This is a genomic window from Lignipirellula cremea, from assembly GCF_056501455.1.
On sequence record NZ_CM151415.1, the window covers coordinates 2,310,487 to 2,425,829 of the forward strand.

A 115,343-nucleotide genomic window follows, 5' to 3' on the forward strand; every position below is an offset into this window, starting at 1 on the left:
TGGCTCCCGGCGACCGCCCGATCGAAATCGTCGACGGCGGCAAGATCATCGACAAGATCATCGCGTAACGCGAGACCGAGTCGCTCACTCAGGGGTCGCGGCGAACCTGGTTTCGTCGCGACCCGTTCCGCCGATTCGCGAATCGTCCCGCCTCCCCGCGATTCGCGAACCTGGGAAGCTCGGCCTCGAAAGTTCCTTCGCCCGTCGCGTTCCTGGCCGCAGCCGTCGCGATCGGATCGAATTCGACCGAGTTTTTCCGTGCGGAAGTTCACGCTTCCGCGATAGAATACGAAGCATCGACCGAGACGCCTCGCGACATCGCGACCGCGACAGGTCGCGCCCGCCTCGCGTCACCCCGCCCTACCTCCTCCCTGTCGTCCGGAGACGCGCCATGCATGGAGCGTTCGCTTCGCCCGGTGGTCTGTTCGCTTCGCTCGCCGACGTTAGCGTCGCGCTCAGCCGCCCGATCGCAATCGGTCTCGGCGTCGCCGCCGTCTGTTCGTTCGCGGCGCCGGCCTATGCCGTGAACCCGCAGGTCAGCGCCGTCGCGCCGATCGGCGTACAGCGGGGGACGGAGGTCGAGTGGACGATCTCCGGCGAACGTCTGGACGACGCTGCGGAGGTTCTCCTGTTCCAGCCGGGGATCACCGTTTCGTCGGTGACTCCGACTTCGGACAAAGAGGTGAAGGTCAAGATCGCCGTCGCGGCGGACGCTGCCCTGGGAAATCACGCGATGCGACTTCGCACCGCGACGGGCCTGTCAGGTCTTCGCATTTTCTCGGTCGTCAACGAACCGGTTACGGAAGAGGTCGAGCCGAACAACGATATCGAAGCTCCGCAGGCGATCGGCATGGGCGTCTGCGTTCACGGCGTCGTCCAGAGCGAAGACGTCGACTACTTCGTCGTCGAGGCGAAGCAGGGCCAGCGGATCGTGGCCGAAATCGAAGGCCTGCGACTGGGTCGCACCTTCTTCGACCCGTTCGTCGCGATCCTCGACATGGAACGCTTCGAACTCGCGGCCAGCGACGACACGGCGCTGCTGCGTGCGGACGGCGCCGCGGTCGCGACGGCTCCTGCCGACGGCAAGTACCTGATCGTCGTCCGCGAAAGCTCCTTCGGCGGCAACGGCGCTAGCGACTACCTGCTCCACGTCGGCGCCTTTCCGCGACCCTCCGCGGTTTATCCAGCCGGTGGTCGACCAGGCGAAACGATCGAAGCGACCTGGATCGGCCGCGAACTGACCGGCGTGAAAACGCAGGTGACGCTCCCGACTGACGGATCGAAGGAATACGCCGCCGTCCTGCAATCGCCCGAAGGCGCCGCTCCTTCGCCAAACATGATGCGGGTGATCGACGTTCCGAATTCGCTGGAAGTCGAACCGAACGACGCGCGGGAAACCGCCTCCGCGGCCCAGATCCCCGGCGCGTTCAACGGCATCATCGAACGACCCGGCGACGTCGACTACTTCAAGTTCGCCGCCGAGAAGGGCAAGCAATACGACGTCCGCGTCTACGCCCGCAAGGCTCTGAGGACGCCGCTCGACAGCGTCATCACGATTCGCCGCGCCGACGGTAACGGGGTCGGATCGAACGACGACTCGGGCGGGCCGGACAGCTACTTCCGGTTCAACGCGCCGGAGTCGGAAGAGTACACGCTCGAAATCAAGGATCACCTCGGCAAGGGCGACGCCCATTACGTCTATCGCGTCGAAGTCACCCCGGTCGTGCCGTCGCTCGTGATGGACCTGCCCGAGATTTCGCGCAACACCGAGCCCAACATCGTCATGCACCAGGGGAACCGCATGGGCCTGCTCGTCGCGGCCCGGCGGGAGAACTTCGGCGGCGACGTGACCTTCGACATTCCGACTCTGCCGGCGGGCGTGCGGGCGGAGGTCTTCCCGATCCCGGCCAGCTTCGACCGGGCTCCGGTCCTCTTCCATGTCGAAGAGGGCGCCGCGCTCGCGGGCGGTCTGGCTCCGATCCCGGGCAAGTGGACCGACGGCACGACGACGGTCGAAGGCAAGCTGCTCCAGCGATCGATCCTCATCCGCGGTCAGAACGATCGCGACATGTGGGGCTACGACGCCGACCGGTTCGCGTACGTCGTCGCCGAGAAGGTTCCCTACAAGGTCGAGGTCGTTCAGCCGCAGGTGCCTGTCGTCCGCAGCGGATCGATGGACCTGGTCGTGAAGGCGACCCGCGATCCCGGCTACGAGGGCGAGATTACGCTCGAGCTGCTCTACGATCCGCCCGGCATCGGTTCATCGAAGTCGATCAAGATTCCGAAGGACCAGACCGAGGCGAAGATCCCGCTGACCGCGAACGGCGGGGCGGCGATCGGAACCTGGCCGATCGTGGTGCTCGGAAAGGCGCCGTACAAGAACGGAACCGTGGCGACGGCGACCGAGAAGGCGGATCTCAAAGTCGGCGAGAGCTACTTCGCCTTCTCGTTCCCCAAGGGAACGATCGAGAAGGGGAAGACCGCGCAGTACGTCGTCGGTCTCGAAAAGAAGGCGGAATTCACGGAGAGCGTGAAGATCGCTCTCGTCGGCCTGCCGACCGGCGTGACCGCGGAACCGGTCGAAGTCCCTGCCGACGCCGAATCGGTGACCTTCACCGTCGCCGCGAATGCGGAAGCCCGCGTCGGCGTGCATAAATCGCTCGTCTGCCAGGCGACGATCCTGCGGAACAACGAGCCGATCATGCTGACGGTCGGAAGCGGCGAACTTCGCGTCGACGAACCGATCGTCCCGAAGGAACCCGCGCCGGCTCCGGCCGCCGAGGCGAAGCCCGCGGAAATGCCCAAGCCCGCCGAAGCGGCTCCTGCCGCTCCGCTGTCGCGGCTGGAGCAACTCCGCAAGATGCGCGAAGGCAACTGATCGACGGAGCGGGCGTCCCTGTCCGCCGTCTGACGAAATCGAAGCGAATGGTCATCGAGATGAAGGAGTTTCCTGTGATCGGCATCCGAACCGCCCTGCGATCGCTCGCCGCCTGCGCCGCGATCGCGGTCGCTCCCGGACTGACCTTCGTGTTCGCGAACGCGGGGGCTGAAGAGCCCAAGCCGATCGAACTGGCGGTCTACCCGCCGGACGTCCGGCTCGACTCCTCGGTCGACAAGCAGTCGATCCTCGCGGTCGTCACTCGCGACGACGGGGTCACGATCGACGTCACGGACCAGGCGGAAATCGTCATCGGTTCGGACGTCGCGAAGCTCGACGTCGACAAGGGTCGCCGCACGATCTTCCCGGTGAAGGACGGCGAAACGCAGATCACCGTCAAGTGGAACGGCTTCGAGCAGTCGATCCCCGCCGTCGTCGTCAACAGCGGCGTTACGCCCGGCATCAGTTGGCACCTGGACATCATGCCCGTCTTCATGCGGGCCGGCTGCAATACGGGCAGTTGCCACGGCGCCGCCCGGGGTAAGGACGGTTTCCGGCTGTCGCTCTTCGGCTTCGATCCGAAGGGGGACTACACCCGCGTCACTCGCGAGATCGGCTTCCGCCGCATCAACCTCGCGGCGCCCGAAGACAGCCTCCTGCTCGAGAAGTCCGTCGGCTCCGTTCCGCACACGGGCGGCAAGCGATTCGAGGTCGGCGACGAATACTACAACACGCTGCTGACGTGGCTCAAGGAAGGCGCCAAGGCTGACGCGGGCGAACCGCCGGTCTGCACCTCGCTGGAGATCTACCCGCCCAAGGCGGCGCTCGAAGGCGAAGGAACGACGCAGCGCTTCATCGCCCGGGCGAAGTACTCCGACGGCACCGATCGCGACGTCTGCGACCTGGCCGCCTTCCAGACCAACAACGAAACGTCCGCTCCCGTTACGCCGGACGGCGTGGTCTCCGCCGCCGCGCGGGGCGAAGCCTTCGTCATGGCCCGCTTCGACACGCACACCGTCGGCAGCCAGACGCTCGTTCTGCCGAAGGACGCCGAATACAAGTCGCCCGAGCCTTCCGGCAACTACGTCGACGATCTGATCGGCGAGAAGCTCAAGAAGCTGCGCATGTATCCCAGCGAGCTCTGCACCGACGAAGAGTATCTCCGTCGCGTCACGCTCGACGTCGCCGGTCAGCTTCCGACGGAGGCCGAATACCAGGCCTTCATCAGCGACGCCGACCCGAACAAGCGGGTCAAGAAGATCGAGGAGCTCGTCAATCGGAAGGAGTTCTCCGAAATCTGGGCCATGAAGTGGTCCGAACTCCTGATGGTCAAGTCGGGCGGCGCGACGAACGTCGACTACAAGTCGGCCTTCCTCTACTACAGCTGGCTCTCGGGCCAGATCGCCGAGAACCGTCCGCTGGACGAGATGGTCCGCGATATCCTCGCCTCGTCGGGCGGCACGTTCACCACGCCCCAGACGAACTTCTATCAGATCGAGCGAGACAATCTGAAGACGTCGGAGAACATCGCCCAAGTCTTCATGGGCATCCGGACGCAGTGCGCCCAGTGCCATAACCATCCGTTCGACCGCTGGACGATGGACGACTATTACGGGTTCGCCGCCTTCTTCACCCAGATCGGGCGGAAGGAAGCGGAGGATTACCGCGAAACGATCATCTTCAACAGCGGCGGCGGCGAAGTCCGTCACCCGGTCGACAATCGCGTGATGACGCCCCAGTTCCTAGGCGGCGAGAAGCCGGACGTGGCGGGCAAGGATCGTCGGCAGGTGCTCGCCGAGTGGCTGACCGCGCCGGAGAACCCCTACTTCGCTCCGAGCGTCGCCAACCGGGTGTGGGCGCACTTCTTCGGCCAGGGGATCGTCGAAGAGGTCGACGACATCCGAGTCTCGAACCCCGCCTCGAATCCGGAACTGTTCAAGAAGCTGGGCGAGAAGTTGGTCGAGTACAAGTACGACTTCAAGCGGCTCGTCGTCGACATCTGCTCGTCGAACGCGTATCAGCGGAGCACGCTGCGCAACGACAGCAATCGCACCGACGAGCGGAACTTCGCTCACGCGAACGTTCGCCGGATCCCTGCCGAAATGCTGCTCGACTGCATCAGCCAGGTGACCGACACGAAGGATAAGTTCCGCGGTCTCCCCTCGGGCGCCCGGGCGGTGCAGATCGCCGACGGCAACACGTCGACCTACTTCCTGACCACGTTCGGTCGTGCGAAGCGCGAGACGGTCTGTGCCTGCGAGGCGACGACCGATCCCTCGCTCTCGCAGGCCCTGCACCTGCTCAACGGCGAAACCGTCGACGGCAAGATCCGCAGCGGAGAAGTCGTGAAGACCCTGCTCGCCGAGGGACTCTCGCCTGAGCAGGTGATCGAATCGCTCTTCATCCGCACGCTCACCCGCCATCCGACGCCGGAAGAGACCGTCGAACTGATGGAGATCGTGAAGAAGGCGGAGAATCCGCAGCAGGGTCTCGAGGACGCGCTCTGGTCGATCCTCAATTCCCGCGAGTTCCTGTTCAACCACTGATCCGCGAATTCGGTCTATTCGGCCGCATTCGCCTGAAGCGTACGATCCTCGACGGGTCGTACGCTTGTCTTCGCCGGCGTCGCCAAGCACGATCGAAGCGACGCCGACCGGAGCAGCCACTCGTCCCGCCTGCGCCGCACGCGCAATCGTCACCCCCGCGACCCCCCGCAGCGCCATGCTTTCGCGAAACGTCTACCGGATCGCTTCCGTCCTGTCGCTGGTCCTCGGCAGCGCGTCGATCGCGTTCGCCCAGGACGAACCGAAGATCACCTACGAGGATCACGTCAAGCCGATCCTCCGGGAGCACTGCTTCACCTGCCACAATCAGGACCGGCAGGAGAGCGGCCTGGCGGTCGATTCCTTCATGAAGCTCATGGAGGGGGGAAGCTCGGGCGAAGTCGTCGTTCCGGAGGATCCGTCCAGCAGCCGGCTCCTCCTCGTCGTCACGCATGACGAAGAACCGGCGATGCCGCCCGAACAGCCCAAGATCGCCGACGCCAAGATCGAGACGATCCGCGCCTGGATCGCGGGCGGCGCCCTGGAGAACAGCGGTTCGAAGCGGGCGAAGAAGAAGACGAACACGCTCGCCCTGGGAGGCGGCGGCGCCGTCACCGGACCGACCCCGCTCCCCGAATCGGCGCTCTGTCAGCCGACGCTGATCACCGAACGGGCGATGGCCGTCACGTCGATCGCCGCGAGCCCCGGCGCCCCGCTGTTCGCCGTCGCCGGTCACCGCCAGGTCCTGATGTACCATGGCCAGACGGGCGAACTGATGGGCGTCCTTCCCTTCCCCGAGGGAACGCCGATGACCGTTCGGTTCTCCCGCAACGGCGAGTACCTGCTCGTCGGCGGCGGTCGCCCCGGACAATCGGGCTTCGCGGCCCTCTACTCGGTCAAGTCGGGCGAACGGATCTTCAAGATCGGCGACGAAGTCGACGCCGTACTGGCTGCCGACATTCATCCCGACATGGATCGCGTCGCGATCGCCGGACCGCTGAAGACGATCCGCGTCCTCGACGTCGCCACGGGCGAGGTGCTGCAGGAGATCAAGAAGCACACCGACTGGGTCTACGACCTCTCCTACAGCCCGGACGGCGTCCTCCTGGCCAGCTCCGACCGCTCGGGCGGCGTCCACGTCTGGGAAGCGGCGACGGGCCTGCCGTATCTCGACCTCCGCGGACATACCGCCGCGGTCTGCCAGGTTTCATGGCGTCCCGATTCGAACGTCCTCGCGACGGCCTCCGAGGACGGCACGATCAAGCTGTGGGAAATGGTCGAAGGGAAGCAGGTCAAGAGTTGGGGCGCTCACGGCGGCGGCGCCCAGAGCGTCCGCTTCGCCTCCAATGGAGAACTCGCGTCCGCGGGTCGCGACAACAAGATCAAGGTCTGGACCGGCGACGGAAACCTGAAGAAGGAGTTCGCCCCGACCGCCGACGTCGCCATGCAGGCGGCGTTGTCGTTCGACGGCAAGATCGCCGTCGGAGGCGACTGGACCGGCGCCGTGGTCTCGTACGACGTCGAATCGGCTGCCAAGCTGGCCGATCTGCCTCCGAACCCGCCCTCGATCGAGACTCGCCTGGCTTCGCTCGAAGAAGCGTTCAAGGCGGCGGAAGGGGGACTGGGGGGCGTGAAGACCGAACTGGCCGGCGCCGAGAAGGTCGTCGCCGACCGAACCGCGGCGCTGGAAGCGGCTCGCAAGCAGAAGACCGACCTCGAAGCGGCGATCAAGCAGGCCGACGCTGAGGTCGCGACCTGGACGCAGAAGAAGACCGCCGCCGAAGGCGAATCGACCCGGCTGACCGGCGAAGCCGCCGCGATGACGACCGCCTACGCCCCGCTGGAACAGGCCAAGACCGCCGCCGACGCCGCCGTTCCGGTCGCTAAGACCGCGAACGAGGCCGCTCAGGCGAAGCTGGTCGAACTGATCAAAACGGCGACCGATGTCGCCGCGACGGTCGAGCCGGCGAAGAAGGTCGTCGCCGACGCGGAGGCCGCGCTCGCGCCGAAGGTCGCCGAACGCGAAGCCGCCGGCAAGAAGACCGAGGGCCTTCGCCAGGAGCTCGCCGCTCTCGAGAAGCAGCTCGCCGAGACGACCGACGAAGCGGCGAAGGCGCCGATCAACGAACAGATCGCGGCGAAGAAGACCGAAATCGAAGCTGCCGTCGCTGCAGAAGTCGCGCTCGACGCCGAAATCGCGCCGCTCAAGACCGCCGTCGACGGCGCCAAGGCGAAGCTCGCCGAAGTCGAGAAGGCGAAGACGGACGCGGACGCCGCCCTCGCCGCCGGGAAGACCGCTGCGGATGCCGCCGCGAAGGCCGTCGTCGACACGGAAGCTGCCGCGAAGGCTGCGACCGACGCGCTGGTCGCAGCGCGGACCGCTCTCGACGCGAAGCAGGCGGAAGTCGCTGCCGCGAAGAAGATCCTCGACGAGTCGAACGCCGCCCTCGCCGCGGCGACGAAGACGGCCGGCGATCTGAAGGGGACGATGCCGGCGAAGGATCAGGCGATCGTCGCCGCCGAGAAGTCGATGCAGGAGGCGATGCCCGCTCTCGAAGAGAAGCGGAAGCAGGTCGCCGCCAAGGAAGCCGAACTGGCTGCCGCCGTCGCTCGACGGGAACTCTGGAAGAACCGTCTCGCCGCCTTCCAGACGTACGAAACGAGCCTGACCGCCTCCGCTCAGGAGATCACGGCCGCGCGTACCGCCGCCGAGGCGGAAGCGAAAAGGCTCGAGGCTGAACTGAAGGCCGCGCAGGAGAAGATGGCGGCGGAGAAGGCCGAGATGGACAAGATGCAGGCCCAGCTCGCCGAGCTCCAGAAGATGATGGCCGAGCGTCAGGCGCTGCTGGAAGCAGCGAACAAGGCCGCCGCCGAAGTCCAGGCCAAGGCGAGCGACGCGACGACGAAGCTGGACGAGGCGACCGAGAAGCAGGAAGAGCTCGACAAGAAGCTCGAACTCTACCGTCAGTCCTACAAGAGCTGAGCGACGCCGGTCGCGAACGCAGGGCGGGCGAGGGCGCTCGCTCTCTTCTGCCAGACCGAATCGACAGAACTAAAAAAGAGCCTGAGGGAATCTCTCCCTCAGGCTCTTCTCTTTGTTCGATGGTCCTTTCCCCGACGGATCGCGGAGAGGACGAGCGTCCGTCAGGACTACTCGCGGGGACGCAGCGCGCCCGTCAGGCCGGTGTAGTCGCAGCGATCCTCGCCGTGCCACAGGGGCAGACCGAGTTCGACGCGGCGACGGAGCGCCTCGATCTTCTCGGGCGAACCGGCGGGGGCGTCGGTCGCGCTGAAGTTCCCTTGAGCCGTGGGCTCGAAATCTTCGTCGTGACCGTACTTCAGGATGGCTTCGAAAACGTTGACCGACTTCGACATGAAATAACTCCGATACGAATTGTTAGACCACGAAGCGGGCGAAACGGAGGCCCAGCTTCTTCAAGTGCGGGAACAGGTCGAAACGACGCGGAGCGCGAAGGCGCTCGCACGCGTGAGGCGACGGAAAGAACTAGCGCCTGTAGGCTTCGACCTTGAAACGGCTGCGGCTGGAAAGTCGATCTATCGGCGATCGATTCGCGAAACTTGGAAGATCGACCTTCTGACGCTATCGGCGACGCAGGCGGGAACGTCGAGGGCCGCAGGACGCCTCCAGGCGACGGAATCGGTCTGACCGAAATCCGCGAGGAGGCTCGTTCGTTAAGGCGGCTGACGTGGTACGCGTGTGACCGTTGGCGTCAAAACTGAAGCAGCGGATTATTCAAAGCGTCAAGGGGGATGTCAATATAAATTTTTCGCGGGGGCTGGAATTTCCCTTGGCTTTAAAACGTTGTGGATACGTAACTTCCGAGCATCCCCCCAAATCTTGCTCCGCCCGACCGGGTGGGCGCCTCGGCATTGACAACCTCTGCGTTCCGAACTCGACCTGCTCCGCGTCCAGCGCCGCGTGGCAGCGCAGGAAGACCACGTAAGGGGGGCGAAGCTGCCGTTTGCGTTTCTGTCGCGCTTCGGCCCGTACAATGGGTCGGTTCGCCTCCCGCTCCCTCGATTCCGGTCCCTGCGCAACGATGAACTTCTGGCGTCAAAAGACATTCGCGATCCGGGCGCCCCGCCGCGGGTTCCATCTGATCACCCGGGAGGTTCTCGCCGCGGCGGAGGATCTCGACCGGGTCGAGGTCGGGTTCCTGCAACTCTTCCTGCAGCACACGTCCGCCAGTCTGACGATCAACGAGAACGCCGACCCCGACGTCGGTCAGGATCTGGAAGCCTCCTTCGACGCCATCGCGCCCGAGTCGTTCCCTTACGTCCATACGGTCGAAGGGCCGGACGATATGCCCGCCCATGTGAAGTCGTCGCTGCTCGGCTGCCAGTTGCTGATCCCGATCTCGCGCGGACGCCTGGCGCTCGGAACGTGGCAGGGGATCTGCCTGTGCGAGCACCGCGACCGCCCCACGCAGCGCTCGATCGTGCTCACGATCTTCGGCCAGGAGAAGGTCGGCAAGGAGCAGGGCGGCAGCCGCGAGGGTCAGCGATGATCCGTCGCGTTTTCTCGGCTGCGCGCCTCGGCGTCCGCTCGCTTCTGCCGATGCTGTTCGCCCTCTTGGCAACTCTGCCGGCGACTCTCGCCTGGGCTCATCCGATCTCGCTCGTGCAGGCGGACGTCTTCGTCGCGCGCGAGCGGATGACGGCCAAGTTCGAAGTCTTCATGGAGGATCTCTACTTCTTCCAGGGCGTCGAACCGGATGCCGAGAATCGCTTCGCCGCGGTCGATCTGGAACGGGCCGCCGAGGCCCATGCGCAGTTCCTCGCCGAGCGCTTCGTCATCCTGCGAACCGACGGAACGGCGTACGTCGCGACCTCCGCGAAACGCGTCTCGGGCCAGATCCCGGCAGAGGGCGTCGCGATAGGCGACCTGATGAAGACGTCGCTCGTCTACGAACTCGAATACGGCGTCGACGCGCCGCCCGAGTTTCTGACGTTCGAGCAGCGGTTCGTGGGCGAGGCGTTCCGCGTGCCGTCGAACGTCGCGCTTCGCGTCTGGCAGGAGGGAGGAACCGATCCGATCGCCGTGCAGACGCTCTCGCCGCGAAAGCCCTTCTCGCTGCGGCTCGACTGGTCCGCGCCGGCGCCCGCGGCGACCGCCTCCGTCGAGGCGTGGGACGAATGGATGGAGAGTCGCCGGCAGTCGACGCTCGGCATCACCAGCTACTCTTCGACCTACGCGTTTCTCTACATCGAACCGGCGGAGGTGCGGCTCGAAATCCTCTTCCCGCTCCTGTCGCTGGAGGACGACGCTTGGCAGGCCCCGCGTTCCGATCTCGAGCGCCTGACCCCCGAAGAGCAGACCGCCGCGCGGGACCTCGTGATCGAGCGCCTGGCGGGCAGGATCCCGATGACGGTCGACGGAGAACTGCGGGAACCGGTCGTCGATCGCGTCGACTTCTACGGCATCGACTTCTCCGACTTCGCGATGCAGGCGCCGCAGTCGACCGTCGGCGCGGCGAGCGCCCGCGTCGGGATCATCCTGCGGTATCCGTGCGATCGCCTGCCGCGGACGGTCGAGCTCGGCTGGAAGCTCTTCCTGCGCGATCTGCACGCCGTCGAGGCGGTCGTCTTCGCGCCGGACGACTCCTTCGACGTCGAGTTCAGCTCCGTCGATCCGGAGCAGGTCTACCGCTGGGAGAATCCCGCCCCCGAGCAGGCGGACCTGGGAGCGCCCGAGCGAGTCGCCGCCCCCCCGATGCCGTCGACGGGAAAGTGGACGACCGTCATGATCGCGGGAGGAGCGCTCGTCGCCCTGGGACTGTTCGCGGGAAGAACCCTTCGCCGACGAAGCGTTCCGCTCGGTCTCGCGGCCGGCGTCGCGCTCGCCGCGGCAGGCGTCGGCCTGTTCGCCTGGGGGTACGCCAGCGGCCGGGCGGAGACGCTCCGCGCCCGGCCCGCTCCCGAGGAAGCGCTGGCGATCGCGCGACAGTTGCAGCTTCAGATCTACGACGCGTTTCGCCTGCCCGACGAGGATTCGCGGTACGAGCGCCTCGACGCGTCGCTCTCGGGCGACCTGGTCCGCGAGGCCTATCTCGAGATCTCCGATCGCCTGCGAATGCAGGAGCAGGGCGGGGCGCTGCTGCGAATCGACGAAGTGACGCCCATCGAGGGTCGCATTCTGTCGCCGACCGGCAAGTCGGACGATCCGCGCGCTTTCGTTGCCGAGGGCCGCTGGACCGTCTCGGGTCGCGTCGAGCACTGGGGGCACATCCATACCAGGACCAACGCCTACGACGGGCAGTTGCTCGTCGAGCCGGTGGACGGGTACTGGAAGATCGCCCGGCTCGACCTACTCTCCGACGAACGGATCGAATCGAACACGACGCTGCGCGAGTTCTGAACCTCTCCCTACTTCCCATTCTCCGCGCAGCCGCGATGTCCGACTTTTCTAACGACGCTTCCAACGAACATTCGCGAGCCGGGACGCCGCTCGATTCCGACGCGGAGCGTCTGGCGGCGATCGTCGTCGATCACGGATCGCGACGGGCGGAGAGCAACGACGCGCTGCTGGACGTGGTCGCGAGGTTCCGCGAATCGAGCTCGATTCAGATCGTCGAGCCGGCGCACATGGAACTGGCCGAGCCGTCGATCGAGACCGCCTTCGGTCGGTGCGTCGAGCAGGGAGCGACGCTGATCGTCGTGCATCCCTTCTTTCTGCTTCCGGGTCGTCACTGGCGCCACGACATTCCGCGGCTGGCAGCCGAGGCCGCGGCGAAGCGTCCGGGCGTGCGGTTTCTGGTCACGGCGCCGCTGGGGCTGAACGCGGGGATGGGCCGTATCATGCAGGAGCAGATCGACCGCTGCCTGGCTCATGCCGCCGGTCAGCAGGAGGCATGCGACCTCTGCCGCGACTCAGGCGCGTGCGCCTGGCGCGCGGGCGGGTGAGTTTCGTTTCGAGAAGACGCTTCGTCGCGACATAGCGAACTCATTCCGCGTACCACGGCTGCCTTGTCCAGCCGTGGTACGCGCTCTTCCAAGTTCGGCACGGCTGGACAAGCGAGCCTTGGTACGCCGGACGATCAAGCCGGCTCACAAAGCGATGTGAAAGACCTCGTACCCGATCCCCTTGCCGTTCGTCGAAGAGAAGACCTTCGGGAAAGGGAGCGGGGGGTTCACGAACGATTTCTCCCGGACCAGGAACTCGTACCCGTACTTGCGACGCAGGCGCCAGGCGTCGTCCGCCGTCAGCGGGCGGAGATAGCCGTCGGGCCCGACCGGATAGAGGTCCTGCATCCGCCGCTTCCATTCAAGCAGCGACGCCGCGTCCTGCGGGACGTTCTTGAAGTTCGCCAGTTCCGCCCGCTGAGCCTCCCACAGGAACGTCTGCTGGCGCCGGGGCGTGAGGAACTTGGCCTCCGGATAGGCGGCTGCATGGCGTTGCAGGAACCGGCAGGTCTCCTTCCAGTCCTGCGTTCGCGCGACGGGAAGCGACTGCCGGTCGGCGCCGCTGCGGGGATCCTGCATCCGGTCGACCGTCAGCCAGCCGAGATGCCCGGCGACGCACAGCAGCAGCGCCGTCGCGATGGCGTTCCGCGGCAGGCTCCGCGTCTGTCGATCGAACAGTCGCGCCGCTAGCAGCGCCGCGGCGAGCGGAACGTAAGCGTCGGCCATGCGGAACCAGTAGAACCGCAGCAGGCTGGCGGACGCCGCTCGGTCGACCCGCGCGTAGGCGTCGATCGCCGCTCCGAACGTGCACAGGATCAGGCTGCCGATCGCCAGCAGCAGGATCGGGCGCATCGCGACGTCGCGACGGTTCAGCGCCGCCAGCAGTCCGACGCCGAGCGCGAGGACCCCGAACAGGAGCGTTCTTTCCGGCGCGAAGGCCGCGAACGACAGATGATGCGCGAGCCGCTCGAAGACGTAGATCTCGTTCGCCCGGGCGAGCGCGTCGGCGCTCACTCCCTGCGACAGCGCCAGCGCGGGCAGGACGCCGAACGCGGCGAGCGTCCCCCCCAGCAGCATCCCGGGGAGCGCCTTCCTGAGCAGCGGACGCCGCGACGGATCGATCAGGGTCGCGGCCAGCACGAGCAGCGTCGTCCAGCCGCCGACCAGCACATGGAACGCCGTCGCTCCGCCGAGCGCGATCAGGCAGCGGTTCGGGCGGCGTGAGATCCACTCCGCGATGCCCCAAAGGGCGAGACCGTAGGCGACGGACTTTCCTTCCGCCCCTCCGACGACCCACTCGCCCGACTGATGCAGCCAGAACGTCGCGGCCAGGAACGCTCCGCAGCCGAGCAGACTGGCCGGCAGCGACAACGTCGTCGCGCGTGCAAGGCGGGTCCAGCCTGCCGCGAAGACCAGCCAGCAGATCGAGCGGGAGATCCACGCCGCCGTCGACAGCGGGAGCCAAGCGGCGATCAGGCCGAAGGTCGCGAAGAAGGCGAGGTGCGCATCCTTCGTCGCGAGAAAGAAGTCGGGCCCGCAGAAGGCCGGGTCATAGAACCGGCGGGCCTTGCAGAGATAGTGGGCCTCGTTGACGCCGGGAGGCGGATCGCCGCCGTGCATGAAGCAGAGGGCGAACACGATCGCGACTTCGATCGCCGTACGCGAAGTCAGCGCCCCGCGAACTCGCCCGGCGAGACTCAGCGGCGGCATCCGTTCGTCGCCTGGGAGTCGCGCTTCGCCGGTCACAGCGATTCCGTATCAAGTAGAGCGCCTGTCGCGCAGCTTTAGCGGCTGGTTCGCCGAATACGCCCTGACCCCGAGCGCCGTGAGCGCTACAGATCCGTGCCGTACGCACTAGCGCGAAACCCGGGCGATCGTCGCCAGTCTTCCGCCTCGATCCGCCCTCCCGACCGATGTCGAGAGGAGCCAGGCGAAATGTCTTACGGCGCGGGTGTCGCTTCGGCGGGAGCCTCGCCGGCCGGAGCCGCTTCAGCCGGGGCTTCGCCAGCCGCCGGAGCAGCAGGATCGACGCCTTCCGCGGCATCGCCATCGCCGGCAGGGCCGGCTCCCGGTCCGCGAGCGCCAGGTCCGCGAGCTCCGGGACCACGAGCGCCAGCGCCGTTCGGGCCGGCGGCGCCAGGTCCGCGGGCTCCCGGACCGCGTCCGCCCGGACCGCGAGCTCCACCCGCAGCGGGACCGGCGGCGGGATCAGCATCCGGATCGGTCGCGGCATCCCCGGCTGGTTCGGTCTCCGCAGGCGTTCCCGCGGTCGCCTCTGCCGTTTCAGCAGGATCCGCCGGCGGCGTGACGCCGAGCGACGTCTGCATCGCCGCCGATCGGGCCGTCAGGCCTTCGATCAGTTGCACGATCGTCAGCTCGGGATCCTGCATCGAATCGATCACTTCGTCGAGTTCGTCGTCGAGCGTCTTGAGCAGTTCCTGATCCTCCGGCTTGGTCGTCACCTTGGAGAGGCCGGCGGGAACCCGCGGATCGCGACCGCGAAGAGCCCGCTGGGTGTCGATGAAGTACGCCTTCAGCCGTCGACGCGAGTTTTCCAGGACGTAGTCGCGTTCGTCGGCGAGCGGTCCGCGCGGAGGCTTGGGCGGCTTGGTCGGGTCGATCATCCCCGATCCCGGATAGCCGCCGTACTCGCCCGACATTTCCATACCGGCGCCAGGGTAGCCCGAGCCCATCATCTCCGAGCCGTAGCCGGCGCCGGCCGCTCCGCCCTGGATCGGCCTGGTGGCGAAATCGATGCGGTACTGCTTCTCCGCGTTGAGCGCTTCGATCTCGTGCAGCAGGAATCCGAACGACGCCTCGGCGAAGGATCGCATCAGCGTCGGAGCCTGGTCGGCGTACGACTCCGGAAGGTTCATTTCTCCGATCGCCGAGATCGCCGCCGCCTTCAGGAAGTCAGGCGCCGTCGGGTCGTCGATCACGGCGTCGAGCGCGGCGACCGTTTCGCCGTTCGCGCCGGGATTGCCGACGTAGGCGAGAATGTCGGTCGCGATCATCTTCAGGTAAGCGTGCGCGAGGGGCTTTCGCGTCTCGGGAGCGTCAGACTGCAGGAGCGCCATGCTCCGGTCGTAAATCTCCTTCTTGACCGCCGGATCCATCTTCTGGTCCGCGGGAAGCATGCGGTCGAGATCGACGTGCCGGCGTGCGCCCAGCAGGCAGGCTACCGTCAGGGCGTCGCTCACGTTCGGCTTCCGCCACTCTTCCATCATCGCCTGCAAAGCCGCAGGAAGCGGACGGGGCGGACGGGCCGAGGTCGCAGGCGACAGCACGGCCTCGGTCTGGTTCAGCTCGCCCAGGATCAGCATCGCGTTGTACCGGGCGCCAGGGTGGTAGTTCCCGGCGGCGATCTTCTTCATCTCTTCCAGCGCGACCCGCACCGCGAGCTGCCGGGCCGGTTCCGACTTGGCGTTCACCAGTTCCTTGAGGAAGTTCTCGCGTGTTTCGGCGATCTGGCCGAGCTTGTCGGCGTGCGTCATCTGCGGAAACACGAACGCCCGATACCAGCCCTCGAACTTCGCCTTGTTCGGATCGAGCGGCTCCGATCCCGACAGCATTCGCGAGACGAGGCCCTTCAGTTCGTTCTGCTGCTTCTTGTCGGCCGACAACGCCGGAGAAGCGGGGATCTGATCGTAGGCAGCGCCCTGGCCCCAGGCGACGCAACAGGCGCCTGCCCAGCCGGCGAGCAGGAAGAACGCCGCGGCGAGAATCGCGACGCGGGTCTTCGTCAGCGAGCGAGGGCCCGTCGCCGTCGCTACGAGCGACGACGCTGCGACGCGGGAACCGGGGGAGTCGAAAGCGGACTGTGCGCGAGCGCCTTCGAGACCGAAACGATGCATCGACGAGATCTCCTGGACAAGACGGTCGTTCAGGGGCGTGCCGACCTCCCGAACGCCCTGGGCGTGCCTTAGCCCCATTCTACCGCGCTGGTCGAGCGGACATCGCAGGAAAAAGATCGCCCGTCGCGGGAAAACGGACCCGAATCGGAGGATTTCGCTACTTTCCCGGCAAGCGTTCGTAGAATGCGCATGCATGGGACTGAGGCGAAATGCCCCGACCGGTCGGTCAGGCGCTTCCGTCCGATCGAATCCGCCCGCCGCCGCCCGCCTACTCTCGTAAATCTCGCTTGCGCATGACGGCCCTTTATCGCTCCGACCGCTTTCTTCGTCACCGCACGGGCAACCATCCCGAGCGACCGCAGCGGTTGCTCGCCGTGGAGGAGGGCCTCTCCCGGAGCGGCCTGTTGGAAAAGTGTCGCCTGGCGAAATGGGAGCCCGCGTCGATCGAAGCGGTGGGACTCTGCCACACCGTCGAGCATGTCGGCGACCTGAAGGAACGCTCGGCCTGTGGCGGAGGCGCCTACGACGCGGACACCATCCTGTGCGAAGAGTCCTACGACGTCGCGCTCTACGCGGCAGGCGCAGCCTGCGACGCGGTCGAGCGGGTGCTGCTGGGGAAGGACGCCAACGCCTTCTGCCTGGTCCGTCCGCCCGGTCATCATGCCGTCGCCGATCGGGCGATGGGTTTCTGCCTGTTCAATAACGTCGCCGTGGCGACGAAGCGGGCGCTCGAACTGGGGGTCGATCGGGCGCTGATCGTCGACTTCGACGTCCATCACGGCAACGGCACGCAGGATCTGTTTTACGAGGATCCGCGGGTCGGCTTTCTGTCCATCCATCGCTATCCGTTTTGGCCAGGCTCCGGGGCAGCCAGCGAAACGGGGGCGGGCGACGGCCTGGGGACGACGATGAACGTGCCCATGTCGCCCGACGTCACGCCGCGGGAGTACCTGCACGCGCTCGCCTCCTCGCTGGAGCATCTGGCGGGCAAACTGCGACCCGAGATCATCCTCGTCAGCGCCGGCTTCGACGCCCACCGGCACGACCCGATCGGCTCGCTAGGTCTCGACGCCGAAGATTTCGCCTGCATCACCACCCTGCTCGTGGAAGCGGCGCGATCCCACTGCGACGGGCGTCTCGTCAGCCTGCTCGAAGGAGGCTATCACGCCGCCGCGCTCTCCGAGTGCGTGCAGGTTCACCTCGCCGGCCTGATCGATGCGGCGGAAGAGTCGCAGGCGCTGTGATCTTCACCGCGAGTATCCGATCGCGGCGTAGCGAAACCGCATCCGCAGCTTTCCGACGAGCGGATCGCCGATGACGAGGATGCCGCGGTACGTCCCGCGCGGATCGCCCTCGGCGAACAAGCTCAGTCGCCCCTGCATGCTCGACGAGAAGCCTATCAGGCCGCTGAGATCATCAAGCTCTTCGAGCGTCAGCGCGCAGGGGCTAACCGTCCATCCTTTCGTCTCCGCCCAGCGCCTCGCCAGCGAGCGATTCTGAGCGCTTGAGACGGTCCAGCGGAGTAGCGCCGCCGCGCCGATCGTGAGGAAGGCCGTCGCGATCAGCGGCTCGGTCCATTCGGCCGACCGTGCCGAGAGATAGACGGCGAAGAGCCCGGCAGGAGCCGCGAGGCAGAGCAGCAGCGTGACGAGAAACGCCGCGCGGTCGATGGGAAGTCGCGGCAGATCGGGAAGCTCGTCCTCGATCAGGTTCCGTCGCGCGATCGAAGCGCCTTCGACCGGACCCCGCTGGTTGTCCTTCATGCCCCCCATCGTAGCGATCGGAGGCCATCGATCGAAATCGGGCGCTCCGCAAACGAAAAAAGCCCGAGCGACGCTGAGGTCGCTCGGGCCGTCTTCGGAGATATCGCGAAAGGCGATCTGAAGACGTGGGGGCTGTCCGACAGACAGCACGCCACTATCAGGCGGCGAAGCCCCCCTGGCATGAAGCGGCAAACGTCACCGATCACCTCCTTTCAGTTTCGAGAAGCCGAACTTCCCGGCATCAATGCCGTTAGAAGCCGAGAACGTCCGGTCAGAAACAAGTCCCTCACGCGGCGTAGCGTGAACCGACAATGAAATGATGCTCGGGCGAAACCTCCCGGGCAAGCGAGGTTCTCGAAATTTTCGCCCCGATTCCGAAGAATCCCGCGGCGTCGTTCCGAACCCCTGCGACCTGCGTCGCGACCGGTTCCGTCGAGCGAAGATCTAGATGCCCCGAGCGCGGCCGAGGTTCGCGCCTCCGGCGGACGACCGCTGCGCCCGTAAGCGCTGCATCGGCGGATGCAGGAAGGTAAGATGGCAGGGTCGGAACGCACCGGTCGCGGCTGCGTTCGACCGAGGTCTCTTCCCGCGCGACGAAGGTCGCGTCCTGCCGATTCTCCCGGAGTTCGATCGATGCTTCGCGTCGCCGCCCTGTCATTCGCCTGCCTCTGCTCGTTCGCCTTCGCGGGCCTGACCGCCCGCGCCGCGGAGGACGACAAGACGATCGCGCTTGCCGACGGCAAGGTGACGCTCGTCGCCCCCGAAGCGTGGGAGAAGAAGCAGCCGAAAACCAACATCGTCGAGTACGAATACCTCGCCCCCGCGGCGGAAGGCGATGCAGGCGGCGCCCGCGTGACCGTCATGGGCGCGGGCGGCGGGGTGAAGGCGAACGTCGACCGCTGGATCGGACAGTTCAGCCAGCCGGACGGCTCGGCCACCGCGGAAAAGACGTTCCAGGACAAATCGACCGTCGGCGACGCCGAAGTGATCGTGGTCGACATCTCCGGCACGTACAAGGATCAGTTGGGCCCCTTCGCCCCCGCGGTGTCGAAGGAGAACTACCGCATGATCGCCGGCATCGTCAGCACGAAGGAAAACGGCGACTACTTCATCAAGATGTACGGCCCCGCCAAGACGATCGAAGCCCAGGCCGAAGCCTTCAAGAAGATGATGAAGGACGTGAAGGTGAAGTGATCGCGCCCGGCGAACTCGCTTCGCCGCAGGCCGCGTTCTTGAGTTCGACGAAGCCGACGCTCTCCGCAGCGTCGGCTTTTTCGTTGCCGCCTGCGGAATCGGAGCGATCGAACCGAGGGTCCGCCCGCACAGGGCGCCGAATCGGGAAAGCTCGGCTATATTTACCGAGGGCGTCGTCCATTCCTTTGGACGCCTCCCGGCGGCCCGTTCGGCTGGTTCCGACGCCGCATGTCCGATGCGCCGCTGAGAGAGCGACATGATTCCGCAGCAGTTCTTCGACCACTACGGCATTCACCGCAACCCGTTTTCGGACGAGGACGCCCAGACCGACCCGGTCTTCAAGGACTACTGCATCGACAGCAACTTCCACCCCGCCTGGGACAAGGTCTTCGGCGATCCGCGGGAGCCGTCGACGTCGATCGTGTTCGGCGAAAAGGGCGCCGGAAAGACGGCGATGCGGATGCAGATCGTCCGCCGCCTGGAAGAGCACAACCAGAAGCGGCCCGACGCGCGCAGCTTCATCGTCCAGTACGACGACTTCAATCCGTTCCTGGAACAGTTCCGCACCCGCTTCCCGCAGCGCTGGAAGCCGGAGAAGGCGCTGGAGCGCTGGGGCCTGTGGGACCACATGGACAGCATCCTCTACCTGGCGACGACCGAGGCCGTCGATCAGGTGCTGGAGGCGAAGCACGTCAGCCGGGAATCGGGCTCGCGCATTCGCCCCGAGGCGCTGTCGGATCTCGATCGTTACCAGGCCCGCGACTTTCTCCTGCTCGCGGCCTGCTACGACCGGAGCACGGGCGAGACGCAGTACAAACGCTGGACGCGTCTGGCCGGCAAACTCGGCTACTCGCTCTGGCCGAGTTGGATTCCGACGATCGTCGGGGCCGTCTGGAGCGTCGCGGCGATCGTACTGGTCGTCATGGCCCTGTCGAACGGCTGGTTCGAGCCGCTGAAAGAATCGGTCTGGTACCTCATCTTCGGGATCCTCGGCATCGCGGCCTTCGTCGGGGCAGGGTGGATCTGGCAGGGGCTGATCTACTGGAAGGCCTGGCGGACGAGCCGCGCGCTGATGCGCAGCGTCCGCGTGGGCAAGTACGATCCGCCCGCGCTGCGTCGGATCTTCGCCTCCTTCCCGCAGTCGGAAATCCAGAAGCAGCCGCTGCCGGGCGCCGACCGGAACGACGATCGTTACGCGATGCTGGAAAAGCTTCAGAGCGTGTTCAAGACGCTCGGCTTCCCCGGCATCGTCGTGATCATGGACCGCGTCGACGAGCCCGAGATCGTCAACGGCAAGCCCGAGCGGATGAAGGCCCTGGTCTGGCCCCTGCTCGACAACAAGCTGCTCCGGCACGAAGGCCTGGGCGTGAAGATGATGCTCCCCAAGGAGCTGTCGCAGTTTCTCGAACGCGAGGACCGCGAGTTCTATCAGCGGGCCCGCCTCGACAAGCAGAACATGATCCCGTCGTTCTACTGGACCGGCGAAGCGCTGTACGACGTCGCAGACGCCCGGCTGAAGGCGTGCGCCTCCGACGGGACGCAGGTGACGCTGAAGGATCTGTTCGACGAACGGATGAGTCGCGAACGGCTGGTCGAGTCGCTCCGCAGCCTGCGCGTGCCGCGGCACATGTTCAAGTTTCTGTTCCGCATGCTGGAAACCCACTGCAAGCAGTACACCGCCGATCAGCCCCGCTGGAAGATCGCGCCCGAGACGTTCGAAAGCGAGCTGCGTCTCTTCGCCCGGGATCTGGATAACTACGATCGGGGGCTGGGGACGGGGTGATCCCGCAATCGGAAGATTCGCTCTTTCCCGAAGCGGCGAGCGGGGGGCGTCAGTCCCCCGAGGCAGAACGATTCGGCGGACCGAGCGAAGGCCGGCGTATGGACGGAGTCGATCCGATCGTCGAAGAGATTCGAGCCATACGAAGGGCGCTGGCCGCGAAGTTCGACAACGATCTGTCCGCCATCATGGCCGACATCCGTCGTCGCGAAGCCGCGGACGGTCGCACGTACGTAAGTCTGCCTCGCCGCCGGTTTCCGACGGAGGAGGAAGTCTGCCGGGCGAACGAAGACCCCGTTCGGGTTCCGTTCGATGAATCGACGACCGCGGAGTGAGCGATTCGGAGCAGACTGTCCGCGTCCCTACTCGTGCCGCAACGCTTCGATCGGATCCATGCGGGCGGCGCGGATGGCGGGGTAGAGACCGAAGACGACGCCGACCGCGACGGCGATGCCGAAGGCCAGCGGAATGCTCAGCGGAACCAGCACCGGGTTCACGATGCGGAACGTCTCGGGCAGGCTCTTGTAGAACTCCTCGTTCCAGTTCTGCACCAGCACGTCGCGAATGAACCAGACCACCCAGGGGCAGATCACGCCGATCAGGATGCCGGTCAGGCCGCCGACGACCGAGAGCAGCGTCGTCTCCACTAGGAACTGGTAGACGATGTCGAACCGCTTGGCGCCCAGGGCCCGGCGGATGCCGATCTCCCGCGTCCGCTCGGTCACCGTGGCGAGCATGATGTTCATGATCCCGATGCCGCCGACCAGCAGCGAAATCGCGGCGATCAGGCCCATGAACAGCATGAACATCAGCCGCGTCGCCTCGGCCTGACGCAGCAGCTCCAGCGGCACCGTAATGCCGACGTCCTCCATGTAGTCGTGGTTCTTGAGGATCGTCTTGACGAGATCCGCCGTCGGCTCCACCTCTTCCACGCTGCCGACCTTGAGCGTGATCTGCGAGAGTTGCAGGATCTCTCCTTCGCGGCTGCTCGACGTGCGGTACTGTACGAAGTCGCCGATGCGGGCCTGCAGCGTGGTCAGCGGAATGTAGATATCGCGGGAGAACTCCTGCGCCTCGAGCGATCCGCCGATGGCCGCCGTCCCTTCGCGATGCTTGCAGACGCCGACGACCTTGTAGAAGTCCTCGCCCTGCGAGACCTGCACGAGCTGCCCGATCGGGTTCTGTCCCGGGAACAGTTCTTCCGCCACGCGATCGGCCAGGACGCAGTAACTGGCCGTATCGTCGAGATCCTGCTGCGTGAGAAACCGTCCGCGATCCATTTGCAGGCCGAGCATCTCGTCGTACTCAGGCGAGCAGCCGACGAGGCGTCCGTCCATGCTCCAGCGTTCGTGAAAGAACGTGGCGCGCATCTCCCGCAGGCGGAGAGAACTCACCACCGTCGGGACGCTGTCGATCAGCATCTGGTAATCCGACCGCGTCAGCCCGTAGGGAACGGGCCCGCCGCCGGCGCTGTTCGTCTGCTTCTCGCGGGGCGGCTTGACCGACCTCACGATGATATTCGTGGCGCCGAGCCCCTGGATCTGACGCTGGGCCTCGATGCTGATTCCTTCGCCGATCGCCAGCAGCCAGATCACGCTCGCCACGCCGATGAAGATGCCCAGGATCGTCAGCAACGATCGCATCGGGTGGAGCGTGAGGCTCTTCAGGGCGAGCAGCCAGGTGCGAAACACGGCGAGCAGGGTCTCGGACGATCAGAACAGGAAAACGAACGAGCGCAGCAGCGGAAGAATCAACCGACCGCGGGCGGGGGAGGGGGAACGGCGACGATGCGGTTCTCGGTCGCGTGATCGAACTGCAGATTCCCGTCGCGCAGCCGCAGGACGCGTTTCGCATGCTGGGCGACGTCGTCTTCGTGCGTCACGAGGATCAGCGTGCGGCCTTCCTGGTTCAACTCTTCGAAGAGCGCCAGGATCTCCGCCGTCGTATGCGAATCGAGATTGCCCGTCGCTTCGTCGGCGAGCACGAACTGCGGATCGTTGACCAGCGACCTCGCGATGGCGACGCGCTGCTGCTGACCGCCGGAGAGTTGATTGGGTCGATGGCCCAGTCGCGAGCCCAGGCCGACGCGTTCCGCCAGTTCGCGGCAGCGCTCGCGCGTGTTGCGGTTGAGGCGTCCCAGATAGTGCAGCGGGACTTCGATGTTCTCCAGCACCGTGAGCTGCTGGATCAGGTTGTACGACTGGAAGATGATCCCGATGCGCGACGCCCTGACGGTGGAGAGTTCGTCATCGTTCATTCGGGAGACGTCGTCTCCGCCGAGCCAGTACCTGCCGGAAGAGGGCCGGTCGAGGCAGGCCAGCAGGTTCAGCAGCGTGCTCTTGCCCGAACCCGAGGGGCCCATGATCGCGATGTAGTCGCCCCGGGGGACCTCGAATGAGACGCCGCGAAGCGCGTGGACCGTCTCCCCCTTCAGAGCATAGACCTTGCTCAGTTCCTCGATGCGGACGGCGACATCCGGCGCCGCGGCCGGCGCGGTCTGTCCGGCGGAATCGGGTCGAGGCGGCGTGTAAGCCTTCGTTGCGCTCATGGCGGTGCGTACCCTTTCGGCTCAGCTTCCGACCGCCGCACTGCCGCCGGCAGGCGCGCCTGGTCCAGGACCGCCCGCGCCGGGAGGTCCGCCGCCGACTGCTCCTGGTCCGCCAGGGCCGCCCGCTCCCGGAGGTCCGCCCGTAGGCATGGCGCGAAGTTCGTCGGCGCTGACGGTTCCGTCGCCGTTCTTGTCGAGCGCCGTCAGTCGCGTGCGGAACTGTTCGGGAACGCTCGCCAGCTCTTCTTTCGAAAGCGAACCGTCGCCGTTCGTGTCCAGACGCTTCAGCATCTCGGCAGGGTTGTGTCCCCCACCGCCGGGGCTCCCTGCTCCCGGGCCGCCTGGACCGCCAGCTACTTGTCCGGGTGCGCCTGCGCCGGGTCCTCGACCTGCGGCGACCGTTCCGGCGGGAGCGCCGTCGGCGGGCGCCGATCCCGCGGCAGCGACGGGGCCGTCGTCATCGTCCTGGGCGAGCTCTTCCTCGGGCGCCAGCACCGGCAGTTCAAGGAACTCGTCGTAGCGACGCGGGTTGAGGACGACTTCCTCGCCCGGCTTCAGGTTGTCGGAGGCGACGACCATCTTCACGTCGTTGCTGGCGCTGACCTCGATCTCCCGCGTCTCCATCGAGTCGCCGTTGCGGACCAGGCAGTACCGCTTGCCGCCATGATCGGTCACCGCCTGGACGGGGATCTGCACCGCGTTCGGGATGCGTTTCACGACGATCTCGCAGGAAGCCGTGAGCCCCGCGCGGATCGGATTGGAATTGTCCTTCACCTCGACGATCGTCGCGTATTCCTTGGTGCTGCGCGACCAGCCGAGCGGTTCGTGGTAGGTGTTGACGTGATTCACTTCGCCCGCGATCTCCACGCCGCCCAGCGCCCGCAGCTGGATGGTGACCGGCATGCCCGCGTCGACGAGACCGACCTGCGATTCGTTGACCATCGACTTCACCTGCATGCGGTCCGGATCGGGAATCCGCAGGATGGTCTGTCCCTCGCGGACGAGGGCGCCTGCCGCGACGACGAATTCCGTGTTGCCGCGGAAGTCGTAATCGTTGGCGTAGACGATCTGCCCCTTGGAGGGCGTCTTGATCTCGCAATTGCGTATCTGCTCTTCGAGATCGCTGAGCTTCTTCAGTTCCAGGGCGTAGCTCTCCTCCTCGGCGCCCCACTGCGCCTTGGCGGTGGCGACGGCGCTGTCGAGCGTGATCCGCTGCTTCTCCTTGGTCAGATCGTCCAGCACGCGCAGCTTCAGTTCGGCGAGGTCGACTTCGTTCTGCGCCTTTTCGAGCGTGACGAGATCGCCTTCGAGCTGCAATTCCGTCACGAGACTCTTGGCCACCAGGTCGACGCCCGAGTCGTACGACAGCTTCGCCCGGCGGAGCTTTTCTTCGGCCAGGAACAACTCGTTCAGGATCAGCTTCCGCTCCTGCTCGTACGTCCCTTCCATGTATTCGCGTTTGGCCTCGATCGCCGCTTCGTAGGTGTTCTTGGCCTGCTCCTTCAGGGCGTGACTCGTATTGCAGGCGATCTTCTGCGTATCGCGTTCGACCTCCAGCGCGGAGGCGTCCAGCTTCACGACGACGTCCCCCTCCTCCACCAGCGTCGACTCCGGGATGACCCAGAGAATGGCCGTCCCGGAAGAGGCCGTGTTGCGGGAGGAGACGTGGCACTCGATTTCGACGTTGTTGGAACTTTCCGTCGTGCCTTCGGCCATGACGCTATGCACGAAGGGACCGACGGTCACCTCGCTGAAGATCGCGTCCTTGGGGATCACGGGCCCGGCGGTCGCATTGCGATACCAGAGCGTCCCCAGGACGCCGGCGATCGCCACGGCGACGACCAATACCAGGATCAGGCGCATCGCTCCGCGGCGTCCGGAAGGAAGTCGGTTGGAACGGGAGGGACTGGCGTTCATCGCGGCCTCTGCGAATCGTTCGGTCGGAACGCGAAACCGCGTTCGGCAGGAAGAGGCTTCTTCCGATCTCCGTCGCTGGATGCGGCGGGCCTGCTTCCCGGCATTCAATGCCCGCAGCAGGATCGACGGCGTCACTCGGACGAGCAGATCGGACGTGTCGGGCGGGAGATTTCGACGCGGAAGAAAACCCGCTTGGGGCGGACCCTCTTCCGACGAATCAGGAGGCAGGAATGCGGCGCAGGACAGGGATCCCCGCCCCTGCGCCATGCCGACTCATCGTATCCGCGAAATGACCGAAAGTCACGGCGTTTCTCGGCTTCCGACGATTCCGGACGCCATTCGGCGAAGCGCAGATCTCCCCCCTCCCGATTCAACCGTTAGCGCACGACAAAGTTACGGCGATTTTGCCCCGATGGGGAAGCGAACGGGCCACTCGGAAGCAGGGCGCCTCCAGCATCTCGTACTGATGCCGGTGGAAACGTTTGCGATAGCGCTCCGCAGGATCGCTTAGCGACTCCCTCCGATAGGGCCCATGCCGGATCAGGAAATGGTCCTCTTCATCGGACGTCGAGGACCAGCATTCGCCGGTCCAGCCGAACTTCCGCTCCAGCGAACACATCGTGAGGAAGAACAGGTCGAGTTCCGGCTCCGTCGGCAGACGCAGTCCGGCCCACTCGCAATACGCGACCGCGTCGTCGTAGGTCACGCCGAACAGGGGGATCTTCGGACTCTTGCCGAAGTTCAAGCGAAAGTTGACGAGCAGATAGCCGGGCTGGTTCTCCAGCCGATCGGCCATCGGAACGTGGCCGGTCGCCTGCATGAACTCTTCGAACTGTCCGATCGTCACCGCGGCTGCCGAGATCGCGAAGCGCTCGATCGGCGGATTCGCGTTCGCCGGAACCCGAGCATCCGGCAGCGTCAGCCAGTCGAAGGAGAGTCCGCCGGCCGCGCCTTCGATGCGCTCCCCCAGTTCGACCCGGTCGAGCTCAGGGAACTTGCGAGCCGCCGAATCGACCAGTCGGCGAACGGCCTTTCGCGTCAGCAGTTCGCCGATCGCTGCGACCCCGGCAGAGGTCGTCGCGCCCACGTCGAAATGACGCACGTCGCAGTCGGCACGCGGCTTCGCGGCGTTCTCTTCGAACCACGTCCTGACGTGCGCGGCCAGCGACTCCGGGTCAGCGAACTCCGTCGTCGGCACGAACCGCAGGTGCAGCGGCTCCCAGTCGACGAAGTCGAGTTCGACGATCGGTTTCGCCATGTCGGCGCTTTCCGCTCGGCGGGGAAGGGGACACGCAGCACAATAGAAGGAGTCGCTTCGCCAGGTTAATCGAGACGGAAAGGCGAGCCAATGAAGGACCTCCCGCCGGAGAAGCCCGCCGCCGAACGCTCAGGAGAGCCGCTCGGATCGTTCGACGTACCGGCGGCGAAGCCCCAGCCGTTCCAGCGAGACTACCGTTCCTACGGGTGCGCGGCGACGGTCGTGGTCGCGGTTGCCATCGTTCTCAGCCCTGTCGGCTGCTTCGCGTATGCCTGGTACGACCTGTCGCAACCACCGGGCGAGGTCCCGCCGGAGGAGTGGCCGTACTACCTGCACGTCAACCACGAGCGATGGCAGAAAGCGGGGCTCGACGTCGACGGCATGGAAGTCTTTGCAACCGACTCGATGTTCAACGATGCCGCCTACGCTCGACTGCGGTATACACCGGAAACATGGGAACATCTGAAGCGGCAGTACGCCGGCGGCGATTCGGAGACGATCGAATCGACCCGCGAAAGCTGGGAGCGAGTGCGACGCGAACTTCCTGAGTGGGCGCCCGATCTGAATCATCCAGGCGTCGAGCTTCTGCCCCTCTCGGGACGCAACGGAGATGAAGGCGAACATTCTCGCATCGCCTATGACCCCGGGCGTCGGATGATCTACATCGACTACTACTTCAACTTCTGAACGTAGCCCCCTACCGCCGCAGATTCCGCGGCGGATGAAGCTCGGTCGTGTGGGCGCCGTAACGAGAGTGCGGGTCGGGAACCGCAGCCTCGCGATACTCCTGTCCCCACAGTTGCTCGAACATCGACGCGTTCGCTGCGCTGGCGCCCGGGCCCGGCGCGTCTCCAGGCGCCGGCGGCGAGGGAAGACGCATCGGCCGGTTGGCGCCGCTACCGTTCGGCCCGACGCCGGGCGGCACGGGACCGTTGGGTCCCGCCGGCGGCAGCGTCTCGGCGGCATTCCGCCGTGACGGGTCGACCGCTTCCTCCGCATCGGGGCCGAGGTCCGTCGCCGGCTGACTGTTCGGCGGCAGCAGCAGAATGTCCGGCGGATCGGGCAGCGGACAATCGGGGTAGATCGGCACGGAGTACATGTTCTCCGGCGTGATCGGACCCGGATCGATCCAGAGACCGTCAGGCGTCAGCTCCATCGTCCCCAGGTCGAAGTCCAGCGACATCCTCAGCACTTCGTAATTCACCTTCACCGACAGGAAGTCGTCCAGCGAACGCTGCAAGTCGGCGAGCGCCTGGACGGCGTCGCGAGCCGCGGTCGGTCCGGTCAGGGTGTTGGTGATCCGCCGCCGCTGCTGCAGTAGTTCGTTCACGTCGATCTGTTCGATCGCGTTCAGCACGGCCTGCTTGCGGATCTCGTAGTTGATCTTGTTCGCCTCGATCGTGCGCAGCTCCGTACGCAGCGTCTGCGACACGCCGTCGACGTACTGGTAGTAGCTCCGCCTTGCCTGCTGGTACTCGATCAGCGACTGGCGGTAGGTGTTCCGCTCGCCGAGCCGGGTCAGCGGCGCGTCGAACTGGAAGCCCGCACGAATGCGGCCCGTGCTCTTGTTGAAGTTGATCGGGTTGTCCCCGACGTTCTGCACGTCGCCCTGCAGGACCAGGTCCAGGCCGGCCTGAAGCTGATCGGCGTTGAACCAGATCAGACGCCACGTATCGACCAGACTCGCCCGGGCGTTCATCCAGTCGCGTCGGTAAAACTGTGCGATCTCCAGCGCCGTGCGATCGTCGATCTCGATCTCCCGCAGGTCCGGCACCGTGGAGGTCATCTGCCGCGTCGCTTCGAGCGCTTCGCCGTTGACGGCGTCCCACCACAGGCGAACCGAACCCGAAAGGGGCGCCATCGCGACGTCGATTTCCCCGAACAGCGACTTCATCCGGTCGGGTCGCGACGTGTATTCGTCCATCAGTCCGCGGCGGTTCAGTTCGGCGTCGACGGCCTCCGAAACGGAGCGCCCCAGACGACCGAGTTCGGCCTGCGACTTCAGATAGAAGAGCGTCTCCTTTTCGACGTTCGCGTCGGTCAGACCCTCCCGCCAGTGGGGAACGCGTTCCCGGACGTCGGCCATGCTGGCGCGCAGCCGTTCGTAGACCTCCGGCTCGCGTTTCTCCAGACGTTCGGAGAGCGCGAGGAAGTCGAACGTCATCAGGCTTCCCAGTTCCAGATCGAGTTGCCGAACGTACGGCGCGATCGCCGCGGAGAGGTTGGCCGCGATCTGCTCGTCGGTCGCTTCGATGGCTTCGCGATCGGGCGCTCCTGCCGGGGCGGCAGGTTCCGCCAGTTCTTCCAGTACCGCGGGCGGCGCGGGCAGATCTCCGTCGATCGGCGGAACCGGCGCCGCCGGGTCGACGTTCTCAGGCGCGTCGTTCAAAGGCGCATCCGGCGCCGCCTCGCGACGCGCTCGCGCTCCGTACGCCGCGAAGAGCGCCTGCCGGGCCTGGTTGCGCAAGTTACGCGACGAGTCCCGCACGTCGCGGATCTCGGTCAGCCCGTCGGAAACCTGGCCCAGTTCGGGCAGGATCGAAACGTCCTGCAGATAGAACGGATCGAGCATCGGGTCTTCGATCTTCACGCAGAGCGAAGGGGGAAGACCGAGCGTCGTCTTGAAGCTGTCGAGCTGGTTCTGATACGAGACGACCGAGTTCAGGAGCTGACCTTCGGCTTCGAACACCGCCTGCTGCGCCTGCGAAACCTGGAGTTGCTCCTGAGCCAGACCGAGCACCACATCTTCGGCCTCTGCCGCGGGATCGGCGCCGATCTTGATTTCGCTGGCGTCGCGGAACTCCTTCAGTTCGTACAGATTGACTCGCAGCCGGGCGAGGTTGGCTTCGAGATTGCGGATCTCCTGCTGCTGCTGCAGCAGTCCGAGATACCCGCCTGCGGACGCGGCGCCCGCTCCTCCGCCGCCTGCGAGACCGCCGCCTCCTCCGCCGCCGCCGAGATTGCCGAAGCCGCCGCCTACGCCGGAGAAGCCTGAGAGACCGGCTCCGCCGAAGACGCCGCCGAGACGACTGGGTGCGCTGCCCGAGTCGCGACCGGTGACGATCTCGACGTAGAAGCCCCGGCGAAAGCGCTCCATCTGCCGGACGTTGCCCAGCAGCGTGCGCTCGGCCAGGGTGAGGCGTTCCAGCACGCGTTCGCGCCCGCCGTTCTTCAGCAGGGGCTGGATCAGCGAGAAGTCGAGGACCGTAAACGCCGACTGCGTATCAGGCCCGGAGAACTCCCACATCAGCGAGTTGGCGAGCCCGACGACCAGCGTACCGCCGGCGGCGAACTGCTTCTGCATCGAGAACGGGCGCTGGCCGGTGGAGTAGGCGTTGACCGCCAGCGTGCTGGACGACTCGCCGTTCGCCCCCTGTCGCAGCGGGCCGTCGGACGTGAAGAAGGTCTCCACGCCGGCGTAGAACTGCGAGTCGAACAGAAACCGTTCGAAGCTCACGTCGAGCGCGGACAGGTACAAATCTTCCAGGGCTTCCTGGTAGTCCGGCGAATGGAGCAGCGCCAGCTCGACGGACTTGTCCGCCGTGAGCACGACGCACCCTTCCTCGTCCGTCGGCAGACAGGCGAGCCAGTACGGATTCTCGACGACGCGCGACTGGCCCCAGTCGTTCCAGTGGGGGTAGCCCTTCTTCCCGTCCACCTCATTCATGTACATGTGAGCGAAGGGATCGTCCGGCGGAAGGGGCGGATGATCGGGATCGAACGGGTCGAACATGCGCGACCGGGGACTGATCGCGATCGAGCTCTTCACCAGCGGAAAGTGCGGACTGATCTTCTTCTCGGCGGTCAGATAGGCCGCATCGGCGTCCGCCTGTTCGCGGTAGTACGCCCGTCCGCAGCCGCCTGCCAGCGTCATCGCGATGCAGAGCCCTGACAGCGCCGGACGAACGGCGTGGCGCAGCGCACGAAACGCCAGTCGGAGCGTTCGCGAGGTGGCGCGGCTCGTCGAGGCGGAGCCCTCGGCCGAAGAGGCGCCGGCTCTGCAGAAAATCTTCATCGATCTAGCCACGTTCGGACTCGTTCCGACGGCGGTCGAGTCGGCGCGCGGACCTCTGGCGCCGTTACTCGATAGGCTTCGACGTTCCGGCGGCGCCGACTTTAGCGATCATGCCGACGGACGAGATTCTCCGGATTTTGCCGAACGCTCCTTCGGAGACTGGCGCTCCGGGGTCAAGAGAAGCGACGAATCACAAGGTCCGCGCGTCGCCTCGCAGGCCATCGGATCCCGTCACGTCCGCTACGACCGGCGTCTTCCGGCTTAAGGGGGGTCTGCCCAGCCGAAATCCGGTGCGCGGAAACGATCGAACTGTCGTCTCCTGCCTGCGGACGTTCTAGGTTTGCCTACGTTCCGCAGGGGCTCACTTGGCCGGAACCGCAAGAAACAGCACAGGCGGCTGGGCGATGTCGGCGATCACCTTTTCTGCGAAGTCCGCGACCGGCGTCTGGTCGCTCGAGGGGCAACTCGGCACGGAAGAGCCGAGCGTGCGAGTCTCCATGGAGAGATTTCCCTTCGCGGTCGGGCGACGAAGCGACGTTTCGCTGCAACTGCACAGTCCCGCCGTCTCCGGCAAGCATGCCGAATTCGTCGAAGAACAGGGCGCGCTGACGCTGCGCGATTTGGGCAGCACGAACGGCACCTACGTCAACGGCGCGCGACTGCGCGGCGAATCCACGGTCGCCGAAGGCGACCTGGTGCAGTTCGCCGACCTGGTCTTTCGCGTCTCGCGCACCCGCATTGCGACCCAGCAGGGGACGCTGCTGCATGACGGCGGCGACCAGGCGCTCGCCTACCTGCAATTCGATCGCCTGATGAAGGATCGCGCGGTCGTCCCCTTCTTCCAGCCCATCGTCAACCCGACGGCGAACTGCGTCATCGGGTTCGAGATTCTCGGCCGCAGCCGGCTCTTCGGACTTCAGAATCCGAAGGCCATGTTCCACGCCGCCGCGCAGCTCAAGCAGGAATCGCAGCTCAGCCGGATCTTCCGGGAAGAAGGGCTGCTGGCCGGCAAACGCTTCGCGCCCAACTTCCTGCTCTTCGTCAACACGCACCCGGAAGAACTCCGCGACGTGAAGTCGCTCGTCCGGTCGCTTTCCGAAGCGCGGGCCGAGTTCCCGGACATGTCGCTGGTGCTGGAGATCCACGAATCCGCGGTCACCAGCCCGGAAGAGATGCGGTCGCTCCGTCAGTCGCTGCTCGACCTGTCGATCGGCATCGCGTACGACGATTTCGGCGCGGGTCAGGCCCGGCTGCTCGAACTGATCGACGTGCCGCCCGACTATCTCAAATTCGACATGAAGCTCGTGCAGGGGATCGCCGACGCGCCCGCTTCGCGGCGGCTGATGCTGAAGAGCCTCGTCGCGATGACGAAGGAACTCGGCGTGACGCCGCTCGCCGAAGGGGTCGAGACGCGAGCCGACAGCGACGCTTGCGTCGAACTCGGCTTCGACCTGATCCAGGGCTATCTCTTCGGTCGCCCCGCCCCCGCCGACTCGTTCCTGCTGGAAACGCTCGAGCAGAAGGCCTGAATCGTCGCTTCGTCTATCAGGCGAGCGGAGGGGTGTAAGCCCTCCGTGTTTTCTGCTTCGGCGTTCGATCCGGACTCGGGGGGTCGCACCCCCCGCTCAGATGTTCGCCGCGATCGTGCGATCCCGTCGCCCCGAAAAGAAAAGTGTCGCCTTCTGCGCCACTCTGCGCGTATCGTTCTTCTGGCGGGGATAAAGCGCCGGCCCAGGTGTCACAGTCGAAATCCTAGGCTCTTCGACTCCTGACTTGCCCACGACGACCGCATACAGCGCCCCTGCCAGGCGACGTCGCCCTTTTTTTCGAACACTCCAGCGAGCGATCGAGGAAGCGAAACGGAAGCAGGCGAGCCCCTTCGCAGTAACCTCCCTTCGTAGGGTGGGTCATTGACCCACCTTTTCCGGAAGCCGATCTGCGAGCGGACTTGCATTGCCGGCGATGTGCCATGCCCACATCGCCGGATGCAGGGCGGGCATGCCAAGGGCCGCCCGAACCTGACATGCCCACGCTGCTTCGCGACGTGGGCATGCCACACATGCGCGAATAAGTTCTTCCGGTGGGTCAGCGACCCGCCAACGACGACGCGACGATCTGCCCTATCAAGCTGTCGCGCGTTCGCCGCATTCTTCGGCGAAGATCGATTCGAACAGTTCGCGGTTCTGCGTGCGTACGCGCGCGCACTGCGCGGCGAGGCCCATCTCGTCCGGTTCGCGCAGCAGGTAAGCCAGGCGTTTCAGTTCGCCTTCGTCCTGCGGCAGATCATGCCGAGCGGAGGCGTTCATCAGCCGCAGGCAGAGCTCGACCCTCCGCAGAAAGCGGTAGTTCTCCGCCAGCGAAGTCGCCAGTTCGTCCGAGAGCGCGCCCGCCGATCGCAACGCTTCGATCGCGTCCAGCGTTCCGGGCACGAGCGTCTCGGGCCGATCCTGCGCAGCCTTCAGCTGCAGCATCTGGACAGCGAATTCGATGTCGACCGTGCCGCCCGATCCGCGTTTGAGATTGCGGTCGGTCGCGTTCTCTTCCATGCGATAGCGGAGCGAGCGGATCGACTCCGCGAACTCTCTCCGCCAGGGGACGCCGCGGAGCGCTTCTTCGACGAGAATCGCGACCCCCTGGCGCCACTCCGGCGGTCCGGCGATGACGCGCGCCTTGAGCAGGGCCTGACGCTCGCGCAGCGGGGCCCCCTCCTCCGCGAAGTGTCGCGTGAAGTCTTCCAGCGAAACGGCGAGCGGCCCTTCGCGACCTGCCGGTCCATGCCGCGCGTCGAGATCGAACAGGCGACCGTACGCGCTCCGCTCGTTGCAGACCTTGACGATCCGCTGCGCCAGTTCGCTGAAGAAGTGGCGATTGGTCGTCTGGCGGCTCGGATTTCGATGCCGCGTCGTGCCGTCCCCTTCGTACAGGAACAGCACGTCGAGGTCGCTGTGATAGTTCGGCTCCCGCGCGCCGAGCTTTCCGAGCCCCAGCACGAACAGCTCGCAGCGTCGGCTGCCTCCCTCTTCGTCGACGATCGTCGGCACGCCCAGGCGCTCTTCGGTCCGATGCCGTTCGATCGCGATCAGTCGCTCCAGGCAAACCTCCGCGACGTCGGCCAGCGCCCGATGCGTCGCCTGCAGGTCTTCCTTGCCGAGCACGTCGCGCACCCCGACGTTGAGGTGGTGCATGTTCTTGAAGCTATGCAGGATCGGCTCGGGATCCTCGGCGTTGCGCGTCAGTTCGTCCAGTTCGCGTCGCAGGCCTTCGCGCGTCGGCAACCGGTCGAGCAGGAGCGAATCGAGCAGCTCGTCGATCATCCCGGGCGAGCTGGTCAGAATGCCCGAGAGATAGTCGCTCGATCCGCAGAGCCGCACGTAAAGTTCCAGCGTCGCGGCGTTGAAGCTGAACAGCTCCCACAGCACGCCCTTGCCGCCGAGCGACTCGCTCACGCGCGCCAGATTCACCAGCGTGGCGTCCGGATCGGGCGACCGCGCGATCGCCGCCAGCAGGGGCGTCACGATCGAGGCCAGAAAGTGCCGGCAGCGACGCGTGGAGAGAAACGGATTGCGTTCGTGACCCAGGGCGATCAGGTTCGCGTAAGCGCCGGGAACGTCGCGGAAGCCGTACGGGGCGAGCGCCTGCTCGACGAACGCCGGGGCAGGATGCGGATCGAACACCAGATCGACCGCAGGGTCCACCGGCGACTCGTCGGCGAACGCTTCCCGCAGCAGTCGGTCGAGAATCTCGCGGTTGGTGGTCGTCGCCTGCGCGAACCGGGCCTCGAAGCGATCGACGTCGACGTCCGCCTGCTCGCCGCGGATTCCGACCAGTTTGGCGACGCGCGCCAGCTCGCCCGGCTCCTCCGGCAACGTCTTCGTTTCGCGATCGAACGTCAGTTGCAGGCGGTGCGCGACCGTGCGCAGGAAGTCGTAACCGCTGGCGAGTTGCGAACGCTCCTGATCGGTCAGACAGCCGGTTTCCGCGAGACCGTCGAGCGCTTCGAGCACGCTCGTGCCGCGCACCTCGTCCAGTTCGCCGCCGTTGAGCAACTGCAGGAACTGCACGGAATACTCGACGTCGCGCGAGCCGCCGCGGCAGAGCATCGGATCGCGAGGCGTTCCTCCCTCCCGCTCGGCGCGAAGCTCGATCTTCCGCTTGAGCGCCTTGATGCCGGAGATGTCCGCGCGCGAAAGATACCGGCGATAGATCCACGGCTCCAGTCGCGCGAGAAACGCCTGGCCCAGCTCGATCGAGCCGGCTGCCGGTCGCGCCTTGACGTAGGCCTGTCGTTCCCAAGTCCGACCTTGCAGGTCGTAATAGCGATAGGCCTGATCGACGGAATGGACGATCGGGCCGGCGATGCCGTTCGGTCGCTGACGCAGATCGACGCGATAGCCCTGGCCGAATTCGGTCGGCTCGACGAGCAGCTTGAGCAGGGCGCTTGCCAGCCGTTCGAAGAATTCCGCGTTCGACGTCCGGCGGGAACCGTCGGTCTGGCCGTCGCCTTCGTAGAGAAAGACCAGCTCGATCTCCTGGGAGTAATCGAGTTCGCTTCCCCCCAGGCTCCCCATCGCGAGCGCGACGAAGCCGGCGCTGCGCCCGTCCGGCAGTCGGGGCACGCCGCGGGACGCTTCCAGTTTCCGGCGGGCCGAACGCAGCGCCCCTTCGAGGACGGCATCGGCGACGTAAGCGTTTTGCCGGGCGACGACCTGCTGCGGGAGTCCTCGCACCAGATCGCCGTACGCGATGCGAAGCGTTTCGCGTCGTTCGAAGCGCCGCAGGCTCGCCGCGACGTCGCGCTCGTCATGCAGCGCATCGACTTCGCTCGCCAGGTCGGCGATCAGCGCTTCCCGCGCGACGGGCAGCCCCTCGGTCAGGCGCAGCAGGTCGTAGCTTTCCGCATCGGTCGCCAGGATCTCGCCCAGGCGCTCGCTGGCGCCGCAGACGAAGACGAACTCTTCGACGGCGGTCGGATCGCGCTCGAACAGCGCCGCCAGCGCCAGCGGCGAACGCGCGTTCCGGATGAACGTTTCGAGCCGGTCGAGCGCCTGCTGGGCGTCTCCCGCGTGCGGCAGCGCCCCGGCAAGCTGATCGGCGACCACGGCCAGCAGATCGAGCGGTATTCCCGCCTCCGCCATCCCGGCCAAATTCCGCGACGCCCGTTCGACGTCGTGCAGGCCGGCAGAGCGGAACCAGTCGCCTCTCTCGACCGGTCGGTCCAGAAGGTCGCGTAACGTCAGGACATCCATCGCGTTTCGCGTCAGGAACTCAGGTCTCGGGGAACAGGTCGTCGCGCCCGAAGCAACGAGTCGGAAGTCGAGCGGACGACTCGATATCGGCGCCGTCGCGAGGAGAGAGAGGATCGCGCGGCGGAACGATCGACCCTCATTATAGTCGTGATCGCGATTCGCTTCGGCAGCGACGCCTGCCTAGAATGCCGCTTGGCAGGACCCGTCCTGCGAACTGGGCGATTCGAGAGGGGAATGCCGTGGACCGATCGTCGAATCCCTACCAAGCGCCGGGACCGGAAGCGCTCCCGCTGCGTAGCGTTCGCGACGCGGCTCCCGAACCGGCGGACTGGAGCGAGGTGCCCCTCTGGCGTCGCGGATACGTCTGCTTCGGCATGCTGGTCGCCATGCTGATTCTGACGGTCGTCTCCTACGCGTCGCCGGCGATGCTTCCGTTCTCGCTGGCGCTGTCGATCGCCGGCTTCGGCTACAGCGCCCTGCTCTCCCACGTGACGGTCTATCATGCCCCTGTCGCGAGCGATGACGCGCTCCGCGCCTGGGAGCCGGTCGAAAAGGCCGCTGCCTTGACGCTGTCGACGATCCTGTTCAGCGTCAACGCCTTCTTCGCCTGGTCGTATCTGAACGAGCGCTATCTCGCCCCTCTGCCCTACCAGGCGGAAGCTCCGGCCGAACGCGCCGCGGCGAGAGCGTTCTGAGCGTCGACGCGCTGCCGCATCTCGTCCGCTTGAGAGCGCGCCCCTCGGCGATCACAATGAACGCCGGCCGAACGTCGTTAGCTGGACCGTTCGGTAGTTCGCCGGCGCTCGGCGTGAATGGCGCCCCCAAGGTTCAGGGGGAGATGCCGTTCCGCTTCCGGCGGCGGCGCCGCGCGCGCCCGGATCACGGCTTCCCCCCGTCCTCCTGCTGCGTGCGCGGATGCGATATCGAGCGATCCTGATCCTCCTCCCCTGTCACAGCCTGGAGGACTTCCCGACCCATCATACGGGCGAGAACGCCAACGCCCTGCTCGCGAACTGGACCGCGGCCTGGCATCCGTCGCTGCTCGCCGCCGCGGGCGATATGCCCCGCTGGAAGCGGATCGACGATCCCCCGACCGAAATCGAAGGCCGGCTGATCCTCGTGCCGGAACTCTCGGGGAACGACCTGCCCACCGGCTTCGCCCAGCGTGCCGAAGAGGCCGGCGCCCGACTGATCCGCAAGAAGACCTCCCGCGAAGCGATCCTTGCCGAGGCGCTCGCCGGCGTGGAGATTCTGCCGAGCGAGCAGGGGCCGGACGCGCTCGATCAGGATCGGGTGCAGGACTTTCACGCGCTGGGTTACTGCTTCCTGATGGTGCAACTGCTCACGCGGCAGATGCGCTATTCCAGCAACCTCGACGAGACCTACTTCCGCGATCAGGTCGTCTCCGCGGCCAAGGCGCTCGTGGAAGGTCGCGACGACGAGACGAAGGACCGTCTGCAGAAGTGCTTCGACGTGCTGGCCGAAGAACGCGATCACTACTATCCGGTCGACGCGTTCCTGATCGAAGTCGTCATGACGGCGGACACCGCGCTGCGCGAAAGCCTCCGCGCGGAGCTGCGCCGCGACGATCCGCGAAACCTGCTCCTCTCCGGCGCGACGCTGGAGAAGATCGCCGCGGAAGAGCCCGAGACGTTCGCGCTGCTGAAGACGGCCGTCGCGTCGGATCAGCTCGATCTCGCGGGCGGAGACGGCGAAGAGCTGCCGCTTCCGCTTCTTCCGCCCGGCGCGGCGCGTTATGCGCTCGCCGCGGGACGGGAGATGTACGAACGGCTGCTCGGTCGGGCGCCGGCGACCTACGGACGACGACGTTTCGGCCTCGGGCCTTCGCTCCCCGGGACGCTGATCGATCTGGGCTACAAGTCGGCGCTGCACATCGCGTTCGACGAAGGAAAGACGCCGGAAGGCAGCCAGGTGAAGACCGGCTGGGAAGGGCAGGACGGACGCTCGATCTCCGCCATCGCGCGGACGCCGCTCCAGGCGTCGCTGCCCGAGACGTTCCTCCGCCTGGCCAGCAAGCTCGGCGAGTCGATGGACGCCGATCACGTCGCGACGCTCCTGTTCGCCCACTGGCCCAATCAGGCCTCGCCCTGGATGGAGGATCTGCGTCGCGCGGGGAAGTACACCAGGGCGCTCGGGTCGTTCGTCACGCTCTCCGATTACTTCGCCCGCACGAGCGAGCCGGGCCACGTCGATCGCTTCGACGGCGAACGCTATACGTCGCCCTACTTCAAGCAGGCGATCATTCGCCGCCGGGTCGATCCGCTCTCCTCGGTCGCCAGCTTGTGGAGTCGCTGGATCCGGATCGAAGGCGTCTCGCGACTGGTCGCGCTCTCTGCCGCTCTCGTCAGGACGCGGCCCGCGCTCGCGGCGCGCGTCGACGAACTCCGCGAGAAGACGCTCGAAGCCTTCACGCAGGCGGAAAAGAAGCAACTCGCCCGGACGGTGGAAGAAGAGGTCGAGATCGAGGTCGTTCCCGAAGAGGAGTCGAACGCTTCGCCCGCGCCAGCTGCCGAGAGCGCGGAGCCGAAGGTGGAGATCGACGAACCGGCTCCGGAATCGCTCGACGCCGAGATCGAAGCGGTCGAACGGGAAGCTCTGCGCGAACTATCGGGTTCGATCGTGCCCGCGGCCGCTGACGGTCGTGCTGGCGCGCTGCTGGTGCAGCCCTTCAGCTTCGCGCGTCGGGTGGGATTGCTCGATACGCCGCTGCAGGGCGTGCCGGAGGTCGAGCGCCCCATCTACTCTGCCGGCGAATGGAAGGGAAAGACGCAGGTCGTCGCCGACGTTCCGTCGACCGGCTTCGTCTTCGCGACCGCGGGCGCCGGCAAGTCGCGCGGCGACAGCACGCCGCTGGCCGAAGAGGGCGTCCTGCGAAACGAGTTCTTCGAGGCGCTGATCAGTCCGACCAGCGGTTCGCTGACGTCGCTGCACGTCTACGAGAAGCGCGGCAACCGCATGTCGCAGCAGCTCGGCCTGCGTCTGCCGGCGAAAAAGACCAAGGGCGCCAACCTGCGCCCGGACGCCGAAGACGCGGCGGAATACTCGATCATGGCGATGGACGAGATGCAGGTGACCTGCGCGTCCGCCGTCTGCGGAGAGATCGTCACCCGCGGTCGCCTGATGGACAAGAGCGGCGATCTGCACGCCCGGTTCGAGCAGCGTTACCGCGCGATCCGCGGCAGCCGCACCTTGCAGATCGATATCGATCTGGACGTGCGGGTCGACCCGAAGGCCGATCCGTGGAACTCGCATTACGCGGCCCGCTTCGCGTGGGCGAACGAGGCGGCGGACCTGTTCCGCAACGTCGGCTGGCAACGGGAGAAGACCCGCTCGAAGCGGATCGAGGCTCCGCTGTTCCTGGAGATCGACGACGCCTCCGGATCGCGCACGGCGATCCTGACGGGCGGCCTGCCGTACCATCGCCGGCAGGGCTTCCGCATGCTCGACGCGATCCTGGTCTGTCGCGGCGAGAGCCGGCGTTCGTTCCGCCTGGGCGTCTGCCTGGATCCCCCGTCGACCGCGAACGAAGCGCTGTCGCTATTGCACAATCCGCTCTCGATCGCGGCGAACGGCAAGCCGCGCGGACCGTCGCACGCCTGGCTGCTGCATGTCGATGCGCGCAACGTGCTGGTCGAGGCGATCGATCCCGTCTTCGAAGGGGATCGAACCGTCGGCTGGCGACTGCGATTGCAGGAAACGCAGGGGAAGGCGTCACAGCCGACGCTCTCGTGCTTCCTGCCGATTCAGGACGCCTGGTCCGCCGAGGATCCCGAAAAGCGCCGCTCGCCCGTCTCGATCGACGACGGTCGCGTCAAGTTCCACATGCCGCCCGGTCGTCAGATGACGCTGGAAGTGCGGTTCTGAGCGACGACGACGCTCATCTCGAAGTGGCTCGTCGATCGGTCGACATCAGGGTCGACTCTTCTCTGTGCCATGCCCACATCGCCGAAGGCAGGGTGGGCATGCAAAGGGCCGCCCGAACCTAACAGGCCCGCGCTGCTGCGCGACGTGGGCATGGCACCCATACCTAGCATCGAGCGATAGACGGACCAGTGGGTAGGGTCTTGAACCACCCTACGGCGCGGCGTTTCGCCACGTGCGGGGCGCCGCCCTTGGGCAAGTCGCCCCGCGAGACCGCAGCGCCTACCGCGGCTTGACCCAGAGTTCGACGAGGCTCTGCGGATGCCGCGGCTCGCGGTCGTGATTTTCCAGCCGCGTTTCGCAACGCTCGGCGAGGAACGATCGCACCTCGCCCAGGTCGCTGCCCCGATAGACTTCGCTTCCTAGCGGACGCTGTCGGTCGGAATCGAAGCGACGCAGGATGAACGGTCGAGCGTCGCGGGAATCACGATAAATGGCATACACCGTTCTGCCTCCCTGATCGATGACGGTAAGACGATCATCGGATAGAGAGCGAACGGCGGGCCGAAAGCGATCCGACGCACCGTGCAATTTCCATCCGCCCCTCCGACGGGCGGAGATGGAAAGCTTGGGCGACGCGTCGGCGTAGATCTCGCCGATAGGGCGATCCCGACGAAAGCAGCGGCGGTCGCGAAAACGCTACGCCGCGCCGAGCTTTCGCTTCAAATCGTTGAGCAGCAGTGCGGCGTGGCCGATCTCGGCCTTCTGGCGTTCGGCTTCCTGCGGGATCTCGCGTTCGATGGTCAGCGGCCCGGTATAGCCGATCTCGTCGAGCGTGCGAAGGTAGGCTTCGATGTCGACGTCGCCTTCGCCGAGGGGGACTTCCTGACCCCACGTCTCGCCCGGCTTGCTGGACCATTTGGCGTCCTTGCAATGGACGCTCCGGACGTACTTGCCGACCTTCTTGAGCGCGTCGAGCGGCTCGCCCGTGCCGTACAGGATCATGTTGGCCGGGTCGAAGTTGACGAACAGATTGTCCCGCTTCGTCGCCAGGATGAACGTCAACAGGCCCTCTGCGGTCTCCTGCCCCGTCTCCAGATGGACGTTCTGGCCGTTCTTCTTGCAGTGGTCGAGCAGATCCTGCGCGACTTCGACCGTCCCCTGAAACTCTTCCTTGTGCGCGTTGTGGGGTACGAAGCCGATATGCAGGCCGACCGCGGTGCAGTTCAGTTCCTTCGCGAAGTCGGCGATCTCCTTCATCTCCGCCAGACGCTCGGCCCGGGTCGCCTGGGGGACGAGTCCGACGGTCTTCTCCACCGTCGGGATGTCGGCGTACGATTCGCCCTCGAACCCGCCGAAGATGCAGGTCAGTTCGATATCGAGGCCCTTCAGTCGCTCGAGAAATTCCTTCGCCTTGGCCGGCGTGCGGGTCGAACGGTGGGGGGCGTGAAGCTGGATCGTGGGAACGCCCAGTTGCGAAGCGACGTCCAGGTGGACGCCCAGGCCGGCGTCGATGCTGGTGAAGACGCCGATCGGCCACTTATTCATGTCGCGACTCCGAAGCGGTGCGGTAGCGGAAGCCAGGCGGAGGCGTCCATCTTCGCGATTGCCGCGGGCCGAACAATCCCCCGGCGAGGTCTCAGCAGCCGCTCGTCCGACGGTTCTTATAGGTCTGGCTCGATCGCTCTGTGTGCCATGCCCACGTCGCGAAGCAGCGTGGGCATGTTAGGTTCGGCCGGCCCTTGGCATGCCCGCCCTTCCTTCGGAGATGCGGGCATGGCACACAGACGAGGACCGACGAACTCTGTCCCTCAGCGGCCGTGCTTGGCGCGGATCACGCCGGCCTGTTCCGTCACGAGCGCGTAGACCTCGTCCCAGTTCTCGGCCCGGGGTCCGGCGATGTCGCGGTTCGTGCTGTTGGCGAAGCAGATCGCGAAGAGACTTTCCGCCCGCAGGTCCAGCACGTTGCTGGGCGTGTCTTCGATGTAGATGTCGGCGCCGACCTGGTCCTTGGCCTTCATGAAGCAGAGGTCCCAGTACGGGATGCCGTGGTAGTCGAGCCAGTGGATCGTCTGCGACACCGCCAGTTCGTGGAAGAACTCGATGAACAGCCGGTGCGTGATGATGCGGATGCGATAGCCTTCTCCGGAAAGCTTCCGCAGGACCCTCCGCGCGCCCGGGATCATGGGCAGCGTCTTGAACAGATCGCGCTCCGTCACGGCGAACCGGTGCAGGCTGCGATACTCCTCCTGGTCGGCGGGATCGAGGCCCCACTCGGGCAGGCCGTACGAAACCTCCGGCGTCAGCTCGTCCAGCGGACGTTCGAGCCACTCCGCGGCGATCTCCCGCATGCGACCGTAGAAGTCGGCGCAGACGCCGTCGAGATCGACGCCCAGGACGATGCCGTTCGAATGCGAAGTCATAGGTCACCGACACGCAGGGACGAGGAAGCGGAGTCGGAAGCGAAGATAACGGATGCTGCCGCCGACAGAGGATGGGAAGCGGAATTCCTCGGCGTTCTTCGCGACCCTTTCGGAGCGGCGGGGTTTCCGGTCGTACGGATCGTTCCGCCTCGCTCGCTATCTTTGCGAAGAGACTCCGCCATGCGTTTCGCCCACGGCTTCTTCGCCGTCGCCTGTTCGTTCGCCCTCATCGGATCCACGCTGGGGCAGGCGGGCACACCGGATGGAGCGTCCGCTTATCCGCCCGTCGAGATCGCCCCGGCCAACCTCGCGCCGCCCGCGACGGAGCAGGCGGACATCGCACCGGTCGAGGCGCCTCAGCCAACGCAGGAAACGCTCAGAGGTCCGTCGACGGCGATCGAGTTCGAGGCGCAGATCATCCACCTGTCGTCGCCTGAGGAGTTCCCCCCTGCAGAACAGGCAGTGACCGCGGAGTCGGTGGACGAGCTGCTGCAGAGTTGGAACGCGAACGGCAAGGTCGCTCGCATGGCGACCCTGCGACTGACGACGGTTAACGAGCAGGAAGCCTTCGTGCACATCGGAGAGCAGGTTCCCGTGACGACGGCCCGGGCGTCGCTCGGCGGGGAGCGCGGAGGTCCGGCGCAGACCTCGATCATCTATCAAGACATCGGCTTGCTGCTGGGCGTTCGCGGACGGCTGGAGGGAGAAACGATCCTGATCGAATGCAACGTCGAAGAGTCTCGTCTGGAGACTGCTTCGCCCCTGCCGGCGTCGGTAACGTCTCGTGACGAGGTCGACCGTCTCGCGCCGGCGCAGGACGACGCCGGACTGCTCACGGTTCGCAAGTGGAACACCGAGACGGTCGTGACCTTGCCTGACGGCGGAAAGGCGATCCTGTCGTCCTCCTTTCAGAAGACGCCAGAGGGATCGAAGGCGACGATCATCACGCTTCGCGCGACGATTCTTCCCGCTCCGCTTCGCCCTTAGCTCGCTTCCCGCAGATTCCGCCAGCAGGGCGGCGTCTACTTCAGCTTCCGCCCCAGATGACGTTCGACGGCGGTGACCTTGCCGCGGATGCGGCCCATCGCCCCTTTGCGCACGTCGAGCTTGGCCGTGCAGGTGACGCGGTCGTGCTCTTCGGCGACCGCTTCGATGCAGCGCTTCATCAGGTCGAGGACTTCGTCCAGTTCGCCTTCGACGATGGTGCCCATCGCGTGCAGTTCGTAGTCCAAGCCGCTGGCGTCGATGATCGCCAGGCATTTGGCGACTTGCCGGCTGACGCTGTCGCCAGCCGTGAGCGGCGCCACGCTCAATTCGAGCAGAACCATCGCTTTCGCCTCGGGAGAGAGCGCTCAATCTCTGTCGGAAGGATACCGCGCGAAGGTAAGCGAATCCGCGACGACGTACGGGGAAACCGCGAATCGGCGGCGATTTCCGCGATCGATCGCAAGCCCACAGCGTCCGGCGGTCGATGACAGAAGCGGTTTGATCGGTTTCGGGCAGGCGTCACGGAGGACGCGACCATGCGGCGATCCATCGCGCTCGCGACTTCTCTATTATTCGCAGGCGGCGTCGTGACGGCTTTCGAGCCGCCGGTCGTCAGCCTGGCGCCTTCCGTCGGCGCGCTGCGTCCGGCGACGAAGTGGCATGACGACCCGAACGCTGCGTGGCGAGAGGCGTTCGCCGCCGGCAAGCCAATGTTCCTGGTCGTTTCGTCGAAGCAGTGCCCGGCCTGCGACAAGCTCAAGGCAGGCGCGCTGGCCAGCCCCGAGTTCCGCGCCTGGGTCGAATCGCGCTTCGTGCCGGTCATGATCCTGGCCGAGGATCATCCGCACGTGGTCGAGAAGATGGCCGTCCGCGGCTATCCCACGACGGTCGTCATCGCCCCGAAGGTCGGCGTGGTCCATACCGCGCTCGGCGCCTTCAACGCGGGCGACTTCCAGCGGAAATTCTCGCTCGCCGAAGCGGCAGCTCAGAATCCGACCCGCTGATTGAGTTCAGTGTGCCGTGGCTGGCTTGTCCAGCCGTGCCTGCGAAGTTCTCCAGTTATGCACGGCTGGACAAGCCAGCCATGGCACACGATCGCCGTTCGCCCGGGGAATACGCAGTCCGCTTCGGCCCGCGTTCCCTTCGCGCACGAAAAAAGCGGAGGGACGTGTCCGCCGCCTCCGCTTCTTGTTTCCCGACGCTTCGCAGAGTCGTGCGGGTTGCCCCAATCCCCCAAGGGATCAGGAGCCGATCACGCACCCTGCGAATGCTGTCGCGATTATTCGGGCCGTCTTTCGACGACGAGAGTTATTTAGCTTACGGTTGGCCGACGCTGCAAGATCAAACGTTGAACGAGCTGCCGCAGCCGCAGGACTTCACCGCGTTCGGGTTCTCGAAGCTGAAGCCAGAGCGGTCGATTCCTTCGTGGAAGTCGATCACGGTGCCGTCGAGGTAGAGCTGGCTCTTCTTGTCGACGACGACGGTGACGCCGTCCACTTCGTACTTGGAATCGTTCGCGGCGTCATATTCGCCATCCAGAACCATGCGGTACGACATGCCGCCGCAACCGCCGCCCGCGACGCCGACCCGCAGATAGGGCTTCTGATCGCCCTGGCGCGACAGATAGTCCTTGATCTGGGTAACGGCCTTGTCGGTAAGGGAAATCGCCATTCGGACTCCTCGAAGTTAAACGATTGCGCTTCCGACCCGGCGATGGCCGGACTTCCGCAAGCTGATTAGCTCCCCTAACGATATACCGGGATCGGTTTTCAGGAAAGCGCTTCCTCTTGGAGTCGGGAAAACGCCTCCTGGTTACGGCGATCGGGCCGATTCGGGGACGGAAATCGGACCACCGGCGCCGCCGGAATCGCCGAGACCTAAATGCAGCGACAGACTGCCGTTAACTCCCCGCAGCGGGGCTTCATTCCCCGTACAGCGCCCGCAGGCAGACCTGCGACCAGGTTTCGAGGCGGTCGATCCGGGCGAAAAGCTCGCTGACCGGCAGAAACCCGGCGTCGAGCAGGTCGGCCTCCCGCGGGGTCACCTTCGGCTCGGCCAGTCGGAATCGGTGCGCGATGCCGAGGTGGACGCTGCCGACTTCGCTCGAGTCGTCGTTGATCAGGCCCAGGCAGGTCTCTTCGTACGGCGCGTCGAGAGCGACCTCCTCCTCGATTTCGCGATGCATGCCGCGGAAGTAGGGCCCCCGCGGATCGTCGCCGGCAGCGTCTTCGGACGAGATATGCCCGCCGACGCCGATGCTTCCCTTGGCGTGCAGTCGGCTTTCGCCCTGTCCCTTGCCGCGGACGTAGTGGAAGAGCATCGGCTCTCCGTCCGCCGGCAGGTACTCGAACACGACGTAGGGAATCAGTTGCTTAAACGACGGATCGCGTTCCATCTCCGGTCGAGGCCGGAACGAAAGGACGTCCTCCCGCAATAGCCGATCCAGATAGCGACCCGCGTCCGGCGAGAAGCCCTGGAACAGGCCGAGCTCGTGAAACGCCGCGGTCGGGACGACGAGGATTTGTTCGACGGCGCTCAAGACTTCGCCTCCGCCAGCGCCTTGGTCAAACCCTCGACGAAGAAGAACTCGCCCCACATGACGGACTCGTCGACGCCGAGGTTTTTGGCCGTGTGATAGACGCCGTGCTTGAGGATCCCTTCCCAGCCGGGCGTGTCGATGGCGAGATATTCCGGATCGCAGAGCGCGTCGAGCATCTCCAGCGCCGTCGTCCGATACCGTTCCGACTGGGCCGGATCGTCGACCTGTTTGGCCAGATGCAGGAGACCGCTCGCCGCGATGGCGCCGGCGCTGGTTTCCTTCTGCGCCCCCCAGGGCGCCGGCTGCGACAGATCGACGTCGAAGTCCCAGTACGGAACCTTGTCCGCCGGCAGGTGGGCCAGCCAGTACTCCGCATTGCGGATCGCCACGTCGAGCAGTTCGCGCTCGCCCGACAGTTCGTACGCCTGGCTGAAGCCGTACAGCGACCACGCCAGGCCGCGGGCCCAGGCGCTGTCGCCGCGCAGGCCCTGATGCGTCGTCTGTTCGAGGAAGGCGCCCGTCTGCGGATCGAAGATCCCCTCATGGGCCGTCGAACCGTCCGCTCGCACGATCGTGTCGCGCGTGGTGCGACAGTGGGTCAGCGCGATGCGGTAGAGATCATCGTCGCCCGTCGCCTTGGCCGCGTAGAAGATGATCGGCACGTTCATCATGATGTCGATGAACAGGCTCTCCGGCTTCACAAACGAGCAGAGATACTGCCCGGCCTCCTGAAACCGCAACGCGAGCGTCCGTCCGGCCTCGATCAGGACGGCCTGCTTCGACGCGTCCCCCGTCGCCTGGTACCAGGGGCGATACGTGTTCAGGAAGATGAAGCCCAGGTCATGCACCGCGCGATCGTGCTTGCGGTGTTCCAGCAGCAGGCTGTAACGTTCCGCCTGCGTCCGCCAGTAGGGTTCGCCCGTGCGACCGGCGAACTGCCACATCATCCCGGCCAGGAATCCGCCCGTCCAATCGGTCCAGAGTTCGCCTGCGTGGCGCCACTTCCCGCCCTCCGTATAGATCGGGAAAAAGTCAGGATGAGCCTCGACGAGATGCTTCACCTGACGCTCGGCGAAGCGCAGGGCGTTCTCGTAGACTGCCGAGCGATCGGCGACGGACATGAGCGACCCGGGAGCGTGCGGACGAAGCGGCGGAATGCGACTACCGTAGGGTCCGGCGAGTTTAGCCAGCATCGAAGTCCGGGGCGAGCGGAGGGTGTCAGCCCTCCGTGGTTTTCGATCGATCGAACAGCGACGGCACGGAGGGCTGACACCCTCCGCTCGCCAGTAAGCCATGACCGAACCTTCCCACCCCGCGACTTGGCCGGTCGAGCGACTGCTCGCGGAGTGCGACGTGCGCCGACAGCGACGCAGCGGGCCGGGGGGACAGCATCGCAACAAGGTCGAAACCGCCGTCGTCGTCACGCACCTGCCGACCGGCCTCAAGGGCGACGCGAGCGAGACGCGAAGCCAGGAACGAAACCGGCAGAACGCCGTTCAGCGCCTGCGCAAGGAGCTGGCCGTCCACGTGCGCACAGCCCCGGGCGACCAGCCGAGCGAACTCTGGCGCCGCCGCTGCAAAGGGGGCAAGATCGACGTCTCGACGGAGCACGACGACTTCCCCGCGCTGCTGGCCGAAGCGCTCGACGCGCTGATCGCCTGCGACGATCGGCTGCCCGAGGCGGCGACCTTCCTCGGCTGCTCCGCCTCACAGATCGTCAAGTTTCTGAAGAGCGCGCCGGAAGCCTTCACGCTCCTGAACGAACGACGCGTGGCGAAGGGTCAGCACGCATTGGGCTGACGCGCCTGCCGGACGATCGTCACGACGCGAGGCTCGGAACCAGTCTCCCGACGGTTTCAGGGGGCGTCGCCGTGCGACCGCCGAAGCCGAACGTCGCCCATTCGCGATCGTCGAGCAGCTTCGCGTAACCGGCCAGCGAATCGACGACGATGTCGGGTCGATAGCCGAACCGCGACAGGTCGCTGCGTTTCGTGCCGCCGCTGAGGACGAGGACCGTCCGGTAGCCGAGCTGCACGCCGCCGAGGATGTCGGTCTCCATCGTGTCGCCGATCATGACGGTTTCCGCGGTCGCGAGATCGAGCTCCTTCCTGGCCGCCCGCATCATGATGGGGCTCGGCTTGCCGACGCTGAACGCCTTCGTGCCGGTCGCCGTTTCCAGCATCGCCACCATCGCCCCGCAGCCGGGGCGCAGGCCGTTCTGCGTGGGGCAGTTGGGATCCATGTTCGTCGCGATCAGCTTGGCTCCCCCGACGATCATCCGGACCGCCGCTTCGACCATTTCGAGGTTGAAGGTCCGCCCCTCGCCGACGACGACATAGTCGGGCGAATGATCGACAACGGAGTAGCCGTGCTCGTGAAGCGCGGTCAGCAGCCCCCCTTCGCCGATGACGAAGGCCGTGCCGCCCGGCTTCTGCTCGGCCAGGAACCGGGCGGTCGCCTTGGCGCAGGTGAAGACGTGCTCCTCGTCGACGTCGATCCCCATCCGGCTCAGCTTGGTCGCGACGTCGCGCCCGGTCCGCTGGCTGTTGTTGGTCAGGAACCGAAAGGGGACGCCCCGTTCGCGAAGCTGGGCCACGAAGTAAGCGGCGCCGTCGATCAGTTCGGACCCGCGATAAATCACGCCGTCCATGTCGATCAGAAATCCGTAACGCATCGCATCGTCCCGCATGCGGCAGGAAGCGGCGGCGACCCTGCGGATCGCTCGACGCGCCTCGACTGCTTCGCTGGCTAGGCACGCGGCGTGCCGAGACGCCGCCCGCATTAAGACCGGACGGCACAAACGCCGCTACAGACGGGTTGTCCGGCGTTAATTAAGAATCGAAGCAGTTAAAGGCGTCTTTTTTAACTGCGCGCTCTTTAGGCACCGATGCTTCCATTAAGGCGGAATGGCGTAGATTCTACCGGAAACAGAGAGGCGACGGCTGATGGAACGGACGGTTTCGCGCCGTGACTACGCGTTCTTCTCGATCGTTTCCTGCAACCGATCGGGGTCGACGACCCAGCCGCGGCAGGTGGCGGCGCCGCACAGGCAGGGAATCGCCGAATCGGGATCCCAGGCGTAGTCGATGAAGATTTCTTCCCCCTCGCGAATCGTGCGCAGCGCTTCCAGGTAGGGCCGATCGTTGGGAAAGATGTCGGCGTCGCCGTCGTAGAAGAACAGAGCCGCGCTCGGCTCGCACGAATGGTTCAGAAAGCGGAACGGAGCGCCCGGCTCGAACGAGCGATCCTTGCCCGCGTCGATGCAGTAGTTCGATCCGTAGTCGGGATCGATGATCAGCGTGCCGGGGATCTCCGAGATGACGGTCCCCTTCGCGATGCGGCGCCGGGCGAAGACCCCTTTGCCGGCGATGCCGCGCCCGACGCGGACGAAGTTCTCCGCCCGTTCGCGCGCCTTCGGCGACGAGAAGCGGACGCGGCGGCGGACCTGACCCGGTGCGGTCGATTCGGCGGAAGCTTGCGGCATGCGACGTTCCCTGTCGAACGTTTTGAGCGGTACGCTAAAGTCAGCGTATCGAGCGGCGACGCAGTAGTTCGCGTCGGGACGTTTCGGCGAGCGAAGGGCGTCAGCCCTCCGTGCTCCGGACATCATATCCAAGCCGCCGCGCTGCGCAAGGCATTCGGCTGACGCCGTACGATCGATTCGGAGAAGTTTCAGCCGTCCGGCGACGCGCGACGCCGCGCTGTACGATGACGGCTCGTTCGCCGATCGTCCTCGCGCCCTTCGACCATGCCGCCTCCCTCGCTCTCGCCGGACGACGAAGGCTTCGTCGAGGCTTACCGCGCCTGGTCGTTCTGGATCGCCCTGTGGGCCGGCGCCTGGATCGGCGGCGCGGCGATCACGTCGCTGGAGGCGGAAAGCCTGCTCGGCCGGCTGCTCGGCTGGTCGGTCGTCGCCGCGAGCGGCGCCTCGATCGTGCTGTACGGAATTGACAAGTTCGCCGCGGTCGGAAAGAAAAGACGCCTTCCCGAAGCGACGCTCCACCTGGTCGCGCTGTTGGGCGGATGGCCCGGCGCCGCGATCGGCCAGCGGCTCTTTCGCCACAAGACCCGCAAGGCGTCGTTCCTGCTCAAGTTCCTCATAACAGCGGCGGCCCACTCGCTCTTCTGCTTCGTCGCGTTTCTGGTTCTGACGCTGCTGGTGTAACCCTTCGGCGAGCGGAGGGTGTAAGCCCTTCCGTGTCTTTCCGTATCGACATCGATCAAGCGCCGCACACCTCGGGGGACTCACGTCCCCCGCTCGCCTAAAAGAGAACATGGATCCCCGTCAGCAAGTCGCCGCGTCCGCCAAAACGATCGTCGTGAAGGTCGGCACGCGCGTCCTCACGCATAGCGACGGCAAGCTCAATCTCGAGCGGATCGAGGGGCTCTGCCAGGATCTCGAAGCGCTCATGCAGGCGGGGCGACGCGTCGTCCTGGTCAGCAGCGGCGCGGTCGGCGCCGGCATCGGTCGGCTCGGCCTGCCGGGGCGTCCCACCGACGTCGGTCAGCTTCAGGCGACCGCCGCCATCGGCCAGGCCCGGCTGATGGAGATCTATGACCGGTTCTTCGGCAAGATGAACCGCCCCATCGCGCAGATCCTGCTCACCGCCGAAGACCTCAACCATCGCGCGCGGTATCTGAACGTCCGGAACACGCTGCTCGCGGTTCAGAAGTTCGGCGCCATTCCGATCGTCAACGAGAACGACACGGTCTCCGTCGACGAACTGGTCCTCACCTTCGGCGACAACGATCGCCTGGCCGCGCAGGTGGCGGCGCTGCTCAGGGCGGAACTGCTCGTCATCCTGTCGGACATTCAGGGCATCTACGACGGCGATCCGGCCCTGCCCGAGTCGAAGCTGCTGCGATTGATCCCGAAGCTCGACGAGACGGTCGAAGGCTACGTCCGGGACAAGAAGTCCGGCCTCTCGAAGGGGGGCATGGCGAGCAAGCTGAAGGCAGCCCGCATCGTCACGACCGCGGGCGAGAGCGTCATCATCGCGCCGGGTCACGAGCCGCGGGTGCTGTCGCGGATCGTGGCGGGCGAGGAGGTCGGCACGCTCATTCTGCCGGGCAAGAAGAGCATCGTCTCGCGGAAGCGCTGGATCGGATACTCCGCCCGGCCGAAGGGATCGATCCAGCTCGACGCCGGCGCCTGCAGGGCCCTCGTCGAACAGGGCCGCAGCCTGCTCGCGATCGGCGTTACGCAATCCGACGGCGCCTTCGCCAAGGGAGACGTCGTGCAGCTGCTCGATCCTGCCGGCAAAGAGATCGCCCGGGGCCTCACCAACTACGACCGGGTCGAGCTCGACCGCATCCGCGGCCTGAAGTCCGACCGCATCGCCGAAGTCCTCGGCCGCGCGCCGTACGACAGCGTCGTGCACCGGGATAATTTGACGTTCGTGGGGTGAGATGCCGATTACGCGTCCCATTGCGAACCGGCGTCGCGCGAACGAAGTCTTAGTCGCGGAACACCGGTGCGGGCGCGACAAGAATGGACTGACTGATGGTTGACGAGAAGAAAGAACGCGATGAATCCGTCGCAGGACTTGAGCACGAGATTCGAACCCTAATCAACGAATCTCGCCTGAACTGGCTATTGAGGCGGGACCGGCCCAACTGGATGAGGATCTGCGCGTGCCTTGACACAATCGGAGACACGCAGATCGCCGTCGACGCATTTCCGATCAACAGCCTCGGCGATGAACAGGCGTTTGGGCTCGCCTACCTATCGATCTATGGGCTTTTTCAAGCATTCTTTCTTCAGCAGGATGCGTGCACCCATCTCGCGGCGGCCGTTGGCGTCACTCCCCTTGAGGACGCCCCAATGAAGGCAGTACGGGAATTGCGTAACGACGTGGTTGGTCATCCGACGAACAGGGGAAGGGGAAGCAATGAGTCGTTCCATGCGATTTCCCGGGCGACCATCGAAGGCGGATCCTTTGACGTATTGAGCATGGGGGCCGATCCTTCAAAAGATCGCTATCGGCGGATAGACGTTGCAGAAGTTCGGCGCGACCAACTCGTTGGAATCCTTAAGGCAATGAAAGAGATTCGCGACGCGCTTCGAGATCGAAATCGAGAACACTACGCGAAACACGTATCGAACAAGCTTGCCAGCCACTTAGCGGGAATGACGGACTACTACATCGGCAAGGTCGGAGAAGGCATCTCCCACGCGGAATCACTCCCGCAATCCCGCATCGCCGTGGCTCAACTACGAACGCAAGTCGAGGCACTTCATCGAGCGTTGCTCGAACGAGATGAACTTGATTCAGACGGGGCACTATCGAGCGATTTCACGATGGCGATGCATTGCCTCGGGCGACTGGAGGAATTTGTAAGCGGTTCGATGTGCGATACTCGGACGGCACTGGATGCTGAGGCATTTCTCATTTCGTTCGACGCCAAAATAGACTCGCTCCGAGAGATTGCCGTAGGTATCGACGAGGACTACCGGATCGGTGCCGAGGGAGGCGACCCTAATCAGTCGCGTCAGACGAGCCCGGAGCCAGTTCCGCAGATCGTGTTTGAAACTGTCGAACGCAAGACACCGAACGACTGACGGTCTATTGTTGAACAAGATCCGTTCGACACTCTGCGAGACGACTAAATGCGTCAGATGCTCCGATTCCTCGTCGTTCTATTGACGCCTGCCTTCTTCGCCTCCGCTGCCGAACCCTTCCCCGGCAAACAGTCTGAATGGTCGGGCGGCGTCCGCTACGACTTCGAGCATGAAGGCCGACCGGCGATCGTGGTCGCGCCGAAAGAGCCGGCGGGGGGGAGGCCGTGGCTGTGGCGGGGAGAGTTCTTCGGAGCGTTCCCGTCAGTCGATCAGGCGCTGCTGAAGCAGGGGTGGCATGTCGCCTACCTCGATTGCCAGAACACCTTCGGCCATCCCGACACGATGAAGAAGTGGGAGACGTTCTACGATCTGCTCACGACGAAGCATGGCCTGTCGAAGAAGCCCGTGCTGTACGGCATGAGCCGCGGCGGGCTGTACGTCTACAACTGGGCCGCGCTCCATCCGGACAAGGTCGGCCTGATCTACGGCGACGCCCCGGTCTGCGACGTGAAGAGCTGGCCGGGCGGCAAGGGGAACGGTCCCGGCAGCCCCGGCGAATGGAAGCGCTTCCTCGACGTCCACGGGATGACGGAGGAACAGGCGCTCGCCTGGAAGGGGAACCCGATCGACCTGCTCGAACCGATCGCCGCCGCGAAGATCCCCGTCCTGCACGTCTGCGGCACGGCGGACGAACCGGTCCCCATGAGCGAGAACAGCGACGTCCTGCAGAAACGCTACGAAGCCCTCGGCGGCCCCTTCCATCTGATCGCCAAGGAAGGCGTCGGCCACCACCCCCACTCCCTCGACCCGCCCACGCCGATCGTGGAGTGGATCCTGAAGAACCGGATCGAGGAATAAGGCCGCAGGGGGCTGCTTACCAGCAGAAGCCCCACGACTCCCAGCAGGACCACTTGCACCAGTTCCAGTAGCCGGAGCAGCGCCAGCGGACGTTCTCCGTCCAGCCGGTCTCCGGCACGACGACCTCGGCGAGCGAGACCTCTTCCGCGGGCTGATAGAAGGCCTGCGTCCGGTCGTACAGGCTTTGCGGCGTCATGCGATACGCCGGCTCGTCAGGAAAGCGCTCCGCCGTCTGGAGGCACATCGTGGCGAATTCCGCGCAGTGGACGCCGTCGGCCGCGCGGTCGCGGACATGGCCCTTGATGGAATAGGGGTGGCCCAGGTGGACCTCGGCCATCGTCCGCATCAGTTCGAGTTCGCCATCCGTCCAGGGCCGATCGGGCGACGCCAGGTGCGGAACCATCGGATCGCCCCGCCCCTCGTTCAGGCGGGCCAGTTCGACGAGGTAGCTGTTCCAGCCGACCTTCCGCACGCGGGGCGGCGTCGCCTCGTAAACGATCGTTTCCCCCTGCTCCTGGAGGACGATCGCGACATGGCTGATCTCGCCCTCGGTGAAGCGCTCGACCGCCTTGTTGGAATGTTCGAGAAACAGCAGGCTTCCCGGCGCCGGCTCGACCGGCGACGCCGCGAAGACCAGCGCGACCCAGAGTTCGATCATCGGTTTTCCGACCGTTCGGACGCAGGTTTCGGAGGCGCAGCGCCAGCCGCGCCCTCTGGGAGGAATTCGTCAGCGGGGAGGATTTCTTGTGCCTAGCCGCCTGTTTCGTAGGGTGGGCCTTGGCCCACCTGTCGTCCTCACGATCGATCGATAACGAGCCGCCGGTCCATCCGAACGACGAGGAGCCGCGGACGTCGCCCCGAAGAGTCGCGCCGACCGTCGGTTCGACGCGGCCGCGAAGTCGATGCGGCAGCTCGGCGCAGAACGACAGGTGGGCCAAGGCCCACCCTACGAAAAGAATGGCCGAAAAGAACGGCAGGTCGCTGAAGGTCTCTACTTCGCGAAGATCTCGCTCATCCGCTTCGAGATATGCGCGAGGCGCTCTTCGCCGCCGCCGGGGATCTCGGCGGTGCCCCAGCCGGAGTAGTCGAGCTTCTTCAGCTCGGCCATCACCGCGGCCCAGTCGACGTCCCCTTCGAGCAGGTCGTGGCCGAACTTCCTCTCGGCGCCGTAATCCTTGATGTCGAGCTTCTTGATCCGCTTGCCCAGGATGGGGACCCACTCCTCGGGGCGACCGTACCGGACGCAGTTGCCGACGTCGAAGTAGGCGCCGACCAGTTCCGAACCGGCCTCGTCGCAGTACCGGGCGATCTCCTTCGGATCGGTCAGGAAGTCGTTCCAGACGTTCTCGATCAGGATCTGGATATTCAGCTCCTCCGCCAGCGGGATGGCCTTCTTCAGTTCCGCCATCGAACGGTCCCAGCACTGCTCGTAGGTGGCGTCCGCGGTGACGCGACCGGGGACGAGCAGCACGCTGGTCGCGCCCCACGCCTTGGCGTCCCGGATGGCGCCCTGCAGCGCGGCAAGGCCTTCCGCGCGGACTTCTTCGCTGGGGTCGGAGAGGCGCTTGTTCCAGTGGACCGAATCGACGACGCCGTGGACGATCAGGCCCGAGGCGTCCTTGGCCTTCTGCACTTCGTCGGCGGTCGGACCGCCCGGGCTGTCGAGTTCCACGCCGTCGAAGCCGAGCGCCTTCAGCGCCTTGAACTTGGTCGTCAGGTCGCCCTCGATGCCGACCATGCCGATTTTGACGGCCTTCTTGTAGCGCGGGCTCGCTTCCGTTTCGCTCTTCTCCTCAGCCAGAAGTCTCGAAAGGTCGGCGGTCGCGGCGATCGCGGTTCCGGCGGCGACGGTCTGCATCCAGGTACGGCGGGTCGATTGGATCAAGGAAGCGCTCTCCCAAGCGAATGGAAATGCGAGGCGCGAACGTCGAGAGGAGCACGACCGATCGGTCGAACTCTTCGCGTCCGAGGCCTCGCCGACTGGAGAGGATCAGGCGGCATTCACTATATTCGAGCAGGGGAGGCCGTTCACGCACGTTCCGCAGCTTCGCTTCGCACGCTTCCGAACCTCCCATCCGCTACCTATGTCCACGCCTGCCGCTTCGGACGCACGCGACGTCGAGACCGACCTCACCGGTCGGACGCTCGGCGATTACGCGATTCTCCGTCGGCTGGGCCGGGGCGGCATGTCGACGGTCTACCTGGCGGAACAGCGCTCGCTCAAGCGGCTGGTCGCGCTCAAGGCGCTGAAATCGCGACTGGCGGCGGACGATTCCTATGTCGCCCGGTTCCGGCACGAGGCGCAGGCCGTCGCGTCGCTCGTTCATCCGCACATCGTGCAGATCTACGAAATCGGTCGGGCGGAGGGCTGTCACTTCATCGCCCAGGAATATGTTTCGGGTCCCGACCTGAAGCAGGCCCTCCATCGGAACGGCCCGCTCCCCTGGCCCGTCGCCGCGCGGATCCTCCGCCAGGTCGGTCAGGCGCTCGCCCGGGCGTCGGAACAGGGCATCGTCCATCGCGACATCAAGCCGGAGAACATCCTGCTGACGCGCGACGGCGAGGCGAAGGTCGCCGACTTCGGGCTCGCGAGGCTGATTCTGCCCGACGACGACGTGCAGTTGACGCAGATCGGCATGACCATGGGGACGCCGCTCTACATGAGCCCCGAACAGATCGAGGGGCGACCGCTCGACGTCCGGAGCGATCTCTACTCGCTGGGCGTGACGATCTATCACCTTCTCGCGGGCGAGCCCCCGTTTCAGGGCGAGACGGCGCTGCAACTGGCCATGCAGCACCTCCGCCATCCGCCGACGCCGCTGGCGGAGACCGCGCCCGACGTGCCCCCCGGGCTGGCGAGCGTGGTGCTGAAGATGCTGGCCAAAGACCCGGCAGAGCGCTTCGCCACTGCGCAGGAGATGCTCCGTGCGCTGCGGAACGTGCCGGTTCCGGAAGCCTCGGCGGAGCTCGACTGGGACTTCGCGCCGGTCGAAACGCTGGAGGATATGCCGCTCGCCGTGACGCGCGAAAACGCGATGCAGGCGACCCAGCAGTTGCAGCAGGCGCTCTCGTCGCCGCCGAAACGGCGCAGCGGTCTGGGCCTCTGGCTCGGGGCGCTCGGCATCGGGGGCGCGCTGCTGGCGTTCGGCATCGGCGCGGCGCTCGCGGCGCGGACGTCGCCGCCCGATCTGATCGACTTTCGACCGACCGAGGCGCAGAAGGTTCCCCGGCGAGACACTGTCGACGAGCAGTATCTCTTCGCGCTCGGCGTCGATTCCGAGGAGGCCTATCTCTCGGTGCCGAAGTATTTCCCGCCTGCCGCCGATCCGCAGAACAAGGCCTACGCGAACAAGGCCATGTGGCGCCTGGCCGTGCTTTACCTGGAACGTCGCGACGACGCCAGGGCGAAGGTAATCTTCGACGGCCTGGTCGCGCTCGGGTCGACCGAGGAGCCGTACTACTCCATCGGCATGGCCGGCCAGGGGATCGTCGCCTACCGGGCGGGCGACCGAGCGACGGCGCTCGATCGCATCCTGCTCCTCAAGCCCGAACAGCGCCGGGAACTGCCCGACGAGATCATCGACTACGTGGTCGAGATCCTGCCGGTCGAGCTGTCGGGAGGCTGAGCGTTCGCGAGCCCGATCGGCTCATTCCGTGTACTGGCGTTCGTACGCGTGGCGGATGTAGCGGCGATCGGCGTCGTAGTCGCCCTGGTAGTCAGCCCGCAGGCGCTTGTCCAGGTCGTCGCTCCAATTGACGTGTTCGGTCTTGTACCGGCGCTGCGCCGAATAGCCGAACCGGAACGCCTGCTCGCGATTCTCGAAGGCGTCGTCCGAGCCTGCGGCCTGTTTGACCGTGTCGTCGACGTCCTGATTCATATCGCGGGCGCCCTTCACGCCGAAGTCCGCCTTCGTCTGTTCCCAGTCGTTGGCGAAAGCCTTCTTCACGCGTTCCCACGCGGTGAGGTCGTCCGTCGATGCGGTGTGAGCCACGGTTCTATGCCTTGAAGAGAGGATTCGAGAACGCGGCTCGTTCGGCCCGCGCTCGTCGCGATCGGATCGCGAAGATCTGAACTCTCTGAGCAAACGGGGGGCCCCAATTCGACGAATCGCGAGACGTCGATGGCTTGGAGGTCGAACCCTACGGCAGGCGAATCTTCACTGGGTGGCGCTGGTTAAGACAACCAGCGCCACCCAAGCGGCACGATACCCGAGAGGATTCAGCTGAACCTGTGCGCCAGCCGCGGACCCCACGGCGCCCTCGCGGATCGTGGGCCGTTCCGTTCCCCTTGCGAGCCCCGACGGTCGCGGTAGAATCAGCAGCTTCCGCCTTCGGGAAGGGTCGGGGCGTTTCGTCCTGTGCCCCCTCCGATTCGCGGCTCGAACCAGCCGGCTCCTGCGGGAGCGGCGCCAGCGATGTGCGCTCCCTGGGAGCGACCGCCTGTCGAGTAGTCACTTCAGTTCGGAGCGCCCCAGCCTATGACGATCACGAAAGAACGCCGCCAGGAAGTCATCGCCGAATTTCGCAACGGCGAAGGCGATACGGGTTCGCCCGAGGTTCAGGTCGCGATCCTCACGTCGCGGATCAACAGCCTGACCCAGCACATGAAGACGCACAAGAAGGACTACTCGACCCGCCGCGGGCTGATGGGCATGGTGAGCCGTCGCCGCCGCCTGCTCGACTACCTGAAGCGGAAGAATCCGCGTCACTACCTGGAACTGATCGCGAAGCTGAACATCCGCAAGTAAGCGGCTGGAGCGGCGAAAGTCGCTCGCCGAACCTGCGAAAGCGTGAGAAGCCGGGGGATTTCCTTCCCGGCTTCTTCGCATTTGACGGCTTGCGGAACGCCCTTTTTCCGGATTTCTCGGCCGTAGTCTCTTTCGCCGGGGGCCATTCTCCCCCAAAATGCTCGGCTTGTAGAAATGACGGAAAGCGTCGCCGCGCCTGCACGGGTCTTCGAAAAGGCTCTCTGGGAACGGCGACTCGTCCCTTACAGGAAGGGACCGGGCGACATGGAGTCTCGCCCCTGCGCTTCTGACCGACCGCTTGTCGGGTCGTCGCGATCTCGCGACCGCTCGGACGCTCTCGTCGGCAGATCGGAGCACGTTCGCTCCGGCCACGCGGATCCGCTTTGCCGCGTTTCTCATCGAGGCCCCGAAGGCGGCGTCGTGCCGTCTCGTTCCTCGCCGGAAGGCTCGACCGTCGAGTTTTCCCGTCAAGGTCTCCGGCGATTCGCGCTGCGGGACTGTCGTATGGAATAGGTAGAACAACTAAGTGAAAGTACGCGTCGAAAAGCAGATCGGCGACCTGACGCTCTCCTTCGAGAGCGGTCAACTCGCCAAGCAGGCGGCCGCCTCCATCCTCGCCCAGTACGGCGAAACGATGGTTCTGACCGCGATGGTCACCGCTCCCAGCCGGGGACTCGATTTCCTCCCGCTCACCTGCGACTACCGCGAGCGCTTCGCCGCCGCCGGCAAGTTCCCGGGCGGCTTCCTGAAGCGGGAGGGTCGTCCGACCACCCGCGAAGTTCTGATCAGCCGCCTGATGGACCGCCCGGTCCGCCCGAATTTCCCGAGCTGGTTCAAGGACGAGGTCCAGGTTCTGGCCAACGTCCTCTCCTACGATCGGGCCAACGACCCGGATCTGCTCGCGATCAACAGCGCCTCGGCCGCGCTCTGGTGCAGCCAGCTTCCGTTCTACAGCCCCATCGGCTCGGTTCGCGTCGGTCGCATCAATGACCAGTGGAAGGTCTTCCCGACCCAGGAAGAACTCGAAGAGAGCGAAATCGACCTGATCGTCTCGGGCAACCGCGACTCGATCCTGATGATCGAGGGTTTCGCCCGCGAGATGCCGGAGGACCTCATGTACGAGGCCCTCATGTTCGCCCACAAGAGCCTGCTGCCGATTATCGACATGCAGGAAGAGCTGGCGAATAAGCTGGGCGTGCAGCGTCCGACGATCTCCGAACCCGCCCAGAGCGAGTTCCATGAGCCGCTCCGGCAGCGCTACTGGCACGACCTGGCCAGCGCGAAGACCATGCAGGGCTCGAAGGCCGACCGGTCCGAAGCCGCGAAAGCGATCAAGGAACGGGCCAAGACCGAACTGCTCGGCGAAGGCGAAATCCCCGAAGTCCGCGAACTGGACTTCAAGAAGACGTGGCATGACTTCGAACTGGAAGTCGTCCGCCGCAGCATCCTCGACGGCAAGCGTTCGGACGGTCGCGACAACAAGACGCTCCGCCCGATCGAGTGCCACGTCGACGTCCTCCCCCGCTCGCACGGGTCGGCCATCTTCCAGCGCGGCGAAACGCAGGCGCTGATCACGGTCACCCTCGGCACGGGTCGCGACGAGCAGCGCGTCGACGGCCTGATGGAGGAATACTCCAAGAAGTTCATGCTCGATTACAACTTCCCGTCCTACTCGGTCGGCGAAGTTCGCCCGATCCGCGGACCGGGTCGTCGCGAAATCGGCCACGGCGCTCTCGCCGAGCGGAGCGTGAACCCCGTCATCCCGGGTCCGGAAGAGTTCCCCTACACGATCCGCGTCATCTCCGACATTCTCGAGTCGAACGGCTCGTCGTCGATGGCGTCGGTCTGCGGAGCGACGCTCGGCCTGATGGCGGCGGGCGTGCCGATCCTGAACCCGGTCGCGGGCATCTCGATCGGTCTGGTCAAGGAATCCGACAGCGAGTGGACCCTCCTCACCGACATCATCGGCGACGAGGATCACTACGGCGACATGGACTTCAAGGTCGCCGGAACGCAGAACGGCATCACCGGCATTCAGCTCGACCTGAAGATCCGCGGCATTCACGCTGAGATCGTCAAGGCGACGCTGGGTCAGGCCCGGGACGCCCGGATCCAGATCCTGCGCAAGATGCTGATGACGATCCGCGAGCCGAAGACCGACATCTCCAGCCACGCTCCGCGTCTGAAGCGGCTGAAGATCGACGTCGACAAGATCGGCGCCCTGATCGGTCCGGGCGGAAAGCATATCCGCGGGATCCAGGAACAGACCGGCACCATCATCGAAGTCAACGACGAAGGCGTCGTCACCGTCGCCAGCTCCAACATGGAGTCGATGGCCGCGGCGGTCGCCCGGATCGAGGCGCTCACGCAGACCGTGCAGATCGGCAAGATCTACGACGGTCGCGTCGCCAGCATCCGCGACTTCGGAGCGTTCGTCGAAATCCTGCCCGGCAAGGACGGACTGGTCCACATCAGCGAGCTGTCGAACAACTACGTCGGCTCGGTGATGGACGTCTGCAAGGTCGGCGACGAGATGAAGGTGCTCGTCCTGGACGTGGACGAACACGACCGCGTGAAGCTCAGCCGCAAGCGGGCGCTGGAAGAACTGGGCGTCGAGGACGACTTCCAGGGTACCACGGCCGAATCCGCCGCAGCGCGTCCCCCGCGCAGCGAAGGAGACGAGGGCGGCGGTCGTGACCGCGGACCTCGCGGCGGCGGCGGAGGTCGCGGACCCCGAAGCGGCGGAGGCGGCGGACGTCGGTAGTCTCTGACTTCTGACGACGTTACCTGAAGAAGACCGTTCGCATTTGCGGGCGGTTGGGGCGAAAATCTAACGGCGGGTCGAACGCTCGGTTCGGCCCGCCGCTTTTCATGCAGGGTTTCCGTCCGTGAGCGCTCCCGAATCGACGATGACCGACCTCGACGCCGACCGGGATTACTGGAAGAACCGCTACCAGGAGCTGGCGGAGCTCGCCGGGTCGCTCGCGCACGAGATCAAGAACCCGCTCTCCGTCATCCGGATGAACGTGGAACTGCTGGCCGAGGATCTGGCCGAACTGCCGCCCGAAGATCCCAAGACCAGGCGGACGCTCCGCAAGGCTCAGATCGTGCAGGGGCAATGCTCCCGGCTGGAGAGCCTGCTCAACGACTTCCTGAAGTTCTCCCGCGTCCGACCGCTGGAACTCTCGCCCGGGAACCTGAACGATCCGATCCGCCGGGCGATCGAAGCCTTCGAGGTGCAGGCCGAGGCCCAGGGCGTGGAGGTCGTCAAATACTTCGACCGCGACCTGCCCGGGATGCTGCTCGACGCCGAGTCGCTGGAAGCGGCGGTGATGAACCTGGTGAAGAATTCACTGGAGGCCATGCCGACGGGCGGGCAGCTCATCGCCCGCACCCGCGACACGCGCAACGGCGTCGCGTTCGACCTGATCGACAACGGCTCGGGCATGGACGATCAGACCGCGATGCAGATGTTCCAGGCGTTCTATTCGACGAAGGACCAGGGGACCGGCCTCGGCCTCCCCATCGCGCGGAAGATCGTCGAAGCCCACGGCGGTCGCATCGCCGTCCACAGCGCGCCCGGCATCGGCACCAAGTTCACGCTCGAGTTCCCGACGCCGGCGAGGTTGGGGTAAGGGCGCGCTATTCCATTCCTGCTGCGTTCGATAACCATGCGAGGAAGTAGCGGCACGCTTCATCCTCAGTGTGGAATCGCCGTTCGGATGAACGTAGTCCGCGTTCGCTGAAGAACGTTCTCCATGTCCCGTCGGAGTCGCGACAAAGACAGCACGTCTGATCGACAATCTCTAGGATCGAGTAGTCGCTAGCGGGGACGCCTTTTTGTCGAGGCACAGTTTCAAGTTCGTCGACCTTCACGACTGGTCTCCAAAGATCCCGTTCAAAGGTCGTGAGAACGACAGGTGGGCCAAGGCCCACCCTACGGAGGAGAGCGCCTTCGACGAATAGTGAAGGTAGAAATCGCGCTCGCTCCAATCGGAATCAGCCACCAGAGACTGCCGAAGACGACGGCGCCGAAGAAGACCATGAAGGCGAGATAGGCCTGGACGAACCAGAACCAGGCGTCGCGGCGGGCGAGGGAGTCGGACCCGCCGAGCCATAGTGGCAAGGCGTCGGCGCTCCAAATGGCGACGCAGGCGTAGTTGAACCAGACGCCGTAGCCCGCGTCGATGCCGAGCGCATCGCGAGTCCGTTCGCCATCGACGCCCCCGGACCGGTTCGGACTCTACGCCCACTGCCGCGTCGCGTTCTCTCCCGACGGTATCTGCCTGGGCATTCTCGACGTCGATTTCTACAGTCGCGCAGCGGAGTCGCTGGGGAAGGCGAAAGAGGGCGAACGCGACTCGATCGAAACGAATGAGAGCTATCGCTGGCTCCAAGGTCTTCGCCTCGCCTGCGAACTGTCCGCGGAGCGTCTCGACGCGCGGGTCGCTCTGCGAAGAATGCACGACTTCGGCCTCGCCTGGCTCGCGTTTCAACCGACGGAATGACTTACGAATAAAAGACAGGCCAAGACCCACCCTACGAAGGAGAGACGCGTCGCCTCGAACACGACGCGGCCGCTGACTCGCGTTTTACGAGGGACGAGACGTTCGCCGTCACGATCGAACAGGGCGACGTCGTTCCAGTCGCCTTCGATCCCCAAGGCTCTGCGCGGGTTGGTCGAGACGAGCTGCAGCCAAACGACCAGATCGCCTCCCGTCGCGCGGTGAAACACGGGCCAGCTCTCGTGCAGCCTTGCGACGGCGCCGGCAAGAAAGACCCGCTGACCCGCGACGACGGCTCGCCCCTCGGGCAGCAGTTCGACCTCGCCCAGATGGGGCGTCGAATACGTTCCCGGCGGTTTGCCCCCCAGCCCCTGCACGTCGCTGACGAGCACGCTTCGAGACTGGCCCTTCGCCCTCAGCATGACCTTGAGCGTCGCGTCGGGCAGGTGGTGCCCGTCGGCGATGAAGCAGCCGAAGAGAGCGTCTTCGGCCAGCACTTCCCATAGCAGGTTCGGATGGCGGGGCAGCGTCGCCGCGCAACCGTTGCCGACGTGGGTGACCATCGTCGCCCCGGCCTTCGCCGCGGCGCGGATCGTCTCGCCGCTCGCGGCTGTGTGACCGATCGAGACGACCACGCCCGAGGCACGGACTCGCTGAATGAACTCGATCGCCCCAGCCCGCTCGGGCGCGAGCGTCAGCAGGCGGACGCGATTGCCGCTGGCCTGCTGGAACGCCTGAAACTCGGCCCCGTCGGGATCGCGGCAATCGGCAGCGGGATGGGCTCCTTTGTACCCCGGCTCTCCCGAAAGATAGGGCCCTTCCAGATGGATGCCGATCGGCAGCGCGCCGGTCGGAGCGTCCCGGCGCTCGACGGCCTCTATCGCCTGGCCCAGCCGCGCGAGGGCATGCAGCAGGCGTTCGCGCGAGGCCGTGACGATCGTGGGCAGATACCGCGTCACGCCGCCCGACGCCATCCCCGCGCTGACGTGGTCGAGTTGCTCGACGGTCAGGTCCTCCTGATTGAAGTCGACGCCGTCCCAGCCGTTGACCTGCAGATCGACAAGGCCGGGGAGGGCGATCGGATCGGACGCGTGCATGGCGGGAAACGGGGCGGGCGGAAGAATCGGGCGGAAGATTCGATCGGGCGGAGCGGGGGCGGCGGTCATTCTCGACTCGCCTGCCGCGCGTCACAATGACCGACCGGCGCGGCGAAAGTTCCTGCGCCCCGGCCTCTCTCCCGTCCGCCGGCGATGACGACGCTGATCGACCTTTATCGCGCGAAGCTCGATTCGTCCCGCGACAAGCGGGCGCTCCTCGCGGATGGCTTTCCGGGCGAGACCTGGGGCGACGTCGCCGAACAGGTCGACGCGGTCGGAAAGTTCCTGATCGAACAGGGCGTTCAGCCGGGGCAGCTGGTCGCCTCGATCAGCGAGAACCGCTGGGAGTGGATCGCGATCGACCTCGGCATCCTCTCGGCAGGCGCGGTGCATGCGCCGCTCCACCCGACGCTGGCGATCGAGCAGATGCTGGCCCAGCTTCGCCACGCGGAGCCGACGATTCTGTTCGTGTCGAAGCTGGAGACGGCCGAGCGCCTGCGATCGATCGGGCTGCCGCATTCGATTCGCACGATCGTCGCGCTGGACGCCGATCGACCCCAGCCGCTCGACTTCTGGGTCGACTGGTTCCTGGTGCTGTTGGCCGGTCAGCACGTCGAATCCGCCGAACTCGAACGCCGTCGCGACGCCGTCACGCCCGAATCGATCGCGACGGTGATCTACACCTCGGGCACGACGGGCAAGCCGAAGGGGGTGGTTCTGACGCACGGCAACATCGCGTCGAACGCCCGCGGCGTCTGCGCGGCCTACGCCGATCGACCGGGCGATCTGCGGCTGAACATGCTTCCGCTGTCGCACATCTACGCCCGAACGTGCGATCTCTACACCTGGCTCATCCGCGACACGGTCCTGGCGCTCGTACGCTCGCGGGAGACGATTCTGGAGGACTGTCAGGCGTACAAGCCGAACTCCCTCAACAGCGTCCCCTACTTCTATCAACGCGTCCTGCGCGGCCTGCGGGAGAAGGGCCTGCTCGAGACGCCCGGCGCCCTGAAGCAGGCGCTGGGGGGCGAGATCCGCATCTGCTATTGCGGCGGCGCCCGGTTGCCTGAGGAGGTCTACGAGGCCTTCGCCGCTCAGGGCGTGCCGCTGTTGCAGGGGTACGGCCTGACGGAGACCTCTCCCGTCATCACGGCCAGCACGCCCGATCGTCACGCCCCCGGTTCCGTCGGCCCTGCGATTCCCGGCATCGAACTGCGCGTGGAGGGCGACGGGGAGGTCGTCACCCGCGGGCCGCACGTCATGCAGGGGTACTACCGCGATGACGCGGCGAAGGCGGAGGTCCTGTCGCCCGACGGCTGGTTCCGCACGGGCGACCTGGGGCGGATCGACGACGACGGCATGCTCCGCATCGTCGGACGCAAGAAGGAGATGATCGTCACCGCGGCAGGGAAGAACGTCCATCCCGCCTATCTCGAATCGCTCCTCGCGCAGGAGCCGCTGATCGAGCAGGTCTGCGTGATCGGCGAAGGGCGGAAGCACCTCGCCGCGCTGATCGTCCCCAACCCCGAGCGCCTGCGGGCGGAGATCAAGCGGATGCGGCTCTGGGTCTTTTCGAAGGGCCAGGCGCTGCGGCATCGCAAGGTCCTGGCGCTCTACCGCGAGGCGCTCGACCGGCGTCTCGCCTGCGTCTCGCATCACGAGCAGATTCCGAAGTTCGTCCTGCTCGACCGGGCCTTCGCGATCGAACGGGGCGAAACGACGCCGAAGCTGAGCCTCTGCCGGACCGTCATCGAGGTCAATTACCGCGCCCTGGTCGAGCGGATGTATCGGGAATAGCCCAAGGCAGGCCCTATCACTTCGCTTCTTCGAACTCGATCTTCGTCACGGCAGTGAGTCCCTGCTCGCCGTTATAGGCGTCGCGCTTGCCGGAAACGACGACGCGGCGACCCTTCGCCAGCGGATTCTTCGTGGGGTTGAACTCTTTTCGCATCGAACTGGGAAGCTGCACCACGAGCGACGTTCCTGCGGCCTGCTCGTCGGCCAGACGCAGGCCGAAGTCGCCATTGAACGATTCCTCGATCACGCCCGCGACGCGAACCTTGGTATTCGCGGGCAACGCCAGCGCCTCGGTCACCGACTTCAGCCCCTCGACCGCCGTCGTCGTCGGACGGAACGCCGGCGTCGGCGCCGTTTCCATCTCCCGTTCGTCGATCCCGCGGTCGATCTCGGCGGGGCGGTCGTCCGGCACGCGAGCGTCGGCGACGCGATCGTCATTGCCGTAAGACGCCGGCGCCGGATCGGGCGGACCGTAGGGCGCTCCGAACGAACCGTAGGCGAACGTCTGCGGATTCCACGGATCGTATCCTCGCGGAGGCGACCGCCAGGGCTGGCCCCGATCGGGGTCGGTCATTTCGATCGGCGCCATCGGCGTGGGGGTCTGCTTGCCCGGGGCGTGACCGTTCCGCCCGTCGAAGCCGACGTAATCCTCCGGCTCGGCGAGCCAGTCGATCAGCGCCAGGCAGAGCTCGTCCGCGCTTCCCCGTCCGTCCCAGCCGTCATGGGTCTGTTTGCGATCGCCGTCATAGGGTCGGCGGTAACGGGGCGTCGGATCCTCGATCGGCGAGCTGTCGCCGATGAAGGCGGCCTTCCCCTTGCCGGGCTTCGAGATCGCGACGAACGGACCCTCCTCGGCCCCGCCGAAGTACAGCCCTTTGGTCGGCCCTTCGACGGCGTTCGACCAGCTTTTCGCGCCGTCGTCGTGGGCGAGATAGATGATCCCCTTGGCCTTCTTGGGATCGACGACGGCCAGCGTCGCCCCGGCGGCGATCAGGACGCGACCGACGTTCTGGGTGATCCCTTCGGCCTGATCGGGAGCGACGACGTCGGAGGCGCCGAACTTGTAGTCGATCGCGTTGAAGCGAAACCGGACGCCGAAGGTCTCCGCCAGCCAGCCCTTCGCGGCGTCCTTCGGATTGCGGTAGTCGCCGTAGGGGGCCGCCATGCGAAAGCGGGCGTCGTCGGACCGGTTGTAGCCGTTGAAGACCTCCGTCGCGTCCCAGCCGTCGTAGTCGCGGTCGGCGTTGTAGTGATCGCCGATCAGGAACAGGCCCTTTCCCGAATCGACGAACGCCTTCAGCGCGGCGTACTCGTCCAGACGCAGCGGACGGTTCGACTCCGCCATGACGAAGACGTCGGCCTGCTCGATCGCGTCGAGGGCGATGATGGCTTCGTTCTTCGCGCCCTCTTTCGCGGCGCCTGGCTTGCGATCGTCGGCCAGGAGGATCTTGCCGTCGCCGTTCAGATCCTTGCCGCGGTACTCGCGAACGGTATAGCCCCGGCGGACCAGTTCGTCGGCGAACCGCGAAAAGGCGCCGTCGATGACCCAGTCGGCGTTCCCTTCGGTTCCGCCGTGCGAAACGTCGAACAGGACCAGCTTGCCGTTATCGGCCTTCGTGGCAGGGCGCTTCTCCGGGATCTTCGCGTTCCAGTCGAACTCGTCGGCGGAGGTCGTCGTGGACGTGCAGCCCGTCAGCGAGAAGGCGAGCAGAGCGACGGGCAAGATGCGCCAGAAACGCATGGGCGAAGCTTCCACGAAGAGGAGGCGGCGAATCGAGCGACGATCGAAATCGACTGTTAAGCAGCCATGCGTTGGAAGGGTCAGGTATCGGCGAGATGCCAATCATCGTCCGAAAGGCGAGCGGGGGAGGTGAATCCCCCGAGTTCGTCGATCGAGCGCGGCGAAGATCGAGCATAGTCGATTCGAGTTCGCCGTCGTCGCTTGCCGCGACCTCGACCGTGCTTTCCGAAACGGCCTCGGGGGACTGACGTCCCCCGCTCGCCTGACGAATCAAAACCGAAGAAAGTCTCGGGCTGGAATCATCTTACTGCGATCCGCGCCGGGCGTCCCGTGGAGCGTCGGGCCGGTTGGCCGTAAAATCGACGCATGAGCGCTGAGGAGACGGATGGGCCGCCGATTTCGCCCGCGACGCTGAAGACCCTGCTGGTCGACAACGACAAGTACCACGCCCAGGCGATGCGCGAAAGCCTGGAGCGGGACGGCTATCCGTGCACCGTCGCGACCTCCGGACCCGAGGGCGCCAAACTGCTCGAGGAACAGTCCTTCGATATCGTCGTCACGGATCTCGTGATGGACAAAGTCGACGGCATGAAGATCCTCGAAGTGGCGCGAGGAAGGCAGCCCGAGGCCGCCGTGATCATGGTCACCGGCCACGGTTCGGTGCCGCTCGCCGTGGAGGCGATGCAGAAGGGCGCCTACACGTTCCTCGAAAAGCCGATCACGCCGCAGCGCCTGCGAGCGGTCGCCGCGATGGCGGCCGAGGCCGTGTCGCTCCGCCGCGAGAACAAGGAACTGACGCAGCGGCTCGACCGACGCTACGGCTTCGAGAGCATCCTGCACGCCAGTCCGCGGATGAAGCGGCTGATCGATCTGCTGAAGCGGATCGCGCCGACCGACGTCACCGTCCTGATCCAGGGCGAATCGGGCACCGGCAAGGAACTCGTCGCTCAGGCCATTCATCAGAATTCGCCGCGAAAGCGTAAGCCGTTCGTCGCCGTGAACTGCGCCGCGCTGCCCGAGACGCTGGTCGAAAGCGAACTCTTCGGGCACGTGAAGGGCGCCTTCACCGACGCGATGAAGGACCGTCAGGGGGTCTTCGAATATGCCGACGGCGGGACGCTGTTCCTCGACGAAGTGGGCGACATGCCCCTGTCGGCGCAGGTGAAGCTGCTCCGCGTGCTGCAGGAGCGGACGATCTCCCGCGTGGGCGATAACAAGCCGATCCCGGTCGACGTCCGCGTGCTGTCGGCCACCAATCGCGATCTCGGCGCAGCCGTCGATCGGGGAGAGTTCCGCAAGGATCTCTACTATCGCCTGAAGGTCTGCACCGCCGATCTGCCGCCGCTGCGGGCGCGGCCGGAGGACCTGCTCGTGCTGGCCGACGCCTTCCGGACGTCGATGGCCCAGCGTCACCACAAGAAGGTGAAGGGGTTCACGTCGGCCTCGTGGGCCGCGCTCAAGGCCCATGACTGGCCCGGCAACGTGCGGGAACTGCAAAACGTGGTCGAGAGCATGGTCGTCCTCGATCTGGACGGCGTGCTCGATCTGGACGATCTGCCGTCGGAGCTGGGCGGAACGGACTGGTCGGAAGAGCGACCGGGCCGGGCCGTCCCTGCCGACGCCGGCGGCGCGGCGACCGAACTGATCGGCAGGACCTGGGACGACATCGAACGCTGGGCCATCGAGAACACGCTCAAGTTCACCAGCGGCAACCGCGAAGAGGCCGCCCGGGTGCTCGATATCGGCGTGCGGACGATCTATCGCAAGCTCGAGAAGTACGCGAGGGAAGAGCAGGGCGAAGGCGAAGCCTCGACCGACGGCGTCGGCGATGACGAGACGCTCGGCCGCGCGGAGTCTGCATGAACGACCCCGTCATGGAGGATCGACAGCGCATCCGCCGCCTCTCGACCAGCGTGATCAACAAGATCGCGGCAGGCGAGGTCGTGGAGCGTCCTGCCAGCGTGGTGAAGGAGCTGGTCGAGAACTCCCTCGACGCCGGCGCCACGCGGATCGAGGTCCTGCTCGAAGCGGGCGGTCTGGAGCTGATCCGCATCGTCGACGACGGCGGCGGCATCGCGGCGGAGGATCTGCCCCTCGCGGTCGCAAGCCACGCGACCAGCAAGCTTCGCGAGGCGGACGACCTGTTCCGCGTCCGCACGCTCGGCTTCCGCGGCGAAGCGCTCGCGTCGATCTCCGAAGTCAGCCGGTTTCTGCTGCGCAGTCGTACGGCAGCCGAGGCCAGCGGCTACGAACTGGAAGTCAACGGCGGCGCCGTCAGCGAAGTCGCTCCCTGCGCCTGCGCGGTCGGGACGACGATCGAAGTTCGCGATCTGTTCTTCAATACGCCCGTCCGGAAGAAGTTTCTCCGCACGGCCCAGACCGAGGCGAGCCACGCGTCGGAGACGTTTCTCAGGCTGGCGCTCGCTTCGCCGAACGTGCGGTTCACCCTGCGACACGGCGGGCGGACGCTGTACGACCTGCCGGCGGAGTCGAACTGGACCGAGCGGATCGCCGCGCTCGCGGGCCGCGAAGTGGTCGATTGCCTGATCAGCGTGCAGAGTCGCGACGGCGACACGGCGATCGCCGGCTACGTCGCCGATCCGAGGCAGAGCCGGTCCAACAACCGCATGCAGTACCTGTTCCTGAACGGGCGACCGATCCGGGACAAGGCGTTGCAGCATGCGCTGACCGAGGCCTATCGCGGCCTGCTCATGACGGGGCGTCATCCGATCGCCTTCCTGCGGCTGTCGCTGCCGCCCGAGTCGATCGACGTGAACGTCCATCCGACCAAGATGGAGGTCCGCTTCCAGGAATCGGGGAAGCTCTACTCGCAACTGCTCGGCACGCTCAGGCAGAAGTTCCTCACGACCGACCTGACCGTGGCGGTCCGCGACCGGCGGGAGAGCGGGGAGTTCGATCCCTTCTCCGATCGGCCTGAGGCGCTGCAGGATCCGGCGACCGTCGAGCGCCGGCAGCAGGAGCTGGTCGACTGGGCCCGCGGACAATTCCCGAGCGTCGAATCGATCGGGGCTCCCCGGGATGCGGTCGGACGCGAACTTCCTCTGGACTATCGCCCCGTCGCGTATCAGCCGGGTGATCGTTCGCCGACGTCGGGCGAAGCGCCGGTCGAAGACGAGGGCTACACCGGCGGGCTGCGGATGCATGCCGTCAACCGGGAAGCCGTGTTCGATTCCTGGAATCAGGGAGGGACCGACGCCGTCGCGAAACTGCACGGCGGAGAGGCGTCGGACGACCAGGTGCGACGCGACGATTCGCACGCGATGCCCCGCGCCAGCCGGCACTCGGCGCCCCGGGCGATGCAGGTCCACAACCGCTACCTCGTCGCCGAAGACGAGGGGGGCATGGTCATCATCGACCAGCACGCCCTGCACGAGCGGATCATCTACGAACAGCTTCGCGTCCGAATCGCGGGCGGAGCGCTGGAGATCCAGCGTCTGCTGGTCCCCGAGGCAGTGGAACTGACCGGCGACGAAGCGGCCGCCGTCGGCGCCTCGCAGGATCTCTTCCGGCAGGTCGGATTCCTGGTCGAGCCGTTCGGCGGCAACGCGGTGCTCCTGTCGGGCTATCCGGCGCTGCTGGCGAGGATTCACCCGATCGAGGCGCTCCGCGAGGCGGCGGATCATCTGGTCCGCTCGGGCAAGGCGCCCGATCCGCGGGTCACGCTGGAAGGCCTGCTTTCGATGATGGCCTGCAAGGCCGCGATCAAGGCGGGCGATCCGCTGACGCCGGAGGAGATGGAATCGCTGATCGCCCAGCGCCACCTCTGCGACGACGCCCATCACTGCCCGCACGGACGCCCCACGTCGCTCCGCTTCAGTCGCGACGAACTCGACCGCCGGTTCAAGCGAACCTGAGCGCTTCGAACGCCGACGTTCCGCTTCCGGAAAAAACTCCGCCGGCGGCGCCGTAGCGTCTGGCGGAAGCGTAAGCGAAGTTTTATGATTCCGGCGCCTCTCATTCGTCAGAACGCGCCGATCGCTCGGACTCCGCCAGGAGTCGGGCGCGCGTCGCAGGGATCTCGTTCGGAACGACCAAGTGCCTTCAGGCTCCAACGGATTGGGCGCGGCCGCCGTCGTTCTCGAGACCGCAGTCGAGAACCTGGTCGAGAGGCCGGGCGACGGCTTCGCGCGGCTCGACCGACCGATCGAAGCGGTCGACGCGGAGGCTGAACTCTCCCTGTGCGAGCTTGCGAGCGCTCCGGTGCGGGAAGCGGTCGCAAGCGGACTGTTCGCCGGCGTCGTGACCGGCCTGGCGCTGCCCGACGGCAGGACGCAGATCCAGGCGGTCGGCCGACGCGACCTGGAATCGGGTGCGGCGATGGCGCCCGATACGCTCTTCTGGATCGCGTCGCTGACGAAGTCGATGACGTCGACGCTCGTCATGATGCTGGTCGAGGAGGGAAAAATCGCGCTCGACGCCCCGGTCGAGCGGTATCTGCCGGAGTTCGGGCGGCAGACCGTTCCGGGCTGGTTCGGCCTGGCGGCGAAGCCCCGCCGGCCTGCGACGGTCGTCGAACTGCTGCGGCACCTGAGCGGCCTTCCGGAGCGCTTCCCTCCCGACGAGCGTCCGCTCGATCGGATGACCCTGGCGGAAAAGTCCCGGCTCTGCGGCGGCCTCCGCCTCGTGTCGCAGCCGGGCGAGAGCCATCTTTATTCGAATCTCAATTACGAGGCGCTGGGCCGGCTGATCGAGGTCGTCTCGGGCGATTCGTTCGAGACGTTCCTGCAGGAGCGGCTGCTCGACCCCCTCGGCATGCGGGAGACCACGTTTTGGCCGACGGCCGCGCAACTCGACCGGCTGGCCCTGCCCTATGCTTCGGAAGGAGAGCCTGGATCGCTCGCGCGGCGCCCGTTCACCCTCGTCAGCGAGCCGTTCAACGACGCGGAACGACATCCGACGCCGGCGTTCGGTCTCTTCTCGACGGCGGAAGATTGCCTGCGCTTCTGCCGGCTCCATCTGCAGCATGGCGAGTGGCAGGGGCGACGCCTCTTCTCCGACGCTACCGCCGCCCAGATGCTGAGACGCTTCGAAGGGCCTGTCGGCGCCGAGTACCGCGGCCTCGCCTGGAGCGTCGCGCCGGGCTCCGCCTGCATGACCGGCGCCTACGGAACCTGGATGACGCTGCACCTGCGGCTCGACGTCGCGAGCGTCTTCCTCTCCGCTTCGGCGGACTTCTGGCAGAGCGTCCCGCAGGAGGCCTGTCGGGCCTTCGTCGGAAACGTCGGCGCCGAACTTCGCCAGGAACGGATCGCGCGGCGGCGTCGAACCGCCGCCGCACGACCGCACGCCGCGAATCGCCGGCGCCCGGTTCGCCAGCCGGTCGAGGGATAAGTAGCGAGAGCGAGCCGGGAAATAACGAACCAGTCGCAGCGCGACCATAGGGAAGCGCCCGAGCGTTGATCCGCAGGAGCGCTCGGCCTACCGTTAGGAAGCGTCGGCGTCACGTCGCCGGCGCTTCCTGGCCCGATGCCTCTCCCGCCGCTCGATCCTTTGACGCTTTCTCCTTCGCACCGCGGTGCCTTCGCTGCCTGTTCGTCGTTTATGGCATGGGCTCCGTTCACGGCGTGCGCTCTCATCGCGGCGATTCTCGCGACTCCGGCTTTCGCAGCGGAGGGGATTTCCGCGCCCCTGATTCCCGCGTCAGTACGCCAGTTCGTGGCGAACCGCTGCCTCGATTGTCACTCGGCGGGTTCCCCGGAAGGGGGGCTCGATCTGGAGAGCCTTTCGGCGGCGCTGACCGACGGGGAGACCGTGCGAAAGTGGACCGCGGCGTTCGACCGGGTGTCCGCCGGGGAGATGCCGCCCGAAAACGAAGAACGCCCCCAGCCGCAGGAGGTCGAGGCGTTTCGGTCGGCGCTCGCCCCCGCGCTGACGGTCGCCGATCGGGCCCATCGGGAGGTCGTGCAGCGCCGGCTGAATCGGGTGGAGTACGAGCACGCGATCCGCGATCTGCTGGGCGTCGCGATCGACCTGAAGGACCGGCTGCCCGCCGATCAGCAGGGGGGCGGCTTCGACAACGACGGCGCCGCGCTCGCCGTTTCGCCCGAACTGTTGCAGCTTCAGTACGAACTCGCCCGGGAGGCGATCGACGCCGCGCTCTTCGCCGGGCCGCGCCCCGAGACGAAGACCGTCGTCGCCGACTCTTACGACGAAGTGAACCCGTACGTCCCCAAGACGTTCGGGCGCGTCGACGATCGGCTGGTCGTCTACATGGACAACGCCACCTCCTACAGCAAGCTCTCCACGCGCAGCAAGCGCCTCCCCGTCGCGGGGCGGTATCGCTTCTCCTTCACCGCGGCGACCCATCGCAGCGAAAAGCCGATCGTCTTCAGCGTCGTCGGGTCGAACTTCGCCGGCGTCGCCGCCCGGAGCGTTCCGCTGGGTTGGTTCGAAGCGACCGCCGAACCGCAGCGCTTCGATATCGAAGCCGACCTCGACGAGAACTTCGCGATTCAGTTCTTCGGTCACGGTCTGTCGGGCTGGATCAAGGACGTCTCCGTCGGCGACCATCCCGGCGTCGGGTTCTCGCCCGTCGAGATCACGGGCCCGCTGTATGACGCCTGGCCGCCCGAGAGCCACCGCCGGCTCGTCGGCGACGTCGATCTGGCGACCGGCACGCTCGCGGAGGCGACGACGGTCTTCGCGAACTTTCTGCCCCGGGCTTTCCGCCGACCGGTCTCCGAGGAGGAGATCGCCCGCTACGTCGCGCTCGTCGAAGGGCGCATGGCGTCAGGGCGCTCGTTCGACGAGAGCCTTCGCGCCGCCCTCGCCGCGGCGCTCTGTTCGCCCTACTTCTTCTATCTGCACGAGGAGCAGCGGGCGCCCGGCGAGCAGATCGGCGATTACGAACTGGCGTCGCGATTGTCGTTCTTTCTGTGGCGCTCGATGCCGGACGACGAACTGTTCGGCCTGGCGGCGGAGAACCGCCTGCATGAGAAAGAAGTTCTCGCGCAGCAGGTCGAGCGGATGCTGAAGGATGCCCGGTCGGAACGGCTGGTGCAGGACTTCGTCAGTCAGTGGCTGAAGCTGCGGGAGATCGACGCGACGACGCCTGATACGAAGCTCTATCCCGAGTTCGACGAGCTGCTGAAGATCAGCATGGTTCGCGAGAGCGAGGCCTTCTTCCGCCTGCTGCTGCAGGAGGATCGCAGCGTCGCGAACCTGCTCGACAGCGACTTCGCGATGCTGAACGGTCGCCTGGCGAAGCATTACGGCATCGACGGCGTCGAGGGGCTGGCGATCCGCGAGGTGAAGCTGCCCGAGGAGAGCGTCCGCGGCGGCGTGCTGACGCAGGGCGCCATATTGAAGGTGACGGCCAACGGCACGACGACGTCGCCCGTGACGCGCGGCGCCTGGGTTCTGGAGAACCTGCTGGGTCAGGAGATTCCGCCGCCTCCGCCGAGCGTGCCGGGGCTGGAGCCCGACATCCGCGGCGCCCAGACGATTCGCGAACAGCTCGACAAGCATCGCGACGAAGCGAGCTGCAACGTCTGCCATCGGCACATCGATCCGCCCGGCTTCGCGCTGGAATCCTTCGACCCTGCGGGCAAGCATCGCGAAAAGTACCTGCGGTTCGTCGTGAACCCCGGCTTCGAAGAGCAGGGCTGGGGGAGCGTGCGACCCGTCGCCGACGTCGACGCCAGCGGCACGATGACGAGCGGCCAATCGTTCGAAGATATCCGCCAGTTCAAGCAGTTGCTGGTCGCCGATAAGGCCCGCTTCGTCCGTTGCCTGACGGAGAAGCTGACGACGTACGCCCTCGGTCGCGAGCTGGGCTTCTCCGACCGGGAAGCGATCGAACGCATCGCGAACCAGGCGGAGCAGCAGGGCGACGGCCTGAGGACGCTCGTGAAAGAGATCGTGCTCAGCGAAGCGTTTCAGGCAAGATAAGCAGATAGAGTTCTCCGCTCCTTCGGGCGGCGCTGGCTCCGCCAGTGCGGAATCACGATCAACTAACCACCGCGGCTCAATCATCGCTTCCGGAACACTGGCAGAGCCAGCGCCGACCGAAGGAGACTTGGCAGCCGTTGACTGAGTAATGAAACGATGATGAACCCACCCCAGCCCCTCTCCCGTCGCACCCTCCTACGCGGAGCGGCGGTCGCGATGGGCCTGCCGCTGCTCGACGCGATGATGCCGCATCGGGTCTTCGGCGCGCCCGCTCCTTCGCCCGCGCCGAAGCGGCTGGTCGCGATCAACATCCCGCTCGGCTTCTATGCGGACAAATTCTTCCCGCAGGAGTCGGGCGCGGACTACGCGCTCAGCCCCTACCTGGAACCGGCGGCGAAGATCCGCGGCAGGTTCACCGTCGTCTCCGGTACGAGCCACCCCGACGTCGACGGCGGCCACTCGGCAGAGAAATCGTTCCTCACCACCTCGCCCCGCCCCGGCGATCGGAGCTTCAAGAACTCGATCTCCCTCGATCAGTTCGCGGCGAAGCAGATCGGCGCCGAGACCCGCTTCGCATCGCTCACGCTGGGCGAGATGAGCCTCTCCTGGTCGGCCACCGGCGTCGCGCTCCCCGCGATCAGCTCGCCCGCGAAGGCCTTCGCCCGGCTGTTCCTCGCCGGCTCGCCTGACGAAGTCGCTCAGCAGCGTCGGCGGCTGGAGGACGGACAGAGCGTGCTCGACGTCGTGCTTGCCGACGCGAACGCCATGCAGAAGACGCTCGGCGCGACGGACCGCGCGAAGCTCGACCAGTACTTCTCCGCCGTCCGCGATACCGAGCGCGATCTGGTGAAGCAGCAGGCCTGGTCGACGCGACCCAAGCCCACGATCGACGCGAAGGCGCCCGGCGAGATCCCGACGAAGGACGTCTCGGGCAAGCTGAAGGCCCATTTCGAGGTCGTGCGGCTGGCGCTGGCGACCGATTCGACGCGAGTCGCCGCGATCGGCGGCAACGGCGGCAGCGAAGTCGCCCCGCTCCCCGGGGTGACGCAGGGCTATCACGGCCTGTCGCATCACGGCAAAAATCCGCAACTGGTCGCCGAACTGGAGGTCGTCGACCGAGCGACGATGCAGGCGTGGGCCGACTTCGTGATTTCGCTTGCCGAGACGCCCGACGGCGACGCCGATCTGCTATCCCGAACGCAGGTTCTACTCGGCAGCAACCTCGGCAACGCGAACGCCCACACGACGACGAACCTGCCGATCGTGCTCGCCGGCGGTGGTCATGCCCACGGCAAGCATCTGGCCTTCGATACGAAGCAGAACGAGCCCCTCGGCAACCTCTTCGTAAGCATGCTGCAGGACCTCGGCCTCGAAGCCGATCGCTTCGGCTCCGGGACGGCGACGCTGCGGGGACTGGCGTAAGGAGCGTGGGATTGGCGATGTCTTCTTCCTTAGGCCGGGTCATTGACTGTCAAGACTCGCCCTGCGAAGAAGGTCGCCTTCGGCGAAGAAGGATCGTCGCCGCGACGCTCGCCGCGATTGGCAGCAGCCACCAGAGACTGCCGAAGACGACGGCGCCGAAGAAGACCATGAAGGCGAGATAGGCCTGGACGAACCAGAACCAGGCGTCGCGGCGGGCGAGGGAGTCGGACCCGCCGAGCCATAGTGGCAAGGCGTCGGCGCTCCAAATGGCGACGCAGGCGTAGTTGAACCAGACGCCGTAGCCCGCGTCGATGCCGAACGCAGCGCGAGTCTGTTCCGCGGTCGCTGCGACCGCCGCGGCGTGACTTCCGTCATGCACCAGGAAGATGGCGACGACGGTGTGGATCGCGAGGCACGCCGCGCCGGCGGACCAGACGAGCTTCGCCGCCAGCGCCTGCCTCGCCGCTTCGAGCGGGAACCGCGCGAGGTAGCAGAGGACCGCCAGCCGGGCGAAGAGGAGCGTCAGGAACAAATGCGACTCGATACTGCATCCCAGGCGAGCGGAGGGTGTCAGCCCTCCGTCTTCTCTCGTTCCGTACCAGATTCCGGACACGCAGGACTCTCGCCCTGCGATGGCTGGAAAAGGCTTAGCCTATCCGAAGAAGACTATTGGGCGCCGAAGGAGGAAGTCGCGACTCCTTGATGTCGGAGATGATTTCATGCGGCCACTTCTCGATTTCCTTACTGTCGGCGATGCCTCGCATGAATTGCACGGGCAGGATGACATACCGATTTTCTGGGTCGGCGACCGCGAGAGTTTCCCACCAATCCTTTCTCACCGCACGCCACTGCCATCCATGACGCATCACGAGGTGCCATCCCCATAGCACGCCGAGCGCCGCAGCCGGAAACGTCGTTTTGCAGCGGAGCTGCTCGCCGGAGTTGATTCGTCGCAAGGCATCTTCGATCACGTCGACGATCTTGGGGTCGCTTATCGGAGGCGTTTCCCCCAGCATCTCCGTCGCCGCCTCCGTCATCTCCAGCTCGAATGCGTTGTGACGCATTTGCATTTCGATCAGTTCCACGACGCTCGCATCGACAGGCAGACCGCGGCCCGCGGCATCCATGAACGTGTAGATGTACTTTTCGCTGTACGTCCGGCTTGCCTGATCGTCAGTCATTCGGTTTTCTTAACTCAACTGCTTCGCCACTTCCCGCAGTTCCTTGGGAAGCTGGAAGTGGACCTGCTCGGTGCGGGTGACGCGGGTTTCGACCGTGGCGCCGAACTCTCGTTCGAGATAGTCGAGGACCTCCAGCACGACCGATTCGGGCGCGCTCGCGCCGGCAGTGACGAGGACAGTCTCTTTGCCGTCGAACCAGCTTCGGTCGATGTCGGACGCTCCGTCGATCAGGTAGGCCGGGATGCTGCGTTCGCTCGCGAGTTCCCGCAGACGCTGGCTGTTGGAACTGTTCGCGCTGCCGAGGACCAGCGTCACGTCGGCTTCGTCGGCCAGCAGTCGCACGGCCTCCTGGCGGTTCTGCGTCGCGTAGCAGATGTCGTCCTTGGGGGGCGAGACGATCTGCGGAAAGCGTTGCTTCAGTCTCGCGATGATGCGGTTGGCGTCGTCGACCGAGAGCGTCGTCTGCGTCAGATACGCGACCTTCGCGTCGTCGGGCAGGTCGAGCGTGGCGACGCTGGCCTCGTCCTCGACCAGCATCATGGCGTGCGGCGCCTCGCCCATCGTGCCGATCACTTCGTCGTGGCCTTCATGCCCGATCAGGAGGATGGTGTACCCCTCCTTCGCGTAGCGGATGGCTTCCAGATGGACCTTCGTCACCAGGGGGCAGGTGGCGTCCATCGCGGTCAGCTTCCGTTCCCGCGCCGCCCGGCGGATCTCCGGCGAGACTCCATGCGCCGAGAAGAGCAGGTAGGACCCGTGCGGCACCTCGTCGAGCGAGTTGACGAAGACGGCGCCCTTGTCGCGGAACGTCCGGACGACGTACTGGTTATGGACGATCTCATGATAGACGTAGACCGGCGCCCCGAACGCCTTGAGCGCCAGGTCCAGGCTCTCGACGGCCATGTTGACGCCCGCGCAGAAACCGCGGGGACTGGCGAGCAAGACTTTCATCGGGCGCTTTCGGACTTTCGCGATCGGAGCGAACGCGACGAACGGTCGGTACGGGCGGCATTCGCCGGCGGAATTCATTATAGAGCCGATGCCGCCGATGCGCCGCGAGCGGTTTTCGCGACGTCCGGGGGAAGATTGCCCTGCGTTGCGTGCGGCGCCGCCTGGAAGTAGCGTAAGGCGCTTCCTCCTTTCGCCGAAACTCCGCCCATGATCCGTCTGGCGATCTGCTGCGTCCTGGCCTCTTCGTTCACGGCCGGGATTCTGAGAGCGGAGGAAACGACGCATTCGATCTTCATCGCGGGGCCGGACTTCACCGGCATCCTGGGGGAGGACGGTAAGGAAGTCTGGAACGCGGGCAGGGCCGGAGCGCGGGACGGCTTCGTTCTGCCGGACGGTAACGTCATCGTCGCGTGGTCGGACGAAGTTCGCGAACTGACCCGAGACGGAAAGACGGTCTTTCATTACCGCCTGTCGGGCGACAACCAGGAGATCGGTACGGCCCAGCGACTCGACGACGGGCGCACCCTGATCACCGAACTGGGCGCGAAGCCTCAGGCGCTGGAGGTTGCCGCCGACGGAGAGGTCGCGGTGCGAGTGGTCCTCCAGCCGGAAACCGACAACGCCCACATGCAGACGCGGATGGCTCGCAAGCTGCCGAGCGGGAACTACCTCGCTCCGCATCTGCTGGCGTTCGCGGTGAAGGAATACTCTCCGACGGGCGAGGTGACGAAGGTACTGAAAACCGACCTCGAATCCCTCGGCGGTCGCTCCGCGGAGAACTGGCCCTTCACCGCGATCCGGCTGGAGAACGGCGCCACGCTGGTGAATCTAACGCATGGGAACAAGACGGTCGAGTTCGACGCCGAAGGTCGCGTGACGTGGAGCGTCAGCAACGACGACTTTCCCGATCGCAAGCCGTTCCGCGATCCGTGCGGCGGCCAGCGTCTGCCCAATGGGAACACAGTCATCGCCAGCTACGGCGCGACCGGTGACGCGATCAAGATCTTCGAAGTCACGCCGGACAAGCAGATCGTATGGACGAACTCGACGCACCGCGCCCACGAGATCCAAGTCCTGACCACGAACGGTCAGCCGATCGAAGGCTCGCCGATGAAGTAAACCGCCGAATCACGTTCGCGGTTCACTGTCGCTGACTGCGCCCGACCGTCGCGATCTCGATCATTCCTCGATCAGATGCACCGCGTGAATCGGCGGGAGGTGCGTCGCGACGCAGGTCCAGCGTTCCCCGCCGTCATCGGTCGCGAAGAGATTACCCGTCGTCGTGCCGAAGACCAGACGCTCTCCGGTCGAATCGATGGCGAGCGCGTGGCGATAGACGATGTCCCACGCGTTCTCCTGAGGCAGCCCGTCGCGCAACTCGCGGAAGGTCTCGCCGCCGTCGTCGGTCTTCAGTACGACCAGCCGTTCGTCGACCGGCACGCGGACTTCGTCCTTCTGGGCCGGAACGAACCAGGCCGTTTGCGGATCGGCCGGATGCACGGCGACCGCGAAGCCGAAGGCGGAGACCGGCACGGTCGTCAGCTCGCGGAAGTTCGCCGCGCCGTCGGTCGAGGCGAAGATGCCGTTGTGATGCTGCACCCAGAAGCCTGCGGGCTCCGCCGGACATTGCACCAGCAGGTGAGCGTCCTGGATGTTCTGGTCGTACTGCTGCTCGGGCGGCATGAACTCCGCCCGCAGGCCTTTGCCGATCAGGGACCACGTCTGGCCGTCGTCTTCGCTGCGCCAGACTCCGCCGCAGGAGATGGCGAGCGTGATCGTGCGGGGCGTCTCGGGCCGGATGCAGATGGAATGGATGCCGGGCTCGTCCTTGCCGCCGCCGAACCAGCCCTTGCGGCGCTCGTCGTCCCACAGCGATCGGCAGAGCGTCCAAGTCTCTCCCATATCGTCCGACCAGAACAGACCGCCCGGGATCGTGCCGGCCCATAGCCGCGTCTGGCCGTCGATCGTCCGCGAACCGAACGACCAGATCTCCTTCAGGGCCGCGGGCTTCTCCTGATTGAAGGAGTAGGCGGTCTCTCCTTCCGGAAAGACCGGCACGGCGATCTCGGTCCAGGTCGCTCCGCCGTCGTCCGAGCGATGGAGCTTCGCGCCGAAGTGCCCCAGCGACAGCGACGCGAACAGCACGTCCGTCCCCGGCAGAGCGAACGACGTCGAGACGTTCGATCCACGGAAGGACGTCTTCGCCAGCTTCCAGCTCTCCGCGCTTCCCGTCGCGGATTCGTAATCGAGCAGACCCTTCCGGGTGGAGACGGACAGACGCATGGGGCGGCTCCTAGGATCGAACGTACTGTCACAAAGATCGATAACGTAATCCGACAAGTCCCGCTCTTCTCGGGTGGCACTGGCTCTGCCAGTGTCGACGTGCGAAAGGAGCCGTCGACGATGGCCAGTCGTGACCGGGGCCTCACTGGCGGAGCCAGTGCAACAAATTGCGTTCGTCGTTTCGAGTTCGTCTTGTCCGTAAATGCAGCGATCTTCCAGACTTACCTTTTCTCGTCGCCAAACGAAGAAGGAGGCAGGTCATGGAAGATCGCTTGTGGGAAATCGTCGTGCAGTTCGTCCCCGAAGACAAGCCGAGATCGGGTCGTTACTCGACTCGCCAGATCGTCGCCGTCATCCTGTGGGCCGTCCTGCACGATCGTCCGATGTGCTGGGCCTGCCGCGCGGAGAATTGGCCGAGCGAACGTCGTCCCGAGCGCCTGCCCGTGCCCAGCACGATCAGTCGGCGTTCTAGAACGCCCGAGTTGCGAGCGGCTCGCGAAGCGGCTCAGGCCTCGCTCGCCGAACGACTCGGCCCTCCGACGCAGGCCGCCGCGATCGACGGCCAGCCTTTTCGCGTCAGCGACTACAGCCGCGACTCCGACGCGAAGAACGGCCGGGCCTATCGCCGCTTCGGGCGAGGCTACAAGCTGCACGCGGTCATCGACGGGCGAGGCGTCGTGCTGCGGCACGAGGTGCGTCCGCTCAACGAACAGGAACGACTCGTCGCGAAGCGACTCCTGCCTTCGCTGGCCGGCGTGGTGCGACGGGTCTTCGCCGACGGGAACTACGACAGCGGACCGATTCACGACTGCCTGAAAGGGACCGGCGTGAAGTTCTACTCGCCGCTGATGAACAACTACGTCCGTCCAGGCGGTCATCGCCGCCGCCGCGTGCTGCATCGCGTGATGAACCATCCGCTGGGCGAACGCATCGGCTTGGCTCGGGAGCATATCGAGCGCCAGTTCGCGCGGATGACGAACGTCGGCTTCGGGCTCAAAGGCCTGCCCAATTGGGCGAGGACGCTGCACCGCGTGGAACGCTGGATCAGCCATAAGATCTTGCTCCACCACGCCTACCTGCTCGTCCGAGCCCAAGGAGCCTGACGCAATTTGTTGCAGTGCCACCCGAAGGAGCCCATCGCTCCGGGCTTTCGTTACCCGCCGCTCAGGGCCTGCATCACGTAGACCTCAGAAGCGGGCCCGACGGCGTCGGTGAGCAGCTTGCGGTCGCGAATCATCTGGCCGTCGACGAAGACGACGACGTGCTGCCTCAGCGAGCGCTGATCGTCGAGCACGTACCCTGCCAGCTTCGGCGCCGTCGCGAAGACCTCGTCGAGCGTCGACCGGACGTTCGCTCCGCCCGCCTGGACTTCGCCCGGCAGTTCGAGATGGCGATGCAGGTGCGACGAGAACCGGACGATCGCCATCGGGGTCTGCTCACGAACGGCACGCATCGCCGCGAAACGGATTAGCGTGGACTATTGTCGTTTACCTGCGCAGGCGTTCAAGATCGTTTGCCTGCAATCGGGGCGGCAGCGATTCATGACCGACCGGCGATTCCGTCCGCTATCATGGAACCCGCGGCGTTGCCGCCCTCCTCTCCAGTTCTCCGCCGATTCGCCCGCCCCTTCGGAGCCTGCTGCCATGCGCTTTCGATCGTTCCGCATCTCCTTCGCGCGTCTCGTGGCGTGCGCCTTCTCCGTCGCGATTCTGCCGGGCGTCGCCGTCTTCGCGGAGGAGAGCCCGATTCCGACGAAGCCGCCGACGGGCGACGAGCCGGGGTGGGTCGCGATCGGCGAAGCGGACCTGGTCGACGTCAACGGGAACGAAGATACCTGGACCTTTCCCGAGCCCGGGCTGATCAAGACCACCGGCGTGCCGGTCGGCGTGATCCGCACGAAGGAGAAGTACGAGGATCTCGAGATCCTCGTCGAGTGGCGCCATCTCAAGTCGGGCGGAAACTCGGGCGTCTTCGTCTGGGCCAGCGACGAGGCGCTGAAGGATCTCAAGCCGGGGCAGCTTCCGCCCGGCGGCATCGAAGTCCAGATCCTCGATCACGGCTACGCGGAGCAGTACGAGAAGTCCACAGGCAAGAAGGCCGAGTGGTTCACCACCAACGGCGACGTCTTCCCCGTCGGCGCCTCGAAGATGAAGCCCTTCCCGCCCACCTCGCCCGGCGGCGAGCGGTCCTTCCCCAAGAAGAATCTGAGCAAGGGGACGCCCGAGTGGAACAGCTACTACGTCCGCTGCAAGGACGGCGAAGTTCGCCTGTGGGTGAACGGCGAAGAAGTCTCCGGCGGCTCGGATTGCCAGCCCGCGTCCGGCTACATCTGCCTGGAGGCCGAAGGGGCGCCTGTCGAGTTCCGCAACCTCAAGTTCCGCCGGATGGAATAAGGCGCACGACGGCCTGTGCGGAGCCCGGTCGGCTGCGCTGCCCCTGCTTTTCGCTTGCCCGCGTCGAAGCTGATCCGCGGGCGAGCAGGGCTTTCGCTTAACGACGCGTCCGCGCTCGTTTCTGGGGCGCGGCGGACGTTACGTCGGCGCGTGCGCGCTTGTCAGTAAAGGTCTAACGCCGGGCGCCGCTTCTCCGCCCACGACCCAGGCGCGCCGAGCGCGTTCGCTCATGCGGTCGCGCTGCTGTCGCCGCGCACGCGGAACGGTCGGCAGACGACCGCTTAGGCTTGAGTCGCAAAACGGAAAGTCCGTCTCTGTCAGGAGATGGATTTTCTTAGCGTGGTTCCGGCGCGGCTTTTGCTTAAGTTGCGAGCGTCCCCGACCGCAGCCGGGGCGCGACGACGAAGTCGCATTCGTCGCAAGACATTCTGCAACAGACGCCGCCCGACGAGAGACCCCGATGCCCACCGCCGTGAAACGACCGACCGCCGCCAGGAAGAGCGTCCCTCAGAATTCCGCGACCGCTGTTTCGCCGAAGACCAAGGCCGCTCGCAGCGAACGTCGGGAACGCACGCGCCGCGCGGCCGACATCGCCTGCGTCGAGCGGGCCGACCTGCTCGCTCAGAACGACATCTCGTTCGTCGATCATCCGAAGTTCAAGACCCTGCTGCGACGCAAGAACGTTCCCTTCCAGGAACTCCCGCCGGAGAATCCCGAGCGGGCAAGTGTCCGCCGGTCGAAGTTCCTCGCCGACATGCCTTCGCATCTGGCGAGGATGTGCGAACGGCCCCTGCTGACGGGCGACGAAGAGCAGGAGCTTTTCTTCCGCATGAACTTCCTGAAGTTCCGCGCGGCGGTGCTGATCAAGCGGCTCGGACGTCAGCGTCCGACCTCCGAGGCGGTGGAGGAGATCGAGAACGTCCTGTCGCTGGCCGGCCAGGTTCGCGATCAGATTCTCGAGTCGAACATGCGACTCGTGATCTCGATCGTGAAGAAGTTCGTGAGCCCCAACAATTCGTTCGACGATCTGCTCAGCGAAGGGATCGTCTCCCTCGTCCGCGCGGTCGAGAACTTCGATCACGCCCGGGGGTTCCGCTTCAGCACCTACGCGACGCAGGTCGTTCGCCGGAACGTGTTCCATCTGATTTCGCGTCGCCAGCGGGAACTGAACCGCTTCCGCAGCGGCTCGGAAGAGACGCTGATGGAGTCGGAGCATCCTGAGCCGCAGAGCGAACTGACCGTGCCGCAGTGGGCCTCCCTCCGCGACAAGTTCGCCGCGATGATGGATCGTCTGGACCGTCGCGAGCGGTTCATCATCCGCTGCCGGTTCGCACTCGGCTCGCATCGCCGCGTGCGGACGTTCCAGGACCTCGCCGACAAGCTCGGCGTGTCGAAGGAACGCGTCCGCCAGCTCGAACAGCGGGCCCTCAGCAAGCTCCGCATCTGCGCCGACGAGTACAGCCTGAAGGAAGATCCCTACGAGATGGCGTAAGTCGATCTCACGGACGATTCAACGACGAAGCGGGAAGTTCAGGCTTCCCGCTTTTTTCGTTTACTGACTAGTTGCTCAGTTCGTCCGCATCACCGTCTGGCCGCTGATGCGGCGGACGAGATGGCGGGTCTCGAGCACGCTGAGCGTGGCCAGGATGCGATGGACGGGCAAGCCGGTCGCGACGACCAGGCTGTCGATGTCGACAGGCGAAGCGGGTATCGCCTGGAGCACCTGCGATTCCTGCTCGTTCAGCAGCAACTCCGCCGGCTTGCGAAGAACGGTCTGATCGTCCAGCCGAACGGGCGCCGGCATCGGTCCCAGTTCTTCGAGCACGTCCTCCACCGATTCCAGCAGCCGGGCGCCGTCGCGGATCAGGCGATGGCAGCCGTGCGAGGTCCGGTCGTCGATCCGCCCCGGCAACGCGAAGACTTCGCGGTTCTGCTCCATCGCATGCCGGGCGGAGATCATTGCCCCCGACTGCAGATCGGCCTCGATGACGAGCAGCGCCCGCGACAGACCGGTGACGACGCGATTGCGCTGCGGGAAGGCGCCGCGAATCGGCGCGCGTCGCGGCGGACTTTCGCTGATGAGTGCGCCCGCGGCGATGACGTGCTCGGCCAGAGCGCCATGCTCCGGCGGATAGACTTCGCAGACGCCGCTTCCCAGCACGGCCAGCGTCCGACCGTTCGCGCTCAGCGCTCCTTCATGCGCCGCCTTGTCGACGCCGCGGGCGAGTCCGCTGACGACGGTGATACCTGCCGAGGCGAGACCGGAGGCGAAGCGCTCCGCCTGGGCGCGACCGTACGTGGTGCAGTGCCGCGTGCCGACGATCGCGACCGCCGCTTCATCCCGCGGCAGCACCTCTCCCCGCACGAACAGAATGGCCGGCGGATCGGGGATCTCGCGCAGCGCCGCGGGATAATTTGGCGACGCCACCGAGAGGACGCGGACGTCCGCCGAGCGACAGAACGCGATCTCTTCTTCCGCCTCGGCCAGATCGCGGCCCGCACGAATCCGCTCCGCCAGAACGTTCCCGACGCCCGGCACGCCGCGGAGTTCCGCGATCGACGCGTTGAGCGCTCCCTTCGCGTCGCCGAACGCTTCGCGAAGCTGCTGATAGATCCGCGGCCCCACGCCGTCGACGAGCGACAGACTCAGCTCGTGCAGGATCGCGTCCCGCTCGGCTGGATCTGTCGTCGAAGGTTCGGACATGGACCGTTCCCCGTAGGGTGGGTTATTGACCCACCTTGTACAACTCGCGGATTCCAAGTGAGGTGGGTCAATGAACCACCCTACGAGAGATACGTAGCGTTCTGCGTCACTCCACCCCGCAGGCTCGCCAGACGTCAGCGACCAACTTCTCGTCGATGCCGTCGACCAGCTCGACGTGCCCCATCTTCGTCGGCAGGACGAAGCGGAGCTTGCCGTGCTCGGTCTTCTTGTCGTGTCGCATCGCCTCCATCAGGGCGCCGAGATCCATCGGCGGGACGCGGATGGGAAGCGAGAGCGCTTCCAGCAGTACGTTCTGCTTCGAGACGAACGTCTCGTCGACGCGACGCAGCCGGACCGAGAGCTCCGCGGCGCAGGCCATACCGATCGAGACCGCCTCGCCGTGCAGGAGCTGACCGTAGCCTGCGACCGCTTCGATCGCGTGGGCGAACGTATGCCCGTAGTTGAGGACGGCGCGGAGGCCCGTCGTCTCCCGCTCGTCCTGTTCCACCACGTCGGCCTTCAGGCGGCAGCAGCGGGCGATCGTCTTCACGAGGACCTTCGGGTCGCGTTCGTTCAGGCCGCTTTCGTTCGCGGCCAGCCAGTCGAAGAACGGTGCGTCGAGGATGACGCCGTACTTCACGACCTCGGCCAGGCCCGAGCGATACTCGCGGCCCGCGAGCGTGCGGAGCGTGTCGGGATCGATCGAGACGCCGATCGGCTGCCAGAAGGCGCCGACCATGTTCTTCGAGCGACTGAGGTTGATGCCCGTCTTGCCGCCGACGCTGCTGTCGACGTGCGACAGAAGGGTCGTCGGAACCTGATAGAAGGGCAGACCGCGGGTGTAGGACGCCGCCGCGAAGCCAGCCAGATCGCCGATCACTCCGCCCCCCAGCGCGACGACGACGCTCTTGCGGTCGGCGCCGGCGTCGAGCATCGCCTCCCAGATCCGTTCGAGCTGCCCGGGCGACTTGCTCGTCTCGCCTGACGGGACGTCGATGCGGGTGACGCGGAGTCCGCTGCGGATCAGCGACTCGACCGCGGCATCCGCGAATCCGATGGCTGGATCGGCGAGCGTCGCGTCGGCGATCAGAACCGCATGCTTCGCCGGAAGCAGTTCGGCCAGGCGCGGACCCAGCCGCGACAGCTCACCTGCCGCGATGCGGATCTCGTACGAGCGCGGACCGAGATTGACCGAAACCTCGTCGGATCCCGAGGCGAGTTCGCTAACCACCGCTGCCTTCCGCGTTCGAGCGCTATCGAAAACCGGACGAGTCGGAACAACGACCGGGACATCAATCCGTCGCCGGCGATCCTTCGACTTCCCGCAGGTCGTCCTCCGTCGCCACGACGATCCGGCAGAAGCCCGTATGCAGGCGGAAGTAGCGAAGTTGCCTTCGCCGTTCGGCGGTTGCGTGCAGGCGGCCTTCGACGGTTGCCTTTCGTTCGGGCGACCAGTCCCGGCAGGACTCGGGCCAGACCGTATCGATCTCCACTACGAGCGATTCGCGGTAGGGATCGAACTTGTCGAACTTCTCAGCCATCCTGCTCGGGCATCGCCGCCGCTCGCGTATCGTCGCCCGCGGAAGGCGCCGGCGGACGAGCAGTATAATGCGAGCGTTCCCGACCGTCACCGCAATGCATGCCGATGTCCGATCCGCCGAACTCTGCCGAGGATGCCGCTTCCCCAGCCGGGGCGCCGCCGTCGTACCCTTCCGAACGGCCCGGCGTCGCGGGCTGGAAGATCGTGACCTTCGTCATCGGAGGCGGCGTTCTGGTCGCCGGCGTGACGCTCGGCTACCACATGTTTCAGTCGGGCCGCGTGATCGGCTTCTTCGGGAGCGAGGCCGTCCAGACGATCCAGCGGGCAGACCAGGCGACCGTCTACGTCCCTGCCGACGCCGACTACGCCGTAGCCGATGCCGTCGATCAGGGAGGCCTCCGCTGGAAACCCTTCGCTCCCGGCGAAGCGGGCGAGCCGACGCGCAACGAGACCGAGGGGCGGAGCTGGGTCCACGTCCACCCGGCGTTCCTGGCGGCGGAGAGCTACTACTGGGACGAGCACCCGCCCGTCGCTTCGCTGGAGCCCGACGCTTTCGTGCGATTCGCCCGGACCGCCGACGGCTCGACGGTCGACGTCTACCTCGATTGGGAAGCCGCGTCGCTCTACGTCGCCGATCAGGAGCGGGCCCTGAGGATGACGGAGAAGAAGCGGGACTCGCTGAAGACGTACCTGCTGAGGCCGCAGGACGAACCGGCGGAGAAGGCGACCGCAGCCGAAGCGCCGGTTCCTCGCGATTGAAGTCGCGCAGAGCTTCGTCTATCGTTCGAGAAGGAGAACCGGTCGATGAAGACGCTGCACGTGAACGTTTCTGACGAGGTCGAGGAGAAGCTGGGCAGGCAAGTCCGGGCCGCGGGCTTCACCGACGTCAGCGCCTACGTCGAAACCTTGCTGAAAGCGGATCGTCAGCGACTCGCGCAGGAGAATCTCGAAAGCGAACTGATTCGCGGACTGAACAGCGGTCCGCCGGAAGAGGTCACCGACGAAGTCTGGGAGCGGATCCGAAACAACTTCGAGCGTCGCCTGAGCGAACGCAAGTCGTCCGGCGCGCGTCCATGAGTTCCGCGGGTCGAGTCGTTCAGCGACCGCTCGCGGAGCTCGACATCGTCGAAATCGCGACCTACATCGCTGAAGATAGCGAATCGGCCGCACGGCGATTCCTGGACTCGGTCCAATCGACGCTTCCTCGAATTGCAGCATATTCGGATGCGGGCGAGCGCGTGCTGACGAGCGCCGTGCAGTTGCAAGACTGTCGATCCTGGCCCGTCAGCGGCTTCGAGAATTGGCGCGTCTATTATCGATCCACGTCGGAGGGCATCGAGGTCGTCCGCGTCCTGCACGTCGCGCGGGACCTGGATGCGATAGGCTGAAGGTGTCGGCCACTGACCGAAGAGGTTCGGCAGCGCATCGATGTGAAGTCGGGGGCCGGATGCGCGAGCGACTGGAGTCGACATCGCCTGATCCTACTTAACGTCCGGCGTCCGTCGGAACAGATCTTCCAACGCCTCGCGAACCGTCGGATAGCGAAACTCGAAGCCTTCTTGCGCCAGGCGTTTCGACACGACGAAGCGACCGTACAGGGCGAGTTCCGGATCGGTCCGCATCAGCAGCGGCGCGCCCAGCCGCACCATCCACGCGAACGCCGGCAGTCCGATCGGCATGCCGACCGCCCGGCGCAGCTCCCGCATAAACTCGCGATTCGAGAGCGGGTGCGGCGCGGACGCGATGTAGACGCCCTGCATGGCCGGGTCGACCAGCCCCCGCTCGAAGAGCCGGTTCATGTCGGTCTCGTGAATCCAGCTCATCCCCTGCCTGCCGGAACCGACCGTGCCGCCCAGCCCCATGCGGGCCAGCGGGGTCAGCCGCCTCAGCGCTCCGTTGCCGCCGCCCCGATCGCGACCGACGACGAAGCTCGTCCGGAGCACGACCTGCCGCTGCGTCGGCAGCACGCTTTCGCGATACGCCTCCTCCCAGGCCTGCGCCACGAACGGAGCGAGACCATATCCGAACGCGGAGTCTTCGTCGCAGACGACCTCCGGCGGATCGCCGTAGATGTGAGCCGTGCTCATCTGCACCCAGACCGGAGGCGGACGATCGATAGCCCGCATCGCCGTGCCGAGAACGCGCGTCGACTCCACGCGCGACCTCAGAATCTCGTCCTGATGATCCGGCGTCTTGATGCAGTCGACCGTGCGACCGACTAGGTTCACCAGCCCCGCCGCCCCCTCCAGCGCCAACTTCCACTCCCTCAGCGTCCGCGCGTCCCACGCGACGTGCTTCCACGGTCCGCTGACTTTCGGCGGAGTTCGCGACAGGATCACGACCTCCCGCCCCGCCTCCGCCAGATGGTGCGCCAGCGACACGCCGAGGAAGCCGGAGCCGCCTGCGATGACGATGGGACCCTTCGCAGGGATGTCGGACATAGAGGTCAGGTTCCGAACGAAACGCGTTTCACTCTTCACCGCGAACTACCCGTCCGCTCAACGTGAATCCCGCTCGCCGCGACGATCCGTCGCAGACGCTATCCGCTTCGCGCTACGGTAACCCGAACGTTGAGGGAAAATGCCTTTAGAGAGAACGAAGCGCGGAGGCCGAACGAGCGACTAAAACAATGGGTGGCCCAGGTTGCTTGCCAACCTGGGCCGACGAAGTCGGCAAGAAAGTCGACGGATCGTTTGGAACATTGAGTAGACTTCTTCGAAGATCGACGGCGAACCTCCGCTCCTGCGAGCGCCGAGCACTGACATGCCCCACCGGCGCCGCACCGTCGATGACGAACTCTACTGCCACTTCGTCACGTTCTCCTGCGCTCTCCGTCGCCGGTTGCTGAACCCCGACGCGACGAAGCGGATCGTGCTCGGCGTTCTGAACGATCAGCTTGCCCGAGACTCGGCGAAGTGCGTCGGCCTCGTCGTGATGCCCGATCACGTCCACGCGTTGATCTGGCTGCCGGCGACGGGGAGACTGAGCGGCTTCATGCTGGGGTCGATGCGGGTTTCCAGCTATCGCATCGGCGAATGGTATCGACGGTACGGCAGCGAGTTCGCCGCGGTTCTAAAGGAAGACCCACGGGTCTGGCAACCGCGGTACTACGCCGTCGCGATCCACTCGGAAGCCAAGCTGCGCGAGAAGCTCGACTACATGCACCACAACCCGGTCGCTGGCGGGCTGACGACCGAGCCCTCGGACTGGCGCTGGAGTTCGGCCCGCTGGCACGAACGCCGTCGATCGGTCGGCGTCGCGATCGAATGGATCGCGTGAACTGCACTTTCTTGCCCGCCTTGGGTGGCCCAGGTTGACGAGCAACCTGGGCCACCCAAGGCCGACGCAATCAGGCACGGGGCTCATGCGTATTCCTCGATGCGCCCCGATGGCCAATGAAACCGTCCATAGCGCAACGGAAGCCGAAACCTTGACCGCAGGCAGTCCAAGTAAACGCGATCGTCATCGGTTACCGGCGCATCGCCGACGATAACCCAGTCGCTCGCCCTATCTTCATCGGGATAGGCGACGTATTCGAGCAGTTGGCCCAATGCATTGCGGATGCAACGCTTTGCCGACGAGTCCGTCTTTATCTCGAAGAACGTCGTCCGTCCTTGTTGTCGAACTGACAGATCAACGAAGCCACGCTCGTAGTCGACTGCTTCGACGCCGAACTCACCCTGCAGCGATTCAAACAGTCGATTCTGAAGTCGTATGTGCTTCGGGTCGACGGGAACCGCGTCCTGAGCAGCGCGAATGTATGCAACTTCGGAGCGAAGAACAGCCGGCGGCGTTAGCCTCACGACTTCGGCAAGGTCGTCCTCCCAATAAAGTGGGACGTATCTATGCGTGGTCGCCGCCTTATGGTCATCGGGAAATACAGGACGCGGCTCGTAAAGTCGTACATGCTCGGGCCGAAAGCGGACATTCAGCGTCACGAGCGCCGTAGGGCTTTCCAGTTCTGCGAGCGTGCCGTCGACAGCGCCGACGTCCTCTCGCATTTGCACAAGCCAGCCGCGTTCGACGGTCACTCGAAAGGCGTCCTCGAGCTCGTCCATGAGCGGAACGTATACCTCCTCGATGGTCGCGATCAGAAATGAGTGATCGCCGCGATGAGCGTATAGCGCTACGGAGATCGTCTTACCTTCAAAGGCGGAATGGCTGCTGTGGATCGGTTGCAGAAACCCGTACCGATATCCATTTATGAGCCACTCGTAGTTGAACAGCCATTCTTCATGGCCGAACCCGTTCGTCGCGAAGTACGAACTCGCTTCCTCCGCGGATCCCGACGGCTTTCGCCATCCATTTTCATTCCAACAAATACGGCAGTAGCGTCTATCCATCACAATCTCCCGTAGACAGGGTCGTAAGCGATCCCTACGTCGTCACCCCGACCGGTTCCGGGTCGTACCCCAGGTTCGGGCTCAGCCACCGTTCGGCCTCTTCCATAGTCCAGCCTTTGCGCGCGGCGTAGGATTCGACCTGGTCGCGGGTGATCCGGTCGACGGCGAAGTAGCGGCTCTTGGGGTGGGCGAAGTAGAGCCCGCTGACCGCCGCCGCGGGCCACATGGCGAAGGACTCGGTCAGCGTCACGCCCGCGTTCTTCTCCGCATCCAGCAGCTTGAAGAGCGTCGCCTTCTCGGTATGGTCCGGCTGCGCGGGGTAGCCCGGGGCGGGGCGGATACCGCGGTAACGCTCCTCGATCAGGTCGGCAGGCGCCAGGTTCTCCGCCTGGCCGTAGCCCCACTCCCGACGCGCGTCGGCGTGCAGCTTCTCGGCGAACGCTTCCGCGAAGCGGTCGGCTAGCGCCTTGATCATGATCGAGTGGTCGATCTCGCCCAGTTCGTCGTACTCCCGCGACAGCTCGAACGCGCCGATGCCCCCCGTGACGCAGAAGGCGCCCAGGTAATCGGCCCGGCCGCTGTCGATCGGCGCGACGTAATCGGCCAGCGCGCGGAAGTCCTTCTGCCCCTTCCGCTCCCACTGCTGACGCAGGGTGTGGAACCGGGCGATCTCCTCCGTCCGGGTGTCATCGGCGAACAGGACGATGTCGTCGCCGATGGAGTTGGCGGGCCAGAAGCCGTAGACGGCCTTCGCCTTGACCCGCTTCTCCGACAGCATCTTCTTGAGCATCGCCTGCGCGTCGGCGAACAGGTTCCGCGCGGCTTCGCCGACGACCTCGTCCTGCAGGATCTTCGGATACTTGCCGATCAGCTCCCACGTCATGAAAAACGGGGACCAGTCGATGTACGGGACCAGTTCCTCCAGCGGCTGATCCTCGATCACGCGCAGGCCCAGCTTCTCCGGCACGGCGATCTCGACGGTCGACCAGTCGGTCTCGAACTTCTTCGACAGGGCCTCCGCATAGGGAACGAGCGCGACCTGCTGCCGCTTGCCGTAGGAGACGCGCTGCTCCTCCTGAGATCGCAGGTTCTCCGTCAGGAAGGCGTCCCGCATGTCGTCGGAGCGCAAGCGATCGACCACGCCGACCGAGCGTGACGCGTCGAGCACGTGGACCACCGCGTTCTTGTAGAAGGGCGCGATCTTCACGGCCGTGTGCTTGGCGCTCGTGGTCGCTCCGCCGATGAGCAGCGGCACGTCGAAGCCCAGGCGCTGCATCTCCCGGGCGCAGTGCGACATCTCGTCGAGGCTGGGCGTGATGAGCCCCGACAGACCGATGATGTCGACGTTATGCTCGCGCGCCGCTTCGAGGATCTTCTCGCAGGGGACCATCACGCCGAGGTCGATGATTTCGTAGTTGTTGCACCCCAGCACGACGCCGACGATGTTCTTGCCGATGTCGTGCACGTCCCCCTTCACGGTCGCCAGCAGGATCTTGCCGCGCGCCTGGGAGTTCTCTTCGCCTGCCGCGATCTTCTCCTGCTCCATGAAGGGGAGCAGGTACTTGACCGCCTTCTTCATGACGCGGGCGCTCTTCACCACCTGCGGCAGGAACATCTTCCCTTCGCCGAAGAGGTCGCCGACGACGCTCATGCCGTCCATCAGCGGGCCTTCGATCACCTGCAGGCAGCGGGCGAACTTCTGCCTCGCCTCTTCGGTGTCCTCTTCGACGTACTTGTCGATCCCCTTCACGAGCGCATGGGCGAGGCGCTTCTCCACCGGTTCGGCACGCCACGTCAGATCCTCGCCCGCGGCGACCTGACCCTTCCCCTTGACCTTTTCGGCGAACTCGACCAGGCGTTCGGTCGAGTCGGGACGCCGATTGAGCAGGACGTCCTCGACTCGCTCCAGCAGGTCCTTCGGCACCTCCTCGTACACGGCGAGCTGCCCCGCGTTGACGATCCCCATATCCATCCCGGCGCGGATGGCATGGTAGAGGAACGCCGTGTGGATGGCCTCGCGGACGAGGTCGTTGCCGCGGAAGGAGAAGCTGACGTTGCTGACGCCGCCGGAGATCTTCGCGCCTGGGCATTCCTGCTTGATCAGCTTCACGGCCTCGATGAAGTTCACGGCATAGTTGTCGTGTTCTTCGATGCCGGTCGCGACCGTCAGAATGTTGGGGTCGAAGATGATGTCTTCAGGCGGGAAGCCGACCTCGTTCACGAGCAGGTCGTACGCCTTCTTGCAGACGGCGACCTTGTGATCGATCTCGACCGCCTGGCCCACTTCGTCGAAGGCCATCACCACGACTGCGGCGCCGTACCGACGGATCGTGCGAGCCTGGTGCATGAACTTGGGGAGGTCGTCCTTCATCGCGATCGAGTTGACGATCGCCTTCCCCTGCACGCACTTGAGGCCTGCCTCGAGAATCTCCCACCGCGAACTGTCGATCATCACGGGAACGCCGGCGATGTCATTCTCGCCCGCGATCAGGTTCAGGTACTTCGTCATCGCGGCGACGCCGTCGAGCAGCGCGTCGTCCATGTTGATGTCGATGACGGAGGCGCCGTTTTCGACCTGCTGCCTCGCGACCTCTACCGCCGCTTCGAAGTTCCCTTCGCGGACGAGCTTGGCGAACGCCCGGCTGCCGGTGACGTTCGTCCGCTCGCCGATCATGACGAAGTTCGTCTCGGGGCGGATCGTCAGCGGGCGCGTGCCGGAGAGCCGCGTGAAGGCGGCGACCTCGCTCTTCCTGTGAGGCTTGATCCCCTTCACGCGCTCCGCCATCGCGCGGATGTGATCGGGCGTCGTGCCGCAGCAGCCGCCCGCGATGTTGAGCCAGCCGTTCCGCGCGAAGTCCTCCACCCGATCGGCGAAGGCCGACGGCGTCATGTCGTACTGCCCCATCTCGTTGGGGAGACCGGCGTTCGGATGGCAACTGATGAAGGCCGTCGAGACGTGCGACAGTTCCTCCACGTAGGGCCGCATCAGGTCGGGGCCGAGCGCGCAGTTGATGCCGACGCTGAGCGCCGGGAAGTGACTGATCGCGTTCCACATCGCCTCGACGGTCTGACCCGAGACGAACGTCGCGCCGGAGCGATCGAACGTCGTCGAGATCATCGTCGGGACGTAGACGTTGTGCTCGTCGAAGTACTTCGAGATCGCGAACAGACAGCTCTTCAGGTTGAGCGTATCGATCGCCGTCTCGGGCAGCAGCAGGTCCGCGCCCGCCTCGATGACCGCGGCGACCTGTTCGTAGTACGACGCGACCATCTGGTCGAACGTCGCCCCGCGATAGCTGGGGTCCTCGACGCTGGTCGAGATGGAAAGCTGCTTGGCCGTCGGTCCGATCGACGCGGCGACGAAGCGGGGCTTATCGGGCTGCTTTTCGTTGAACTCGTCGGCGGCCTTCCGCGCGCAGGCGACCGCGGCGAAGTTCAGCTCCCGGATCAGCGCCGGATCGAGTTCGAACTCCTCCATGCCGACGCGGGTCGCGCCGAAGGAGTTGGTTTCGACGATGTCGGCGCCGGCCGCGAAGTACCGGCGATGGATCTCGGTGATCTTCTCCGGATGGGTCAGGCACAACAGATCGACGAAATTCTTCAGATCCTTGTGGTGACCTGCGAAGCGTTCGCCGCGAAACAGGGTCTCGTCCAGGTTCAGTTGCTGAACCTGGGTCCCCATGCCGCCGTCCAGGATCAGGATCCGTTCCTGAAGCAGGCCTTCCAGGATCGGTCGGCTGGCGGGCGACTGGACGGGCTTCTTTCCGACATTTTGCGAGTCGGCAGCGGGCGAGACGATCATCGGCGAAGCGGTGCGTTCCGGGGGAGCGACGCCGCGCGGCGATGGGCAATCTCTCGGAAAGGCCGTTCCCCCCCGGACCCCCGCCCCGCGACAAGCCCCTTATTGTAGACGGATCGGCCAGACCGTCTCCCCCGGCGGGGCGAGAGCCACGGAGACGCAGACGTTAGAAGCGGATTGCACGGGACGTACCGGCGATGCGGCCTCGTCATTCCGTCGTAGGGCGGGTCTTGACCCACCTGTCGCTTACACCGAGTTGCCGCTTCGATCTCTATTGGACGACGTCCCTCGAATCGCCGTCCGAACGAACCCGGCGGCGAGATCGATCTCTTGCTTGCCGATCGAAAGTTGTGAGAACGACAGGTGGGTCAGGACCCACCCTACGAAAGTGAGAGCCGCGATGAACACCGACAACTGGATCACCGCGGTTCTCGCCCTGCGGAAGGCGAAACGCGTGGTCGCGTTCACGGGCGCGGGTATCTCCGCGGAGAGCGGCGTGCCGACGTTTCGCGACGCGGAGGGATTCTGGCAGCGCTTTCCGCCGGAGAAGTTCGCGACATGGAAGGGCCTGCTCGCCACGGCGGCGACCGATCCGCGATCCGTCGCCGAATTCGTCCTGAACGTGGTCGAGCCCATCGCGATGGCGGAGCCCAATCTCGGGCATCAGGCGCTCGCGGAACTGGAACAGCGAATCCCCACGACGATCGTCACCCAGAATATCGACGGCCTGCACCAGGCAGCCGGGTCGACGATGGTTGTGGAGGTCCACGGTTCGCTGGCGGAGATCGTCCACGCCTCGACCGGCGACGTCGTGCATCGACTGGACGACGAGGAGATGCAGCGGATCGCCCGCGTCCTCCGCGACTATGCCGAGAAGCGGACCAGTCTGCTGACGTTCGTGCGGCAGATCCGCAAGATTCATCGCTTCGACTGGCTGGGCCGCCATCGTCCGAACCTCGTCCTGTTCGGCGACGCGATGGCCGAACCCGCCTGGACGAACGCCCTGACGGCGGTAGAGAGTTGCGACCTGTTCCTCTCCGTCGGCACCTCGGGCGCGGTTTATCCCGCCGCCACGCTCCCCACGCTCGCCGCGGACGGGGGAGCGACCGTCCTCACGATCGACCCCCACGTCTCCGGCCCCGGCTGGCTGCAGGGAACGGCGGGAAGCGTGCTGCCGAAGCTGGTGACGGCGGCGTTCGAGGAGGCGTGACGCGAGTCTTTCGTAGGGTGGGTCATTGACCCACCTGTCGCTCCCTCAGCCGTCGACTGCATGCGAAGCCGACTTCGTCGCAAGCGCTTTCCTGGTCGAAGCCGAATGCGAATGGAGCGTCGCCGGAAGCACGGTGGGTCAATGACCCACCCTACGAAGAACAACTGTCCTACGACGCCGTTTCCACTCGCTCTCCGAGCGACCTTAGCGTCTCGAAGATGTAGATCCCGCGGGTGCAGCCGTGGTTGAACTTGATGGAGTAGGCGTAGCGTCCGACCGGCGCCATCTTCGCGATCTCCAGCGGCGCGACCTCCTGCGGGCTGCTGACGATGTTCATGACGAACGGGTCGGGCGGCGGAGCGTTCCGCTTCTCGCGACAGTTCGCGCAGGGGCACGCGTCCTGAAGGGCTTTCAGCCGGTACCGCCGGACCTCTCCGTCGCTCCACTTGATCACCAGATGGCCCGGCTTGCGGGCAAGTTCGACAGGATGGAGGGTCATGGACGGTTCGCGTTCTTCGAACGTGCGTTCGGTCTTGCAGGGCAGGCGCCTTGCCTGCCGGAAATCTGGTTGCCGCTGCGATTGCAGGCGGGGCGCCTGCCCTACAAGAGAAGGCCGCTCGTCGTCGCAAACACGGAGGGCTGAAACTCTCTGCTCGCCTTTCGTTCGCTCATGCTTCGCCGTCAACTTCGATGCGGCGTTCGCGAAAGGAGAGCAGAAAGGGCGGATCCTTGCGCGGAAAGAGCTGCACCTGAGCCTCCTTGCCGGCAGGCCACGTCGCCAGCATCGTCCGCAGGTTCTCGACCAGATGATCGAAGAACTCTTCCGGACCGGCGAGGCGTCCGTCTTCGACGTAGGGGATGGGCGAGTACGTCATCGCGATCCGGATCGGTTCGTTTCCCCAGACGTACGTCGGCAGGCGGATGCCGGCGTCGCGGGGCTTCATCGCCGCGGCGTGCGACGCGATCCAGTCGGTCCACTCCTCGAACGCCTCCCGCGAACCGACGAACTGCCAGCGTCCCTCATCCGTCTGAAACCGGACCAGCATGCCGAGCGTTTTCGCCGCCCGTTGAAAGGCCTGCTGCGATCTTTGCAGGTCGGAGAAGCGCGAGATCGCCAGCGAACCCTGATCGGGAGCCGCCTCCGCGGCGCCGCTCGCCGGTCCGGCCGTCCGGGGCTCGTAGGTTCCCTGAAAGAACCAGCTCTCCGCGCCGTGCCATTCGCCGTCGACGTGAAAGCGTCCGAGGCCTTCCTGCTCCGCGCGCACGGTCAGCTCGCTCGCATCGGCGGGCAGCTCGTCCTCCCACTGGCGGGCGAACCAGACGAGAAACGCCTCGCGACGCGCCGGCGGCTCGTTGAGCGCGGACGGCAGGTTCGCCCCGCGCAGACGCTCCGCCGCTTCGCCTGCCCGGTCCGCGATTTCGCTCTCCAGCGTCTGGCTCAGACGATCGAGCAGGGTATCGAGATCGTCCGAGGTCAGCGGCTCGGTCTCGAAGTCATCCCACCGCCAGAGTCCGGACTCGTCGTCGAAGAAGAGTTTCCCCCTGCCCGGGATCTCGGCCAGCAGCCACTCGCCCCGTTCGTGCCACGGTTCGATCAGGGCCCAGCGGGCGAGCCGCCGGACGGTCGGCGTCTGAATCCGTTCCCGCAGGCGGACCCGCAGATATCCCGCGTAACGACCGGCGTCGTCGTCCCGCCGTTCCGAGATGCCCCAGCGATCGTTCAGGAACGTGCGGACCGTCGGCGAATTCGCGGGGGGCTCCAGTTCGATCGGCTGCGACTCCTGGCCGTCGCCCAGTTGCAGGACCAGCGCCGCGACGGGTCGCTCCGTATCGGCGTCGAGTCCCAGCCGGAACGAGCGGACCTTCTCCGCCGGAAAACGATGCGGCTGCCCCGCCGAATCCCGCCAGGCGAGCCCTTCGTCGTCGAGCGTGAAGTGCGGCTCGTCCTCCGTGCGGAAGCGGTCGCGGTATCGCACGAACTGCCAGGCGAGCAGACCGAACCCGGTCCAGACCGCGACGGCGCCGACGCGAACCGATTCGTCGAACGTCCAGAACGCAGCGACCCCGACGCCCCAGACCAGGAGGCCGATCCAGAATCGTCGGTCGAAAAGGAAGGGCGGACGCGCTCGTCGCGCCCCGGGAATGCGCCACCCCAGCGACGCCGGTCCCGCAGGGGTCGGCACGCTGGCGTCAGAGGGCGATTCGGTTCGGACGCTCACGATGGCGATCGACGGCGGAATGAAGGGAGCACGCGCACAGCGACCGCGCAACGCCCGGCGCAATCAATTCTTCCGCAATCGGGGCCGCGGTGCCACCTCTGGCCTGGCGAACCTTCGCGGGAAGGAGGCACGCGACGCCGTCGCCGGACCGGTCCCACGCGGCACGATACGAAGAAGGGGACGAGCAGCGAATCCGCCGCTCGTCCCCTGAAAAAATCTCTGGTTCGCTCTCTCGCCCGTGCGCCCGTCCTCTCTCCCGGAGAAAACGAATCGACCCGGGGGGAGGGCTTACTTCTGCTTGGCGTAGGCCGGACGGGCCGGCGAGATCGCACCCATCGAGGCGCCGGAGACCTTCGCGAAGCGCTCCTTGGCGCCGTCGGCCATGTACCGGACGCCCACGCGGGTCGGCTTGCCCGTCTGGGGACAGACAGCCATGACCTTCGAGGCCGGGATCGGCATCTCGCGGTTGAGGCGTCCGCCCTGCGGGTTCTTCTGGCTGCGCTTGACGTGCTTCCAGACGCGGGCGACGCCCTCGACGATGATTTTCTCGTCCTTCGGGAAGACGCGGACGACCTTGCCGGTCTGGCCCTTGTCGCTGCCCGTGATCACCATCACCGTATCGTCGACGCGAATCTTCATCTCGCCCGCTCCCGGCGGCAGTCCGCCCGGCTTTCGTGTACGTAAATCGCGCCCGCAAGCGCGTAGACAGTCTCTCGGCTGTACCGGAAAGCCCCGCATTATAAGGAAAGCGGGCGAAGGGTCTAGGGCGTCGCCGCGAGAAATCGAGGGGCGACGGACCGAGGCCGCTCAGCCTGCCGAACCGAATTCGCAACCCGTTCGCCCGTCGACAGATGCGTCTAAAATCTCCGGGGCCATCCTACGCCTTCGACGTCGCCAGCGTCCTCTGCAGCCAGCCCAGCTCCTCCGCGATGCCCGCGGCGAGCGGCGACTGCTGAAGCTCGGTCGGCAGCACGCCCCAGGCATAGGTCTCCGCCTCGAACGTCTCGGTGCCGGGGAAACTTTCCGCCATGCCGCCCAGGCATTCCTCGATCGCGAACCGCGTCGTCCCGAGCTGACCGAACCGCTCGAGATAAATCGGCACGTGAAAGTGGACCCGCAGGCGATCCCACGACGCCGGATCGGCGACGAGAGCCGCCCGGCGCTCGTCCAGAAATCGCGGCAGATCCTCGTGGAACTCGACCTCTCCGTCGGCCCGCCGGAGGCAGGTCTGGTGCAGGTAGCGATCCTCGGCGAACCGGGCGAGCTGATCGAAGGCCGCGTCGAGCGACCCTTCCGTCGGCTGCGACGTCAGCTCGACGGCGCTGGAAACCTGCACCTTGGCCACGTCGATGCCTGACTCGTCGAATCGGGCGAGCGCCTCGCACTGATCCTCGAACATCACCGCAGCATGACAGACGTCGTGACAGACGCCGATGTACCGCGAGACGCCGACGCCGTCGGCATGGGCGTAGAGCGCCCGGTGGAAGAACTCCACCACGTCGGTCGTTCTCTGCAGGAAGCAGCCGGGCTCGGGCTCGATGCAGAGCTGAATTCGGCGACCTTCGCTCGATTCCAGCTCTTCGAGGAACCTGGCGACGTCGATCAGATGCTCCGCCGCCTGCTCGATCCGATCGCCCGGCAGCGTCGGCTCGCCCCATGCGATGGGGAGCGTCGAGATCGTGCCGGTCATGCCGGACGGAAGCAGCGCGTGCTGGATCTGAGCCAGGCGAAGCGTGTAATCCCGCCGCGCCGGATCGTCCCAGGTCGGGACGTAGACGCGATGCTTCACGACCCGCAGGTGAAAGTCGCCGTACGGAAACCCGTTGAACGTGTAGGGAATCAGGCCGACGCTTTCGAGCCAGTCGCGAAACTCCGCCAGCGTCTGTTCGTCGTTGGTCAGAGCCTCCGCTGCCGGCGCCGCGATCCACAGGCCGACCCCCATCGGATGGTCGGGCGAGAAACGCCGCTTCACCTCGAGCGCATGAACCTCGAGATTCGCCCGCGTCTGCTCGAGCGTCGGTCCCGCGTGAACGTTGGTGCAATAGCCGAGCAGCATGGGCGCTCCTTAAACGTGGCCAATCAAGTCAGGCTTGTGTGCCATGGCTGGCTTGTCCAGCCGTGCAGGGGGCGTCGCCTAACTCGAACCCGCTCTAACTGGCTTACGTCTCCATGATCGCATGGTCTTCGATCAAAGCCTCCGCCAGCGGTAGAGCGATACGCAAGGCAGCACGGCTGGACAAGCCAGCCATGGCACACAGAGATATGCTCTGGGTGGTATCGGTGGCATCTGTGCCGGACAATCTTCCCTTACGCCAGCAGCTTCGCGCCGAGCTGCTCGCCGCAGCGGTCGACGATCGTCTTGCAGACCGCGTCGGCTTCGTCGCCGGTCAGCGTGCGGTCGGGCGCGCGAAGCTCGATCGAGAAGAGCATCCGCTTCTTGCCCGGCCCGTCCTGCTTCGCGTTGCGATAGATCTCGCGGAAGATCGCCCGCTCGACGAGCGTCGCATCGGCCGATCGCACGATGGCCTCGATCTCCGCCCAGGGCTTCGCCTCGTCCACGATCAGGTTCAGGTCGCGCTGAATCGTGGGGTAGGGGCTCACCGGCGTCGTCGTGGGGACCAGCTCCGCGATTTCGACCAGCGGCTCGAGCAGAACCTCCGCCATGCAGACGGGGCTGCGAAGATCGACCGCGTCCATCGCCTGCTTCGAGAGCTGGCCGAAGAGGGCGACGCGCTTGCCGGAGAGCGACAGCTCGACCTGACGGTCGCCGGCGAAGAAGGCATGCTGCGACGGCGCCAGTTCCCACGCGAGCGCCGGATTCAGCGTTCCCAGAAGCGCCTCCAGCGTCCCCTTCAGCTCGTAGAAATCGCCGGTCGTCGCGATGCCGAGCGCCGTCGGTTCGGTCGGAAGTCCGCCCGCGGTGGGCAAGTAGATCTTCGCGATCTCGAACAGGCGGATCTCGGGGTTCTGGGCCTTCTCGTTCGTACGGACGCTGTCGAGCAGGCTGGGGAGCAGGCTCGTCCGGGCGCAGTCCGAGCCCATCATCGGCGTCAGCGACCGATGCGGCGGCTCCTTCGTCCAGGGCGAGAAGAGCTTGCACGACCCCTCGTCGACGAGCGACCGCGTCATCGCCTCGAAGTGGCCCGTACCGGTCAACGCCTGCCGGAGCTTGTCCAGAACCCGGTCGCGACGCGTCTTGTACGACGCGGTCATCGGCACGCGAGCGTCCTCGGGCACCTTGTCGTAGCCATGCACCCGGGCGACCTCTTCCACCAGGTCAATCTCCCGCGTCAGATCCCGGCGCCAGCTCGGCGTCTCGAATTCGATGCTCTCCGCGGAGCGCTTCTTCTCGACGCAGCCGAGCTTCGTCAGGATGCGGACCGCTTCGCTCTGCGGAATCTGGATGCCGAGGATCCGTTCGATCTGATTCCACCGCAGCGGCACGATCGCCCGCGCGGGAGGCGGATCGCCGGCGAAGACTTCGCCCTCGGCCAGTTCGCCGCCCGCGTGTTCCAGGATCAGTTCGCAGCAACGCCGTCTCGCCCGGTCGATCCCCTCCGGATCGACGCCACGTTCGAAGCGATACGACGAATCGCTGGCGAGCGCGAGCTTGCGCGAGGCGTGCCGCACGGCCAGGGGCGAGAACTGGGCCGACTCGATCAGCAGATCGACGGTCGTCTCCGTCACCTCGGTCCCCGCTCCTCCCATCACGCCGGCGAGCGCGACCGGCTTCTCGGCGTCGGCGATCACGACCATCGACGCGTCGAGTTCGTACTCGCGGTGGTTGATCGCCAGCAGCTTCTCCCCTGCCTTCGCCCGCCGAACGACGATCTTCGGCCCGGCCAGCTTCGCGAGGTCGAAGGCGTGCAGCGGCTGGCCCGTCTCCATCAGGACGAAGTTCGTGATGTCGACGACGTTGTTGACGGGCCGGAAGGACTTGCGTTCCGGCGGCTTGAACGCGTCGAACACTGCGGAGAGCCGCTGCACCAGCTTCGCCGGCGAGGGGCCCACCTTCACGCCGCGAATGATGCGGGCCTGGTACCGCGGACAGAGGCCCTTGTCCTCGATCGTCACGCTGACGGAGGACGACGCCGGTTTGCCGCTCGCCTTCGGTTGCGGATCCGGGACCTTCGCCGTTAGGTCGTAGAGCGCCGCGAACTCGCGTGCGATGCCGGCGTGACCCAGACAGTCGGCCCGGTTGCTGGTGACTTCCACGTCGAAGACGACGTCGCTGCCGACCTGCTCCCAATGCTCGATCGTGAGCCCCGCCATCGTGAGCCGGAGCGCCAGCTCCTCCGGCGTTCCGACGATCGGAACGTATTCGCGAAGCCACTCGTAGGAGACGTTCATGGGTTGCCGATCGCAAGATTCGTCTGAGCGGGGGACGAGAGTCCCCCGAGGCTCGCGCGGCTCGGTCGATCAGGACTCGGGGGACTCTCGTCCCCCGCTCAGGATTACGACGCGAGCAGGCGCTAGAACTGGCCCAAAAACCGGACGTCGTTGGCGAACAGGTCGCGAATGTCGGCGATGCGGTGCCGCCGCATGCAGAGCCGCTCGACGCCCAGGCCGAAGGCGAAGCCGGTCACCTGCTCCGGATCGTAGCCGACGGCGCGGAAGACGTTCGGGTCGACCATGCCGGCTCCGCCGAATTCGATCCAGCGACCGTTCCAGAGGTAGTCGACTTCGACGCTCGGTTCGGTGAACGGAAAGAACGAGGGGCGAAAGCGGATCTCGACCTCTTCGCCGAAGTAGCTCTTCGCGAACAGGCGGATCACGCTCTTCAGGTCCGACATCGTCACGCGCTCGTCGACCCAGAGTCCCTCCATCTGGTGGAACATCGGGTAGTGCGTTGGATCGGCCTCGTCCGGGCGATAGACGCGACCGAGCGAGATGATCCGTACCGGCGGGGGAGTCGACTCCATCACGCGGATCTGGACCGTGCTCGTCTGGCTCCGCATCAGCAACGGCGGCAGCCCCGCGCTCTCTTCGCCGACCAGATAGAAATTATCGCGAGGATGCCGGGCCGGATGTTCCGGGGGGATGTTGAGCCCCTCGAAGTTGTGCCGGTCGTCCTCGATCTCGGGCCCCTCGGCGACCGTGAAGCCGAGGCGTCCCATGATGTCCTTCAGCTCCTCGATCGTCTGCGTGATCGGGTGGAGCTTGCCCAGCCGCGGGCGAGTCCCGGGGAGCGTGACGTCGAACAGCTCGGTCGTCTTCGCCGTCGTTCCGCCCGCATGGCGTTCCTTCGCCTGGTCGAACGCGACCTGGACGGCGGTCTTCGTCTCGTTCAGACGTTTGCCGGCGACGGGCTTTTCCGGCCCGGGAACCGCGCCGAGCAGGCTCTGCACGGCCTTCATTCGGCCGCTCTTGGCGCCCAGGAATTCGATCCGGGCTTCTTCGAGCGCAGCAGGCGACGAAGCGGCGGAGAAGGCGACCGTCGCCTGCTGCGCCAGCCGATCGCACTCGTCGAGGAACGTCTGCAACGCCATGAAAAGCCGGACCTCTGACCTGAGCGGGGGGTGTAAGCCCCCCGAGTCGGGATCGGTTCGGTCACGTTCTGCAGAGATCGACGCGACGCAACTCAGTCATGGCGCCGCGGACTCGGGGGGCTTACACCCCCCGCTCAGAACGGGAGCGCAGACTTCACGCAGCGCCGGCAGGCTGACGCGACGGGAGGGCGGCCTTGGCGGCGTCGACAACTTTGGCGAAGGCGACCGGGTCGTTGATCGCCATTTCCGACAGCATGGGGCGATCGAGTTCGATCTGCGCCGCCTTCAGGCCGGCGATGAACTCGCTGTAACGCAGGCCCAGCGCCCGGCAGCCGGCGTTGATGCGGATGATCCACAGGCGACGGAATTCGCGCTTGCGGACGCGGCGGTCGCGATAGGCGTAGACGCCGGCACGGACGAGCGTCTCCTGCGCGCCGCGCAGAAGCTTGCCGCGTCCGCCGACGAAACCCTTGACCTTCTTGAACAGACGCTTCTTGGCGTGAGCGCGGGCCTTGCCGCTGGTCGTACGCATGACGGTTTCTCTGTTGCTAGCCTCTCCTCAAGGCCCCGGCATCGCGAGCGTAAGGCGATGACGGCGTTGGCGCCCGGGAGATAGCGGGATCCCGCGAAACGCGGGACGGACGGACTCCGATCGCATGATCGCGAACGGGGGAGAACCGCGGTCGATCCGAGGACAGCCTCGGACGAAGCGGATCGAAACGATAACGACCGGGCGAACCCGGCCGTCAAACAGACCTCATCTCCGATCATCCACGGCCAGAGCCGCGGGCGACGGAGATTAATAGCTGTACTTGCCGAGGCAGGCGTGGATCGCCGGCCACATGTTGGCGTCCAGCACCGAAGTGCCGCGGAGGTTCCGCTTCCGCTTCTTCGAAACGCGGGACTGGCGGTGGCTGGTACCGCTGGAGCGGTGCTTCACCTTGCCGGTGCCGGTGATGCGGAACCGCTTCTTCGTCGCCTTGTGCGTCTTCATCTTGGGCATGATGTGCCTCCGCGATCGGTGTCGCCGCTTACCGCGGCCCGCCGTCCGATTTTTTCGTGTCCGTTCAGGTCCGACCGGTCGCCGGTCAGATCCCGCTCCCGGTTATCGGCAGGCCGCGTCGCGAACTCGCGACGAGACTCCGGCCCCAGGATTTGGGGAAAGCTCCGAATTCTAAGAGATCGCCCCCAAGGCGCGAAGGTCCGCCCCGACGTTCGGCAGGGAAATTTCCGAGAGGTCGGTCAACCCCCGGAAATAGCGGGGCGAAACGGGCCGCGGAATCCGTCCGAGCGTCTTGCAGCTCCCTACGCCCGGTCGTCCATCGTGCTGCGGGGAGGATCGACGGCGATGTAGCGATGTCCGGCGAAGAGCGATCCGAGCGCCAGCAGCAGCCACGCGACGATCAGTGTCACCCCGCCGAACGGGACGACGCGCGTCGCCGGTTCGTACTCGAAAAAGACGAGCGCGTAGAGCGACCCACTGAACAGGAGAATCCCGACCAGGAAGGCGAACGCCGAGAGATGCGCGAAAACGCTGCGCGACGACCACGCGAGCAGGCCGGCGCCGAGCATGGCCAGGGCGTGCGTCAGGTGGTACTTCACGGCCGTTTCGGCCTGTTCGATCCGATGGGCGACCGTCGCTTCGTCGAGTCCCCTGGCCACGAGCTGGTCGTCGAAGTCGTGCGACTTCGTCGAGCCCGTCGCCGTCATCGCTCCGGCAGCAACCGCCGCGGCGCCGATCAACGCCGCCAGGAAAAGCCACAAACGAGCCATGATCGGACCTTCCGGAAGGAGCGGGGCGGGAGAGGGAAATTATACGTCGTCGCAGCGTCGATGACTCCATCGCATGGCGAGCGGAGGGTGTAAGCCCTCCGTGGTTCCCGAATATTCGTCGATCGTCGCTGCAAGTGAAGCCTCGACCGACGCGCAATGAGACACGGAGGGCTCACGCCCTCCGCTCGCCAGTTTGTAGGTCAGGCATTGCCTGACGGCTACTTCGGGAATCGTTCGCGGCGGAGATCGAGCCGCTGGTCGACGAAAGCCCAGGTCGATGTCGTCGTCAGGCGGCGACTGACCTGCGAACGCCGCTCGCCAGAGAAAGTCGAACCGAGTCGACGCTTCGTTACGCCCGCACATCCGGCCGAAGCGATTCTGTCGGTCGTGCGCCCGGCAGCGAAGGCTCCGCGCGGGAGCCAACGGTCGTTCCGGTTTCAGCGTCGCGATTTCCGAAGAAGCGAGGCGACTTCGCTTCTCGGTTCGATCGCGGGCGGGCGAGCCGGTCGATAGACCCACGAGAGACGGACCTCTCTTCTCGCACGGATGCGGACGAACGCATGCGAAGCGTCAGTCCCTGCTTTGCCCGATCCTCAATCCGTCCGTAATGTTCGACGAACGCAAAGTCCGCCTGGATCTGCTGGCGATTGCGCTTCTGGCGTTCACGGTTTTCCTGACGCTGGCGCTCTTCTCGTACAGCCCCGCCGACCGGTTCGAGCCTCTCGAACTCGCCGGGCGGACGCTTTATGCGCAGGATCTCGCCCGCTTTCCCGCGTCGACCGAGATCACCAACGTCTGCGGTTACTGGGGCGCCGTCGCGAGCGACTTCCTGATCAGCACGCTGGGCGCCGGCGCCTACCTGCTGATCTTCTCGCTTGCCGCAGGCTGCGCGCAGCTCTTCCGCCGGCAGGCGATCAGCGTCCCGCTGGTCCGGGCGTCGGGCGTGACGCTGGCCGCAGCGTCAGTCAGCTCGCTCGTCGCGCTGCTCAAGCCCGACCTGCTCCCCTTCCCCCCGGTCGGATCGGGCGGCTACCTGGGCGCCTGGCTGAACGTCTACCTGGTCGATCACTTCGCCGCTGCGGGCGCGTTCGTGCTCTCGGCGGGGGGACTCGTCGCCGGCCTGCTGCTCAGCACGGACTACGTCCTGATCGTGGTGACGTACGTCTTCTGTCGTCAGGTCGTCCGTGGCGGACTGGCCGCCTACCTGGCGTCGAAGAAGGTCAAGATTCCGAAGATGCACCTGAACCGCCGCCACGAGGGGGCCGTTCCTGCGGGCCTCGCGTTCGCGGGCGCAGGTCCTGCCGCGGAAGGCTCGCTGCTGGCTTCGCAAGCGACCGCCGCTCGCGGAGCGGAATCGCACGAAGAGGACGACGATCTGTCGCTCGGCGGATCGCCGGCCAGGCGTGCAGGCCACGACGATCTCGCTCGCCCGAAGATCGTGCCGACGATGGCCGCCAAGGAGGCCGATCCCGTGGCGTCGCGTGCGCTTTCGGGCCCCTCGGCGTCGCTCGCCGCGGCCGCGAAGTCGCTGGGGGATATGGCGAAGAACGCGATGGGCGCCGCTGCCGAAGCGGACGGGGCCAAGCCGTCGATGCCCGCGATGCCGGCCGACGCGCGTCGCGACGGGGACGATCCTTCGGCGAAGAAGGGTCGCCTGGCGCCGAAGCCCCACCTCAAGCTCAAGCCGCCTGAACCTGCCGACGAGCGGACGCAGGTCATGAGCGAACTGGACGAGGCCGACCGCAAGGAGGAATCGCGGGAGTTTTCGCTCCCTTCGATGGATCTGCTCCTGCCGCCCGAGTCGCTGGAGAATCCCGACCAGGCGGAAGAGGTCCGCCAGAAGGCGGAGATCCTCGAGCAGACGCTCGGCGAGTTCGGTTTCCAGGTGAAGGTCGTCGCCGTCGAGACGGGTCCCGTCATCGCGCAGTACGAAGTCAAGCTCGAAGCGGGCTTAAGGCTGTCGAAGATCACGGGCCTGTCCGAAGATCTCGCCATCGCGCTCCGCGTGCCGAGCGTCCGGATCGTGGCGCCGCTTCCCGGGAAGAACACCGTCGGCGTCGAAATCCCGAATGAGCATCGCCGGATCGTGCGCCTACGCGAAGTGATCGACGGAACGCGGCACAAGGCGAAGAAGATGCACATCCCGATCTTCCTCGGGACGGGCGTCGCGGGCGATCCGATCGTCGTCGATCTGGCGAAGACCCCCCACCTGCTGATCGCCGGTTCGACCGGTACGGGTAAGTCGGTCTGTCTCAACGCGATCATCGCGTCGATCCTGATGACTCGGCGTCCCGACGAGGTCAGGATGCTGCTGCTCGATCCGAAGAAGGTCGAACTGAGCCCCTACGCGTCGCTCCCCCACCTGATGCATCCGGTGGTGACCGAGACCCGCGAGAAGGCCGAGCCGATCCTCGCCTGGGCGGTCGACAAGATGGAGGAGCGTTACACCCTGCTCGCGCGGGCGGGCGTGCGTCACGTCAGTCTGTACAACCAGCTCGGCGAAGACGAACTGATGCGGCGCCTGAAGCCGGAAGACGACGACGAACGCGAACTGATCCCGCGGCACCTCCCCTTCATCGTGATCGTGCTCGACGAGTTCGCCGACATGATGCAGGAGGACAAGGCCAAGGGGAAGGAAATCGAAAGCCACATCATTCGCCTGGCCCAGAAGAGCCGCGCGGTCGGTATCCACCTGATCCTCGCGACGCAGCGACCGACCGTCGACGTGATCACCGGTCTGATCAAGTCCAACCTGCCGTCGCGCATCTCGTTCAAGGTCTCCAGCCGGACCGACAGCCGGGTCGTGCTCGACGAAATGGGGGCGGAAAAGCTGCTCGGCGACGGCGATATGTTGTTCCTGTCGCCCGGCCAGACCGGCCTGCAGCGCGGCCAGGGCACCTACCTCTCCGACGAGGAGATCCAGCGGATCATCAGCTTCGTCAGCCAGGGCGAGCAGCGCTTCGTCGAAGAGCTGATGAACCTGAAGGTGGAGAGCGACGACGACGCGCCCTCGAACGGACCGATCACGATCCGCAAGCGGGACGAACTGTACGAGAGCGCGATCGAGATCGTCGTCCGCGAACGCCGCGGCAGCGTCTCGCTGCTCCAGCGCAGCCTGGGCATCGGGTACGGCCGCGCGGCCCGCCTGATCGATTACATGGCCGAGGACGGCATCGTCGGCGCCTACAGCGGTCAGCAGGCCCGCGAGGTGAATATCTCGATTGCCGACTGGGAGAAGATGCAGGGGATCGAGTCGGGCGACGACGAGATGTCGCACGGCGACTCGGAAGAATCGGAAGAGGAGGACGACGAAGAACTCGCCTCCTCCGCCTCCGGCCAGCGCCGCTTCGACCGTTCCTCCGGTCTTGCCGCGCCGGAGCCCAAGCGGCTGACCTCGAACGCTCGCGACCGCGTCCCCGCGGACGAGTTCGAGGACTGAGCGCAGCCGCCGCTCGCTATCCCGCCTGCCTGGCGAGCGGAGGGCGTCAGCCCTCCGTGTCTGATCCAGTACCCGCTCCGATCTGCTGATCGGAGCCCGGAAAGCGCGTGCGTGTGCCATGGCTGGCTTGCCCAGCCGTGCCGACCCCGGCGTTCGCTCAACCATGCGAGCTGTCGCTCTCCGAAGTGGGAGCGATCGACGGCAGGCAACTTCAAGACGGCGACGTCGGACCAGCGCTTCCCCGTCGCTCAGCACGGCTGGGCAAGTCAGCCATGGCACACGAGAAGGCGCCCGAGGTCTCCGCCGCCTCGTGATTCGCGTCTCTCCGCTCGCTTCCCCTTCGCTTCTGGGGAGATCGCGTTCGTCGCTGTCGATGGCGAGCCGCTCTATCGCCCGTTGATGACGAGACTTGGCGACCACCTGCCGTTTCTTCGCCGCCTGTGAACCGTGCAGCGACGATTCGTCGACGGAAACTTAACGCCTTGTTCACGGGGATGACGCGTCGGCGCCGCTGCCGAAAACGAGCGCCGGACTATAGTTCCGCGTCGACCGGTTCGCGTTGTCGTCAGAAACGGCCCGGCTACTCCTAATACGAATTTTGAAGTTGGAATTGATTACCGGCCCGCGTCCGCGTGCTTCGTAGGTCTGAAGAGTCTGTCGAGGGATCGGGCGCTGTCGATCGTCGAATGGGGCTTATCGACGGAGCGCCTTACAATGCCGCCGAAGGCTGAACGCGGATCGACGCGCCATCGTTCGTTCGCCGACGCCGAATCGACGATTTACGCACCTGCACGTCGCGTCGACCGGCGCTCGTAAGGTCTGAAACAGCAATCGTTTCCGGAGCGCGCAGATCACGATATCGACCGAAAACGCCTGCGTCTTTCCTAATACGACTTACTTGAAGTTTTCGAGAATACAGTCCGATGCCGAGCTTTCCCCAGAGTCTGATCGATCGTCTGCAGCGGACAGGACAGTCCCATCTGACGGAGCATGCGACGAGGCTGACCGACGTCGAAACGGCGACGCTCGCCGCGCAACTCGAATCGCTGCCGCTGGAACGGCTTCCCGCGCTCATGCAGGGGGAAGAGAAGGCCGCGGCGATTGACTTCGCCCGGCTGGAGCCCTTACCGTTCGAGACGCTGGGCGACGGCAAGAACGCCCACGACGCAGAGGCCAGGGCTCGCGGCGAATCGGCCTGGCGGGCGGGAGAGATCGGAGTCGTGATGGTCGCCGGCGGCCAGGGAACCCGTCTGGGCTATGACGGACCGAAAGGAACGTTCCCCATCGGGCCGCACTCGCGCGCGACGCTATACGAGTGGCTCGCCTGGAAGGTGGGCGCCGTCGGCAAGCGCTACGGGCGACGCGTTCCGTTCTGGATCATGACCAGCCGGGCGACGCACGAACCGACCGGCGACTACTTCCGCCAGCATCGGAACTTCGGCCTGTCCGAGGACTCGGTCGTCTTCTTCCGTCAGGGGGAGATGCCGACGATCGACGATACGACGGGGCAGATCCTGCTCGCCGGACGGAGCGAAGTCGCCGTGAACCCCGACGGTCACGGCGGCATCCTCGACGCGATGCAGGGCGCGGGCCTGTTCGACCGGGCGGCGGAGCAGGGGATCAAGCAGCTTTTCTATATCCAGGTCGACAATGCGCTCGCCCCGATCGCGGACGCCCGGATCGTGGGCTACCACCTGCTCGCCGGGGCGGAGGCGACGACGCTGGCCGTGCGGAAGCGGGATCCGCTGGAAAAGGTCGGCAACCTCGTCCAGCAGGGGGGAAAGACCCGCATCGTCGAGTACAGCGATCTGCCCGAATCCGCGGCCAGGCTGACCAATCCCGACGGCTCGCTCGCCATCTGGGCGGGCAACACGGCGATGCATGTCTTCTCGGTGGAACTCCTCCGCCGGGCCGCGCTGGAGGGGGGCGGTCTGCCCTTCCACCGGGCGCACAAGAAGACGCCCTATCTCGATCTGAAGACGAACCAGCCCGTCGATCCACAGTCGCCCAACGCGATCAAGTTCGAACGATTCATCTTCGACGCCTTGCCCATGGCGACGAAGACGCTCACCATCGAAGTCGATCCGGCGCAGGTCTTCGCTCCGCTGAAGAACCCCACCGGCACGGGCAAGGACGATCCGGAGTCGACGAAGGCAGCGATCTCCGCGTTGCAGCGGGGCTGGCTGAGGGCCGCCGGTTGCGACGTGCCGGACGATGCGGTCGTGGAGATTCAGCCCCGCGTCGCCGTCGACGCGGCCGCGACCCGCGAACTGGTCGATCGTCTGCCGACGCGTCCGCAGGGGAAAGAGATCCTGCTGGCGGATTGAGGATCGAAGCTCGACTTCGTTGTCAGCTCCGGTAGGGTGGGTCATTGACCCACCTTCGCTTGAAGCCGGCCGCACGAGGGGAAAGGGGGGACAATGACCCACCCTACGAGAAGAGACACGAAGCGATAGAAAGAAGAACCATGTCCCTGGTGTTGATGAAGCGAATCCGGTTCTGCGCGGGGCATCGCCTGCTGCGGCATGAAGGGAAATGCGCGAACCTTCACGGCCACAACTACACCGCGGAATTCTTCGTCACGGGCGACGCCGTCGACGCGGTCGGCCGCGTGATCGACTTCGCCGATTTGAAGCGTCGGCTGAAGGGGTGGCTCGACGAGCATTGGGATCACTCGTTCATCCTCTTCGACGAGGACGAACAGGCGATCCGGGCGATCGAGTCGGTCGAGCCCCACCGGATCTATGTCCTGCCGGTCAATCCGACGGCGGAGAACATGGCCCGCTACCTGCTCGACGACGTCTGCCCCGGGCTGCTGGAAGGGACCGGCGCCCGGGCGATCAAGGTCGTCATGTGGGAGAGCGAAGATTCGTACGCGGAAGCGTCCGTCGCCGCCGGGGAGCTTGCGTCGATGAGCCAGGGGATTCATTCTGAGCGGGGGGTATAAACCCCCGAGGCTGGAGCGTTTGATTGCGTCGGAGGCTCGGGGGGTTTACACCCCCCGCTCAGGAAGCGACCAGGAATGAAGCAGGTCATCGCGATCATCCGCCCCTACCTGGCCGAGAAGCTGCTCCATCGCCTGGAGCGAGCGCCGCTGGAAGCGATCCAAGTTCGCGAGGTGAAGGGCTACAGCCGGCAGAAGAACTACCTCGACCAGTACCGCGATACGGAGTTCTCGCACGCCTTCCTGCCGAAGGTCGAAATCGTCATGTGGGTCGACGACCTCCGCGTGGAAGAGATCGTGCGGCTGGTCGTCGCGGAGGCCCGCTTCGGCCGAATGGGCGACGGCAAGGTCTTCGTCCTCCCCGTCGCCGACAGCGTCCGCACGATCGATATCTGATGAGCGGCGCCGATTACGAAAACCTCGGCGTCGTTCGACCGCGAATTTCGTCGTTCATCCATCGCACGCCGGTCGTCACCAGCCGCACGTTCGATGAACGGACCGGACTGTCGGTCTTCTTCAAGTGCGAGAACCTGCAGCGGGTCGGCGCCTTCAAGATCCGCGGGGCGACGAACGCGGTGCAGGGCCTGCCGGAAGAAGTCGCTCGCCGCGGCGTCTGCACGCACAGCTCGGGCAACCACGCCCAGGCGCTCGCCCTCGCGGCGCGGGAGCGGGGGATTCCCGCCTGGATCGTGATGCCTTCGACCGCTCCGGCCGTGAAGCGAGGCGCGGTCGAAGGGTACGGGGCGATCGTCGTCGAGTGCGAACCGACGCTGGCCGCACGCGAAGCGACCGCCGCACGCATCGTCGCCGAGACCGGGGCGGAATTCGTCCATCCGTACGACGATCCGCGGGTGATCGCGGGGCAGGCGACCTGCGCGGCCGAGCTGCTGGAGGAGGTCGCGGATCTTGACGCCATTCTTTGCCCCGTCGGCGGAGGGGGGCTGATCTCCGGAACCTGCCTCGCCGTCGCGGAGCTGGCGCCGCACGTGAAGGTTCTCGGCGCGGAGCCGGAGCTGGCCGGCGACGCGTTCGAGAGCAAGCTTCGGGGCGAACGGCAGGCCGCGTTTCCGCCGCGTTCGATCGCGGACGGACTGCTGACGTCGCTGGGCGAGCGAACCTGGCTCTTCGTGCGGGATCAGGTCGAAGAGATCCTGCCCGTCGACGAAGCGGAGATCGTCGCGGCGACCAGGTTCCTCTGGGAGCGAATGAAGCTCGTCGTCGAGCCGAGCGCGGCGACCGTCGCCGCGGCCCTGCTGCGCCATGCTTCGGCCCTGCGACGCTTTCGCCGCGTCGGCGCGATCCTCACCGGCGGCAACGTCGACCTCGACCGCCTCCCCTGGCTCCGCTGAGCCGGAAGAACGAGCGCGTTCTTCGGAGCGAGGAGGAGACCTCGTGTGCCACTGCTGGCTTGTCCAGCAGTGCCGGGTGCGGCGTTTCGTTCGCCTCTCAGCCGTCGTTCCGACCTTTGGCGTCGCGACTCGGGCGGGCTCTTCGTGATGAATGCCCTCGCGACGTCGAAGTCTCCCCCGGGGTCCGGCACGGCTGGGCAAGCCAGCCATGGCACACGGACGATGCCGCCGCGACGTCTTCCCTCGCCGTTCGGGAAAACGTGTCGCTGAACGTCGATCAGTAAGGCCTCCGCGAACCCTGTTCGACCGACTGCGCCGGGAGTCTCCATTTCGCGCGACGGCCGTCGACGCTTCATCGCCTGACTGTCGACCAGAAATCGACGAGTTGTCCCTGCGGGAAACGAGTCGACGTCGAACGCAAAGCGCTTCCCTGCGGAGCTTTGCGTCGGACTCGCCGCAGAAATCGACGAGAAAGCCGCGGCTATTCCGGTTACTATGATTGCGAAAACAAATTGAATGCCGCTCGCTGGACGGCGCCTCTTCGCTTCCTCTCCGCCCCTCCGATTCATGCTTCGCACCCGCGTTCTGCTGGCGGTCGTCGCGATCCTGCCGGGAACTCTCGTCGCCCAGGAAGCGCCGCAGGATTTCCAGCTCGATCCGATCTCGATGGAGATCACGAATTACGAGACGCCGCCGATCCGTCCCCAACTGGTCGAGACGTCGGGCCTGATCCGCGCTAATCAGGCTCGCGACGAGTTCAACGTCGACGGGTCGAGGCTGACCGTCGCGGTGCTCGACACCGGACTCAACCGCTCGCACGTCGACTTCAACGGCAAGATCCGCGACGGCGTGAACTACACGCCCGACAACGGCGGACGGGCGAACGACTTCACCGACGGGCAGGGCCACGGCACCAACGTCGCCGGCGTGATCGTCGCGAACGGTCTGCACCGGGGCATCGCGCCGGGCGCCGATCTGATCGGCATGAAGGTGCTCGGCGATTCAGGCGGCGGATCGTTCGTCTGGACGCGAAACGCTCTGCGCTGGGTCCGCGACAACCGCACGAAGTACCGCATCTCGTGCGTGAACATGTCGCTCGGCGACAGCAGCAACGCCAGGAACGACCAGGCCTTTCAGCAGGGCGTTCTGGGCGAGATCCAGGACCTGATCGGGCAGCTCCGCCGGGAGCGCGTCGCCGTCTGTATCGCAGCGGGGAACGACTTCTTCCTGCACAACAGTCAGCAGGGGATGAGCTTCCCCGCGATCTGCCGGGACTCGATCAGCGTCGGCGCGGTCTACGACAACCGCGAAGGTCCGTTTTCCTACGGTTCCGG

General features: G+C 65.8%; 94 protein-coding genes (2 of these 94 only partly in view). 48 read left to right on the plus strand and 46 right to left on the minus strand.

The window, feature by feature from the left end; genetic code table 11:
- The 4 genes from SH602x_RS08965 to SH602x_RS08980 all read left to right on the plus strand — a co-directional run.
- Positions 1-68: the end of a DUF1501 domain-containing protein gene (locus SH602x_RS08965; RefSeq protein ID WP_479476461.1), read on the plus strand. Its footprint begins 1,237 nt before the window's first position; 68 of the gene's 1,305 nt are visible here — the last part of the coding sequence; the start codon falls outside the window, past its left edge; the stop codon is at positions 66-68.
- Positions 69-391: 323 nt separating this feature from the next.
- Positions 392-2,878: a pre-peptidase C-terminal domain-containing protein gene (locus SH602x_RS08970; protein ID WP_479476462.1), complete on the plus strand. Its 2,487-nt coding sequence runs from the start codon at positions 392-394 to the stop codon at positions 2,876-2,878.
- Between the two features lie 59 nt (positions 2,879-2,937).
- Positions 2,938-5,424, plus strand: coding sequence for a DUF1549 domain-containing protein (locus SH602x_RS08975; RefSeq protein ID WP_479476463.1), 2,487 nt, complete (start codon positions 2,938-2,940; stop codon positions 5,422-5,424).
- A 175-nt stretch (positions 5,425-5,599) separates the two neighbouring features.
- The gene (locus SH602x_RS08980; protein WP_479476464.1) at positions 5,600-8,404 is read left to right on the plus strand and encodes a c-type cytochrome domain-containing protein; all 2,805 of its coding nucleotides are present in this window, start codon (positions 5,600-5,602) and stop codon (positions 8,402-8,404) included.
- Between the two features lie 167 nt (positions 8,405-8,571).
- Here the strand turns inward: SH602x_RS08980 and SH602x_RS08985 are convergent, their stop codons facing one another.
- Entirely contained in the window at positions 8,572-8,796 is a 225-nt protein-coding gene (locus tag SH602x_RS08985) for a hypothetical protein (RefSeq protein ID WP_479476465.1), read from the minus strand.
- Between the two features lie 686 nt (positions 8,797-9,482).
- Here SH602x_RS08985 and SH602x_RS08990 point away from each other — a divergent pair.
- From SH602x_RS08990 to SH602x_RS09000, 3 genes are read left to right on the plus strand one after another with little or no spacing between them, the layout of a single operon-like run.
- The gene (locus SH602x_RS08990; protein ID WP_479476466.1) at positions 9,483-9,950 is read left to right on the plus strand and encodes a secondary thiamine-phosphate synthase enzyme YjbQ; all 468 of its coding nucleotides are present in this window, start codon (positions 9,483-9,485) and stop codon (positions 9,948-9,950) included.
- Positions 9,947-11,800 (plus strand): hypothetical protein, encoded by a 1,854-nt coding sequence (locus SH602x_RS08995; protein ID WP_479476467.1) that lies wholly within the window; start codon positions 9,947-9,949, stop codon positions 11,798-11,800. Before SH602x_RS08990 ends, SH602x_RS08995 begins: the two co-directional genes overlap by 4 nt.
- A gap of 35 nt (positions 11,801-11,835) precedes the next feature.
- On the plus strand, positions 11,836-12,345 hold the full coding sequence (locus SH602x_RS09000; RefSeq protein WP_479476468.1) for a CbiX/SirB N-terminal domain-containing protein: 510 nt from the start codon (positions 11,836-11,838) through the stop codon (positions 12,343-12,345).
- A 144-nt stretch (positions 12,346-12,489) separates the two neighbouring features.
- Here SH602x_RS09000 and SH602x_RS09005 read toward each other — a convergent pair whose 3' ends face one another.
- Both SH602x_RS09005 and SH602x_RS09010 read right to left on the minus strand, forming a co-directional pair.
- The gene (locus SH602x_RS09005; protein WP_479476469.1) at positions 12,490-14,055 is read right to left on the minus strand and encodes a DUF6798 domain-containing protein; all 1,566 of its coding nucleotides are present in this window, start codon (positions 14,053-14,055) and stop codon (positions 12,490-12,492) included.
- 230 nt (positions 14,056-14,285) lie between these two features.
- A complete protein-coding gene (locus SH602x_RS09010) occupies positions 14,286-16,199 on the minus strand; it encodes a hypothetical protein (protein WP_479476470.1) in 1,914 nt (637 codons plus the stop codon).
- 293 nt (positions 16,200-16,492) lie between these two features.
- Between SH602x_RS09010 and SH602x_RS09015 the strand changes: the two genes are divergently transcribed.
- Positions 16,493-17,443 (plus strand): histone deacetylase family protein, encoded by a 951-nt coding sequence (locus SH602x_RS09015; protein ID WP_479476471.1) that lies wholly within the window; start codon positions 16,493-16,495, stop codon positions 17,441-17,443.
- A 3-nt stretch (positions 17,444-17,446) separates the two neighbouring features.
- Here SH602x_RS09015 and SH602x_RS09020 read toward each other — a convergent pair whose 3' ends face one another.
- The gene (locus tag SH602x_RS09020; RefSeq protein ID WP_479476472.1) at positions 17,447-17,962 is read right to left on the minus strand and encodes a hypothetical protein; all 516 of its coding nucleotides are present in this window, start codon (positions 17,960-17,962) and stop codon (positions 17,447-17,449) included.
- Positions 17,963-18,595: 633 nt separating this feature from the next.
- Between SH602x_RS09020 and SH602x_RS09025 the strand changes: the two genes are divergently transcribed.
- The 3 genes from SH602x_RS09025 (at position 18,596) to SH602x_RS09035 (ending at position 21,271) form a co-directional block, all read left to right on the plus strand.
- Positions 18,596-19,156 (plus strand): gluconolactonase, encoded by a 561-nt coding sequence (locus tag SH602x_RS09025; protein WP_479476473.1) that lies wholly within the window; start codon positions 18,596-18,598, stop codon positions 19,154-19,156.
- A gap of 256 nt (positions 19,157-19,412) precedes the next feature.
- Positions 19,413-20,939, plus strand: coding sequence for a hypothetical protein (locus SH602x_RS09030; protein WP_479476474.1), 1,527 nt, complete (start codon positions 19,413-19,415; stop codon positions 20,937-20,939).
- Positions 20,940-21,037: 98 nt separating this feature from the next.
- Positions 21,038-21,271, plus strand: a complete 234-nt coding sequence (locus SH602x_RS09035) for a hypothetical protein (protein ID WP_479469081.1) — start codon at positions 21,038-21,040, stop codon at positions 21,269-21,271.
- A gap of 27 nt (positions 21,272-21,298) precedes the next feature.
- Here SH602x_RS09035 and SH602x_RS09040 read toward each other — a convergent pair whose 3' ends face one another.
- The 4 genes from SH602x_RS09040 to SH602x_RS09055 all read right to left on the minus strand — a co-directional run bounded on the left by SH602x_RS09040 (position 21,299) and on the right by SH602x_RS09055 (position 26,659).
- Positions 21,299-22,627, minus strand: a complete 1,329-nt coding sequence (locus tag SH602x_RS09040) for an ABC transporter permease (RefSeq protein WP_479476475.1) — start codon at positions 22,625-22,627, stop codon at positions 21,299-21,301.
- A gap of 59 nt (positions 22,628-22,686) precedes the next feature.
- The gene (locus SH602x_RS09045; protein ID WP_479476476.1) at positions 22,687-23,484 is read right to left on the minus strand and encodes an ABC transporter ATP-binding protein; all 798 of its coding nucleotides are present in this window, start codon (positions 23,482-23,484) and stop codon (positions 22,687-22,689) included.
- Between the two features lie 21 nt (positions 23,485-23,505).
- Positions 23,506-25,401, minus strand: coding sequence for an efflux RND transporter periplasmic adaptor subunit (locus SH602x_RS09050; RefSeq protein WP_479476477.1), 1,896 nt, complete (start codon positions 25,399-25,401; stop codon positions 23,506-23,508).
- 370 nt (positions 25,402-25,771) lie between these two features.
- Positions 25,772-26,659, minus strand: coding sequence for an SUMF1/EgtB/PvdO family nonheme iron enzyme (locus tag SH602x_RS09055; protein WP_479476478.1), 888 nt, complete (start codon positions 26,657-26,659; stop codon positions 25,772-25,774).
- Between the two features lie 90 nt (positions 26,660-26,749).
- Between SH602x_RS09055 and SH602x_RS09060 the strand changes: the two genes are divergently transcribed.
- Positions 26,750-27,346 (plus strand): hypothetical protein, encoded by a 597-nt coding sequence (locus SH602x_RS09060; RefSeq protein WP_479476479.1) that lies wholly within the window; start codon positions 26,750-26,752, stop codon positions 27,344-27,346.
- A 10-nt stretch (positions 27,347-27,356) separates the two neighbouring features.
- Here SH602x_RS09060 and SH602x_RS09065 read toward each other — a convergent pair whose 3' ends face one another.
- Together SH602x_RS09065 and SH602x_RS09070 are read right to left on the minus strand one after the other, a co-directional pair.
- Entirely contained in the window at positions 27,357-30,674 is a 3,318-nt protein-coding gene (locus tag SH602x_RS09065; RefSeq protein ID WP_479476480.1) for a TolC family protein, read from the minus strand.
- Between the two features lie 361 nt (positions 30,675-31,035).
- The gene (locus SH602x_RS09070; RefSeq protein WP_479476481.1) at positions 31,036-31,173 is read right to left on the minus strand and encodes a hypothetical protein; all 138 of its coding nucleotides are present in this window, start codon (positions 31,171-31,173) and stop codon (positions 31,036-31,038) included.
- Between SH602x_RS09070 and SH602x_RS09075 the strand changes: the two genes are divergently transcribed.
- Positions 31,172-32,203 (plus strand): EAL domain-containing protein, encoded by a 1,032-nt coding sequence (locus SH602x_RS09075; protein ID WP_479476482.1) that lies wholly within the window; start codon positions 31,172-31,174, stop codon positions 32,201-32,203. The two genes, SH602x_RS09070 and SH602x_RS09075, sit on opposite strands and share 2 nt — an antisense overlap.
- Positions 32,204-32,797: 594 nt before the next feature.
- On the opposite strand, the gene SH602x_RS09080 is transcribed toward SH602x_RS09075, so the two are convergent.
- Positions 32,798-35,920, minus strand: a complete 3,123-nt coding sequence (locus SH602x_RS09080) for a [protein-PII] uridylyltransferase family protein (protein ID WP_479476483.1) — start codon at positions 35,918-35,920, stop codon at positions 32,798-32,800.
- Positions 35,921-36,159: 239 nt separating this feature from the next.
- On the opposite strand from SH602x_RS09080, the gene SH602x_RS09085 reads away from it, so the two are divergent.
- Entirely contained in the window at positions 36,160-36,615 is a 456-nt protein-coding gene (locus tag SH602x_RS09085) for a hypothetical protein (RefSeq protein ID WP_479476484.1), read from the plus strand.
- Between the two features lie 220 nt (positions 36,616-36,835).
- The gene (locus SH602x_RS09090; RefSeq protein ID WP_479476485.1) at positions 36,836-39,805 is read left to right on the plus strand and encodes a hypothetical protein; all 2,970 of its coding nucleotides are present in this window, start codon (positions 36,836-36,838) and stop codon (positions 39,803-39,805) included.
- A 279-nt stretch (positions 39,806-40,084) separates the two neighbouring features.
- Here the strand turns inward: SH602x_RS09090 and SH602x_RS09095 are convergent, their stop codons facing one another.
- From SH602x_RS09095 to SH602x_RS09105, 3 genes are all read right to left on the minus strand, one after another.
- Positions 40,085-40,306 carry a hypothetical protein gene (locus SH602x_RS09095; protein ID WP_479476486.1) on the minus strand — a complete coding sequence of 74 codons (222 nt, stop codon included), beginning with the start codon at positions 40,304-40,306 and terminating at the stop codon, positions 40,085-40,087.
- A 195-nt stretch (positions 40,307-40,501) separates the two neighbouring features.
- Entirely contained in the window at positions 40,502-41,350 is an 849-nt protein-coding gene (locus SH602x_RS09100; RefSeq protein ID WP_479476487.1) for a sugar phosphate isomerase/epimerase family protein, read from the minus strand.
- Positions 41,351-41,613: 263 nt separating this feature from the next.
- Entirely contained in the window at positions 41,614-42,225 is a 612-nt protein-coding gene (locus tag SH602x_RS09105) for a 5' nucleotidase, NT5C type (protein WP_479476488.1), read from the minus strand.
- A 180-nt stretch (positions 42,226-42,405) separates the two neighbouring features.
- On the opposite strand from SH602x_RS09105, the gene SH602x_RS09110 reads away from it, so the two are divergent.
- Entirely contained in the window at positions 42,406-43,212 is an 807-nt protein-coding gene (locus SH602x_RS09110) for a hypothetical protein (RefSeq protein ID WP_479476489.1), read from the plus strand.
- A 35-nt stretch (positions 43,213-43,247) separates the two neighbouring features.
- Here SH602x_RS09110 and SH602x_RS09115 read toward each other — a convergent pair whose 3' ends face one another.
- Positions 43,248-43,553: an MTH1187 family thiamine-binding protein gene (locus SH602x_RS09115; protein WP_479469097.1), complete on the minus strand. Its 306-nt coding sequence runs from the start codon at positions 43,551-43,553 to the stop codon at positions 43,248-43,250.
- 195 nt (positions 43,554-43,748) lie between these two features.
- On the opposite strand from SH602x_RS09115, the gene SH602x_RS09120 reads away from it, so the two are divergent.
- Positions 43,749-44,216, plus strand: coding sequence for a thioredoxin family protein (locus tag SH602x_RS09120; protein ID WP_479476490.1), 468 nt, complete (start codon positions 43,749-43,751; stop codon positions 44,214-44,216).
- A gap of 337 nt (positions 44,217-44,553) precedes the next feature.
- On the opposite strand, the gene SH602x_RS09125 is transcribed toward SH602x_RS09120, so the two are convergent.
- From SH602x_RS09125 to SH602x_RS09135, 3 genes are all read right to left on the minus strand, one after another.
- On the minus strand, positions 44,554-44,883 hold the full coding sequence (locus SH602x_RS09125) for a HesB/IscA family protein (protein WP_479469099.1): 330 nt from the start codon (positions 44,881-44,883) through the stop codon (positions 44,554-44,556).
- A 250-nt stretch (positions 44,884-45,133) separates the two neighbouring features.
- Positions 45,134-45,751: a phosphoesterase gene (locus tag SH602x_RS09130; protein ID WP_479476491.1), complete on the minus strand. Its 618-nt coding sequence runs from the start codon at positions 45,749-45,751 to the stop codon at positions 45,134-45,136.
- Positions 45,748-46,944, minus strand: coding sequence for a glycoside hydrolase family 88 protein (locus tag SH602x_RS09135; protein ID WP_479476492.1), 1,197 nt, complete (start codon positions 46,942-46,944; stop codon positions 45,748-45,750). Before SH602x_RS09135 ends, SH602x_RS09130 begins: the two co-directional genes overlap by 4 nt.
- Before the next feature lie 100 nt (positions 46,945-47,044).
- Here SH602x_RS09135 and SH602x_RS09140 point away from each other — a divergent pair, with 100 nt between their 5' ends.
- On the plus strand, positions 47,045-47,551 hold the full coding sequence (locus tag SH602x_RS09140; protein ID WP_479476493.1) for a peptide chain release factor family protein: 507 nt from the start codon (positions 47,045-47,047) through the stop codon (positions 47,549-47,551).
- 19 nt (positions 47,552-47,570) lie between these two features.
- Here the strand turns inward: SH602x_RS09140 and SH602x_RS09145 are convergent, their stop codons facing one another.
- Entirely contained in the window at positions 47,571-48,425 is an 855-nt protein-coding gene (locus SH602x_RS09145) for an HAD-IIA family hydrolase (RefSeq protein WP_479476494.1), read from the minus strand.
- Positions 48,426-48,722: 297 nt separating this feature from the next.
- Entirely contained in the window at positions 48,723-49,235 is a 513-nt protein-coding gene (locus tag SH602x_RS09150) for an SET domain-containing protein (protein WP_479476495.1), read from the minus strand.
- A gap of 264 nt (positions 49,236-49,499) precedes the next feature.
- On the opposite strand from SH602x_RS09150, the gene SH602x_RS09155 reads away from it, so the two are divergent.
- The 4 genes from SH602x_RS09155 to SH602x_RS09170 all read left to right on the plus strand — a co-directional run bounded on the left by SH602x_RS09155 (position 49,500) and on the right by SH602x_RS09170 (position 53,171).
- Complete coding sequence (locus tag SH602x_RS09155) at positions 49,500-49,916, plus strand: DUF1294 domain-containing protein (RefSeq protein WP_479476496.1); 417 nt, start codon at positions 49,500-49,502, stop codon at positions 49,914-49,916.
- Positions 49,917-50,025: 109 nt separating this feature from the next.
- Positions 50,026-51,159 carry a glutamate 5-kinase gene (gene proB, locus SH602x_RS09160; RefSeq protein WP_479476497.1) on the plus strand — a complete coding sequence of 378 codons (1,134 nt, stop codon included), beginning with the start codon at positions 50,026-50,028 and terminating at the stop codon, positions 51,157-51,159.
- Between the two features lie 95 nt (positions 51,160-51,254).
- Positions 51,255-52,313, plus strand: a complete 1,059-nt coding sequence (locus SH602x_RS09165) for a hypothetical protein (RefSeq protein ID WP_479476498.1) — start codon at positions 51,255-51,257, stop codon at positions 52,311-52,313.
- Between the two features lie 48 nt (positions 52,314-52,361).
- Positions 52,362-53,171: an alpha/beta hydrolase family protein gene (locus SH602x_RS09170; RefSeq protein ID WP_479476499.1), complete on the plus strand. Its 810-nt coding sequence runs from the start codon at positions 52,362-52,364 to the stop codon at positions 53,169-53,171.
- Positions 53,172-53,187: 16 nt separating this feature from the next.
- Here the strand turns inward: SH602x_RS09170 and SH602x_RS09175 are convergent, their stop codons facing one another.
- Both SH602x_RS09175 and SH602x_RS09180 read right to left on the minus strand, forming a co-directional pair.
- Positions 53,188-53,829 (minus strand): hypothetical protein, encoded by a 642-nt coding sequence (locus SH602x_RS09175; RefSeq protein ID WP_479476500.1) that lies wholly within the window; start codon positions 53,827-53,829, stop codon positions 53,188-53,190.
- Positions 53,830-54,162: 333 nt separating this feature from the next.
- A complete protein-coding gene (locus SH602x_RS09180; RefSeq protein WP_479476501.1) occupies positions 54,163-55,056 on the minus strand; it encodes a sugar phosphate isomerase/epimerase family protein in 894 nt (297 codons plus the stop codon).
- Between the two features lie 199 nt (positions 55,057-55,255).
- On the opposite strand from SH602x_RS09180, the gene SH602x_RS09185 reads away from it, so the two are divergent.
- The gene (locus SH602x_RS09185) at positions 55,256-56,797 is read left to right on the plus strand and encodes a serine/threonine-protein kinase (RefSeq protein WP_479476502.1); all 1,542 of its coding nucleotides are present in this window, start codon (positions 55,256-55,258) and stop codon (positions 56,795-56,797) included.
- A 21-nt stretch (positions 56,798-56,818) separates the two neighbouring features.
- On the opposite strand, the gene SH602x_RS09190 is transcribed toward SH602x_RS09185, so the two are convergent.
- Positions 56,819-57,163, minus strand: coding sequence for a hypothetical protein (locus SH602x_RS09190; RefSeq protein WP_479476503.1), 345 nt, complete (start codon positions 57,161-57,163; stop codon positions 56,819-56,821).
- A 486-nt stretch (positions 57,164-57,649) separates the two neighbouring features.
- Between SH602x_RS09190 and rpsO the strand changes: the two genes are divergently transcribed.
- From rpsO to SH602x_RS09205, 3 genes are all read left to right on the plus strand, one after another.
- A complete protein-coding gene (gene rpsO / locus SH602x_RS09195; RefSeq protein ID WP_479468616.1) occupies positions 57,650-57,919 on the plus strand; it encodes a 30S ribosomal protein S15 in 270 nt (89 codons plus the stop codon).
- Between the two features lie 526 nt (positions 57,920-58,445).
- The gene (pnp, locus tag SH602x_RS09200; RefSeq protein ID WP_479476504.1) at positions 58,446-60,683 is read left to right on the plus strand and encodes a polyribonucleotide nucleotidyltransferase; all 2,238 of its coding nucleotides are present in this window, start codon (positions 58,446-58,448) and stop codon (positions 60,681-60,683) included.
- Between the two features lie 124 nt (positions 60,684-60,807).
- Positions 60,808-61,554 carry a sensor histidine kinase gene (locus SH602x_RS09205; protein WP_479476505.1) on the plus strand — a complete coding sequence of 249 codons (747 nt, stop codon included), beginning with the start codon at positions 60,808-60,810 and terminating at the stop codon, positions 61,552-61,554.
- A gap of 302 nt (positions 61,555-61,856) precedes the next feature.
- On the opposite strand, the gene SH602x_RS09210 is transcribed toward SH602x_RS09205, so the two are convergent.
- On the minus strand, positions 61,857-62,045 hold the full coding sequence (locus SH602x_RS09210; protein ID WP_479476506.1) for a hypothetical protein: 189 nt from the start codon (positions 62,043-62,045) through the stop codon (positions 61,857-61,859).
- A gap of 61 nt (positions 62,046-62,106) precedes the next feature.
- On the opposite strand from SH602x_RS09210, the gene SH602x_RS09215 reads away from it, so the two are divergent.
- Positions 62,107-62,427 (plus strand): hypothetical protein, encoded by a 321-nt coding sequence (locus tag SH602x_RS09215; protein WP_479476507.1) that lies wholly within the window; start codon positions 62,107-62,109, stop codon positions 62,425-62,427.
- Here the strand turns inward: SH602x_RS09215 and SH602x_RS09220 are convergent.
- Entirely contained in the window at positions 62,412-63,590 is a 1,179-nt protein-coding gene (locus SH602x_RS09220; protein WP_479476508.1) for an N-acetylglucosamine-6-phosphate deacetylase, read from the minus strand. The two genes, SH602x_RS09215 and SH602x_RS09220, sit on opposite strands and share 16 nt — an antisense overlap.
- A gap of 84 nt (positions 63,591-63,674) precedes the next feature.
- On the opposite strand from SH602x_RS09220, the gene SH602x_RS09225 reads away from it, so the two are divergent.
- Complete coding sequence (locus SH602x_RS09225) at positions 63,675-65,318, plus strand: AMP-dependent synthetase/ligase (RefSeq protein ID WP_479476509.1); 1,644 nt, start codon at positions 63,675-63,677, stop codon at positions 65,316-65,318.
- 16 nt (positions 65,319-65,334) lie between these two features.
- Here SH602x_RS09225 and SH602x_RS09230 read toward each other — a convergent pair whose 3' ends face one another.
- A complete protein-coding gene (locus SH602x_RS09230) occupies positions 65,335-67,059 on the minus strand; it encodes a DUF6359 domain-containing protein (protein ID WP_479476510.1) in 1,725 nt (574 codons plus the stop codon).
- Positions 67,060-67,425: 366 nt separating this feature from the next.
- On the opposite strand from SH602x_RS09230, the gene SH602x_RS09235 reads away from it, so the two are divergent.
- From SH602x_RS09235 to SH602x_RS09255, 5 genes are all read left to right on the plus strand, one after another.
- Positions 67,426-68,922, plus strand: a complete 1,497-nt coding sequence (locus SH602x_RS09235; RefSeq protein ID WP_479476511.1) for a sigma-54-dependent transcriptional regulator — start codon at positions 67,426-67,428, stop codon at positions 68,920-68,922.
- Positions 68,919-70,934: a DNA mismatch repair endonuclease MutL gene (mutL, locus tag SH602x_RS09240; RefSeq protein ID WP_479476512.1), complete on the plus strand. Its 2,016-nt coding sequence runs from the start codon at positions 68,919-68,921 to the stop codon at positions 70,932-70,934. Before SH602x_RS09235 ends, mutL begins: the two co-directional genes overlap by 4 nt.
- A gap of 181 nt (positions 70,935-71,115) precedes the next feature.
- On the plus strand, positions 71,116-72,411 hold the full coding sequence (locus SH602x_RS09245; RefSeq protein ID WP_479476513.1) for a serine hydrolase domain-containing protein: 1,296 nt from the start codon (positions 71,116-71,118) through the stop codon (positions 72,409-72,411).
- Positions 72,412-72,735: 324 nt separating this feature from the next.
- Positions 72,736-74,970, plus strand: coding sequence for a DUF1592 domain-containing protein (locus tag SH602x_RS09250; RefSeq protein ID WP_479476514.1), 2,235 nt, complete (start codon positions 72,736-72,738; stop codon positions 74,968-74,970).
- Positions 74,971-75,126: 156 nt separating this feature from the next.
- The gene (locus SH602x_RS09255; protein ID WP_479476515.1) at positions 75,127-76,392 is read left to right on the plus strand and encodes a DUF1552 domain-containing protein; all 1,266 of its coding nucleotides are present in this window, start codon (positions 75,127-75,129) and stop codon (positions 76,390-76,392) included.
- A gap of 49 nt (positions 76,393-76,441) precedes the next feature.
- On the opposite strand, the gene SH602x_RS09260 is transcribed toward SH602x_RS09255, so the two are convergent.
- The 3 genes from SH602x_RS09260 to ispH form a co-directional block, all read right to left on the minus strand.
- A complete protein-coding gene (locus tag SH602x_RS09260) occupies positions 76,442-76,924 on the minus strand; it encodes a hypothetical protein (RefSeq protein ID WP_479476516.1) in 483 nt (160 codons plus the stop codon).
- 115 nt (positions 76,925-77,039) lie between these two features.
- Positions 77,040-77,573 (minus strand): hypothetical protein, encoded by a 534-nt coding sequence (locus SH602x_RS09265; RefSeq protein ID WP_479476517.1) that lies wholly within the window; start codon positions 77,571-77,573, stop codon positions 77,040-77,042.
- A gap of 9 nt (positions 77,574-77,582) precedes the next feature.
- Positions 77,583-78,524 (minus strand): 4-hydroxy-3-methylbut-2-enyl diphosphate reductase, encoded by a 942-nt coding sequence (gene ispH / locus SH602x_RS09270; RefSeq protein ID WP_479476518.1) that lies wholly within the window; start codon positions 78,522-78,524, stop codon positions 77,583-77,585.
- Positions 78,525-78,731: 207 nt separating this feature from the next.
- Here ispH and SH602x_RS09275 point away from each other — a divergent pair, with 207 nt between their 5' ends.
- A complete protein-coding gene (locus tag SH602x_RS09275; protein WP_479476519.1) occupies positions 78,732-79,643 on the plus strand; it encodes a beta-propeller domain-containing protein in 912 nt (303 codons plus the stop codon).
- 60 nt (positions 79,644-79,703) lie between these two features.
- On the opposite strand, the gene SH602x_RS09280 is transcribed toward SH602x_RS09275, so the two are convergent.
- The gene (locus SH602x_RS09280) at positions 79,704-80,807 is read right to left on the minus strand and encodes a WD40/YVTN/BNR-like repeat-containing protein (RefSeq protein WP_479476520.1); all 1,104 of its coding nucleotides are present in this window, start codon (positions 80,805-80,807) and stop codon (positions 79,704-79,706) included.
- A gap of 260 nt (positions 80,808-81,067) precedes the next feature.
- Between SH602x_RS09280 and SH602x_RS09285 the strand changes: the two genes are divergently transcribed.
- Entirely contained in the window at positions 81,068-81,910 is an 843-nt protein-coding gene (locus SH602x_RS09285; protein WP_479476521.1) for a transposase, read from the plus strand.
- A gap of 50 nt (positions 81,911-81,960) precedes the next feature.
- Here SH602x_RS09285 and SH602x_RS09290 read toward each other — a convergent pair whose 3' ends face one another.
- The gene (locus tag SH602x_RS09290; protein WP_479476522.1) at positions 81,961-82,260 is read right to left on the minus strand and encodes a MoaD/ThiS family protein; all 300 of its coding nucleotides are present in this window, start codon (positions 82,258-82,260) and stop codon (positions 81,961-81,963) included.
- Between the two features lie 190 nt (positions 82,261-82,450).
- Between SH602x_RS09290 and SH602x_RS09295 the strand changes: the two genes are divergently transcribed.
- Both SH602x_RS09295 and SH602x_RS09300 read left to right on the plus strand, forming a co-directional pair.
- Positions 82,451-83,200 (plus strand): 3-keto-disaccharide hydrolase, encoded by a 750-nt coding sequence (locus SH602x_RS09295; protein WP_479476523.1) that lies wholly within the window; start codon positions 82,451-82,453, stop codon positions 83,198-83,200.
- A 460-nt stretch (positions 83,201-83,660) separates the two neighbouring features.
- On the plus strand, positions 83,661-84,692 hold the full coding sequence (locus tag SH602x_RS09300; protein WP_479476524.1) for a sigma-70 family RNA polymerase sigma factor: 1,032 nt from the start codon (positions 83,661-83,663) through the stop codon (positions 84,690-84,692).
- Between the two features lie 75 nt (positions 84,693-84,767).
- On the opposite strand, the gene dprA is transcribed toward SH602x_RS09300, so the two are convergent.
- From dprA to SH602x_RS09315, 3 genes are all read right to left on the minus strand, one after another.
- Entirely contained in the window at positions 84,768-85,904 is a 1,137-nt protein-coding gene (gene dprA, locus SH602x_RS09305; RefSeq protein WP_479476525.1) for a DNA-processing protein DprA, read from the minus strand.
- A gap of 106 nt (positions 85,905-86,010) precedes the next feature.
- Entirely contained in the window at positions 86,011-87,135 is a 1,125-nt protein-coding gene (gene aroB, locus SH602x_RS09310) for a 3-dehydroquinate synthase (protein WP_479476526.1), read from the minus strand.
- A gap of 61 nt (positions 87,136-87,196) precedes the next feature.
- Positions 87,197-87,445 carry a hypothetical protein gene (locus SH602x_RS09315; protein WP_479476527.1) on the minus strand — a complete coding sequence of 83 codons (249 nt, stop codon included), beginning with the start codon at positions 87,443-87,445 and terminating at the stop codon, positions 87,197-87,199.
- Between the two features lie 104 nt (positions 87,446-87,549).
- On the opposite strand from SH602x_RS09315, the gene SH602x_RS09320 reads away from it, so the two are divergent.
- Genes SH602x_RS09320 through SH602x_RS09330 form a run of 3 tightly spaced genes read left to right on the plus strand, consistent with a single transcriptional unit; the run spans position 87,550 to position 88,832 of the window.
- Positions 87,550-88,203 carry a hypothetical protein gene (locus tag SH602x_RS09320; RefSeq protein ID WP_479476528.1) on the plus strand — a complete coding sequence of 218 codons (654 nt, stop codon included), beginning with the start codon at positions 87,550-87,552 and terminating at the stop codon, positions 88,201-88,203.
- A 45-nt stretch (positions 88,204-88,248) separates the two neighbouring features.
- Complete coding sequence (locus tag SH602x_RS09325; RefSeq protein WP_479476529.1) at positions 88,249-88,521, plus strand: hypothetical protein; 273 nt, start codon at positions 88,249-88,251, stop codon at positions 88,519-88,521.
- Entirely contained in the window at positions 88,518-88,832 is a 315-nt protein-coding gene (locus SH602x_RS09330) for a type II toxin-antitoxin system RelE/ParE family toxin (protein WP_479476530.1), read from the plus strand. The genes SH602x_RS09325 and SH602x_RS09330 overlap by 4 nt, the downstream gene beginning before the upstream one ends.
- Before the next feature lie 93 nt (positions 88,833-88,925).
- Here the strand turns inward: SH602x_RS09330 and SH602x_RS09335 are convergent, their stop codons facing one another.
- Positions 88,926-89,885, minus strand: coding sequence for an epimerase (locus tag SH602x_RS09335; protein ID WP_479476531.1), 960 nt, complete (start codon positions 89,883-89,885; stop codon positions 88,926-88,928).
- A gap of 322 nt (positions 89,886-90,207) precedes the next feature.
- Here SH602x_RS09335 and SH602x_RS09340 point away from each other — a divergent pair, with 322 nt between their 5' ends.
- Positions 90,208-90,723, plus strand: coding sequence for an REP-associated tyrosine transposase (locus SH602x_RS09340; RefSeq protein WP_479476532.1), 516 nt, complete (start codon positions 90,208-90,210; stop codon positions 90,721-90,723).
- A gap of 83 nt (positions 90,724-90,806) precedes the next feature.
- Here the strand turns inward: SH602x_RS09340 and SH602x_RS09345 are convergent, their stop codons facing one another.
- Complete coding sequence (locus tag SH602x_RS09345) at positions 90,807-91,787, minus strand: hypothetical protein (protein ID WP_479476533.1); 981 nt, start codon at positions 91,785-91,787, stop codon at positions 90,807-90,809.
- Between the two features lie 34 nt (positions 91,788-91,821).
- A complete protein-coding gene (gene metH, locus SH602x_RS09350; protein ID WP_479476534.1) occupies positions 91,822-95,589 on the minus strand; it encodes a methionine synthase in 3,768 nt (1,255 codons plus the stop codon).
- 397 nt (positions 95,590-95,986) lie between these two features.
- On the opposite strand from metH, the gene SH602x_RS09355 reads away from it, so the two are divergent.
- A complete protein-coding gene (locus tag SH602x_RS09355) occupies positions 95,987-96,796 on the plus strand; it encodes an SIR2 family NAD-dependent protein deacylase (protein ID WP_479476535.1) in 810 nt (269 codons plus the stop codon).
- Positions 96,797-96,965: 169 nt separating this feature from the next.
- Here SH602x_RS09355 and SH602x_RS09360 read toward each other — a convergent pair whose 3' ends face one another.
- From SH602x_RS09360 to SH602x_RS09400, 9 genes are all read right to left on the minus strand, one after another.
- A complete protein-coding gene (locus SH602x_RS09360) occupies positions 96,966-97,295 on the minus strand; it encodes a DUF971 domain-containing protein (RefSeq protein ID WP_479476536.1) in 330 nt (109 codons plus the stop codon).
- A gap of 169 nt (positions 97,296-97,464) precedes the next feature.
- Positions 97,465-99,015 carry a hypothetical protein gene (locus tag SH602x_RS09365; RefSeq protein WP_479476537.1) on the minus strand — a complete coding sequence of 517 codons (1,551 nt, stop codon included), beginning with the start codon at positions 99,013-99,015 and terminating at the stop codon, positions 97,465-97,467.
- A gap of 288 nt (positions 99,016-99,303) precedes the next feature.
- Positions 99,304-99,654: a 50S ribosomal protein L24 gene (gene rplX, locus SH602x_RS09370; protein ID WP_479476538.1), complete on the minus strand. Its 351-nt coding sequence runs from the start codon at positions 99,652-99,654 to the stop codon at positions 99,304-99,306.
- A gap of 238 nt (positions 99,655-99,892) precedes the next feature.
- Positions 99,893-101,071, minus strand: a complete 1,179-nt coding sequence (gene eboE / locus SH602x_RS09375) for a metabolite traffic protein EboE (protein ID WP_479476539.1) — start codon at positions 101,069-101,071, stop codon at positions 99,893-99,895.
- Positions 101,072-101,322: 251 nt separating this feature from the next.
- Positions 101,323-103,365 (minus strand): phenylalanine--tRNA ligase subunit beta, encoded by a 2,043-nt coding sequence (gene pheT / locus SH602x_RS09380; protein WP_479476540.1) that lies wholly within the window; start codon positions 103,363-103,365, stop codon positions 101,323-101,325.
- Between the two features lie 122 nt (positions 103,366-103,487).
- Entirely contained in the window at positions 103,488-104,504 is a 1,017-nt protein-coding gene (gene pheS / locus SH602x_RS09385; RefSeq protein WP_479476541.1) for a phenylalanine--tRNA ligase subunit alpha, read from the minus strand.
- Between the two features lie 154 nt (positions 104,505-104,658).
- On the minus strand, positions 104,659-105,036 hold the full coding sequence (rplT, locus tag SH602x_RS09390; protein ID WP_479476542.1) for a 50S ribosomal protein L20: 378 nt from the start codon (positions 105,034-105,036) through the stop codon (positions 104,659-104,661).
- 267 nt (positions 105,037-105,303) lie between these two features.
- The gene (rpmI, locus tag SH602x_RS09395) at positions 105,304-105,510 is read right to left on the minus strand and encodes a 50S ribosomal protein L35 (protein ID WP_479472342.1); all 207 of its coding nucleotides are present in this window, start codon (positions 105,508-105,510) and stop codon (positions 105,304-105,306) included.
- A 299-nt stretch (positions 105,511-105,809) separates the two neighbouring features.
- Positions 105,810-106,277, minus strand: coding sequence for a DUF423 domain-containing protein (locus tag SH602x_RS09400; protein ID WP_479468645.1), 468 nt, complete (start codon positions 106,275-106,277; stop codon positions 105,810-105,812).
- A gap of 607 nt (positions 106,278-106,884) precedes the next feature.
- On the opposite strand from SH602x_RS09400, the gene SH602x_RS09405 reads away from it, so the two are divergent.
- The 6 genes from SH602x_RS09405 to SH602x_RS09430 all read left to right on the plus strand — a co-directional run.
- A complete protein-coding gene (locus tag SH602x_RS09405) occupies positions 106,885-109,716 on the plus strand; it encodes a DNA translocase FtsK (protein WP_479476543.1) in 2,832 nt (943 codons plus the stop codon).
- A gap of 923 nt (positions 109,717-110,639) precedes the next feature.
- On the plus strand, positions 110,640-112,043 hold the full coding sequence (locus SH602x_RS09410) for a UTP--glucose-1-phosphate uridylyltransferase (protein WP_479476544.1): 1,404 nt from the start codon (positions 110,640-110,642) through the stop codon (positions 112,041-112,043).
- A gap of 140 nt (positions 112,044-112,183) precedes the next feature.
- Complete coding sequence (locus tag SH602x_RS09415) at positions 112,184-112,663, plus strand: 6-pyruvoyl trahydropterin synthase family protein (RefSeq protein WP_479476545.1); 480 nt, start codon at positions 112,184-112,186, stop codon at positions 112,661-112,663.
- Between the two features lie 75 nt (positions 112,664-112,738).
- Positions 112,739-113,056 (plus strand): P-II family nitrogen regulator, encoded by a 318-nt coding sequence (locus tag SH602x_RS09420; RefSeq protein ID WP_479476546.1) that lies wholly within the window; start codon positions 112,739-112,741, stop codon positions 113,054-113,056.
- Positions 113,056-114,009, plus strand: coding sequence for a pyridoxal-phosphate dependent enzyme (locus tag SH602x_RS09425; RefSeq protein ID WP_479476547.1), 954 nt, complete (start codon positions 113,056-113,058; stop codon positions 114,007-114,009). Before SH602x_RS09420 ends, SH602x_RS09425 begins: the two co-directional genes overlap by 1 nt.
- A 567-nt stretch (positions 114,010-114,576) precedes the next feature.
- Positions 114,577-115,343 carry the 5' portion of a S8 family serine peptidase gene (locus SH602x_RS09430; protein ID WP_479476548.1) on the plus strand. It continues 754 nt past the right edge of the window, so only the first 767 of its 1,521 coding nucleotides appear in the window; the start codon lies at positions 114,577-114,579; its stop codon lies off the right edge, out of view.

What these genes read in the sequence shown, in the direction of transcription:
- SH602x_RS09045 (WP_479476476.1), bottom strand. Translation starts at nt 23,484, where the DNA reads ATGAGCGCAACGAAGGCTTACACGCCGCCTCGACCCGATTCCGCCGGA.
- rplX (WP_479476538.1), bottom strand. Translation starts at nt 99,654, where the DNA reads ATGAAGATTCGCGTCGACGATACGGTGATGGTGATCACGGGCAGCGAC.
- SH602x_RS09295 (WP_479476523.1), top strand. Translation starts at nt 82,451, where the DNA reads ATGCGCTTTCGATCGTTCCGCATCTCCTTCGCGCGTCTCGTGGCGTGC.
- SH602x_RS09405 (WP_479476543.1), top strand. Translation starts at nt 106,885, where the DNA reads ATGTTCGACGAACGCAAAGTCCGCCTGGATCTGCTGGCGATTGCGCTT.
- SH602x_RS09075 (WP_479476482.1), top strand. Translation starts at nt 31,172, where the DNA reads ATGGAGAGATTTCCCTTCGCGGTCGGGCGACGAAGCGACGTTTCGCTG.
- SH602x_RS09110 (WP_479476489.1), top strand. Translation starts at nt 42,406, where the DNA reads ATGCGTTTCGCCCACGGCTTCTTCGCCGTCGCCTGTTCGTTCGCCCTC.
- SH602x_RS08990 (WP_479476466.1), top strand. Translation starts at nt 9,483, where the DNA reads ATGAACTTCTGGCGTCAAAAGACATTCGCGATCCGGGCGCCCCGCCGC.
- SH602x_RS09065 (WP_479476480.1), bottom strand. Translation starts at nt 30,674, where the DNA reads ATGAAGATTTTCTGCAGAGCCGGCGCCTCTTCGGCCGAGGGCTCCGCC.
- SH602x_RS08995 (WP_479476467.1), top strand. Translation starts at nt 9,947, where the DNA reads ATGATCCGTCGCGTTTTCTCGGCTGCGCGCCTCGGCGTCCGCTCGCTT.
- SH602x_RS09155 (WP_479476496.1), top strand. Translation starts at nt 49,500, where the DNA reads ATGCCGCCTCCCTCGCTCTCGCCGGACGACGAAGGCTTCGTCGAGGCT.
- SH602x_RS09000 (WP_479476468.1), top strand. Translation starts at nt 11,836, where the DNA reads ATGTCCGACTTTTCTAACGACGCTTCCAACGAACATTCGCGAGCCGGG.
- SH602x_RS08985 (WP_479476465.1), bottom strand. Translation starts at nt 8,796, where the DNA reads ATGTCGAAGTCGGTCAACGTTTTCGAAGCCATCCTGAAGTACGGTCAC.
- dprA (WP_479476525.1), bottom strand. Translation starts at nt 85,904, where the DNA reads ATGTCCGAACCTTCGACGACAGATCCAGCCGAGCGGGACGCGATCCTG.
- SH602x_RS09300 (WP_479476524.1), top strand. Translation starts at nt 83,661, where the DNA reads ATGCCCACCGCCGTGAAACGACCGACCGCCGCCAGGAAGAGCGTCCCT.
- SH602x_RS09060 (WP_479476479.1), top strand. Translation starts at nt 26,750, where the DNA reads ATGAAGGACCTCCCGCCGGAGAAGCCCGCCGCCGAACGCTCAGGAGAG.
- SH602x_RS09125 (WP_479469099.1), bottom strand. Translation starts at nt 44,883, where the DNA reads ATGGCGATTTCCCTTACCGACAAGGCCGTTACCCAGATCAAGGACTAT.
- mutL (WP_479476512.1), top strand. Translation starts at nt 68,919, where the DNA reads ATGAACGACCCCGTCATGGAGGATCGACAGCGCATCCGCCGCCTCTCG.
- SH602x_RS09330 (WP_479476530.1), top strand. Translation starts at nt 88,518, where the DNA reads ATGAGTTCCGCGGGTCGAGTCGTTCAGCGACCGCTCGCGGAGCTCGAC.
- SH602x_RS08975 (WP_479476463.1), top strand. Translation starts at nt 2,938, where the DNA reads ATGAAGGAGTTTCCTGTGATCGGCATCCGAACCGCCCTGCGATCGCTC.
- SH602x_RS09225 (WP_479476509.1), top strand. Translation starts at nt 63,675, where the DNA reads ATGACGACGCTGATCGACCTTTATCGCGCGAAGCTCGATTCGTCCCGC.
- SH602x_RS09145 (WP_479476494.1), bottom strand. Translation starts at nt 48,425, where the DNA reads ATGCGTTACGGATTTCTGATCGACATGGACGGCGTGATTTATCGCGGG.
- SH602x_RS09275 (WP_479476519.1), top strand. Translation starts at nt 78,732, where the DNA reads ATGATCCGTCTGGCGATCTGCTGCGTCCTGGCCTCTTCGTTCACGGCC.
- SH602x_RS09165 (WP_479476498.1), top strand. Translation starts at nt 51,255, where the DNA reads ATGGTTGACGAGAAGAAAGAACGCGATGAATCCGTCGCAGGACTTGAG.
- ispH (WP_479476518.1), bottom strand. Translation starts at nt 78,524, where the DNA reads ATGAAAGTCTTGCTCGCCAGTCCCCGCGGTTTCTGCGCGGGCGTCAAC.
- SH602x_RS09230 (WP_479476510.1), bottom strand. Translation starts at nt 67,059, where the DNA reads ATGCGTTTCTGGCGCATCTTGCCCGTCGCTCTGCTCGCCTTCTCGCTG.
- SH602x_RS09285 (WP_479476521.1), top strand. Translation starts at nt 81,068, where the DNA reads ATGGAAGATCGCTTGTGGGAAATCGTCGTGCAGTTCGTCCCCGAAGAC.
- SH602x_RS09030 (WP_479476474.1), top strand. Translation starts at nt 19,413, where the DNA reads ATGATTCCGCAGCAGTTCTTCGACCACTACGGCATTCACCGCAACCCG.
- SH602x_RS09070 (WP_479476481.1), bottom strand. Translation starts at nt 31,173, where the DNA reads ATGGAGACTCGCACGCTCGGCTCTTCCGTGCCGAGTTGCCCCTCGAGC.
- SH602x_RS09175 (WP_479476500.1), bottom strand. Translation starts at nt 53,829, where the DNA reads ATGATCGAACTCTGGGTCGCGCTGGTCTTCGCGGCGTCGCCGGTCGAG.
- SH602x_RS09025 (WP_479476473.1), top strand. Translation starts at nt 18,596, where the DNA reads ATGCTTCGCGTCGCCGCCCTGTCATTCGCCTGCCTCTGCTCGTTCGCC.
- SH602x_RS09410 (WP_479476544.1), top strand. Translation starts at nt 110,640, where the DNA reads ATGCCGAGCTTTCCCCAGAGTCTGATCGATCGTCTGCAGCGGACAGGA.
- SH602x_RS08980 (WP_479476464.1), top strand. Translation starts at nt 5,600, where the DNA reads ATGCTTTCGCGAAACGTCTACCGGATCGCTTCCGTCCTGTCGCTGGTC.
- SH602x_RS09420 (WP_479476546.1), top strand. Translation starts at nt 112,739, where the DNA reads ATGAAGCAGGTCATCGCGATCATCCGCCCCTACCTGGCCGAGAAGCTG.
- SH602x_RS09105 (WP_479476488.1), bottom strand. Translation starts at nt 42,225, where the DNA reads ATGACTTCGCATTCGAACGGCATCGTCCTGGGCGTCGATCTCGACGGC.
- SH602x_RS09140 (WP_479476493.1), top strand. Translation starts at nt 47,045, where the DNA reads ATGACCGAACCTTCCCACCCCGCGACTTGGCCGGTCGAGCGACTGCTC.
- SH602x_RS09090 (WP_479476485.1), top strand. Translation starts at nt 36,836, where the DNA reads ATGCGATATCGAGCGATCCTGATCCTCCTCCCCTGTCACAGCCTGGAG.
- SH602x_RS09355 (WP_479476535.1), top strand. Translation starts at nt 95,987, where the DNA reads ATGAACACCGACAACTGGATCACCGCGGTTCTCGCCCTGCGGAAGGCG.
- SH602x_RS09415 (WP_479476545.1), top strand. Translation starts at nt 112,184, where the DNA reads ATGTCCCTGGTGTTGATGAAGCGAATCCGGTTCTGCGCGGGGCATCGC.
- metH (WP_479476534.1), bottom strand. Translation starts at nt 95,589, where the DNA reads ATGATCGTCTCGCCCGCTGCCGACTCGCAAAATGTCGGAAAGAAGCCC.
- SH602x_RS09010 (WP_479476470.1), bottom strand. Translation starts at nt 16,199, where the DNA reads ATGCATCGTTTCGGTCTCGAAGGCGCTCGCGCACAGTCCGCTTTCGAC.
- SH602x_RS09255 (WP_479476515.1), top strand. Translation starts at nt 75,127, where the DNA reads ATGATGAACCCACCCCAGCCCCTCTCCCGTCGCACCCTCCTACGCGGA.
- SH602x_RS09215 (WP_479476507.1), top strand. Translation starts at nt 62,107, where the DNA reads ATGCCGAGCGCATCGCGAGTCCGTTCGCCATCGACGCCCCCGGACCGG.
- SH602x_RS09185 (WP_479476502.1), top strand. Translation starts at nt 55,256, where the DNA reads ATGTCCACGCCTGCCGCTTCGGACGCACGCGACGTCGAGACCGACCTC.
- SH602x_RS09100 (WP_479476487.1), bottom strand. Translation starts at nt 41,350, where the DNA reads ATGAATAAGTGGCCGATCGGCGTCTTCACCAGCATCGACGCCGGCCTG.
- SH602x_RS09360 (WP_479476536.1), bottom strand. Translation starts at nt 97,295, where the DNA reads ATGACCCTCCATCCTGTCGAACTTGCCCGCAAGCCGGGCCATCTGGTG.
- SH602x_RS08970 (WP_479476462.1), top strand. Translation starts at nt 392, where the DNA reads ATGCATGGAGCGTTCGCTTCGCCCGGTGGTCTGTTCGCTTCGCTCGCC.
- SH602x_RS09325 (WP_479476529.1), top strand. Translation starts at nt 88,249, where the DNA reads ATGAAGACGCTGCACGTGAACGTTTCTGACGAGGTCGAGGAGAAGCTG.
- SH602x_RS09280 (WP_479476520.1), bottom strand. Translation starts at nt 80,807, where the DNA reads ATGCGTCTGTCCGTCTCCACCCGGAAGGGTCTGCTCGATTACGAATCC.
- SH602x_RS09320 (WP_479476528.1), top strand. Translation starts at nt 87,550, where the DNA reads ATGTCCGATCCGCCGAACTCTGCCGAGGATGCCGCTTCCCCAGCCGGG.
- SH602x_RS09015 (WP_479476471.1), top strand. Translation starts at nt 16,493, where the DNA reads ATGACGGCCCTTTATCGCTCCGACCGCTTTCTTCGTCACCGCACGGGC.
- SH602x_RS09315 (WP_479476527.1), bottom strand. Translation starts at nt 87,445, where the DNA reads ATGGCTGAGAAGTTCGACAAGTTCGATCCCTACCGCGAATCGCTCGTA.
- SH602x_RS09400 (WP_479468645.1), bottom strand. Translation starts at nt 106,277, where the DNA reads ATGGCTCGTTTGTGGCTTTTCCTGGCGGCGTTGATCGGCGCCGCGGCG.
- SH602x_RS09055 (WP_479476478.1), bottom strand. Translation starts at nt 26,659, where the DNA reads ATGGCGAAACCGATCGTCGAACTCGACTTCGTCGACTGGGAGCCGCTG.
- SH602x_RS09290 (WP_479476522.1), bottom strand. Translation starts at nt 82,260, where the DNA reads ATGCGTGCCGTTCGTGAGCAGACCCCGATGGCGATCGTCCGGTTCTCG.
- eboE (WP_479476539.1), bottom strand. Translation starts at nt 101,071, where the DNA reads ATGCTGCTCGGCTATTGCACCAACGTTCACGCGGGACCGACGCTCGAG.
- pheT (WP_479476540.1), bottom strand. Translation starts at nt 103,365, where the DNA reads ATGAACGTCTCCTACGAGTGGCTTCGCGAATACGTTCCGATCGTCGGA.
- SH602x_RS09035 (WP_479469081.1), top strand. Translation starts at nt 21,038, where the DNA reads ATGGACGGAGTCGATCCGATCGTCGAAGAGATTCGAGCCATACGAAGG.
- SH602x_RS09120 (WP_479476490.1), top strand. Translation starts at nt 43,749, where the DNA reads ATGCGGCGATCCATCGCGCTCGCGACTTCTCTATTATTCGCAGGCGGC.
- SH602x_RS09050 (WP_479476477.1), bottom strand. Translation starts at nt 25,401, where the DNA reads ATGAACGCCAGTCCCTCCCGTTCCAACCGACTTCCTTCCGGACGCCGC.
- SH602x_RS09335 (WP_479476531.1), bottom strand. Translation starts at nt 89,885, where the DNA reads ATGTCCGACATCCCTGCGAAGGGTCCCATCGTCATCGCAGGCGGCTCC.
- SH602x_RS09170 (WP_479476499.1), top strand. Translation starts at nt 52,362, where the DNA reads ATGCGTCAGATGCTCCGATTCCTCGTCGTTCTATTGACGCCTGCCTTC.
- SH602x_RS09115 (WP_479469097.1), bottom strand. Translation starts at nt 43,553, where the DNA reads ATGGTTCTGCTCGAATTGAGCGTGGCGCCGCTCACGGCTGGCGACAGC.
- SH602x_RS09220 (WP_479476508.1), bottom strand. Translation starts at nt 63,590, where the DNA reads ATGACCGCCGCCCCCGCTCCGCCCGATCGAATCTTCCGCCCGATTCTT.
- SH602x_RS09345 (WP_479476533.1), bottom strand. Translation starts at nt 91,787, where the DNA reads ATGGATAGACGCTACTGCCGTATTTGTTGGAATGAAAATGGATGGCGA.
- SH602x_RS09265 (WP_479476517.1), bottom strand. Translation starts at nt 77,573, where the DNA reads ATGACTGACGATCAGGCAAGCCGGACGTACAGCGAAAAGTACATCTAC.
- pheS (WP_479476541.1), bottom strand. Translation starts at nt 104,504, where the DNA reads ATGGCGTTGCAGACGTTCCTCGACGAGTGCGATCGGCTGGCGCAGCAG.
- SH602x_RS09340 (WP_479476532.1), top strand. Translation starts at nt 90,208, where the DNA reads ATGCCCCACCGGCGCCGCACCGTCGATGACGAACTCTACTGCCACTTC.
- SH602x_RS09005 (WP_479476469.1), bottom strand. Translation starts at nt 14,055, where the DNA reads ATGCCGCCGCTGAGTCTCGCCGGGCGAGTTCGCGGGGCGCTGACTTCG.
- rpsO (WP_479468616.1), top strand. Translation starts at nt 57,650, where the DNA reads ATGACGATCACGAAAGAACGCCGCCAGGAAGTCATCGCCGAATTTCGC.
- SH602x_RS09020 (WP_479476472.1), bottom strand. Translation starts at nt 17,962, where the DNA reads ATGAAGGACAACCAGCGGGGTCCGGTCGAAGGCGCTTCGATCGCGCGA.
- SH602x_RS09080 (WP_479476483.1), bottom strand. Translation starts at nt 35,920, where the DNA reads ATGGATGTCCTGACGTTACGCGACCTTCTGGACCGACCGGTCGAGAGA.
- SH602x_RS09150 (WP_479476495.1), bottom strand. Translation starts at nt 49,235, where the DNA reads ATGCCGCAAGCTTCCGCCGAATCGACCGCACCGGGTCAGGTCCGCCGC.
- proB (WP_479476497.1), top strand. Translation starts at nt 50,026, where the DNA reads ATGGATCCCCGTCAGCAAGTCGCCGCGTCCGCCAAAACGATCGTCGTG.
- rplT (WP_479476542.1), bottom strand. Translation starts at nt 105,036, where the DNA reads ATGCGTACGACCAGCGGCAAGGCCCGCGCTCACGCCAAGAAGCGTCTG.
- SH602x_RS09425 (WP_479476547.1), top strand. Translation starts at nt 113,056, where the DNA reads ATGAGCGGCGCCGATTACGAAAACCTCGGCGTCGTTCGACCGCGAATT.
- SH602x_RS09235 (WP_479476511.1), top strand. Translation starts at nt 67,426, where the DNA reads ATGAGCGCTGAGGAGACGGATGGGCCGCCGATTTCGCCCGCGACGCTG.
- SH602x_RS09135 (WP_479476492.1), bottom strand. Translation starts at nt 46,944, where the DNA reads ATGCTGGCTAAACTCGCCGGACCCTACGGTAGTCGCATTCCGCCGCTT.